We start from the raw sequence: 80,972 nt of genomic DNA on the forward strand, positions 1-80,972 counted from the left end.
ACCCCGATGATCTGCTCTTCCGAAAACCTCAAACGCTTCATCTGTCCGTCCTTCCTTCAAGACCGGACTCTAATCACTGTTGGAGGAAAATCAGGGGGTCACGTCAGCGCCGAGCGAAATGAAGCCCAAGAAGGCCGCTAAGGCTAAGTGATGGTTACGCATTTTGCCCCCAAGCGATGCGTGGCTCTTAGGCTTTTCCCTTTTTCCGCGCCTTTTCCATCTTTTTCTGAGCCGACTGAAAATCGATCGTGATTTGCTGAAGCATGCCGGTCTCCGCGATATTCCATGGAGGCCGGAAGCATTGCCGTACTTGCATCGAGGTTATGCAGGACTCGATTCGGCCCCACCACATCAGGATATGCGCTGCTTGAAGCGTCCCGCGAGCCTGACCCCATTTCGCTGGCAGGTGAATAACCTTGGCGCCAGTCTTGAAAACCGCCTCCACCTGAGGCGCGTTGTCGAGAAAATCGCGATCAGCCGTCAGGATAGCGTGCCCGCCTCCAGCCATAAACTCGGTGATCCAGTGGACGTCTGATTTTCCTTTTTGACGGGCGCTGACTACCGAATCGAGAGTCCAGCTATCGGACAAAGCAATCTCGCGGACTGCTTTGACAATCGCCTCGGCGACATGTTCGTCCGCCCTGACCCTCAACTTGCCATATCTAGTTCAAAGCGGACAGCACCTTCAACTTGCTGCCGCGACACTTCAAACCATCGCGCGACACGGTCGAAGTTGCCGTCTTCCGCTTTCCACTGCCGGAAAAGTGCATCGGTGGGGATGCCCGCGCTATCCACAATCGGTTTCCCGAAAGCGCGCGCCGGATCAAGAACGATATCCGGATGATCACCGGGACGGGGCTGCCAACGCGATGCCAGATGCGTGGCCGGGTTAAAGACAATGCCCTTCGCGATGCTGGCCTCGATCGTATCCCAGATCAGATATTGGCCGGTCGCTAGTTCCCAAGTTTGCTTGTCGTCCAAGGCTTCGGAAGCCTGAGCGATCACGTTACGCCTATCTGTCAAATATTTCACATTCGACAGCGCGAACGGGTGTTGAACGCTCCACTCCTTCCGGGCCATTTCGGCGGCCTTGCGCAACGTCGGCATGGACACCCCGACCCCACGAAAATATTCGACAAATCGAAGTTCCATCAGGTCAAGAAAGCTGACCGTCGAGGTCTTCTTGAAATCCCGATCGACGATGGGCCCGGAATTACTGTTTGGCCAGCCATTAATCCACCCCCGGAGCTTGGCAGCATGCGACACCCCCAGCAGTCGGGTCGCGTCCCCGATGCTGTAGAAGCCCGCCATCAGCGGGTCGCGGTCAATGGCGGTGACAACACCCATGCAAAAGTCCTAACCCGTTATGCTACGGATCGCATCCTAAATCGTTACCATATCAAGCCTGAACAGGCCGTTTGCCGGCGCCCGTTAGAATTGCGATTAGCCTTCGGTCGGCGGGAAAAGCTGGTGATTAGCGGCGTCGGCGTAATTACCGATGAACCCAGTCGCGTACGAAATCAGCGCCAGTCGCAATGCCCGACATCAGGCGCGTTGTTAACCCCCCGCTCCGGCGATAAGGAACGACCGGTTTCAGCAGACGGTTTTGAGTGCGGCAACGGCTTAGGTGAGGCGCATAGCCGACCCCGTCTTGCCCTTGCAGCCCCCTCACGCTTCGGACATCGACTGGCCCAGACCTGCCATAACAGGCGCTTCAGCAACCATTCACACACGTTTACGTTTATTGCACATATTTCACTTATTGCGTTTGCTGATCCGGCTATATATATAGTCGGCCCCGGCAGCGAGGAGAATGATATGAGCGATCAGGAGCTTTCCCAGCGGCCCCCTACCGAAACGGAAGTGCGGCAGGCCTCGGAGGCTGCGCGTGCGCTTGCCAAGGCACTCACGCCCAAGGGCCTTCCCTTCTCCGTACAACGAAACGGGAACCGGGCCGAGGTGGATCTGTCGCCGGCCCTCGGACAACTGATTCTCGATGTGCTGACACATGTTGCCCGCGGCGAAATGGTCACGTTCGTTCCATATGGAGCGGAATTGACGACGAAGGAAGCGGCCGACCTGTTGAACGTGTCGCGTCCCTTCTTGGTGTCGATGCTGAGCGACGGGAAGATACCGTTCCACAAGGTCGGATCGCACCGACGCGTGCGGGCGAGCGACGTGCTCGCGTTTCGAGCGCAGCGCGATACGGAGCGAAGCGGCGCACTTTCCGATCTTCAGCGCCTTGGCCAGGAGTTCGATGCGGATTGAGGTGCATAGCCGATCGCTTCGTCGTCGTTCTCGACGCCAATGTGCTCTATCCGTTCAGGGTAAGGGACGCCCTGCTTCGGTTCGCCGAGGCAGGGCTGTTTCGCGCGCGTTGGTCGCCAACAATCCTCGACGAATGGCGCCGCAACCTCCTTGGCCAGAAGCCCGGTTATGAGGCCAGCATCGATGCACAAATCACGGCGATGCGGATCGCCTTTCCCGAAGGGTGCGTGACCGGCGGCGCGGACCTGATCGACAGTCTCGATCTGCCAGACGCTGACGATCGTCATGTCCTGGCGACGGCGATCCGAGCCGGTGCCGAGCATATCGTGACCGAGAATCTGAAAGATTTCCCGGACGTGAAGCTCAAGGAATATGGGATCAGCGCGGTCTCGGCCGACGATTTCCTCGCGAGCACATTCGAACTTTATCCGACCGAGGCCCTGTCCGCGCTTGCGACGATGCGGCGCTGCTACGCCCGGCCGCCCTTCACGCCGAGCGAGTTCATCTTCGATCTGCAGAAGAAAGGCCTACCCAAGCTCGCCTCGATGCTGCGCGAAAATATCGACCTGCTGTAAAGCGATTTCGCAAAGGAAAAAGATAGAGCCCGGAAGCCGCTACGCGCCGGCACGAGCTTCCATCTCTGCGATACGTTCCGCGCAAATGGCATGCACTGCCTGGCCAAGCTCCTCAACACGCCCGGCGAGCCAGAGCAAATCTTCCTCGCTGATCCGATAATGTTTCGAATAGCGCGCCTTCACATAGGCTTCCTTCAGCTTTTCGAACCGCGCCCGGTCAGCCTTCAGGTCGCGCGGCCAGGCATCGACGAGACGCATGTCGATGCGTTCAGCCTGCGTCCGCAAAAAGCCAAGATTGTGCACGTGCGGTGTGTAAAAGGTGCAGACCAGCAAAACACAGTGGTACAAAGTTTCCGCCGTCTGATGCAGCTCAAAGGCTGTCTCTTTCAGATGCCCCCGCTCGATGCCGAACTTTACGAAATCCTGGCGACGCATAGCCGCTGGAAACCACTCCTCAAAATACTCCCGTGCCATCGCCAATGCCTGCTCGGGCGTCTTCGGCTTCGGTTTGTGCAATTCCTTGTCGTCATATTCGTAGAGCGCGATCCCGTCGCGCGCGACATCCATGAAGAAATAGCGCCCGTGCGCGAGCCCGTCGTTCACCTCCTGTAGCGTGTGGACGATGAAGTTCACCGGCGTGTGCAGCGTCTTGTCGATCGCGAGCTCGCGGGTCAGCCGGTCGTCGAGCTTGGCCCAGAAGTCGACCTTGTCGGTCAGCCTCTTGTCGTTGACGATGATGAGGAGATCGAAGTCCGAGCGATAGCCCTTGGCGGTGTGCGGCTCGTCGACCCAGCCGCCGCGCGCATAACTGCCGTAGAGGATGATCTTGTCGATCCGGCCCTTCTTCTTCCAGCTCATCGTGCCGAGCGCCAAGGCATCCTCGAATTCTTCGAAGATGATCGCCTTCACGCGCTCGAGCTCGCGCTGCTTGTTGGCCGGGAGATGATCGAGATCGGTACGCATCGCTCGTTCCTTCTGTGGTCACATGCTCGCCCGATGGCAAGCGCGGTCAGGTCCAATTCGGCACCTCATGGTGCCTCGCGGATACGGAAATCCCAGACCGGGATGCCGAACGCGCGCGCCTTGTCGACGAGATTGTCCTGGATGCCGGTGCCCGAGAAAACGATGAGCCCGGCGGGCATGGCGTCGATCAGCCGCTCGTTGCGCTTGAAGGGCGCGGCCTTTTTGTCGCGGTTCCAGTCGGGGCGGAACGCGACCTGCGGAACCTTGCGCGCGTCGGCCCAGCAGGCGGCGGCGCGCTCGGCGCCGGTCGGGGTCGCGCCGTGGAGAAGGACCATGTCGGCATGGCGGGCATGCACCCGGTCGAGCGCCGACCAGATATGCTGATGATCGTTGCAGGAAGGACCGCCCGAAAAAGCGATGCGCGTGCCCTCGGGGATCAAAGCCCTGGCCTTTTCGCGGAGCCTCTTGTCCATGAAGTCGCGGCTGTCGATCACCGCCGCGGTCATCGTCTGGTGACGGATGCGCGAACCGGTGCGCGGGACCCAGGCTTTGCGGGCATGGATGCGATATTGCTCGGCGGCGCATTCGCGGAAAAATTCCATCGCGTCGCGCCGCTCGATGAGGGTGATGCCTTCGGCGATCGCACGCTCGAGTTCGACCGAGCGGATTTCGCTGCCGTCCTGGCCGCGCTGGAGTTCGCGCTGCGCCGCCTCGTTGCGGTCGAGGTCGCGTTCGATGCGGGTGCCTGCGCCATGGAAGAGATTGACGACGCCCCAGAGCAGATCCTCGAGATCGGGTTCGATCCGTGTATCAACAAGACAGCCCGCGAGCGCATCGAAGATGTCGGCGACGGCACCGCTCGCGAGCCGATCGTCGGGAAGGGGGCGACCGTCGGGTTCGTCCTCGAAGGGGCGATAACCATGGAGCTGCATTTCCTCGAGAAGATGCGCGCTCGCGCCGGGTTCGAAGGACGTGTCGGGATAGGGATGGTCGGCATCGTCGGTCATGGCGCTTGGTCTCCGGTTGCGGCCGCGCCTTTCGCGGCCTTCGCGGCGACGCCTCGCGGCACGCGGGGCGGGCCCGCACCGCAAGGGGGCGAGCCCCCGCGCGGCCGAAGCGCCAGCGGAGGATGGCGGCCGAAGGCTATTTTGTTTCGCGATGCAAAGGGGCGCGAGCCCCGGCGGAAAATAGCCGCCCGGCAAGACATTGCGGCGCCCGCCCCCGCGTGCCGCAGTCGCCCTCCAGCGAAGGCCGAAGGCGCGGTCCGGCACAGGGCGATCATGCCGCTACCATGATGTCCCCGATCGCGGCGCCGTCACCGTTCCCGGCGATCGGCAGGCTTCGGGTGATCGGCGGAAAAGGGGCCATGATGGCGGGACGATGATTGCGATGATCGCGGTGATCGCGGTGATCGCGATTATATGGCGATGCCGTGATCGCGCGATGATGCCGATGATCAAAGCGACGTCGACCCTCATGAGCGCGAGCATTCGCTGCTATGGAGTGGATCGTCCGGACAGCCGGAAGTCGTCTTCAAGAGCTCGCTGCGCGCGCCCGGCTAGAGCGCGCCGCCGATCCTGTCGGCGCGCGCGGCGACGAGTGCGGCGAGGTTGTCCAGCACCGACGCTTCGCAGCCCTCTGCGGCAAGGGTCGCGGCAACAGCGGGCGCAGCGTCGCGTATACGGCCTGCGAGTGTGTATACGCGGCGGCGGACGAAGGGGACGCCAAGCTGCATGTCGGCAGCGAAGCGCGCCCATGCGTCCGCATCGAGATTTTCGAGCTGGTTCGCGCGTCCGATGGGCATGGCGAAGCGGGTCGCCACTTCGGGATAATAAGCGGTGACCATCAGGTCGTAGAGCGGTGCCAGATGCGTCGCCGCGTCGCCTTCATCATCTGCGTAGAGAAGGCTGAAATTCTTGCCATGCGCGTCGGCGTTGCCGATGACCGCATTGAAGATGGCGGCGTCGAGCAGACGCAGCAGGTCGCGCGCGGGCGTCGTGCAGGTCCGGCGGACGAGGTCGAAGCAGGCGGCAAAGCCCGGCCCGCCCTCGATCGCATATTTATTCTCGGGCGCGATACCGAGCGCCTGGCAGAAGTCTTCCTGGTGGATACGGCGAATGATGCCGCCCTCAAGGCGCCGGTCGAAGCGTTCGACGAGGAGGTAGGCGATCGCGCCCGCCCGCCGCGGCTCGACCCGGGCAACGTCAAGATCGACCGCCGCCGCGAGACGCATCGCGAAGGCCTCGGTTTCGACGCTATTCTCGAAGCGGGCGATCGCGGGCTTGACGATATGTGTCGTCGGCTGCCCCGGCGGCGGCAAGGCCGGCGCGCCATCGACCAATATGACGGGAAGCTTCGGCTGCGCGCCGGCGAGCGACATGCGGATGCCCTCGTCGCCGACGAGAAAGGGACGGCGCGGAAGCTCTTCCAGAAGCGCCGCCAGCGCGTCCTGATCGAGAGCTTCGGGTGCCGCGGCCGACGGCGCGGGCACCGCCTCCGCTTCCGGCAGAATGACGAGCGCACCGGCGACATCGCCGCCAAGGGCGTCGAGCAGCGCATAGTCATTCTGCCGCGAGACGCCCGCGGCCCGGGCGGCGGCCTCGCGCTGCCCCTCGTCGGGGAGAAGGCCAGCGAAAAAGGGCCGGGTTTGGGCGCGGGTAAAGGCCCCCTCTTGCCGGGGAAGCGATGCCGAAATGGAGCGAAACGCCGGATCGGCGAGCCATTCGTCGTCATAGCGGAACAACATGGTGCCCTCGCCATTGCGGGCCAGATTGCCGACCCGCACGCCATCCCAATAAATGATGAGGACACTCATCCCGTCAGGCCTTCGCTACGCGTGGTCAGCGCAACGACGATGCCGAGCGCGTCGAGGACATGCAGCACCTTGCCGACCTGGAGAGTCGGCTTGCCGGCTTCGAGATCGACGATGAAGCGGATGCCGACGCCCGCCGCGCCCGCGAGTTCGTCTTGGCGGAGCCCTGCCCGCTTGCGCACGCGGCGCACCATCTGCCCTATGCTACCGATATCCATAAATCTTCCCGTTCGGGAATTTTGTAGCAGAGGAGGACCGTCTCTTCAAGTAATTTTACCGATCGGGAATATTATGACTTTGAAAGCGAATGGGGCCTATATAATTCCCGATCGGGAATATCGCACCGCCCCATCTCCGCGAGCCGGCTTCGAGCTGACGGCTCACGCCCGGCAGGCCGATCGATCGCGCGACACACAGGAAGGTTGCTACCTAGAGGCGTTGCCACCCCGAGGCAGACGGCCGCAAGGACGGGATCATGTCAGAAGCCCCCTATCCTCGGGCGCGAGTTGCTCCCTCACGCCGACAACAAGGCCCATGATACCAACCGCCATGAGGTCCTCGTTGAAATCGCCGTGGCGCGGATCGAGCGGCAGGACCGCGACGCCTGCCGAGGCCGCGCGTGCGCCGAGCGTTGCCAACGCAGCCGCCCCAGCCGGGTCCCTGTCGCGGGCGACATAGAGGCGGCGCAGCGATTCCGGAAATTCGATGGCAGCGAGATGTGCCGCCGACAGCCCCGCGATCATCGGCATTTCGGGCAGCGCTTCGCGCAGCGACAGGATGGTTTCGATACCCTCGCCGGCAGCCATGACCTCGCCGGCAGCGGCGAAGCGAACGCCGTGCCCGAGAAGATGGCCCATGGCGCGGCGCGGATCGGCGACGGGCGCCTTGCCGCCCGAAGGCGCCAGCCAGGTGCGATGGACACCGACGACGACGCCCAGATCATCGGTCACCGCGGCGATCATCGCCGGCCAGGCCGACGGCACGTTGGCAGCATCGTCGCGCGAGGCGCGATAATAGCAGCGCGGATGATAGCGCAGCGATCCCGCCGCGGATTCAATGCCAAGGCCGCGCGACGCCAGATAGGCCGAGGCCAGCGTGCCCTCGGCCGTTTTCGATGCCGCCCAGAGCCGCCGCGCCGCCGCTTCCGTTCCCTGCCGGGCCTTGCGAGCGCGCAGCGCAGCGCTATCCGGCAGCGGCATGGGCAGGCTCAGAAAGCGCCGCGCCTCGGTAAGCGTATCACGCATCGAAGCATGGCCGCAGCTCGCGGCGATGATGTCGAGGAGATCGCCATGCTCGCCGCTCGCGGCATCGGTCCATTTGCCGGCCCGACCGCGCGCACCGCTCTCACCGGACAGGAGCACATAGAGGCTGCGACCCGGCGTGCCGCGGATATCGCCGACGAGCCAGTAGCGGCCTTCGCGGCGGCCGTTCGGAAGATAGCGGCGGCAGACGGCCTCGGCATTGTCGGCAAGGCGGACGACGATATCGGAAATGCTGTCCATAAGGCTCTCCGGCGACGAGCGCGGGACGGCGGTCGCCAGCAACGACCGATCCTCGCAAACGGCGCCGGCAGCCCCTGCCGGCAGAGCGGAGGATGACACAGAGCGCCCGCCCGTTTCAACAATATGCCGCGACGCGCGGCACGCGCCGATCGCCGCGAACGAAAAAAGGGCGGGACGACCGAAGCCGCCCCGCCCAACGCTCATTCGGCGGCCACGGGCATCTCATCCCAGTCGCCGTCACCGTCGCCTTCCCCACCCAGGGCTTCGGTCCCGGTCACCGCCTCGTCCGTTCCAGGAACGGCATCGGCGTGGCCCGCATCCGCGTCACCGCCAACCGCTTCGAGGGCGGGGGTCCGCATCGGCTCGGGGACCCAGCCCGAGTCCTCGAGCAGCTTTTCGGCTTCGCGGGCCATGTCCGGCTTCTTGAGATGGTCGATCATGCCGGCGAACTCGGGCCCGCGCGCTTCGGCGACGTCGGCGAGAAGCCGCGCCTTCGTCACACCCCGGAAATAACCGTCGGCGGTCGGGCGCCAGCCGGCCGCGACGACATCGAGGTTCACCACGCGCGCGAGCACATGGCTGTGGACGATCCGGCGCTCGACGCCGTGCGCCGAGATGCGCCCGTTCGGATATTTGGGCAGGATCTCGGCCTGCGCATTGACGCCGAGCGAAGCGCAATGCGCGAACAGCATCGCCTGCTCATTGGCATCGAGGGCAAGCAAGGCGTCCCAGAGGTCGGCGTCCCCGGTCGGCAGCTTCTCGCGCCAGGCGGCGTGCCGGGCCTCGATCGACCGGGCGGGGGCGCAGTCGCGCAGCCCGGCGGGCTCGTTGGTGAAATAGACCGTCGATACCGACAGCTTGAGGCAGGTCTCGTGGCTGGTCCGGTAGAAGATCGACAGGACGAGCGCGTGGAGCACCGCGGCGAAGGCGGCCTGCGGGCTGGCCGCAAAGGCATCCTGCAGCGCGAGCGTCCGCCAGGCCGTCAGGTCCGACACGATCCGCTCGGGCAGCGGTTTCAGCGTGTCTTCTTCCGCATCCGCGCCCGACCCATCGCACTCCTCGCCGCCTGCATCGGCGCCGGCTTCGCGATCGGGCTCGTTATCGTTGCTCGGCTCGGCCGCATCCGCAACCTCTTCCTCCTCGGCGGCAGGCTCATCTTCGGCCCGCACGAAGCCGCGGTCGACCCGGATCGTCCCGTCATAGTCGATCGAGACGAATGCGCCGGCGAGCGCCACCTCGGCGTCGTCGAAGATCTGCGGCCGATCGGCGAGCGCACCGATCTCGCATTCGATCGCCTCGAGGCGCGCATGCACCTCCTCGGGAACGTCGGGCTCGTCGGCCCATTTGTGCGACAGCGCGTCCGCCTCCGCTTCGAGCGCGACGACCTGCGCCGCTTCCTCCTCCGTCATCGGCACCTCGCTGCTGCCCAGAGCGCGCAGGCGCCGGGTCGCGCCATAGGGAAAATCGACGAGAGCCTCGACCCACTTCCAGCCTTCGCCGCCGATGCGCTCGGCGATGGCCGCGAGCTTTTCGGACACGAGCCGGTCGAGCAGCGCGGGGTCGGTCAGCCAGCCGCCATCGTCCGCCTCGAAGAGATCGCGCACGATACTGCCGCCTGCCGCAACATAGGCGTCGGCGGACACGAAGCGAACGCGTTTGTCGGCGGCGCGCACGCTGTTCTCGGTCAGCTTGCTGCGAATGAAGGCCGGGGACTTGTTGAAGCTGTGCGCGAGCAGTTCCCAGGTCTGGACCTGCCGCTCATGGTCGTCCGATACCGTGAAGGCCATCAACTGATCCAGGGTCATTTCATCCTCGGCATAGAGCTCGTGCAGCGCCGGGGCGACCGAGGCGAGCTTGAGACGCTGGCGAACGACGGCGGGCGTCGTCATAAAATACGCCGCGATCGCCTCGACTTCGGCGCCCTTGTCCACCATCGCCTGCATCGCGCGGAACTGGTCGAGCGGATGCAGCGCCTCGCGAACGGCGTTTTCGGCATAGCTGTCCTCCTCGGCGAGAATGCCGGCGGTCTGCTGGACGATGCAGGGGACCGGCGCATCCTTCGCGAGCCGCTTCTGCTTCACGAGCAGTTCGAGCGCGCGATAGCGGCGGCCGCCCGCCGGGATTTCGAAGAAGCCGGTCTCCGCGCCTTCATCGGTCCGCTGCGGGCGCACATTGAGGCTCTGCAGCAGGGTGCGGCGCGCGATGTCGTCGGCAAGTTCGCCGATCGACACGCCCGCCTTTACGCGCCGGACGTTCGCCTGGCTGAGGACAAGCCGGTCGAACGGGATATCGCGCGACGGGCTGAGGGTGATCTTTCGTTTTGCACTGGCCATGGCCATTCTCCATGACGGGCCGCCGCGGGACACTCCCTCGGCTGTCAAGCCCGTCACGAGGCCCCGGCCTTCCTCTTCCTCGCGGGTCCGCCACCGGCGGACCCGAAGATCCTCCGCGTCACGCGCGCCCCGAGAGGCGGCGCGCCGCGGCAGCGAGGCGCCGCTCGCCCAGCACGACCGAACCCGCGGCGCGGGCCGCCGCGGCGTAGACCGACAGCGGATGCTGGGCCTCGAACAGGAGATCGCGCTCGATGCCGAGCCCGAACGGGAGCCGGACCGCCTCGAGTTCGGCGAGCGAGAAACTTCCGAGTTCGGGGCAACCGAAGCCGAGATCGGCAAGGCCGAACAATATGCCGTCGGGGTCCAACTCGGTGGCCAGCCAGGTCGCGGCGCCGACCGGATTGAAGAAGCGGACCACGGGCCTCGGGTCGGGCTCGCGCAGGCCGCGCCGGACCGCGTCGATGCGGGTGCGGGCGTTGGCGGTGAGCCGGGCGGCGATGTCGGGCGTGAGGAGGCTCATGCCGCGATCCTTCCGCTGACCATGCGGCTCTCGACCCCGTCTGGAAGGACGGACGGTGTGGCTGTCGACGCGGCAGCGCGATGAGCCGGCGGGCCAGCGCGGAAGGCGAGCAGATAGTCGGCGGCCTTCGACGCAGCACTGGCGGTACGCAGGATTGCGCGATGATCCTCGCGGATGATCGCAAGCCAGGAGCCGATATAGTCGGCGTGGCGCACGCTCGGGCTGATACCGAGCGCGGCGCAGACGAACGCGCCCGCCATTTCGGCGATGAGTTCTTCATGACCATAAGGCTTCGAGCCGAAACTGCCGCTCTGATCGCGGCCCAGGCGGCTCTCATGGCCCGTCCAGTGACCGAGTTCGTGAAAGGCGGTCCGGTGCCAATCAACCGGCGCGTAGAAATCCTGCGGATGCGGCACCGCGACGAAATCGTGGCGCGGGCTGTAATAGGCCGATGCGCCGCCGATGCGGACTTCGGCCCCGGTGGCTGCAATCAGCTCGGCCGCCTGCGGAAGGATCAAGCCTTCGGGCACGGGCGGCGCGGCAACATGATATTTGTCGGGCAGGCCATCGCACTGGTCGACCGAAAAAACAGTGAACTGCTTCAGGAAAGAAAAGCCGCCCTTGCATTCGCCCGCCCCGCCGCCGCCGGGCTCGGACGCGTCGGCTGCCGCGCGCCGGGTATAGATGACCCCGATCCCGCGCTCGCCGCGGCGGACACTGCCCCCCAGCGCGAGCGCTTGACGAAAAGTCAGGAAACCATGGCCCCGAAAGCCCCGGCTCATAACCGCATGCCAGAGGGTGAGGATGTTGATGCCGCTGTAGCGCCGGTCGCTCACCACATTATAGGGGAGACCGGCCGCGGCCCGGCCCGCATCCCAAGGCTGAACCCAGGGCAACCGCCCGGCTTCGAGCTCGGCGATGATCCGGCTGGTGATCTCTTCGTAGAGGGTCGCGCGCGCGCCGCGCTGGCGCGATGGTTTGACAGAACAAGACATATCGGTTCTCCGCGGCGGACCGGCGGCGAGCCTCTCTCGCCGCGCCCGATCCGTCCCGGCGTCCGGGCTCCCCTCGGGCTCGCGTGCGGCGGCATCGCCGCCGCACGGCCGACGCACGCCGACGCTGCCCGACCGTGCATCGCTCGCAGCCTTGCCAAAATGTTCTTTCTATGTTCTCTTTGCGGCATGGATAAAATCGATACCGCCCGAGTCGCCGAAACCATTCTTGCCGCCCCCGGCTGGGCGCGCGTCGGGATTACCGCACCGACGAGCCATATCCGGGTCGAGGCGGCGTTCGAACTTGCCCGCGCAATCGTCGAGAGCGTTCGCGCGGGCGCGGAGCCCGCGAGTCCCGACCAGCTCGGGCTTTCGCTGTGACGTGGGCGGCTGGACCAAAGACGGACAGCCCCGCGCAACCCACATTTTCGAGGCGGCCGCCTGGTTTCGGGCGATCAAGCCCGTCTGCCGATGCGGGCACAGCGCGACCTTCAACCCCTATGGAATCTGGTGGCGCTTTCAGTGCAAGATGTGGGACGATGATCTCGCCAAGGCGCGGCAGAAATTCTGGTGCGTCCGCTGCGGCGCCCGGACCGGCAAGCGCGTTCGCCCGGTGCGGATCGAGCTGGTCGATCCCGGTCCCGACGATATCGCCTTGCCCATGCCCGACGAACGCGAATGGAAGCGCGCGCTCAGCCGCTTCCGTGCATGAGGATTGAGCTGAATGGATATCGAAAGCGATGACGCACTCGTCGGCATCGGCAAGATCCACCGGGTGATGGTGTGGGACGGCCAGCACGAGCGCGAGAAGGAAATGCTCTGGGGCCTGCCCTCGCGCGACGCCGACATCTTCCAGATTCCGCTGCTCAAGTCCGAGACCGCGATCATCGACCGGCCCTGCCTGCTGCTCGCCAATGCGTTCGGCCTCGTGAAGCGTGGCAAGACGATATATGCGGCCAGCCTGATCACCGACGAGCCCTTCTTCTGCATCGCGGCGGTCTGGCGGCCAGCGCACCGCCTGTGGCCCGAAAGTTTCGCCGCGCTCACCGTTCCGGCCTATGACGATCTGGCGCCGCACAAGGACCGGCATGTTGCCGTGGTGCGCCCCGAGGACTGGTTCGATTGGCTGATGGGGACGCGGCCGCCGCTGGACATATTGCAGCCCTTCCCCAAGAACAGCTTCAGCATCATGCCGCCGATCCAGCAGAATTTCGACGAGCTCTTGGGAGCGGCCTGACCGGAAACACGGCAAGGAGGCGCGATCATGTGCAATCTGGTGACGCTCAAGGCCTCGGTCGACGAGGTCGCGTCGGCCTTCGGTGCGCGCCGCCCGCTCACCAACGCGCAGCCCGGCGACGTCTATCCCGGCGGGCAGGGGTTCGTCGTGCGCGAGGAAGGCGGCGCGCGCGCGCTCGAGGCGATGACCTGGGGGTTTCCGGTCCGGCTCAAGCATATGAAGCCGACCAGCAAGCCCAAGCCCGTCAACAATGCGCGCGATGACAAGCTGATGAGCTTCTGGCGCACCTGGTTCACCAACCCGGCGCAGCGCTGCCTCATCCCCTTCACCGCCTTCGCCGAGGCCGAAGGCGAGAAGGGCCGGATGACGCGGACATGGATCAGTCCCACCGACCAGCCACTCGCTGCCTGCGCCGGCCTCTGTCGCCCGAGCGACGAATGGGGCGACTGCTACACTATGGTGATGGTCGATGCGACTAAGGAGCTGTTTCATATCCACGACCGGATGCCGGTCATCCTGCAGGCTGCCGATCATGATCGATGGCTGCGCGCGGAACCCGCAGACGCCATGATGCTCGTTACCCAATATCCCGCAGAGCGGCTCATCGTCGAACGCACCGACATTCCCTGGTTCAGCCGGAAGCCGCCGACCGGCTCACCCACACTCCTTTAGCCGGGCCGAAGGAAGCCATGTTATCCCCGAATACGTAGCGTAAACCGCATGTTGACTCTCATGAATTACCGGCTAGCTAGCACCATCTTTCGGATCGTTTACTGCGACCCAAGACGATTCGAGGGGGGACGATTTTCGATGAGGCTCCTTGCCATCGAAAGCCGGGAGGGCCTCGCCGAAAGGCGGGGCCTTTTTCGTCTGTCCTACAAAGCGCATCCCTGCCATGCCGTCCCGATGCCTCGCGAACCCAAATGGAAGCGCCGCGCCATCGCGATCGAGTTCTGGCTCCTGACGGCGCTCGTCGCGGGCTCGTTCGTCGCCGGGATCATCGGCGCGATCCGGGCAGTCTCCGGCTATTGAGCCCGGTTCATTGGCGCGCCCCGGTCGGCAGTGTGGCGCATGAAGTGTCAGACTGGATCCATCTCTCGGGCCTCGAAGCTTTACGCGGCTTATCTGAATGTTAGACACTCTACGCCGATCGATTGCAGCGCCGAGGCCGCGAAAACAGCGGCCCGCCGCGCAATGTCAGGACCCGTCGGACCATTGTCGAACCACGTGCGCCGCGGAGAGGAACCGATGGTGCACGACCAAGGGAGCGGACCGCGGGCAGCCGGGTCGGGAACGCGCCAGCGGCCGATGATCGATGTGAAGCATTTTCATCTGACGGAAGAACTCGCCCAAGAAATTTCAGGCGCGGGGCAACAGGAACAACTTTTTGCAGCGCTGGCGAATGCGGCCGAGCGCATGGGTTTCGACCATTTCGCCCTCGCCTTCGACCGGCGCGGCGGCGAGGCGGCATCGATGCTCGTCCATAATTATCCGGACGCCTGGGCGAAAATCTACATCGGCCTCGACCTCAGTGCGACGGACCCGATCCGCCGGGCCGGTGAACGCGCGGTCACCGGGTTCGAGTGGCGCAACGTCGAGCACTATATCCCCCTCTCGCGCAGCGACCGGCAGTTGCTGAACGTCGCGCGAGCGAGCGGTGTCGGCGACGGCTTCACCGTCCCGCGGCACCTGCCGGGCGAAGCCATGGGTTCCTGCTCCTTCGCGGTCGGCCCGCACGCCGACCTGCCGTGCCACATGCTCAACGTCGCCGAAATCATCGGCGCGATTGCGATCGCGAGGGCGCGCGACTTCATGGGTGCGGCAGCCCCGCGGCCGCGATCGCTCCTCACCGAGCGGCAGCGCGAATGTGTGCTCTGGTCGGCGCGCGGCAAGACGGCGGGCGAAATCGCCGACATTCTCGGGATCAGCCAGGAAACGGTGGTCCGCCACCTCAAGATGGCACGCGACCGCTATTCGGTCCACTGCCGCTCGATGCTGATCCTCTGCGCTCTGTACGACGGCCTGATCGGCTTTTCGGACGTCTATGACTGGTGGCGTCCCGACTGAGGCGAGCGCCAAAAGGCGAAAGGCTTGCCCAGAAATGGGCATAGCCGACCCGCGGGATTGATGGTCTTACTCGGGCATCCACCAACCAAGGATGACTTATGACCGATCAATCCACGCGGGCGCAGGCTGCGCCCGGCGACGCGGCGCTGCGCGCCATGTTCGCAGCCCGAAAGCAGGTTTTCATCGATCTTCTGAAGTGGGATCTTCCCGCTCTCGACGGCCGTTTCGAGCTCGACCAGTTCGATAATCCGCACGCTCGATATCTGATTCTGCTTGATCCGGACGATCTGCGCCACCGGGCATCGGCGCGGTTGCTGCCGACGACCGCGCCGCATCTCCTCGGCGACATCTATCCCCATCTCTGCCCCGATGGCGCGCCATCCGGCGAGGCGGTCTGGGAAATCAGCCGCTTCTGCCTCGACCCCGCGCAATCGGCCGCCGAGCGTCTCGACGCGCGCAATCAGCTCGTCAGCGCGCTCGCGGACCACGCCCTCCACAATGGCATCCGCGAATATGTCGGGATTGCGGAAGCGCGCTGGTTCGCGAAGATCAGCGGTTTCGGCTGGTCCTGCCGCGCGCTCGGCCCTCCCCTTCCCGGCAGCGCTGGCCCGATCCTCGCGTTCGGCATCCGGATCGACGCCGACACGCTTCCCGGCCTGCAACGAACGGGGACATGGACGCCGCTCGGGCTCAAGCTCGAAGGTGGGGAACTCGCACCATGACGGCGGATCTCATCCAGGCCGACCTTTCCACCCGCCTCGTCGGCGAACTTCGCGGCAACGGCTATTGCATCCTGCATGAGCTGGCGAGCGCGACCGTACACGCCCTCGCCAGCGATCTCGATCCGGTCTTTGCCGAGACGCCCTTTTGCGAGGGCGACTTCTATGGTCGGCGAACGAAGCGATTCGGCAGCCTGCTGCGGCGCTCGCGGCACATGGCCGATCTGGTGCTCGACCCCGTCATCCTTCCCGCCGTCGAAACGATCCTCGGGCCGGGATGCGAGCGCATCCAGCTGAACCTCGCCCAGGCGATCGAAATCCACCCCGGCGAAGTGCGGCAGTTCCCGCACCGCGACCAGGACATGTGGCGCGGCGCAGACGGAACCCAGGAATATCTCGTCAACATCCTCTGGCCGCTGACCTCCTTCACGAAGGAGAATGGCGCGACACAGATTTTCCCCGAAAGCCATGGCGTCACCGGCATGGCGAAAGAATATCCCGGCCCACCCGTCTTTGCCGAATGCGAACCCGGCGCGGCGATTTGCTTTCTGGGATCGACCGCCCATGGCGCCGGCGCGAACCGCAGCAAGGATGTCCGGCGCGGCGTGCTCGTGAGCTACAGTCTTGGCTGGCTCAAACCCTATGAAAATCTTTGGCTGGCTTATCCGCCGGCTATCGCACGGCATTTTCCGCCCGAGCTCGCGGCGCTCGCAGGCTATGCGCAGCACCGGCCCAACCTCGGCAATTATGAAGGCCAGTGCCCGTCGATCCTGCTGCGGGACGATCCGTCCGGCCCCATCGGCGCGGTCGATGCGCTGCGTCCCGACCAGGCCGAGGCCGTTGCCGCGTTCGCTTCTGCCGAAAGGAACCAGCGATGAGCCCCGCGCATGTGTTCGAGCCGACCTATGAGGCGATCAAGCGGCGCCTGATGACCGGCATATGGGCCACGGGCGCGCGGATCGAAGCCGCGCGGGTCGCCGACGAGCTTGGCGTCAGCCTCACCCCTGTGCGCGACAGCCTCTTCCGGCTGGATGGCGAACGCATGGTCGATTTCAGGCCGGGAGAGGGATTTCACGTCCATTATCTCGCCGAGACAGAGTTTCGCGATCTCCTCGAGCTTCACCTGATCCTGCTGCTCGCCGCCGTCGCGACCGCGCCCAAAGGGTTTGCAGCCGCGGTGTCGGCCGACCAGCCCTATCCCGACCGGATCGCCGACTTGTTCCTCGCCATCGCCGAAAGATCGTCGAACGGCGAAATCGTCGCGAGTATCGCGGCGATCGGCGACCGGCTGCATTTTTCGAGGCAATTCGACACGCAGATCCTTTCGGAGGTCGAAGCCGAATATGAGCGGATCGAGACCGCCGTCGCCGAAGCTGCGCCGCAAGCGGAGGTTCGGGGTCTGCTGCTCGGATATCATGAACGGCGTGCCCATGAAGCAGCGACTTATGCGCGCGCGCTGGGCAGTCATCCGGGGCGCCATGTTTGAGCAGTCAGAGCCATCGCCCGATCCTTTTGCTTGTCAGCGCCGCCCGAAATTGACATGATTCCAAGGCGCGGGAGCATTTCTGGCAGCTCCTTCGCGGAATATTTCGCCAGTCATCAATCACGCCAGTCCCTGACCGGACCGGCGGCCCAACCGGACCATGGACCCGCGCAAGCGGCCAGACGGCGGCACAGCACTGGAAGAGCAAGCCCGGCCGCGGCCGGACGCTTTCGCTCGTGCCGGCCGGGACTGCCGCCTTGTCTTCCTGCACCTGCCGCGACCTTGCGCCGCCGCGTCACCCCTTTTCACCGTCCTCGGCCTGCCATGTGCATCCGGCCGACCGACCCCCACAGTGCAGACAGCGGCCAGAGGCCGGCCAGGATCTCGAGGCGGCCTATCGTGCGCACCGCAATTCGCTCTTTCATTTCCTGCGCCGCAAGGCGGGCGCCGAGGAAGCGCCCGATCTTGTCCAGGAAGTCTTTGCGCGCGCGGCGGGCAGCGAGCAGCGGTACCAGCTCGCCAATCCGGGCGGTTTCCTTCGTCGTATCGCCCAGAACCTGCTTATCGATCGCGCCAGGCGCCAGAAATCGTCGCGCGCGACCTTCTTTCCGCTGCGCGATGAAGGTGAAGGCGCCACGCCCGCCGCGCAGGAGTGGAATCTCGAAGCCGCGGATCTGCTCCGACTGTACGAGGGGGCCGTCGATGCCCTGCCGCCGAAGACCCGCCGCGTTTTCCTCATGCACCGGGTGGACGAGCTCTCCTATCGCGAGATACATGAGGCACTCGGCATCAGCATCGCGACGGTGGAATATCATATGATGAGAGCGCTCGCTCAGATCTCGAAGGTGGTGGACGAGGGTCGATGACCAAAACAGGGGATGGCGACTATTCGCTCGACGAGATCGCGCGCGCATGGCTGATCAAGATGCGCGGCGAAGATGCCGCCGCGCTCCGCGATGAGTTCGATGCCTGGCTGAACGGATCGGCCGAAAACCGCGAGGCCTATCGGCGCGCCGAGCAGCGCATGGCGGCGCTCGCCATTCTCAAGACGTCGGAGCGGCACGGGACCGCGCATGCCGAAGCGCGGCGAGGCCGGGTCAGGAAATGGCTGCCTTGGGGCGCGGCAGCGACGGCACTCGCGCTCCTGATTGTCGCGATCGGCGCCGGGGGGGCTCCGCTCCCCGGTCAGCGGGGCGGCGGCTCGGCCGCCTTTGCCGCCGAGCCGCTTGAGACCCAGCGCGGCGAAATACGGACCTTCCGGCTTGCCGACGGGTCGAGCGCGACGCTCGACACCGACAGCCGGATTGACGTCGCCGTGGGGACGGACGCGCGCAGCGTGCGTCTGGTCAGGGGCCGGGTTCGTCTCTCGGTGGCCCGGCAGGACGTCCCCCTGCGCATTGACGCAGGACGCGGCGCCGCGAGCGCGAATGATGCCGAGATCGACCTCAGTCTCGACGAGGCCGGCACGGTCACCGCAATGCTGCGGCGCGGTGCGGCCGAGGTCCGCACCGATGTGGAGGCGGATCAGGTCACGCCGCTTCGCGAAGGCGCGGCGCTGGCCTATCGGTCCGACGGAACATTGGCGCCAAAAGCCGGACCTCCGCCGGCCCTTCCGGCAAGCTGGCCCGATGGCTGGGCCGAATATCGCTCGATCCGTCTCGACCGGCTTGTCGCCGAAGCCAATCGCTACGCTGCGCTGCCGATCGTGATCGACGACAGCGCCATCGCGGCGCGCGAGGTATCGGGTCGCTTCCAGATCAGCAAGACCGAGCCATTGGCGGAGCGCATCGCGACCCTCTTCGATCTGCGGGTCGAGCGCAGGGCTGACGCCATTCATCTCAGCCACCGATAATTTTTTCACCTGTCGGCTAAGGGCACCTCGTTCGCCCCGTCAACTTACCCCCAACTGACCGCCTTGCCCGATGCACGGCGAAATTTTGGGGGGAGTGATGATGTTGATCAAGTCTCGTTCGCTGGCCGTGCTGCTCGCCGGCGCTGCAGCCTGTTGTTCACCTGTCGCCGCAATGGCGACAGCGCAAGAGCGGCAGTCTTACGATATTCCGGCGCAGGATCTGGGCGAGGCTCTGCGCCGCGCCGCCGATCTCGCCGACATCGAACTCTATGCCTCTTCGCGCGACCTTGAGGGCAAGACCGCTCCGGCCTTGAAGGGCCAGTTCACGCCGCGCGAAGCCATCGAGACCCTCCTTGCGGGAAGCGGGCTCATCGCACGCTTCGACGACCGCGCGGTCATCATCCGCAATGGCGTTTCGGCTGAAATCCCGTCTTCGGCCGAGCCGGAAACCATCATCGTCACCGGCTCGCGCATCGCAGGCGCGCCTGCGCCGGCGCCCGTTATCGAAGTGACGGCGGAGGATATCCGCAACGCCGGCCATGCCGATCTCGGCGAGGTGGCGCGCAGCCTGCCGCAGAATTTCGGGGGCGGCCAGAATCCGGGGATCGGGTCGGGACAAGGGGTTGCGAACGAGAATGGCAATGTGAATGGCGCCTCGACCTTCAACCTCCGCGGCATCGGCGCCAATGCGACGCTGACCCTGCTCAACGGAAACCGCTTCGCCTATAGCGGCACCCAGAGCGTGATCGACGTTAGCGCGATTCCCGCAGCGGCGGTCGAGCGCATCGAGATCGTCACCGATGGGGCGTCGGCCATCTATGGCGCCGACGCGGTGGCGGGTGTGGTGAACATATTGCTCCGCAAGGATTATGAGGGGATCACGACGAGTGCGCGGCTCGGCGGATCGACCGATGGCGGGAACTTCCAGCAGCAATATAATCTGCTCGGCGGCCTCAATTGGGCCGGCGGCGGATTTCTCGCGACCTATGATTATTTCGAGAATGATGAGATCCTCGCCCGCGATCGCAGCTATGCGAGGGCGAGCAATCCGGCCTCGACGCTCTATCCTCACCTTCAGCGGCACAGCTTTCTTGTAAGCGGACACCAGCAGTTGGCGCCCGGCGTCACGCTGAAGGCGGACGCGCTCTACAAGCGCGGGGACATGGAGTCGGTTCGCGGCCTCCTCATCGACCGCCCGATCACCACGCGCGGGACAATCGTGACGAACAGGTTCGAGACCTTCGGCGTCGCGCCGACGCTCGAAGCGGACCTGGGAGGCGACTGGCATGCCCGCTTCACGGCCTTCTACGGCACCGACAAGACCCGCGGCGTAACGCAGAATTTCACCAACGGGGTGGCGACCCTGCCGCTCAGGATCTTCAACAATCGCAGCTACAGTATCGAAGCCGGGGTTGAGGGTCCGCTGTTCGCCCTGCCCGCCGGCGACGTGCGCCTCGCGGCGGGCGGCGGCTGGCGCCGCAATCGCCTCGCCGCGACGGTCAGCGGCCGCGATTTTTCGGGAAGCCGGGACAATCGCTATGCCTATGGCGAGCTGTTCGTGCCGCTGGCGAGTCCGGCCCAAGATCTTTCGCTTGCCCATCGCGCGTCGTTCACGGCGGCGGTCCGCTGGGAAGATTATTCGGATGCCGGAAGCATCGTCGTGCCGAAGCTGGGCTTTGTTTACGCGCCCGTCGCGGAATTCAGCCTGGGCGCCTCATGGGGCCGATCTTTCAAGATGCCGACGCTCAATCAGCAATATAGCGGTTATACGCCGGTGCTGCTGCCGGTAACCGGATATGGAACACTGTTCCCCACTGGCTCGACCTATCTCTACATCGGCGGGCGTAATCCGGACGTCGGACCCGAGCGCTCCGAGAATATGACATTGAGTGCAACATTCAGGCCCTCGCCCAGGCTGCAGATCGTGACGAGCCTGTTCCGGATCGATTATCGCGACCGGGTCGCGCCGCCCTTCGGCTCACCGCTCGGCACGCTCACCAATCCGCTGTTCGCCGACCTTATTATCTTCAATCCGTCGCCCGCGCAGCAGGCGGCCGCGATCGCGGGCGCCGCCGATCCGCTCGGCAACGGAACGACATCGCCCTATAATCCGGCCACCGTCGTCGCGCTGCTCGACGGGCGCGACCGGAACATCGCCTCGCAACGCTACGAGGGCGCCGATCTGTCGCTTCGGTACCGGGCGCCGATCGGCTCGCAGACGCTGACGCTGACGGCCAGCGGGACCTGGCTGGACAGCCGGCAGCGCTTGCTGCCCACTCTTCCGGTCACCGATCTGGCCGGCACGATCTTCAACGCGCCGCATTTTCGCGCGCGCGGCGGTGCGAGCTTCGGCGGCGCGCGGTTCACGCTCGCGTCCTTCCTGAGCTTCTCGGGCGGCGTCACCGATCGACGCCGCCCGGTGCCGGTCAGCATTTCGCCCGTCACGACGCTCGATATGTCGGCACGCGTGAAGATCGGCGATCTTGGCGAGGTGACGGTGAACGCCCTCAACATCTTCAATGCCAAGCCGGACTCCATAGCGGTGGCCTCGCCGAGCGACACGCCGTTCGATTCGACCAACTATTCGGCTGTCGGACGTTTCCTCGGCGTCACGATCAGCCGCGACTGGTGAGGAGGGCTGGTCATGAAGCCTCTGCTCCTCTCCAGCCTCCCGGTCGCGGCGCTCCTTGCCGCCGCGGCGCTCTCCCCTGCCAGTGCGGCGGGGGAGAGTCAGGGCAGGTCGTGGACCATCGAGGATATTCTCACCATTCCGGAGGTCGACGAAATCGCCCTTTCGGAGGACGGTAAGCGTGCGATCTATGCTGCCGAGATCGTCGATATCGAAGCCGGGCGGCCGCGATCACATATCCGGCTCGTCGATGTGGCGACGGGGCGGACGCAGACCATTTTGACCGCCGACGCCACAAAATCGCTGCGGCCCATAGCCGGAACGGACGACTGGAGCGCTCTTCTCGATATGGGAGACGGGTTGCAGCTCTATCGGATAGGCAGCAAAGGCTCCGTGCGCCCGTTGGTTATCAACCCCGCCCCGGTGCCCGTCGGCAAGGCGGATATGTCCTTTCCGATCGGCGGGGGGATGCGTCCCGCGCGCATCGGCGTTCTCGACTATGACTGGTCGCCCGACGGCAAGTGGCTCTGGTATTCGCTGATCAAACCCAAGCCCGAGGCAAATCGCGTGCGCTTTGACGAGGAAGTGAGCGCGCTACGGAACCGCCGACGCTCGGCGATCGACGTCGAGATCGACTATCTTCTGCGCGGCCCCGATGGCTCGACCGTTCGCATTGCGACGCGGCCATCGAGCGATCGCGTCGCGACACGCGGCGGCGGCCGCATCGTCTGGCAAGAGGACGAAGTCCGGTTCCGGGTCGAAGTGCAGGATGGCACGCTTGGAGGCAGTTTCGAGACATGGGCCTGGGATCGCAAAAAGAAGGCGGTTCGCAAGCTCGGCGGCGAGCGCGACCTGCTCTCGATGTGGATCCTGGTTGGGCCGCATGGCGGCCAGCTCTCGACAACCGGTCTCGACGGACAGAGGGAACTGGTCGAGACGTTGCCGGGCGGCCAGCGGCATCGGTTTGGCCATGTCGCGTTCGAAATCGGTGACCCCCGGGCTGCGGGCTGGAAAAGAAGTGCCGACGGGAAGCGCGTCGTTGTCGGGACGCGGCGGACCGACACTCTTCGCTATGAGCTCGCGCTGCTCGCGGGCGATGAGATACGCACCATCGGCACCGGCGCCAGCCTCACGCGCTGCGGATTCGACGGCTTTCTCTCGTCGGCGCTGTGCGTCGAAGAAGGGACGAGCCTGCCGCCCCGTCTCGTTCGTATCGACCTCAACACCGGCGCGGTCCGGCGGCTGGGCTCAATCTCGCCAAGACATGATCCGATCGCGCCGCTCCGGATCATCCCCCGCCAGTTCACCAGCCGCGACGGCTATAAGGCAAATGGCTATGTCGTTATGCCGCGCGGGCACCGCGCGGGCGAGCGGCATCCGGCGCTGGTCGTAACGCATGGCAGCGATGCCGATGACCGTTTCGCCGAGCCGGGGAACCAGTGGAACTATCCGGTGCAGTTATTTGCCGAGCGCGGCTATGTCGTGCTCCTCTTGAACGATCCCTCGCCCCGGCAGTCCGCCGAACTCATGGAGGCCTATGGTGCCTGGATGCGCGGCAAGGGTCCGCCCGGTCCCGACATCGTTCGACAACGGATATGGCTTAACGGGGTCCACAGCATCGAGGATGCGGTTGGAGAGCTCACTGCCGAGGGACTGATCGACCCCGATCGGATCGGCATCGCGGGCTACAGCCGCGGCTCGCAGATGGTCAATGTGAGCCTCACCAACTCGCGCCTGTTTCGTGCCGCATCGAGCGGCGACGGGGGGTTTCTCGAGCCAAGCGGCTACGCCGGCGCCCGTGCCAGCTATGATCCGGTCTATGGCGGTGGTCCGCTCGGCGACCATATCGACCACTACCGCCGGTTCGCGCCCTCGCTGAACGCCGACAAGATCTGCGCCGCGGTTCTGCAGCAGGTGGCATCGGCCTCGCCGTCACAAATTGACTTTTACGAAGGCCTGCGCGATGCGCATGTCGCGACGCAGCTCAGCTATTATCCGGGAGCCAGCCCGGCATCGGACGAGACGCACCTCTTCCATATCCCGTCGAACCGGCTGCTCGCGATGCGCGAAAATCTCGCATGGTTCGACTATTGGTTGCGCGGCGTGCGCGACCCTGATGCGCCATTTCCGGAGCGGATCGCGCAGTGGGACCGCCTCGCGGACGCCGGGCGTAACCGCTGCCCGCTTACGCCGCCCACGGTCAGTCAATCCTCATCGCCGAGCCCAGCGAACAGCGAGTAGCGCTCGCCGGTTTCTTCCTCGATGGGGCCGATCGGTTCGATGCCCCGCGTCGTTTCGCTGATCGAGCCGAGATGCACAAAATCCATCTTCCAGTCCTGAACGTCCATTTCCATATCCTCCAGCTAAAAAGGAATCTTTGCTTCCTGACCCTGAGAAAGCCGCGGACGCCGATGGCATATGGATATCCGCGGATTGATCTCGCGCAACGGGGCCAAGGGCAACGGCTCGAAAATCACCCAACCCCGCTCCAGTAGCGCGCCCAATTTTCAGCCGCGCTAAAAGCGAGGATGCGATCGATGCGCTCGGCCCCGCGCCATGTCGGATCATCGGGGCCATCTAGAAAGGAAGGGTCGAGAAGGCCTGAAGAGACGAGGACACCTTCGCGAAGCCGCTGGTGCAACACGCCGCGGTGCTGCCGGTAAATGGAGAGATGAAAATTGCCGGGTCCTCCTTTCTGCGTTCGCGCTGACACAAGCGCAGGCAGGAGAGGCTCGAAGGCGCTTCGCGCAACCGCCCGATTCCGTCCGCCGGCGATCCAGTGCCAGCTCGGGATCGCCAGACAGAGCTCGACAATGGGCTGCGACATCAATGGAGCGATATGAGGCGGCCTCGCTGCGCGATCATAGAGTTCCACTCCCTTTTGCGCGCGCATCAGATAGGCGGCGTGCACGGTCTTCCCGGGAAGAACCCAATCCGGGGCCTTCAGCCATGGATGGGTTGCGCCTCGCCTCTTGATGCGGCCCGCCATCTTCGGATTCAGTCCCGAGACATTATAGCCGGGCGCATGGCGGCCCCCGTTGCGGCGATAGCGTGCCCAGGCGTGTTTCAGGACGGTCCGGGCGTCGGCGCCCGTCAAAGTCGAGATATCTCCGACTGTCGACGCTACGGAGGGGCGCGGCCCGTCGGCCAGCAGCCGGTCAACGAGCGGTATCGCACTCCGGGTCCCGAAGAAAATTCCGTCACCGCCATTGCCGGTGAAGAAGGCGTCGAACGGCTCCGCGGACAGCAGTCGGCGATGAATGGCCTCATTGGTCTGCTTGTAGAGCGGCGCAAATGGCCAGGGGTGGAGCGGCGCCGCCGACCGAGTGACATCGATATCGGCGATGTCACGATGCGCCTCGACAAGATCGAGCCCGAGATGGGTTGTGAGGGCCCGGGCATAACGCCTTTCATCGCCATCGAAATCGGGGCTGACAAGATTGAGGCAGATCAGGCGGGCGTCGGACACTGCGGCCGCCGTCGTCACGATCGATGAATCAAGTCCGCCCGATACGCCGACCAGAAGCGAAGGGAAAGCGTCGGCCCACGCGCGGACACAATCGCTCACAGTTTTGCGAAGCATGGTCACAGCGTCTTCCGAGCCTATGCCACTACCCCCTACATGATCCCAGGGTGACCACCAGGGCTCCGTCGTAGCCCGCCCCCGATCGAAGACGAGGCACTCGCCCGCGATCAACTCTTCGACGCCGGCAAGACATGTCTTCCGTCCGCGCAAATCTCCGCCCGCAAGGATGCAGGCAAGCTCCGGAAAGTCGACGGCATCGGGGCCGGGCGCGGCGAGGTTCAAGATCGAACCGCCGAGAGCGACCCCTTCCGCTCCAATGCGGAAATAGCAGGGAAGCAGCCCGGAAGGGTCGCGAAATATACGCACCACATCATCCGGCCCCACATGCACGACCACATAGCCGCCCCAATATCCGCCGAGCAGTCCGCGCCCCCGATCGTCCATTAGACGGTCCGCTTCCGCCTGTCCTATTGTGAGGACCGAAGTGCTCGGTGTGCCGCGACGGAAAAGCCGGCCGATGATGATGGTCCGCGGCCCGACGCGGATTAGCGGCTCCCCTGACCAGATCGCGGCGCCGGGCAGAAGGATATCCGGCGGGACGCCATGCAGCGAGAGGCTAGCCGAGTTCGGACCCAGGTCGATATGATAGCCGCCTACCATCAGACAGCGAAGATCGGTTCATAATGGAGCACGACATCGAGCGGATCGGTCAGAACGAGGTCGCCGGCCTGCACCCAGCAGTGCGCGGCGAAAGGCATGGTGACGCCGAAGACAAGCGAGACGCCCTGCTTTTGCCGGGCCATCATGCGCTTCATCGCGATGCCGCGGGGAAGGCATTGGTCGGCGATCGACACATAGCGCCTCGCGCGGTGGAAGGCCGCTGCGATTGCTTCGCACGCCTCCCCGGTCGCTGCCGGTATGGAGTCATGCGCGCCGGAGAATTCACCGAGGATTTGGGCGATCGGGCGGCGGCGCAGGTCGCGCTGCGCGCGCCGCTGCGCGGCCACGCTCGCTACGGCGGAAAGAATGTCAGAACGACGAAGCGGAGCATCCACAAGGCTGCGAGACGGACTGGCTATGGAAACCGCGCGCGGCACTCTCCCCTTCCCGGTCTCGCCGGTGAGACCGCAGCTTTGCAGTTCGTCATGGTCGGCCTGCGTGGAAGTCCCGTTGAGAAAGCGTTTGAAGGCCTCCGCTGAGCTGCCGGCGAGCAGAAAATAACGGTTTTCAAGAAGGTCGAAGAAGACGAAGCTTTCGTTCACGCACCGATAGTGCAGGCCGGGGCGCAGCAAGGGTGTCATGAAGGTTTCAGGCAAGCCGCTGCGAATGGCGTGCCGCACGGTGGCGGCACGCCAGCGCTGTCAATCGTCGACGGTGATGCCGCCGGCGAACAGATAGTGTTCGCCCTGGTCCTCATCGACGGGACCGAGGGGTTCGATGCCCCGGGTTTCGACACTGATCGCGCCGAGATCGATCAGCTCGCTGCTATGCTGCTTATTCATCACGTCTTCCTTCCCAATTAGCGACCGGAATGAGTCGCATTGAGGAAGTTATGCTCTGGCCAAGACGCCATCCATTTTATTATCCAATAATAATCGCATGAAGAAGTTTTTGCAAAAGAGCGACCGGGAAAAGGAAACACTCGTCGGTGAGCGTATCGCTACCTTTAGCTTGGGCCTGGACATGCGTAGCGAAACCCGGTCACGCGCCGATACATCATCGGCGCTGCCGCCATCATGCGTCAATCACGCGATTCCGCAATGCGAACTGGCTCCAGATCGGAATTCATTCACAATAGGCAATATTCCACGCGGACCACGTGACCGGCGCCCACCTGGCGGTCCTCGGTGAGGCCGATTAAGCCACCGGCCTCGGCAATCCGTTCGATCGCGGCTCGCGGCACGCGCACGCCCCACCACCCATCCTCCACTCGATCTAAGCCAGATCGCCGCAGCATGGACGCTTCATTTTCAAGCGGGGTGCTTACTCCCAGGCAGCGAGAGAACATTCTGCCAAACACTCCTACATCGTGAATGACTAGCCGGGACTTCGACGAGGCAAAACCTCAGCGGCTGCCTGAAGATAAAGATCAATATGTTCACCGATTACCCGTGCAAAAGGGGTTCGCGAAGGCTGGTAGGTACCGGCACACCGCGGGCTCGGCATCGCAACGCACGCGGTGCTGGCGCCTCGTGACCGTTGAGGGAAAACCCTCATTGTTTCGCTCGATGGGAGGATTAGGCTGAAACAAATTCATACACAGGAGCACCTCATGGCTGACACGCAAACAAACGACAAGAAACCGCAATCCGACCCCGCCGAGAAGGACACATTCTTTCCCTCACCCTATTCGCTCGGCCAGTTCACCTCGCCGAAGTCCGACCTCAGCGGTGCGGACTATGCCGCGCCCTACCGAGGCAGCAAAAAGATTCTGATGATCGGTGCCGACGAACGCTATCTTCTCACCGACAATGGTACCTTCTTCTCGACCGGCAATCATCCCGTCGAGACCCTTTTGCCGATGTATCATCTCGACAAGGCGGGGTTTGCATTCGATGTGGCAACCGTCTCGGGCAACCCGGTCAAGTTCGAATTCTGGGCGATGCCGTCGCAAGATGACGAGGTGAAGGGCTTCTTCGACAAATATCACCCCCAGTTCAAAAGCCCGCTCACCTTGGCCGACGTTGTTGCCGGCGGGCTCGAAGACTATGCCGCGATCTTCATTCCCGGTGGCCATGGCGCGCTGATCGGCTTGCCCGAGAGCGAAGATGTCAAGGCTGCGCTGGAATGGGCGGCCACCAATGACCGCTTCGTGATTTCGCTCTGTCATGGACCCGCCGCTTTTCTCGCGGTCGGGAACAGCGACATCTACCGCGGTTACAAAATCTGTGCCTTCCCCGATGCGCTCGATGCGACGACGCCAAACATCGGCTACATGCCGGGTCATCTCACGTGGAAGTTCGGCGAGAAGCTGAAGGCCCTCGATTTCGAGATCATCAACGAGGGTATTTCGGGCGCCGTGCACCGGGACCGCAAGCTGCTGACGGGAGACAGCCCGCTGGCGGGCAATGCGCTCGGCAAGCTGGCCGCCGAAGCATTGCTCGCGGATGCCGACGCGGGTTGATGGATAGGGCCGGTCGATGAGCGCGGTCACCGCCGATGCGGCATTTCGGAGCGTCCTTGCGATCGAGGTGGCCGACGAACTTGCCGCAATCGAAAATGGGGTCCGCGCCTTTGCCGGCCCCCTAGGCTACGACCGGTTTGTGCTATTCTCGGCATCCGCAGCACATGATGAGGTGCTGCAGAGCATCTACTGGGTTGAGGGTGACTGGTTCGGTGACGGCGAAAGCGTCGATGCTGCGACCTATATCCGCCGCTGTCCGGTGACGCGCCACATTCTTGAGGCGCGTGAGCCCTTCTTCTGGACCAAGACGGTTGGAGATGACGGCGACCTTTACAAGGTTGTGCGCGTGCCGCGTGGGCAGGGGATTCATGGCCTCCAGATTCCCATATTCGGCCCGCTCGGACTTGAGGGCGCGATGAGTCTTGGCGGAGAGCGGATCGACGCATCACCGCAGGCGCGATTGGCGCTTGGGCTGATTGCGGAGGCGGCTTTTCTCGCCGCGCGAAGGGTCTTCGAAGCGCCGATCGATAGCGTAAGCAAGCTGTCCGATCGCGAGCGGGAAGTTCTGGCCTGGACTGCCGCCGGGCGGCGGCAGGCCGACATCGCCGTGACCCTCGGCCTGTCCGAGCGCACAGTCGAAAATCATCTTCGGCGCGTCCGCAAGCGCCTGGGCGTTCTGACGACCGGGCAAGCGATCAGGGTCGCGATCCGCAACGGTGAGATCGACGCTTAAGATTGACGCTATGGGAGATACGAGATGAGCAAGACGGTCCTCATAACCGGTGCGGCTTCCGGCTTTGGTCGTGGCGTCGCGTTCGGTCTGGCAAAGCGCGGGCATCGGGTAATTGCCGGCTGCCAAATATGGCCCCAGGTCTGGGAATTGCGGAATGCTGCCAAGGCGGAAGAGTCCGACATGCAGGTTATCAAGCTGGACGTCTTGAATGAGATAGACCGCGCAAAAGCGCTCGGCATCGAGATCGACATATTGTTCAATAATGCCGGGATCATGGAATCGGGACCAATGGTCGAGATTCCGATGACGGTGTTTCGTTCCGTATTCGAAACCAATGTCTTTGCCGCGCTCGAACTCGCGCAAGGCTTTGCCCGCGCCATGGTCAGGCGCGGTGCCGGCCGGATTGTCTGGACCTCATCGGTAGCCGGGCTGGTCAAGGTTCCCTTCGATGGCGCTTACGCAGCATCGAAGCATGCTGTCGAAGGCATCTGTTCGGCGATGCACGAGGAACTGAAACCCTATGGTGTCGAGGTGCTGACGGTGAACCCCGGAGCCTTCCGCACGGGTTTTAATGACACCGGCATGGAGAGCATGGATCAGTGGTGGGATGAGGGCGAGCGAGTGGTCGGGCACTGGCCTGTTCGCGAGCTCACCCATCAGCATGATCCTGCCGAGATGATCGAGGCGATCATCGAAGTGATCGAGGCCGAGCACCCGCCGTATCGAACCGTGCGACCTGCGAGTGCCGAGGCAATGGTCCGCAAGGAACAGCAAGATGCATGGTCGACATTGATCTGATCGCCAAGCCCGAGGCGCCTTTTGCGAAGCACCCATGATGGGCGATCGGCGCGCAACAAGGCCCCATCATTCCGAGGATTTTAACGCCTGACAGGTCGAAACCCCGGGGGCGCAGCCGTCATGGCGCGAGCCGATGGTAGAAGCGGATCAAATGTCCGTCGTTTCGAGCAGAATGGCTGCCAGCCGCATACGGCGGCTGACGTGGATCGTCGCAGGACGAAATATGAAGGGCGGTCCTCCGTCATGAGAATGACACACCCGACGAGGCCAGTTAATAGAATTACTTGATTAATTAATGTCGCGTCTCGATGCTTGTTATGGCAGGGGAAATGCCAACGGCCATTTTCCGCCTCTCGGGGCGCAGATCAGGAGCGGCTCATCATGGTTCATCATGATCCATTGCGCGATTTCGACCACAGGAGAGCAGCTGGCACCCGCCAAGAATATCGTGCCCGCCGAGCTGCGCGCCGGGCGCCACGGTCGCCCCAGGACATGTCATGGAGCTGATCGAAGTCATACGCGATGACATGCTTGCGACCGTCATTCTGAATCGCCCCGAGGCAATGAATGCCCTGTCAGCGAAGTTACGTTCGGAGCTTTGCCTGGCGATGACCGAACTGGCCCGGATCGCTCCGTCCATGCCATCGTCCTGACCGGCGCGGGATCGCGCGCCTTTTCCGCGAGCCTCGACCTCAAGGAGCTGGGTGCCGATATCGGCAGCTTGGGAGGAACGAAGACGCGGACCGAGAATGACGATCCGGTGGCGGCGATCGCTTCCTGTCCACAACCGGTCATCGGCGCGATCAACGGCGTGGCGATCACCGGCGGCTTCGAGCTCGCGCTGGCGTGCGATATCCTGATCGCGTCCACGAACGCACGCTTTGCCGATACGCATGCCCGTGTGGGGATCATGCCCGGCTGGGGGCTGTCGCAAAAGCTGTCACGCATCGTTGGTCTTTCGCGCGCCAAGGAGATTTCGCTTACCGGAAATTTCGTCACCGCCGAACAGGCGCTCGACTGGGGCTGGTCAACCATGTCGTCGCGCCCGACGCACTTCTGCCGAAGGCCCGGGCCATCGCTCGCGACATTGCGAGTGCTGCACCTTCGATGATCGCGTCCTACAAGCGCCTGATCGACGATGGCCACGCGCTTGCGCTGACGGAAGCGCTCGCCCTCGAACGCGAGCGCTCTCGGGCAGCAAATCTGCAGGTGACGGCTGAAGAGGTCGAGGCGAGACGTCTCGACGTCGTCGAGCGCGGGCGGGCGTTTGGCTGATCGCCCAATTTTTGGAGAATCCGCGTGAGGCCTGTTGGTCGTCGCGGGTCGGTAACGGGAGGCATGAATGTCGAGCATAATTGTGGCGGGCGGTTTGGGAATTCTGGGCCGGGCGATTACTACCGAACTCGCTTCGCGCGGTCATGACGTGGCGGTCGTCGATTATATGTCGGGTGCGCACGAAGACGCCGCGTCTGTCACCAGCGGCATCGATCTCGCGGACAGCGACGTCGTGAAGGAAGCCTATGCCCGCATCGCGGCGGAAAAGTCGGGCATCAAGGGACTGGTCAATGTCGCGGGAGGGTTCGTCTGGGAGACGCTCGAACACGGATCGATCGACAGCTGGGACCGGATGTACCGCATGAATCTTCGAACGGCAGTGGCGTCCTCACATGCCATACTCCCTCACCTCGAGCACGGCGGCTCAATCGTGAATATCGGCGCCGCCGCTGCGACAAACCCGCAAGTCGGAATGGCGCCTTACACTGCGTCAAAAGCCGGAGTCGCTGCGCTGACGGCAAGCTTGTCGGAGGAGCTTCGGCCCATGAGAATTCGGGTGAACGCAGTGCTTCCGACGATCATCGATACGCTGGCGAACCGGGCGGACATGCCGGATGCTGACCGGAGCGACTGGATTTCGCCCCAGGCGGCCGCTCGCGTCGTCGCCTTTCTGCTTTCAGACGAGGCGGCGAGCATTACCGGAGCCCAGCTCAAGCTCTCCATGGGGCAATGAGCCAATCGCACGGCGGTGTGCCGGCTTGGGCGGCGCAGCGGCGCGATCAAGCCGCATCGATCTTGCCGGGAGTGCGAGCCTTGCGCGGCAAGGTCAGAGCTTGGCGGCGATCGTCATCAAAATGGCGCCCCAAACGAGGAAGGTGACGGCGTAAACCGCAATACAGTCAGCCTCTTGGCGCAGTCTGGCGCGCATGATCTTCTCTCCTACTCCTTGCCCCGCCTTTGTTTCGGGCGGTGGCTTCACACAATGCCGTCATCGCGCGGAACCTGGCTTCGGATGCGGGATTCGAGGCCCGCACCAGAAGCGGTCATCCGGAGATGGATCGGCGGATTTCTTCGCTCTGTTCGCCTATCGCCGGGGCGACCTTGCCGGCTCCTCCCAGCGACACGCCAAAGCGGACAGGATGCCCCATCCGGAAGCACCGTCCTTCGGTAGGATGCTCATAGGCCTCGAAGAAGCCGGTGGCGGCAAGATGCGGATCATTCATGATGTCGGCGAGGTCACGGACAGGCTGAGCCGGGATTTGCGCGGCATGGCAGCGCGCAACGAGATCGGCGGTCGTGAAGCCTGGCGTCAACCTTGCCATTTCGCGGTAAAGGAGCGGGAGATTGCGCCCCCGCGCCTTGCGGGTTGCGAACGCGTCCTGATCGAGGAAGCCCGGATTGCCGAGCAGTTCGAATATCCGCGACCAGCTTTCGTCGGTGTAAGCGACGATGCTCACATAGCCGTCGGAGGTCGGGAAAGGCTGGCGATCGGGATCGATCTGGCGAAAATAGCCAACCGGAGCATTGGGAGGGTCGAAGGCCAGGCCGCCGAGATGCTCAAGCAGCATGAAATTGGTGAAGACCTCGAACATCGGAATTTCAACGAGCTGACCCTCGCCAGTCCGCATGTGATGGATAATGGCGGCGAGCACCGCGTGCGCCCCATGAAGACCGGCGACCTTGTCGGCGATCAGCGAGGGCAGATAGCGCGCGCGCGGATCGCCATCGACGCGGGGGAGAAGCGTTGCCGTCCCCGACGCTGCCTGGATGACGTCGTCATAGGCCTGTAGATCGGCATAGGGGCCATCCTGACCGAAGCCGACGCAATGCGCATAAATGATATCGGGCTTGATCGCCTTTACCGCTTCATAGTCCAAGCCGAGACGTTCGGCGGCTTTGCCCCTGACATTGAGAACGAACACATCCGCATCCGACAGAAGCTTCTTCATCGTCTCGAGGTCGGCGGCGGTCTTGAGATCGAGGGCGATCGATTGCTTGCTGCCGTTGATTGCCATGAAAGCAGGCGCCATGCCATGGGTCGCGGCCGCCTTGCCCGACCAGCGAAAAGAGTCCCCGCTTCCCGGCACTTCGACCTTGATGACGTCGGCGCCGAGTTCAGCGAGAATATGGGTGCAATAGGGTCCGAAGACGACGGTCGTGAGATCGACGACCTTCAAGCCCGTAAGCATCGCCTTGCCGTCCGCCATTCCCATCATATGCTATTCTCGCTGCCTTACCGTAAGCCACAGCATTTTAATTACCCAATTAATGATGCGCGATCAAGCTGAACCGTCGCGCCTCCCGGCGTGACATGCGCCGAAACATGACGGCACGGAGCGCGACCGACGCTCAGCGCGCGGATCCGATGGCGCGCCAGACCAGATTCTTCTGAATTTCCGTGGTCCCCCCGTAGATCGTTTGCGCGCGCTCGAAGAAATAGGAAGCCGTGGCGACCGCGGCAAACTCGGGAATGAGCGGCGTCGCCTCATGCCAGTCGGAACGAGAGCGATCGAAAAAGGGCGCCGCATATTCCCCTGCCCGGTCGATATACAGCTCGGTGATCAACTGCGCGGCCTGCGTGCAACCGATCTTCAGACTTGCGACGGTGGCGGCATCGCTTCCATGCACAAGTGCCTTCAGAACCTGCTGTTCGAGCACCATCACCGTAAATTCTGCATCGGCAAGCCGCCGGGCGAAGGCGCGGTCGCCCGCGACCATCGTGCGGAGGGTCGCAAGGTCGCGCTTCTTGCGGCCAACATGCGCGTAAGAGAGGCGCTCATTCTTGAGAAGGACGTTTGCATAATGCCACGCGCGCCCCTCCTCCCCGATGCGGTTTGCGGCGGGAACACGGACGTCGGTAAAGAAGACCTGGTTCAGCTCATGCGCGCCATCGATCGAAACGATCGGCCGCACGCTGATGCCTTCGCAATTCATCGGGGCGCAGATGAGCGATATGCCGTCCTGCTTTCTTTCTTCGTGCGAGGTCCGGCAAAGGCAGAATATCCAGTCGGCGATGTGGGCGCCGCTTGTCCATATCTTGGAGCCATTCAGAATATAATCGTCGCCATCGCGTACCGCCGAAAAGGCGAGACTGGCGAGGTCGGACCCCGCGTCGGGTTCCGAATAGCCTTGCGCCCAGAAGGAGCGCGACGAGAGGATGTCGGGCAGCCAGCGCTGCTGTTGTTCGGGCGTGCCGAACGCACAGATGATCGGCCCGATATAGATGAGGCCCATCGGAACCAGGTTCGGCGCGCCCGCCAGCTCCATTTCCTCTTCGAACAGATAGCGTTCGACCGGCGTCCATCCCGTGCCTCCGAACTCGCGGGGCCAGCTGGCAGCCAACCAGCCACGGGCCTGGAGCGCCTGCTGTGCGGCTTCATAATCCTGACGGCCGAGAAATTGACCGGTGCGAACCTTGTTCAGGACAGAAGGCGGGAACTCGGTTTCGAAGAAGCGGCGAACCTCGGCCTGGAACGCCCTGTCGGCGCGGCTGAACTGCAGGTCCATGGCCTCACTCTCCTCACTTTTTCAATTGCGGTGCTCCAGCAATTAATCGCATAGATAATTTCAGGCAAGCGTCGCGCAGGCCATCCATATCTGGCGAACGCTGTGGAGTTTATCATCTGGACGGGCTGGCCAATAGGACCAGCGCCGCCGCCACAGGGCGTGGGAATATATTGTTCAATCAATTAATTTACGCCATATCCGAACCGATAGCCGCAAGCTGCGGCGCGCCGATTGCAGGGGATGGTCGTGCCGGGACGACCACAGGGAGTGACGAATGAAGGTGCAGATCGAGGCGGAAGGCGGTTCGTCGACAGCGGAGTCTCGCGAGCGACTGCTGGAAGCGGCGGGACAATTGATGGCCGAGCGGGGTACGACCGATATTTCGTTGAGCGAAATTGCTGCGCGGAGCGGGGTCAATTCTGCGCTGGTCAAATATTATTTCGGCAACAAGGCGGGCATGCTGATGGCGCTGCTTCGCCGCCGCCTGGGTCAAGGAATGGCGGACCTGCAGCAGCTGCTGAAAATGGATATTTCGCCGCAGGACAAGTTGCGCATCCACATCAGCGGCATGGTCAACACCTATTATCAATATCCCTATGTCAACCGGCTGATGCACGAGCTGGCCAACGAGCCGTCGGGCGATTATGGCAAGCAGATCGCCGAGGAAATCAGCCTGCCGGTCGCCAAGGCGCAGCGCGCGATTCTGGAAGAAGGCCGGGCCAAGGGCATCTTCCGCGAGGTCGATCCTCTGGTCTTCTATTTCATGATCGTCGGGGCCTGCGACCAGCTGTTCCATTCACGCCACCAGGCGCGACATGTGTTCGGCCTTGAGGAGATCAACGACGATCTCAAACGCCGCTACGTATCGGAGCTTTGCAACAACCTTATCAGGGGAATCTCGGTCGAAGCGCGCGCGAATTGACGACGCGCCGCCCCGGTTGAGCAGCGCGGGAAGAACGCAAGGCGCCGCGGCGCAGGCGTGGCGCCTCCAGCCGCAGCCGCACGATTCTGCCCCCTCGCGCCGAGACCGACGCCAAGCTCCGCTGGACCTATTTGGCGATCGTAATCGTCTGGGGCACCGTGAACTCGAGCAGTCCCTCCTTGCCGTTCTCGACGCCGATCCCAGATTGCTTGTGACCCGCGAAGGGCGTCCAGGGCATGATGTAGAGCGTGTCGTTGATCCACACGGTTCCCGTCTCGAGACGCGACGCGATGTCCGCTGCGGCCTCGGTGTCGGCTGACCAGATCGAGCCGCCGAGACCATATTTGCAGGCGTTGGCACGAGCGACCACCTCGTCGATATCGCGGAACTTCAGCAGCGGGAGGACCGGGCCAAAAGCCTCCTCCTGCACCACGCGGCTGTCCTCGGGTGGGTTGTCGACGATCGCGAGTGGTACGAAGAAGCCAGTTCCTTCGGGCACGTCGCCGCCGGCAAGGAAGCGCAGCCCCTGCTGCCTGGCGTCCTCGATGAGATTCTTGACACGTTCGAACTGGGGGCGGTTCTGGATCGGACCGAAATTGCTTCCCTGGTCGAGCCCGTCGCCGACCTTCGCGCCGCGCGCGCGCGCGACAAGTGCATCCGCGACCTTGTCATACACATCTTCGTGCACATACATCCGCTTCGTCGCGATGCAGATCTGGCCGCTGTTCGCGAAGGCCGAGAAGAAGAGCTTGTCGGCCACCTCATCCAGCGCCACATCGGGCATGACAATTGCCGCATCATTGCCCCCGAGCTCAAGGGTCACCCGCTTGAGGCCTTTGGACGCGGTTTCCATCACCCGCTTGCCAGTCGCGGTCGAGCCTGTGAAACTGATCTTGTCGATGCCCTCATGCGCGGTCAGCCAGGGGCCAAGGCGATCACCGCCGCTGATCACGTTGAACACGCCTGGCGGAAGATGCTCGCGAAGAAGCTCGGCCAGCTTGAGCATCGTGAGCGGTGTAAAGGGCGAAGGCTTGAGCACCAGGGTATTGCCGGTAAGCAGCGCCGGTGCGATCTTCCATACGGCGAGATTGACCGGGAAGTTCCAGGGTACGATGCCCGCGACCACCCCGAGCGGGACGTGGCGCGTTTCGGACCGTTTTGAAGCGCTATCCTCGGTGACGGTAACCGGAATGTCCTGCTTCGATACCTCATTGGCCCAATAGGCGGCGAAGGCGATCTCTTGCGCCGCGCCGTCGAGCGGGCGTCCCTGCTCAAGCGTAAACAGACGGGCGAAGTCGGCCTGGTGCTCGGTCAGAACCTCGCCAATCCTGGCCACCGCGCGCCGCCGCTCCTCGATCGGTGTAGCACGCCAGCCGGGAAAGGCCGCGCGGGCGGCGGCCACGGCGTCATCCAACTGCTTTTCCGAGCAGTCGGGAGCTTTGGCAACGATCTCCTCGGTTGCCGGATTGATGACATCGATCGTCTCGCTCGACGAGACGGCCTTGCCGCCGATCGTCATCGTGAAGCTATCGAAAAAGCTCATCCGGATTTTCTCCCATCAGGTGGCCGCAAACAATTGGCTCTATTTAATCATTCAATTGATTATGCGACGAGGCAAGCGTTTTTTGCATGCAACCTCGCTGCCGGTCGGGCTCCCGAGCCCTCCGTCCGCACCGACCAATTCGCTTGATCGAAGCGAGGGATTAAATTAATCGCTCGACTAATTCTGGATCGGACCAACTTCTTGCAAGGATGCTTTCATGACTGAAGCCTATATCATCGACGCCGTCCGCACCCCGCGCGGGATCGGCAAGCCCGGCAAGGGCGCGCTTTCGCACCTTCACCCGCAGCATCTTGCCGCGACGGTGCTCGCTGCGATCCGCGACCGCAATAATCTCGACACATCAACGGTCGACGACATCGTCTGGTCGACGTCGAGCCAGGTCGGCAAGCAGGGCGGTGACCTCGGCCGCATGGCGGCGCTTTCGGCGGGCTATGACATCAAGGCGAGCGGCACGACGCTCGACCGCTTCTGCGGCGGCGGCATCAGTTCGGTGAACTTCGCGGCGGCGTCGGTGATGTCGGGTATGGAAGATTGCGTGATCGCCGGCGGCACCGAAATGATGAGCTTTACCGCCAGCCACGCCGCTGAGCAGGCCAACGCCGGCCTTGCCCCCCAGATGATGGGATCGGGTCATGAAGCGCTCGACACGCTCCACCCGCAATCGCACCAGGGAATTTGCGGCGACGCGATCGCGACGATGGAAGGCATCAGCCGCGAGGCTCTCGATGCGCTCGCGCTCGTCAGCCAGCAGCGCGCCGACAAGGCGATCAAGGAAGGCCGTTTCAGCAAGTCGGTCGTCCCCGTCCTTAACCCAGACGGCAGCGTTGCGCTCGACCGCGAGGAGTTTCCGCGCCCCGAAACGACCGCCGAAGGGCTTGCCGCGCTGAAGCCCAGCTTCAGCGGCCTGGCCGATTTCGATCTTGGCGGCGGGGTGACCTTCCGCAAGCAGATCAACCGCCGCTATCCCGACCTCGAAATCCAGCATTTCCATCATGCGGGCAATTCGTCGGGCGTCGTCGACGGCGCCGCGGCGATCCTGCTCACGTCGCAAGCCTATGCCGAGAAGAACGGCCTGACCCCGCGCGCGCGCATCGTCGCTTATGCCAATATCGGCGACGACCCGACGCTGATGCTCAACGCCCCGGTCCCGGCGGCGAAGAAGGTGCTCGAAAAGGCGGGGCTGACCAAGGACGACATCGACGTCTGGGAAATCAACGAGGCCTTCTCGGTCGTTGCCGAGAAGTTCATCCGCGACCTGGATCTGGATCGTGAAAAGGTCAACATCAACGGCGGTTCGATGGCGCTCGGTCACCCGATCGGCGCGACCGGCTCGATCCTGATCGGCACCGCGCTCGACGAACTCGAACGCTCGGGCGGCCGCTATGGCCTGGTCACCATGTGCGCCGCCGGCGGCATGGCGCCGGCGATCATCATCGAAAGGCTTTGACGTCGAAGCTTTGGCTGACGGATTGGAGCCGATGACAAATAGCGGCGGGCGGCGCATTCGCCCGCCGCTATCCATTGCTGATGATGTCGTGCCCCTGAACCCAGAAGATGGGCGAGTTGGGAAGGTCGATGAACCTTTTCTCGTCGGCGAGCAGCAGCCTGCCTGCGGCGCGTCCTGCCTCGGTCATACCCGCCGCTCGCACGGCAGCCGCGCTATCGTACCAAAGCTCGGCAATACCGTCGTAGGGCGGAAGCTCGCAGCCGCGGCCAGCCAAAGCACGGGTAAGCCCGTCGTCGTCAAGGGCGTGCGACTGGACATAGCGGCGGATGCCAAGCGTCTCGGCAACGCTGCGAACAAGCGGTGCATGTTGATTGAGCCAATAGTCCTGAAATTCGGACAATGTGAGAGCGGGCAACCGCCGCAGGCAGAATTTGATGGCAATCATGGTCAGACTTTCTTGTGAAAGGGTCGCCGCGCGCCCCGGATGGGAATTGGCTCTGGTCGCTGTCCCGCGCTTAAGGAGATAGGATATGAAGAACCGCCAATGGATATTGAAGCGCCGTCCGCAAGGCGCGCCTGGCGCTGCGGACCTGGAACTGCGGGAAACGCCCATAGGCCCGCTCGCGGACGGAGAGATATTGGTTCGCAACCTCTATCTTTCGCTTGATCCGACGAACCGGCTCTGGATGAGCGATCGCGACCAATATCTGCCTCCGGTCGGTGTGGGCGACGTCATGCGCGGCGGCACGATCGGGGTCGTCGAGGCTTCGCGCTCGGACCGCTTTCGCGTCGGGGACCTCGTCCTGCCATCGACCGGCGGTTGGGAGCTTTACTCGATAGCGAATGAGCGCGGATCGCGTCGTATCGCGCCGCAGGCTGGAGTTCCGCTGACGGCCTATTTGTCGGTCCTCGGGGCGACGGGACTGACGGCCTATTTCGGGCTGCTGGACATCTGCAAGCCTCGGGAAGGCGAAGTCCTGGCGGTGTCCGCGGCGGCGGGTGCCGTCGGCTCGATCGTCGGTCAAATCGGCCGCATCAAGGGCGCGCAAGTGGTCGGGATTGCCGGCGGCCCGGAAAAATGCGGCTGGCTTACCGAGACGCTGGGGTTTGATTCGGCGATCGACTATCGCAACGAGGATGTCGGTGTCGCGCTCGACCGGCTGTACCCGACAGGTATCGACATGAATTTCGAAAATGTCGGCGGTCCGATCATGGATGCCGTTTTCTCGCGTCTCCGCAAGGATGGCCGCATGGCGCTGTGCGGAATGATCTCCGCCTACAATGAGGACGGGCCAATGCCGGGGCCGCGCGACTTCGGGCGAATCCTCATGCAGCGCCTGACCGTTCGAGGCTTCATCGTGATCGATTATCTTCGCCAGGCGCCTGGAGCATTCGCCGACCTCTCGTCGTGGATTGCCGAGGGCCGGCTTGCCTGGAAGGATCATGTCGTCGACGGGCTCGAGGAGGCGGTGGCCGCGCTCGACCTGCTGTTTACAGGGGGCAACGACGGAAAGCTCGTCGTCAGAGTTTCGCCGGAGCCCTGACGCCTGACGCCTGACGCCTGACGCCTGACGCTGCGCACAGCCCCTTCATCGCATCGTTTCAAGTCCGACATCGCCTTCTGCGAACTGGAAGAGCGCCTCCGGCAGCGCCTCGCCGGTGAGGCCAAGCTCGCCAAACCGGCAAGCTTCCGCGGCCAGCCTCTCCCGGTCTTCGTCAGTGGCCGTCAGGCGCAGGATCGCGGACACCGCGGCGGTCGAACGGCCGGCGAACATGCCGGCCAATTCGAGGGCACGATCGAGCGCACAGGGGACCACTTCATCGACAAGGCCGGCCGCCAGCGCCTGGCTGGCCGTCATGACGTCGCCGCGGAGCATGAACAGGCGGGCCCGATGGCGTCCGACCAGTCGCGACAGCCGCTGCGTTCCCCCTCCGCCGGGGAAGATGTCGAGGCGAATTTCGGGAAGGCCGATCGCGGTGGCGGCGGGCGATGCGATCCGCATGGTGCAGGCGAGTGCAATTTCGAAGCCGCCGCCCATGCACAGGCCGTCAATCGCGGCGATCACCGGCTTTTCGGCGGCGTCGAGCATCGCGCCGAGTTCGGCGAATGCGCTGGTCGCAAAGGCTTGCGGATCGACGCTTCCCATGCCTACGCGTTCAAGCGAAGTTGCAATTTGCCGGACGTCGGCGTGGCGGATGAAGATGCCGTCCTGACCGCCTGTGAGAATGATCGCTCGTGTTTCGGCCGCCGCGAGGAGGGGCCTGATCGCCGCGACAAGGTCCGCCGCACCGCCGTTCGAGATGGTGCCGTGCGGCGGATTGGCGAAGCGCACGACGGCTACGTCTTCGGCGCTTTCGACCTGAACGCGAAGCGGCTTGCCTGTCATCCGCGGACCTTTTCCATTGCTGATCCGGTGAGCTAGCATCCCCCGACCGGGTTGCACAATCAATTAATCAATCACATAATAAGGCTGGGGCGGGTTCTTCCGGTCTGGCATGAGCGGGGATGGAGCCCGGGCACCGGGCGATGACGCCAAAGTCGAAGGGAATGGCGTCACATATTGGAAACCCGAGACTGGTTGATAAACGCGGCGCACGGGCGCACCTTTTTGTGGGATATCATATGACCGAGACTGTCGTGATCGAAGAGGATCGGCTGGTCGCACTTGCCGGCGGCCAGAACTTTCGGGAGGTCGGCGGCTATCCGGCCCGCGATGGCAGGGTTTTGAAGCGACGGCTGATATGGCGGTCCGCCCGGCTGGACGAGTTGACGAGCGACGATATCCGCAACGAATCGCTCGACGCGATTTCCACGATCGCAGACCTGCGCCTGGCCAGCGAGCGCGCGCTCCATCCGACCGTTCCGGCTTTTGCGGAAAAGCGCACTACCTTGGTCTGGGACGAGGGCGATATCGATCTTTCAGGCGATCAGCGGTTGTTTGCGCGCGACCTCAAGCCCGATGATTATGCCGAAGCAGTGCGGCATTTCTACCGAAGCCTGGCCGACAGGCACGCGACGCATCTCGCCAGCCTGTATCGCCATATCGCCGCAGGCAGCCTGCCGGTGCTCATCCACTGCTCGGCCGGGAAGGACCGCACCGGCATCGCCATCGCACTATTGCTCGATCTCATCGGAATTCGCCGGGAATATATCATCGCGGACTATTGCAAGACGGCCGAACTGCTCGACTGGAAACGCCTGACCGCGAGTGCGGCGGCGGCGGGCATGCAAGGAAAGTGGATGGAACGCCTGGCGCCCGATGCGCTCGAAATCCTTATGCGCGCCGATCGCAGCTATATCGAGGCTGCCTTTCGCGAACTGGAGTGGCGGCATGGCTCGATATCCAGCTTCGCGAAGGACGTCCTCGGCCTCTCGGATAGCGATCTTGGCCGGCTACAGGACAACCTCCTCGAAGGCTGACCGGTCCTTGCCTATCGCGGCGGGACAGTGAGGGCGTCTGCCGACGCGTCACCGAGCACAGAACCTCCGTCACAATCGAGAATTGCTCCGGTGATATATTTTGCATTGGGGGTGCAAAGAAATACCGCGAGATCGGCGATGTCGCGCTTGACGCCATAGTCGCGCAGCGGAATCCGTTTCTTCAACGCCGCGGTCGCAGCCTCCGATGGGGTCAGCCTGCGCATGCCTTCAGTATCGCCGATCGGCCCCGGAGCGATGGCGTTTACGCGAACGCCGGCTGGCCCCCACTCCATCGCGAGCGTCTGGGTCAGATTGTTGATCCCTGCCTTTGCCGCGCCGGCATGCGCCTGGAACATCGTCGGGCGAATGGCTTGTCCCGCCGTAATCGAGATGAGCGACGCGCCAGGTTTGCGCAAATGGTCGAACGCGGCGCGCATCACGTTGAAAGTGCCCAGAAGGTCGATGTCTATGACCGTCTTGAATGCGTTTGCGGACATGCCAATCACCGGTGCCAGAAAATTTCCAGCGGCACCGGAAACGACGAAGTCGATCTCCCCGAACCGTTCGACCGTCGCAGCGAAGGCTGCGTCCACCGCCTCGAAATCGCGAACATCGGCGGCGAGCCCCATTGCGCGCGCACCACCCGGATCAATGCTCCTGGCGGCTGCACACACCCGCTCGGCATCGCGGCTTATGAGGCTTATGTTCGCCCCGAGTTCGGCGAATCGCTCGGCAATCGCGAGATTGATGCCACCTGACCCTCCGGCGACGAACAATGTCCTGTTCTTGAAAATATCCTCACGAAACGCGTCCCCGGCCACTGTCACTCTCCCTCACACTCTTCGCGTCAGCGCCCATCACGAGCATCAGAGAATTTCATTAGTTGATTGATTATTTTTTTGCCAATTGATAATTCCACGCGAGCAAGGATCGCCGCTGCCCCTTTCGACAATGGACGAACGGCGACGGCGCATGGGAGATGGAGCATGGCCAAGCAAGCATTCGCCGCGGTAGCCCGCACCCCGGGGGGGCGGTGGGATATCGAGGATATCATGCTCGAAGATCCGCGGCCGGGCGAGATATTGGTCCGCATCGCGGGCGTCGGCCTCTGCCATACCGACCTTGCCTTTGGCGGAAGTCTCCAGATCATGAAGGCGCCGGCGGTGCTTGGCCATGAAGGGTCGGGTATCGTCGAGCGCGTCGGCGAGGGGGTGTCGAAGGTGCGCCCTGGCGATCATGTCGTACTGACCTTCAACAGCTGCGGCGAATGCCCCCGGTGCGATGAGGGCCGGCCGGCCTATTGTGTTCGCTTCGCACAAATGAACTATGGCGGCTGCCGAGTGGACGGAAGCCGGACGCTCTGTGTCGGCGAAGAACCCGCAAGTGCGAACTTCTTCGGCCAGTCGTCATTCGCATCCTATGCACTTGCCAATGAACGCAACACCGTCCGCGTCGACCCAGCGCTGCCGATCGAGTTGCTTGGCCCGCTGGGTTGCGGTGTCCAGACGGGCGTGGGCGCGGTGATGAACTCGCTCGCCTGCCCCAAAGGCTCGTCGCTTCTTGTGATCGGCGCCGGCGCGGTGGGGCTGAGTGCGGTCCTCGGCGCCAAGGTCCAGGAATGTGCCACCATCATCGTTGTCGAGCCGCGGGAGGAACGCCGGGCCCTGGCGCTCGAACTTGGTGCGACGCACGTCATCGATCCGGCCTCCGCCGACTTTGCGACGGCAATCCGCGAAATCGTCCCGGTCGGGGTCGATTATGCGTTCGACACGACAGGCCGGCGAGAGGTCATCGAATCCGCGATGACTGCATTGGCGCCGCGCGCGACCTTCGGACTTGTCGGAATCGCAAGCCCCGCCGACGATCGGCTGGGTCTTTCGATCAACCAACTGGTCGGTGCGGGTCATATCGTGATGGGCATCATCGAAGGCGATAGCCTACCCGATATGTTCATCCCCCGCATGATCGAGCTCTACAAGGCGGGAGAGCTGCCTTTCGACCGTCTCGTTCGCAGATATCCGCTATCGCAGATCAACGAAGCCATTGCCGACCAGCACGCCGGACGGTGCGTGAAGGCCGTGATGATCCCCTGAGAGGACGGACACTATGCATCCCTCGATCCATGCCCGCTCGACGCCCCACAAGCCCGCCCTGATCATGGCCGAAACGGGCGAGGCGCTGCGCTATTCCGATCTCGACCGCCGCTCGAACCAGGGCGCGCAGCTATTTAGGGCCCTCGGACTGGCTCCCGGCTCGACGATCGCGATGTGCCTTCCCAATTCGCCCGCTTTTTACGAGATCGCCTGGGCTGCCCAGCGTGCAGGCCTCTACTTCGTCACCATCTCCAACAAGCTCCAGGCTGACGAAGTCGAATATATATTGCGCGACAGCGGCGCCCGGATCTTCATCATTTCGGCCGCGCAAGGCGAGGTCGCGGCGGAAATCGCGCGACGCGACCTCGATATCGACCTGTTCGCAACAGGCGGCCGGATCGCAGGCTATCTCGATTTCGAGTCCGAGCGCAGTGCAATGCCCCCAGTCCCGGTCGCCGACGAACAGGCGGGCTATGACATGCTCTATTCGTCGGGCACGACGGGACGGCCGAAAGGCATCAAGCCGAGCCCGATCTGCGGCGAGGCCATCGACAAGCCGGACTCGGTTGTCATGGTGGCGACGCAACTCTACGGCGCGTCGGCGGACAGCATCTATCTCTGCCCTGCCCCCATTTATCATGCGGCACCGCTCCGCTGGACGATGGCGATGATGCGCCTTGGCGCCACCGTCGTTCTCATGGAGCGCTTTGCACCCGAGACGGCGCTCGCCGCCATCGCGCGATACAAGGTGACGATTGCGCAATTCGTGCCGACCCATTTCATCCGCATGCTCAAGATGCCGGAGGGCGAGCGCGCCGCCCATGACGTCTCGTCGCTGAGCACCGTGGTCCACGCCGCCGCCCCCTGCCCGGTCCCGGTCAAGGAAGCGATGATGGACTGGTTCGGTCCGATCATTCATGAATATTACAGTGGATCCGAAGGCAATGGCGGGACCTTCATCGGGCCTCAGGAGTGGCTCGCTCACAAGGGCTCGGTCGGCAGGCCCCTGACGACGAAGCTCCACATTTGCGACGAAGAAGGGCGGGAGCTTCCGCCTCGGCAGGAAGGCACGATCTATTTCAGCGGCGGGCCGCGGTTCGAGTATCACAACGACGCGGCCAAGACCGACGAGTCGCGGCATGCGGAGGGATGGACGACGCTCGGCGACATCGGCTGGGTCGACGAGGAAGGCTATCTCTATCTCACCGACCGCAAGAGCTTCATGATCATCTCGGGTGGGGTGAACATCTATCCGCAGGAGATCGAGAATCTGCTGGTGACACATCCAAAGGTCGCGGACGTCGCCGTGATCGGCGGACCGGACGAAGAGATGGGCGAGCGCGTGATCGCGGTCGTTCAGCCCGTCCATTGGTCCGACGCCGGTGACGCGCTTGCGGCCGAACTCATGGCGCTCGCGCGCGAGAAGCTCAGTCACGTCAAGGCACCTCGTCAGATCGACTTCTCGAAAGCACTCCCCCGGCTCGACACCGGCAAGCTCTACAAACGCCTCATCCGCGACGAATATTGGGCTAGGGACAAGGCTGCCGGAGCCGCATCGCGATGACCGCCGCTCCGAAGGATGCCTCGCTTCTCGCGGGCCAGTCTGCTATCGTCACCGGGGCCTCGTCGGGGCTCGGCTACCGCTTTGCCAAAACGCTCGCAGCGGCGGGTGCCGCCGTTACGGTCGTCGGCCGACGTATCGAACGCCTCGAAGCGCTGGTCGCCGAGATAGAGACGGCGGGCGGCAGAGCGACCGCCGTCGCAGCCGATGTCGCTGACCCGGGGCAAATCGTCGAGGCGGTCGACAAGGCGCAGGCGGCTTTCGGACCAACCGGGATCCTCATCAACAACGCCGGCATTCCCGATGCGCAGCTCGCAACGCGCATGCCGCTCGATCTCATCGATCGCGTGCTCGACGTGAACGTGCGTGCGCCCTTCCTCTTCGCGCGCGAGGTTGCAACGCGGCTCATCGAGGCCAGGCAACATGGGCGGATCGTCAATATAGCCTCGATAGCGGCCTTTGTGGCGCCCAGGCAGGGCGCCGCCCTTTACGCGACGAGCAAGGCTGCGGTCGTGCGGATGAGCGAAGCCCTGGCGATCGAATGGGCGCGCTTTCATATCAACGTCAATTGCATTGCCCCGGGCTCGTTCGATTCCGAGATGATGGACGGGATGCGGTCCCGGACCGGCGACGCCTTTATCGGCACCTTTCCGCGCAAGCGGCTGGGTTTGCCGGAGCAACTTGACTCAAGCTTGCTCTATTTGGTGTCGCCCGCCTCGGAAGCGGTCACCGGGACGATCCTCAAGGTCGACGACGGCCAGTTCCTGCGCTGACCGCATGCTTAACGACCTCCGGAGCCAAAGCGGGAGAGGCAAGTCGCAAGGATGTCTCATAGCGATTGTCCATCATCGACGGTGATGACCGTACCGGTTATCCCGAGCGATGCGTCCGAGCAGAGAAACAGCAACGGCGCGTGGAGATCGCTCGCCGGGCGCAAGCGGGCGCGCGGAAAGGAAGCGATATATGCCTGCCCCGCTTCGCTTCCGACCATCTCCGCCGTCATCTCGGACTCAAAATAGCCAGGCTGGATGACATTCACATTGATGCCGCGCCGCGCCCATTCGCGCGCAAATGCCTTGGCCATATGGCGCGCAGCGGCCTTGGTCGCGCCGTAAACGGACGCCGCGGGCAGCGCCCGCTCGGCCGTAATGGAGCCGATGATGACGACTCGGCCATGCTCGCGCTCGCGGCTTCCCGCTGCCACGAGCCGCCGCGCTCCTTCGGTGGCGGTCAGGAAGGCGCCCCGGACGTTGACAGCGAGCAGATCGTCGACATGCGAGGCGGTGAGGTGCAGGGCCGCGTTATCGCTCGCGATACCCGCATTGGCGACAATCGTGTCGACAGTTCCGAAAGCTGCCTCGGCCGCATCATAGGCCGCTATTGTCGAGGCTTCGTTCGTGACATCGAGGGCCACGGCGAGCGCCTCGCCGCCCTGCCCCCTGATCGCATCGACCTCTGCCTCGAGCCGGTCGACACGCCGCGCCGCAAGGACCACCTTAGCGCCGGCCTCAGCGAGCACGCGCGCAAAGCCCGCGCCAAGTCCGGACGAAGCGCCGGTCACGAGCGCCACGCGCCCGGTCAGATCAAAAGCTGTCGCCACACCCATTCCCCCTCTCCTTCCCGGCAGACCCCGAGAAACCTATCGGCCCTTCCAGACCGGTGGCCGCTTCTGGGCGAACGCGAGCGGCCCCTCGCGCACATCGTCCGACCGGAAGAGCGCTCCGATCGCCGGATATCGCGTCTGGTTCCCATAGGCGGCCGCGAGGTCGCTTTCGTCCAAGCCTTTCATGACGGCCTCCTTCGAAGCCCGGATCGACATCGGGCTGCACGCGGCGATGTCATCGGCCCAACGCCGCGCCGCTGCGAGCAGTTCGTCTTGCGGCACCACTTCATTGACGAAGCCAAGCGACAGACCTTCAGCGGCCGATACGCGGCGGGCGGTGAGGATCATGCCCATGGCCTGCTTGAGGCCGATCTGCCGAGGCAGACGGTGGAGCCCCCCCGCAAGAGCGGCGAGGCCAACCTTGGGCTCGGGAAGAGCGAAAACGGCGCCTTCGGCCGCGATGATGAGGTCGCAGGCCAATGCAATCTCGAAGCCGCCACCCATGGCAATACCATTTACCGCGGCGATGACGGGCTTGTTGTTGTCCCAGCGCGCGGTGAGGCCGGCAAATCCCTTGGTCGGTGTCTCGAGCGGCAACCCCGCAGCCATCGACTGCGCGGTGAACTTGAGGTCATTACCCGACGAAAAGGCCTTGTCACCGGCCCCCGTCAGGATGGCCACCCACTGATCGGGATCAGCCTGGAAGTCGTCGAAAACCTCGGCCAGCTCCTCGTTCGCATATGGCGTCAACGCATTCATCGCGTCGGGGCGGTTGATCGTGACCAGAGTGATCGGCCCGTCGCGCTCGACGAGACAGAAGCGGCGCGGTGCCGCGCGCCGGTCGCGCTTCTCGCCTGCCTCCCATATCCGGGCGCCAAAGGCATCGGTGCGGATATGGCCGGACGTGCCGATGGGATTGGCGTCGAGCGAGGAGAGGACCAAGATCGATCGATCATCGTCACGCCGCACCTTCGCGATCGTTCGCTGGCCATCTGCGGTGCGCGCGATCACGACGCCGTGGAGGACCTCGCCCTTCGGCGTATAAATGATCGTGTGCGTTTCGACGGTGGCAGCGCCCTCATAGGTCTCTGTAAATTCGGGCACGGAGCCGCGCAACGCGTCCGCCCTGGCCTGAACCGAATAGTCCGGGCTCAAAGTCTTTTCCGGGGGCCGCGTCGAGATCAACAGCGCATGATGTTTGGATACGACGCCACCCTGGCCGTAGAGAAGGCCTGTGGTTCCCTTTCCGGCCCGCAGCTCCCGGACCATCGCGCAGACGCCGTGGCTCATATAATTGTTCATCGGGCCGCCAAAGAAGGTCAGCCCGCCGGTCACCGTCGGCTTGACGTCCGGCCGCAGCTTCAGCGTCTTGAGCGCCATCTTGGGCACAATCGGAAAGCAGCTGTACAGTTCCGCCAGATCGATCGCGGAGGCATCGCCGCCGGCGATCTCGACTGCCTGCTCCAGAACCACGCGCTGCGCGGTCGACTGGTCATAGCGGTCGCGTTCCAGATAATCCCCGGGCTCCTGCGCTGCCGCGCCATCCCAGATATAGATCAGCCGCTCTTCGGGAATCCCGTTGGCGAGGGCCCATTCGAGGCTTGCCACGACGATCGCGGCCGCCTGGTTGACCGAAGGGTTCGCGACCATGAGCTTGGGATAGGGAAAGGCCACCAGCCGGTTGCTCTCCGAAGGCGTGCCGATCTCTGCCGCTCCCGGCGCGGAACGCAACCATGCGGTTTCATTGGACGCGGCTACCTTGGCATAGTCCGCCCAGAGTTCGGCGGCAGCGGCGCGGCCCTCGGCCGGGGTCTGCCCGCGGGCGGCCTGGAAGGCGTTCTCATAGAGCGGGTAGATATGAACGGGCGCAGTCATTCCGAGCTTTTTCGAGGCCTTGCGCATCGGAAGCGAGGCGAAGTCGACCGCGACGGTTTCCTCTTTGGGAGCGAGCGGGGTCCAGTCGAGCTTCGCCTTGGCCTTGCGCGCCTTGCCCATCGCATTGACGGCCTCACCGCCGACGATCGCGGCAACGGCGCTGTCACCCCGCGCGATACGGAGTGCTGCCTCGTGCAGGAGGCGAATAGGCGTTTCGCCGCCCATGCTGGCATTTTGGGCACGGGCGGGGCCGATCGAGAGCTTCTCGCAAAGAAGAGCTACGGGGTCGCGGTAGCGCCAGGTGACCTGTCCGACGAGATCCATCGAGTCCAGCGCGCCGAGAACGGCCGGCGTTTCCGCCGCCGCGCGGCGCAGCGCTTCTGCCATCAGCGCCACAGGTTCGAGCGCCTTGCCCGGGTCATCCGGGCGATCCACAATCTCGCCGACGGCGATGATCACGGGCGTCTGCGCTGCTGCTGTCCCTTTCATCTCAGCTGTCTCCCATCCTTATACGTCCGGCTCGCCACTTGCGCGCGCAGCGTCTTCCTAAAACCGATCGATAGGCAAGCGGACGTCAGGTGGCAAGTTAATTGGTCAATTGATTATTATCGCGGCCCGTCTTAGGATGCGACGCTGCCCGCTTCCAAACGACAGCCCGTAGCAGCCGAGCATTCCAACTTGATGGAGAAGAGCATGCACCTTGAACCCCTGCTGCGCATGCGCGTCGATCTGGGCAACCGCTATCCGATCGGACCGATACCAAAGGGTCGCCGCAACGTGTGGCAGCTGGGCGGCGGCACCGTCGAAGGCCCACGTATCAAGGGCACGGTCGCGCCTGTCGGAGGCGAGTTCGAGTTGATCGACCAGGAGGGCGTCTTTCACATCGACGTTCGGCTCGTCATCGTCACCCACGACATGGCGAACATCTTCGTCCAATATTTCGGGGTCGCCAACACGACGCCGCAGGCTGCGGCCAAATACAAGGCCGGCGAGACGGTCGATTTCGGCGAGACCTATTTTGCGACGCAGCCCCGCTTCGAAACCAGCCACGCGCGCTATTCCTGGCTGAACCATGTGATGGCGGTCGCCGAGGGTCGGGGGGACGGGAGGGCCGTCGAATATCTCATGTACCAATGCGTCCCCGATCAGTCGATTGGTCTGGCGCGCGCGGACAGCGTGTTCAAATTCGACGGCTAGCTCCTTCTACCGGGCGCCCGCTCCGATCTGCTTGTCGACGAAGGCGCGAAGCTTGGCGCCATAGGGCGGCCTGAAAAGCTTCATCGGCCCCAGATCCCTGCCGAGCTGAGTGTGGATCGCCTTGCGATGGCTGAATTCGCGAAAGCCGTCGATCCCGTGATAGGCACCCATACCCGAAGGCCCGATGCCGCCGAAAGGCAGATTTTCCTGCGCGCAATGCATGATCACGTCATTGACGCACACACCGCCCGAGGTCGTGGCATCGATGATGCGATCGCGTTCGCCCGCTTCCGATCCAAAATAGTAAAGCGCAAGCGGCCGGTCGTGCGCATTGATCTCCGCCACAACCTCCTCGGCGCTGTCATATGCAACGACCGGCAGAAGCGGCCCGAATATCTCGTCCTGCATCACCGCCATGTCGCGGGTCGCATCGAGAATGAGTGTCGGAGGTATCCGGCGATGCTCCTGCTGTTCGAACGTCTCGCCAGCGGGGTTGATCTCGACGATCGTGGCACCCTTCTCACGCGCGTCCGCGACATAGCCGCGCACGCGCTCGAAGTGCCTGTCCGATATCATGGCCGTGTAGTCAGGATTATCCTTGAGGGAGCCGAACATCGCCTCGGTCGCCTGCCGTGCCTCGGTGACAAAGCTGTCGCGTAGCCCACGAGGCACGAATATATGATCAGGCGCCAGGCATATTTGACCGGCGTTCAGGGTTTTTCCGGCCATGATCCGCGCTGCGGCGACGGGCATGTCCACGCTCGCACCGAGGATCACAGGGCTCTTCCCGCCAAGCTCGAGCGTCAGGGGCACGAGATTCTCCGCCGCAGCGCGCATCACATGCTTTGCGACCGAGCCGGCGCCGGTGAATATCAGGTGATCGAAGGGCAACGCCGCGAAGGCGGCCCCCACATCGGCACCGCCTGTCACGACCGCGACCTCGTCGGGCGCGAAATATTCGGCGATCGATTGCTGGAGCAGATCCGACGTTCGCGGCGTGAATTCCGACGGCTTGATCAGCGCCCGGTTCCCGGCGGCCAGAACGCCGGCAAGCGGAGAGAAGACGAGACCCACCGGAAAGTTCCACGGCGCAATGATGCCGATCACGCCTTTGGGCTGGAACCGGATTTCCGACCGGGCGCCGAAGAGGCCGAGCAACCTCGGTTCGACCGGCCGTCGTTCGCTGCGCATCCATTTACGCAGATTGGCCCGACAGTCGCGCAGCGCGCCAAGCGGACTCATGATGTCGGTGATAGCCGATGCATGGCGCGACCGGTTGCCGAAATCGGCATTGATTGCCTCTTCGAACCGCGCGGAATAGTCGCGAAGCAAGGCAGCACAGCGATCGAGCCGGTCAATACGCAACTCCGCGCTCGCCTGACCGTCTGCAATATGGGCCTTGCGCTGGCGCTGCAGCATCTGCTCGAGAGCAGCGCTATCGGTAGCCATCGTGTCAGCGCGTAAGCTCTTGGTCATTTTTCGTACCTTCCATAGCTTCTGAAACAGGAAGCTGACGCTTCCCCCCTGTTCACGCAGCGGCGACTACCCTGCCGATTTCACGCAGATGATAGTCCGTGTTGCCGAACAGACCGTCGATCGTGAGAATATGTTTGAGGTAATGACCGACCGGAAGCTCGTCGGTCATGCCGATGCCGCCGTGGATTTGTACGGCCCCCTGCGCGATCTCGCGCCCCAGCCTGCCAACCTGCGCCTTCAATACCGAAATATCCCGGCTCGTTGCCCGTCCGCTGTCGGCCAGCGCCGCGATATAGAGAAGCGACGCTCGCGCCTTGACATAGGCAATTTTCATATCGGCGAGCCGGTGCGCGATCGCTTGAAAGCTTCCGATCGGCCGACCGAATTGCTCGCGCGTGCCCGCGAAGTCTGCGGTGGTTGCCATCAGGACGGCCATGGCCCCGACGGCTTCGGCTGCGAGTGCTAGTCGGGCATCCGCGAGCAAGGCCTCCAGCGCCGCATCGGCGCCCGCCATGATGGCAGCCCTGTCGACCGCGACGTCATGGAGCAGGATATCCGCAACGGGCCTGCCATCGAGCGCGCGATATCGCCGCACTTCGATGCCTTCGGCATCGGCGGGCACTGCGGCCAGGCAGACCGCCTTCGTCTCCGAGAGCGCCGAGATGAGCAGCACCCCTGCTTCTCCGCCTCCAAGAACGAGCTTCTTGCTACCCCGGATGCGCGGACCGGCCTCACCTTCATAGAGTTTGGTCGACAGCGTCGAAGAGGCGCCGGTGCCGCTACCTTCCTCATGGGCGAAGGCGCCGCGCAAAGCTCCGGTGCCAATATCGGCAATCCATTGCGGCACCGGTCCCGCGGGATCGAAGCGAGCGAGCGCCCGGCCCGTGAGGATCACCGAGGGAAGCAAAGGCTCGATGACCAGATGGCGACCGAAGAGCTCCGATATCGCCACAATGTCGGAGGCCGAACCGCCCAGTCCCCCGCAGGCTTCGGGAAGCGGCATCGCGACAATCCCCATATCGACGAGTTCGCTCCAGATTCCGGTTTCCGCCTGACCAGCCATGATGCGTCGGCGCGATTCAAAGGCGTAACGCTGATCGAGCAGCCGGGAGAGGCTGTCGCGGAGCATGACCTGCTCATCGGAGAATTCGAAATTCATGGGCTCTGCCTCAGGCGCGAAGGGTCTGGAGATTGCGGGAGATGAGGTCCCGCTGGACCTCGTTGCTGCCGGCATAGATGGAAGCGGCCCGGGTATTCAGATAATAGGGCATCGCCACGAGGCTGAAGGGATCGCCCAGGGGTTGAACGCCGGACCCGACCTCAAGGGCTTCCAATTGCAACGGCAGCGCGTCGATCCCGGCAACACGCGTCATCATGATCGACAGCAGCTGCGAGAGTTCCGAACTCATCACCTTGTTGAGCGACGGCATCGCGGGATCGTCGGCGAGGGCGTGGCCGCTTAGCACCAGCTTCTCGACATGCTCGAAGGACGCGACTTCGGCTTCGAGTTCCCCAAGGTCGCGCTGGAATACCGGATCCTCGCTGAGGGGTCCGCCAAAGGACGCCGTTGCATCCCTCGCCGCGGCCCGGATCGCATCGAGTTTGCGCCTAATCGCCGGGCTATGCGCAGCGCCGCCCCGCTCATGCTTGAGCAGCGCCTTGGCGACGCTCCAGCCTTCATTCTCGGCGCCCACGCGGCCCGCCTGGGGGACGCGGACGTTATCGAAAAATACTTCGCATTGCTCGGCCACACCATCGAGGCCGATGATGGGACGGATGTGCATGCCGGGATAGTCGGTCCGGTCGAGGAGGAGAAAGGTAATGCCCTGCTGCTTCTTGCCGTCCCGGTTCGTGCGCACGAGCATGAACATCTTGTTGGCCTTGTGGGCGAGGGTCGTCCATGTCTTCTGGCCGTTGATGATATAATCGTCACCGTCGGCCAGGGCCGAGCATGACAGGGCGGCAAGATCAGAACCGGCACTCGGTTCGGAATAGCCCTGGGTCCAGTAATCCTTGCCCGAAAGGATCCCGGGGAGATGCTGGCGCTTTTGTTCGGGCGTGCCAAGCTCCATGAGCAGGGGGCCGACCATGATCAGGCCGTTGGGCAGGAGCGGCGGCAGATCGCGCTTCCAATGCTCCTCGGAGAAAATATAGCGTTGCTCGAGCGACCAACCGGTCCCGCCATATTCGACGGGCCAGGCCGGGGCGGCCCAGCCGCGCGCATATAGAAGGCGGTGCCATTCCATTGTCGCCTCGAACGGCGCGAAAACGCTTGTGGTCTTCCGCCCCGCCTCGCGGATCGCGTCGGTGGGTGCCGTATCGAGAAACGCGCAGACTTCCTCGCGAAACGCTTCGAGCGATGGATCGAAATCGACGTTCATGACGTGAGCGCTCCAGGCATCATCGCCGCCAGCCGCTTCGTGATGATCGACTCGGCCTCGCCCATGATCCGGTCGATGAGTTCGTGACACGTCGGGATATCATGGATGAGACCCTGAACCATGCCAGCCGTCCATATCCCATGATCGGGATCGCCGCGGTCCAGCCCTTCCTTCCCGCGCGCGCCCTTGACGAGATGCGCGATCGCTTCGAAGGGCTTTCCTTCCCGTTCGGCCGCAATGACTTCGGCTGAAACGCTGTTCTTTGCGACGCGCGCGGTGTTGCGATAGCTGCGGAAGATCAGGTCGGTCCCCCTCTCGTCGTTATCGACCATGGCGCGCTTGATATCGTCGTGGATGGGGGCTTCCTTGGTCGCACAGAAGCGCGTCCCCATGTTGATACCGTCAGCGCCGAGCGCCAAGGCTGCCACCAGCCCGCGCCCATCGCCGAATCCGCCCGATGCGAGCATAGGAACCTTGATCTTGTCGGCAGCGGCGGGAATCAGGATAAGCCCGGGAATATCATCCTCGCCCGGATGCCCGGCGCATTCGAAGCCATCGATCGAAATGGCATCGACGCCCATGCGTTCGGCGGAGAGGGCGTGCCGGACAGCCGTGCACTTATGGAGCACGATGATGCCATGCGCCTTGAAATCGTCGACATGCTCTTGTGGCTTGTAGCCTGCGGTTTCGACGATCCTGATGCCGCTGTCGATGATCGCCTTGCGATAGTCGGCATAGGGCGGGGGATTAATCGACGGCAGGATCGTCAAATTGACGCCGAATGGCTTGTCGGTAAGCTCCCGGCATCTCTCGATCTCGGCGCGCAGCGCATCGGGAGACGGCTGGGTGAGCGCGGTGATGATTCCGAGGCCACCGGCATTGGAAACCGCCGCAGCCATCTCCGCGGTTCCCACCCACATCATGCCGCCCTGGACGATCGGATGCTCGATCCCGAGCAAGTCGGTTATGCGTGTTCTGATTCCCATTCCCGTATCCGTCCTGCGAATATGCTGTCGTCTCTCTGCCAACGCCGCCGCGCGTCGACCCGCCGATCAACTCTGAGTGAAGCGGATCGGAAGGCGTTTCGGCCCGCTGACCAGCGTCGCCTGGGTCCAGGCCGGTTCGCCGGCGATTTCGAGCGATTCGATCCGGGGCAGAAGTTCCTCGAACAGGGTCTTCATCTCGAGGCGCGCGAGATGCTGGCCGACACATAGATGGGGCCCGTAACCGAATGCGATCTGCTTGTTTGCCGGGCGGTCGAGCCGGAACTCGAACGGATCGTCGAACACCGCCTCGTCACGGTTTGCCGACATATAGGACAGCATGACCCAGTCCCCGGCCTTATACTGGTGGCCATTCACCTCATGATCCCGGGCAACGGCGCGCATGAAATGCTTCACCGGCGTGACCCAGCGAATCGCCTCATCGACGAGAGCCGGGATCAGGTCGGGATTGGCCTTCACCTCGGCGAGCAAGGCGGGCCGCTCCGCGAGGGCCCAGATCGCACCGGCCGTCGAGGCGGAGGTGGTGTCGTGCCCGGCGGTCGCGACCAGGATGTAAAAGTCGTTGGCAGCGCGCTCGTCGATCGGCTTGCCGTCGATCATGGCGTTCGCGATGATGGTCGCTAGATCGTCGCGCGGCTCGGCGCGGCGGCTCGCCGTGATATTGGAGAAATAGGCGTGGAAGTCCGCCACGACGGCCCCGAACACCTTTATGGCGGTATCCGGATCGGCCATGGCATCGGCTTTTCGACTGAGTTCCGGATCGCGGGCGCCGAAAAGTTGCTGGGTCAGCATCAGCATGCGCTGTTCGTCCTCTTCGGGAACGCCAAGGATGCTCATGATGACGTGCAACGGATAATGCAGGGCCACATCGGCGACAAAGTCGCATTCGCCGCCGAGCCCCATCATCCGATCGACATGCGCGCGCGCGATCTCGCGGATGTCGTCCGTGAGCTTCTTGACATTGCCTGGCATGAACCAGGATTGGACCAGCGAGCGATAGGCACGATGCTCTGCTCCGTCCATATTGACCATGTTACGGGTGAGGTGCGGACAGCCGGTCGCATTCTCCACCGCCTTGAGCATCGGACTTCCGATGAGAACCGTCGAAAGATCGCCGTTGCGGAATATGTCGGGCTGGCGCTCTATCTCCATGATGTCGCCGTGCCGGCTCACGAGCCAGAAGGGATCGACACCGGCGGTATCGACAAGCGAAACGGGCTGGTGGCCACGAAGCCAGGCAAGGTCGGCGTGCAGGGTCGCGGGGTCGCCGAACGATGCCGGGTTCACAAGCCGGGCCGCCATTTCGGCTGGCGCGGCCAGGTCTTGGGTTTCATTGCTCATCGTCACTCACTCCCGATCGACCAGCGCTCCAGATGGCGCGGTCATGCTTTGCGTTTTGAAAAGGCCGCGATACGTTCGCCCATGTCGGGTCCGACGCCTGCGCTGTTGCGGACTTCGTGTGCGAGGCCGAGATGCAGCGGGACATTGTCCGTTTCGGCGAGCAGTCGCTTATAGGCGGCAATGCTGAAAGCCGAATTTTCAGCGATCATCGACGCGATCGCATCGACCCGCTCCAGAAACTCAGTATCCTCGAAGCAGGACGCCGCCAGTCCGATCTCCGCCGCCTCCCGGCCATCGATCGTGCGCGCGGTGAACATCATCTCGCGCGCCTTGGCCTGGCCCACCAGACGGGGCAGCCGCTGGCTCATTCCCCACACAGGCGTGAGCGCCCATTTGGCGTGCGTGTCCGCGAACCGCGCGCTCCGCGCGGCGAGAATGAAATCACTGGCCAGCGCCAACTCGAGCGCGCCGGTGTAACAATGACCGTGCACCGCCGCGATAACCGCCTGGGGCAGATTCGCGAGACGCTCGAGCACCGAAGATTGAAAAGAGACATCATGCACTGCATCGCCAGACGCGATGTCCTGCAGATCATGCCCCGCAGAGAAACATTTTCCCGCGCCGCGCACGATAACGCTGCGAACAGCCTCGGCCTCGCCCGCGAGCCGCCCGACATGATCTTCAAGCCGCCGAAACATGTCGTTGTTGATCGCGTTGAGCCGGTCCTCACGGTTGAGGATGATATGTGCGGTTGGCCCATCGACCCGCAACTCTACCGACAATCCCGATGCCATGGCGTCCTCTCCGCGAGCGATTCGACAATTAATTAATTGCTCGATTATTAGATACACAGATGCGTTCGCCCGATCAACTGCATAGCTCAGCGGTCAATGCGAACGGTTTTGCCGGCGAAGCGCCGCAAGCAGAGGCGCGCATTGTTTGTCGTGTCGTCCCCGCCTTTCCGCGTGCGGTCAGGGGCGCGCCGGGCTCAGATCCAGCCAGTCGCGTCTTCAGGGCTCGAGGATGATCTTCAGGGTTCCCGCCTCCCGGCGGTCGAACTTCGCATAGGCTTCGGCGCCGTCTCGCAGCGGCAGCCGATTGGAGACATAGGTTTCCGGCTTGAGACGCCCCGCCTGGACAAGTGGAAAAAGGGTCGGCAATTCTTCGGGGACCGAGCAGGTTCCGACCCGGAATGTGAGCCCTGCCGCGAACGCGCGTTCGAGCGGAAAGGCGAAACGGCGCGATTGCTGCACGCCGATTACCGAGACGGTGCCGCGCGCCCTTACCAGGCGTAATGCCATATCGACCGTCGCATCGCTCCCGACCACCTCGACGACGGAATCGAGTTTACGTCCTTTCGTCGCCTCCCGGATCACGGCGACGGCTTCCTCAGGGTGCAAAGCGACGGCGCCCGCCGCTGCCGCCAGCGCGCGCCTTTCTGGAACGGGATCGATGGCATATACGATATGGGCGCCCAGCACGAAGGCGGAGTCGACCGTCATGAGGCCAATCGGCCCCAAACCAATCACGGCGACGCTGCTCCCCGGGGCGATATCGGCGCTGCGCGCACCGAACCAGGCGGTCGAAAGGGCGTCGGTCATCAGCAGCGCCTGCTCTTCCGATATCCCTTCCGGGATCAGCACCGCATTGGCATCCGCGCTGGGGACGCGAACGGCCTCGGCCTGCGAGCCTTGAAGCGCGGCGGACAGCCCGTAGCAGGCCGCTGCGCCATTCTCGCACCCGATCACATTGCCCGACAGGCAGGGTCGGCAGGCGCCGCAGCCCGCTGCTGCGGGGATCATGACCCGGTCACCGACGCGGAGCCGCGAGACGGCGCGTCCGGTTTCGACCACTTCGCCGACCGCTTCGTGACCGACACAAAAGCCCCGGTCCTCGGAAAATCCTTGACCATGATAAATGTGGAGGTCGCTTCCGCAGATCGAGCAGGCGGTGACCCGAACGATGGCGTCGCCCGCCTCGACCGGCGTCGGATCGGCCGTGCTTTCGTAGCGGATATCCCCCGCCCCGTGATAAAGCAGCGCCTTCATGCCGACCTCCTACTTCGCCATCGCCGAATATTCGGCGATCTTCTGCTTCCCGAGCTGCGACATGTGCACCTCGTCGGGACCGTCCGCGATGCGCAGATAGCGATTGAGGGTGAAGAAGTAGGCGATCGGGGTGTCGTCGCTTACGCCCATTCCGCCATGAACCTGGATGGCCCGATCCGCGACGGTTTGCGCCATTTGCGGAGCGATCACCTTGATGGCCGCGATCAGATCCTTGGCAACCTTGTTGCCATAGCGGTCCATGGCGTCGGCCGCCTTGAGCGTGAGCAGGCGCGACATCTCGATTTCACAGAAGCTGCGTGCGACGTCCTGGCGGATGCTGCTTTGATCGGCGAGCTTCTTTCCGAACGCGACGCGGCTGTCCGCGCGGCGCGCCATGATCTCGAGCGCGCGCTGCGCCTGGCCGATCGAACGCATGCAGTGGTGAATACGTCCCGGCCCGAGACGCCCTTGCGCGATCTCGAACCCCCGCCCCTCACCAAGAATGAGATTTTCCTTCGGTACGCGTACATTGTCGAAGCGCAGTTCGCACTCGCCGCCCGGCGAGTTCATCGATCCGAAGACGGTCTGGTTGCGCACGACCGTGATCCCCGCCGTATCTCGCGGCACGAGGATCTGCGAATGTTGGGCATGGCGGGGAGCATCGAAGTCGGTCTTTCCCATCACGATGAAGATCGCGCAATCGGGGTGCATCGCATTTGAAATCCACCACTTCCGGCCGTTGATGACATAGTCGTCGCCGTCGGGCTTGATGGACAGCTCAAGATTGGTGGCATCGGACGAGGCGACCTGCGGCTCGGTCATCACATAGGCCGAGCGAATCTCCCCGTCGAGCAAGGGCTGAAGCCACTGCTGCTGCTGATCGGGGGTCCCGAATTTCGCGAGCACTTCCATATTGCCCGTGTCGGGCGCGGAGCAATTGAACACCTGGCTCGACCACGGCGATCGGCCCATCACCTCGGCAAGCGGAGCATATTCAAGATTGCTGAGCCCGGGCGAGAAGCGGCCATATTCGTGTGGGAGGAAGAGGTTCCACAAGCCCTGAGCACGCGCCTCGGCCTTGAGGGCGGGCATTCCAGGCCACTCCTGCCACAGATTCCTCTGGTCGTGGATGAAGTGGTAATACTCTTCCTCATTGGGGTAGATATGCGCATCCATGAACGTTTCGACCCTCTGCAGGAGGTCACGGACCTTTTCGCTATGTTCGAACTGCATCTGTATCTCCTGTCAGAATGGCAAATCAGAGCGTCAGGCCACCATCGACAACCAGCGTGTGGCCGGTGACGTAGGAAGCGAGCGGGGATGCGAGGAATATGGCGGCACCCGCCATATCGGCGGGCGTCCCCATGCGTCGCTGCGCGATCGTGGCGAGCGCGCCGTCGAGACGAGCGGAATTCTGGGTCGTGATCCGTGTCAATTTGGTGTCGACGAGCCCCGGAGCGAGACCATTCACCCGAATCCCGTCACCGGCAAAAGCCTGGCCCAGCGTTTTGGTCAGACTGATCGCGGCCGCTTTGGACGCGGCATAAGCCGGGTTTCCGATATTGCCGCGCAAGCCGGACGTCGAGCTCACGATAATAATCGACCCGCCGGACGCCGAAAGCAGTGGCCGGAACTTGCGCGCGCAATGCATCAGGCTGTCGATATTGACCGCCATGACACGATCCCACCCTTCGCGCTCGAACTCCTGGCGCCGATATAATACGGTTCCTTGCGACAAAATGAGGGAGTCCAGCGTGTCGAAGGGAATCTCCGCCGTCTCGATAGCCTCGGGCGTCCCGACATCGACGCAATGATAGCCCAGTCCTTCAAGGTCGGACCCTTCATCGGCGCTGTAGTCGGACGCAGAGGCGCGCGTCCCCCAGATATGAACATTGGCGCCGCGGGCGCGAAACCCTTGGGCTATGCCGTTGCCGATCCCGCTCGATCCGCCGACGACGAGAATATTGCGTCCGCTAAAATCGGTATCGTCGATCATCATCTTTCCTTTTCAACGAATGATGCTGAGGGCGCGCTCGAACAGAGCGAGCGTGTGCGCGTGAAGCCGTTCGCCGGTTTCGCGCGGCGCCTTTCCGGCACAGGCCCGCGCAAAGCTCCCTTCCAGAATGATGCCCAACTTGTAGCAGGCGAGCACGATGTACCAGTCGAGAGCCGCGAGATCCCGGCCGCTTGACGCTGCGTAATGCGCCGCGAGGTCGGCAGGAGATGCAAGATCGGTGAGCTGATTTGCCATGGCGTCCGTGGCGAAGGATGAGCCATCGGTCGGCCATGTCGCGATCAGCCAGCCGAGGTCGAGCAGGGGGTCGCCAATCGTGCTCAATTCCCAATCAACGAGGGCTGCGAGTTCCACGCTGTCCGGCCGGATCATCACATTTGCAAGATGCGCATCTCCGTGGATGATCCCCGGTTGAAATGAGCTTGGGCGATGGCGATCGAGCCAGGCCGCCACCGCGTCCACCCCCGGGATGGCGCCAGGCCCCGGCCACCCGGCTAGATCGGCATAGCTTTCAAGCTGGCGGCGCCAACGCCCCACCTGGCGTTCCAGGAAATTCTCGGGCTTTCCAAAATCCGCGAGGCCGACCGCCCGATAATCGAGCGCGCCGAGTGCGGCGATCGCCTCGACCACGGCGAGGCCCATGCGGCGGCGCAGCAGCGGCTCGCGAGCGTGCAAGGCGGGGAGCCCGGACATCGGGTTGAAGCCATCGACCGGCTGCATGAGATAGAAAGCAGCGCCAAGGATCGTCTCGTCGCTAGATCCGGCGATGAAGCCAGGGTGAGGAACATCGCTACCGCGCAGTGCCTCGAGGACGCGCATTTCGCGGCGCATCGTCTCATTGGATCCCGCGCGCAGAACCGGCGGCGGCCGGCGGAGAACAAATTCGGACGGCCCGCGATGGAAGCGGAGGAGAATATTCTGGGTTCCGCCAGCCAGAAGCCGGACGCCGGAAATCGAGCCACTTCCAAGGCTCCGGGCTTCCATCCAGCGATCAAGCGAAACAAGATCGACACCCTCCACCGCGCCCTCCGATATTTAATTAATTGCTTGTATAATCGCATTTGACGGCCGCGCATGTCAATGCCAATCCGGAGGCGCGAATGGCGGCGAAGCACGGAAGCGCGCGCGCAATTTGCGCGACGCCGTCGATTGGCTCGATGGCGCTTCTCAGTTTTCGATCATGGAGGTGATGGTGAATTCGATCGAATTGGAGGGCCGCGTTGCGATCGTGACGGGCGCGGGAAGCGGGATAGGCCTTGCCGTGGCAAAGCAATTGCTTGCCGCCGGCGCCGAGGTACTTGCGACCGATATCGATGCCTCTCGCCTTGAGTGGTGCGATGGCACCAAGGGAACGCACGCCTGCCGGCATGACGTGACAAGCGAAGCCGATTGGGAGACGGCGATCGGCTTCGCCGAAAAGCTCGGCCGGCTCGACATTCTCGTGAACAACGCCGGCATCATGCTCGACACGCCTTTTGCGACCGCTCCTCTCGACGATCTGAGAAGGCAATATCGGATCAATGTCGAGGGTCCGTTCATGGGGATGCAGATGGCACTGCCGCTTTTGTCGATGCGTCGTCAGGCGGACGGCACGTCAACCGCCGCCATCGTCAATATCTCATCAATCTATGGGACGGTGGCAGGGGACCGTTATGCCGCTTATAGCGCGAGCAAGGGCGCAATCCGTATGTTGAGCAAGGCTGTCGCGGTCGAACTGGCCGAGCGTGCCGTAAGAGTGAATACGGTGTTGCCGGGTCCGACGGCAACCAGGCTCGGCGCCCATCACGAGAGACCTACCGCCGCGAACGGCGAACCAGCGTCGGTGGAGCAGGTTGTTGCCGCATGGAACAGCAAGATTCCCGTGGGCCGGATGGGCAATGTCGATGACATCGCGCCGTTGGTCGCGTTCTTGGCAAGCGACGGCGCACGCTACATCACGGGTTCCGAGTTCATCGTCGATGGTGGCTACACCGCGGTTTGAGCATCCCGTCGGCGCATCGGCCTGCCCCTTTCGCGCAAAGGGAGGGTCGAAACGCCATCAAGACAGTCCAGACCGGCCATGACATCATTTCCCATTATATTTGACTCAAGTGTGGATCGCATAATATAGATACGCGCATCATTTTTGTCGAATTTGAGAACCAAATGCCGACCATAATGTCGAGCAACACAGAGAGATGGGAGAATGGGATGCCTAAGTTTGACACGCTCATCAAAGGCGGCACGATCGTCGATGGCACGGGCTCGCCGCGGTTCGTGGGCGATATCGGAATCAAGGACGGGATCATAACGGACATTGGCGCCGGGATCAGCGGCGACGCGAGCGATGTCATCGACGGCACCGGGAAGATCGTCGCGCCGGGGGTGATCGACGCCCATACGCATTATGACGCTCAACTGCACTGGGATCCCTATGCCACAAACTCTGGCTGGCATGGCACCACGACAATCGGCGTGGGAAATTGCGGTTTTGGCTTTGCCCCCTGCCATCCGCAGGACCGGGAGCGCTACATGCAGATGATGGAGACCACCGAACAGGTTCCCGTAAATGCGATGCGGACAGCGCTCGGCTGGGACTGGGTCAGCTTCCCCGAATGGATCGAGCATCTCAAGCGGGTGCCCAAGGGGGTCAACGTCGCCAGCTATGTTCCCCTCAATCCGCTCCTAATCTATGTGATGGGCCTCGAAGCAGCGAAAAGCCGTCCGGCAACTGCGGAAGAGCGGGAGCGCATGAAGCAGGAACTGCACGCCGCCATGGACGCGGGCGCAATCGGCTTCGGCTTTTCCTACCAGGGCGAGCATAACACCCACATCGACTGTGACGGCACCCCGATGCCGAGCGACACGATGAGCCGCGAGGACATTCTGGCGCTCGCGGAAGTGCTTCGCGAGCGCGGCGAAGGCTCGATCCAGGCCCTCGTCGATACCCCGGGTGCGCGCTTCGGTGAGATCGCGCTAGAGGTTGCACGGGTGTCGGGCCGGCCCGTCCTTCACAATGTCGTCATCGTCAACGACTTTCTGCCCACTTATCATGAGGAAGTCCTCGCTCTGATCGACAAGGCGCGGGAAGAGGGGCTGGAAATCTTCACCCAGACCCTGACCACGCGCGGCTGGAACGAATTCAAACCGATGGACTGGGATATCTGGAACATCATTCCCGAGTTCCGCGAATTCACCTTCGCGGGCGATCGCGCGGCAAAAGTCGCAAAAGCGGCGGACGAGGATTATCGCACGCGCTTGCGCAACGTGTACAGGCCTGAACTGCTCGCACCGGCCGGCGGACCGCTCGAGCATTATGTCCTGAACGACGCTTGCGGCGTCGCCCCATGGAACCAGTATGAAGGCAAGTCGGTCGGCGAAATCGCGGCCGCCGTTGGCAATCGGCCCACGATCGACGTGTTTATGGATATCGTGGTCGATACCAATGCCGACAGCGATTTCCTCGTGGCCGAAGGCATGAGCTTTGACGACGAGAAAGTCGCACAGGTTCTCAAACATCCGTTCACCATTCCGGGAACCTCGGACGGCGGAGCGCATGTGAAATTCTGGGCTGGCGGTCAATATTCGACGGACGCGATCATCTGGATGGTTCGCGAGACCGGGTTGATGACGCTTGAGGAAATGCACTACAAGCTCAGCGCGGTTCCGGCAGAAGTGCTCGGACTCCACAATCGGGGCACGCTGGCAGCGGGGCAAGCGGCCGATCTTTTCATCTATGACTATGAGGCGCTCGACTATCCGCGGCTCAAATATGAGATCGCCCATGATCTTCCCGATGGCGACTGGCGGCGCGTCTGCAAGCCCCAGGGCATCGAGCGGGTGATGGTGAATGGCGAGACGACCTTCGTCAATGGCACCGAGTGCACTGGTGCGACACCGGGCCGACTGGTCGGGTCGGGCGGCGCCGACATGGATGAGCAGCTGATGCATCCAATGGCGATCGCCGCAGAATGATAATGATTCTCCGGAAGGGGGCGCAGGCCGTCCCCTTCCACTGGGTCGCTAGTGCGGAGCCCGTGAGCCCGAGTCCCGGCACCTCGGCCGGGTGGGGTCAGCGTTTTCTGGAGACCAGGGCGATTTCGAGGTTGTGCTTGGCGACCGAGACGATCTCGACCGTTTCTACCCGGTGTACGCCGGATCGCCGCCGTAAATGCATGTGAATAATATCTGCCACGGCCTGACGACTTTGCGCCGCCACGAGCAGAACGATATTGAAGCGTCCTGTCATCAAGGCAGCAAAACTCACTTCGTCGAAACTGGCCATCGCCTCGACCACGTCGCGCGCCGTTTCGGGAGATGTCTGAACCCGCACCAGAACAGCGGTGGTCATTCCCAACGCGGCTGAATCAGCCACCGCCGTGATCTTCGCAGCGCCCGAATCGGACAGCTTCTTCAGGCGTTTACGGACCGCAGTGTCCGAGATACCCAACAGGCGCGCCGCTTCGCGGTTACTGATGCGCGCATCTTCGGCGAGGAGGCCAATGATACGCTGGTCCAGATCATCGAGGCGCATCATTCGGATCCCAGCTTGCCAAAGCGGGGATCCAGTTTCACGATCTCCAGCGCCGTATTGACCTCGTAGGAGGCGATGCCTTCGATCTTCGCAATCTGCTCGTCGACGATCCGCTGGAGCGCAGCGCCATCGGGCGCATTTATATTGGCGAAGATGTCCGGGCTGCTCATCGCCACCGAAACACTGGTGCATGCATCGAGCTTGGCGAGGTCTTCAGCGACATTTTCGGGCGTGCGGCCTTCAACATTGAGATCGACCAAAGCGAACACCGAATAACCCAGAGCGCGCATATCGCGCTGCATCATGACGCGCAGGATATTGGCATCTTCGAGCGCCCGGATCCGGTTCGCCACAGTAGGTTCGGAAACGCCGAGTGTTTCCCCGATGTCCTTGTTCGTTCTGCTCGGATTTTCCTGAAGCGCGGCAATGATCGCCCGATTGAGATCGTCGAGGATGTCGCTGCTCATGGATATCGCCCGTTTCCAGTTAGCCCGCTCCGGCGGATGCCGGCCGCGTCTCCGTATCGGTTGTCAGCGCAGCACGCCAGCCCGGAAGTTTGCTCGCAATTCCCGGAGCCGAGCACGGACTTGGGCGGCTCCGGCTTAACGGCCCTCCCCAACCGCCCAAATCGCTTCCATACCAGCGAGGAATTCATCGCGCAGACCATCGGGAAAATTGCGCGACATCGACAGTTGGACGACCAGAAGCGGCAGCGTCACCGCCCTGCGGAAAAACTCGAAATGCTCGACCCTGCGACCCGTCACGCTTTCATAATGGGCCACCCAGCTCGCGTCATCGGGAATCCTGGCGGCGACTTCGGGCGCCGACACGGCTCGATAATAGGAATTTGCCATACATTGCATGGCAATGTCGTAAGCCGGAGCAACGATACCCGCGAGTTCCCAGTCGATGATCGCGCGTACCTCGTCGCCTTCGAGCATGTAATTGCCGAGACTTGGATCGCCATGGATCAGCGCCAGGTCATCATGATGAATATCGGGCTGGTTCGCAAACAGCCAGGACCGCAACCGCTCGAGCCGCTCGCGATGCGGCGGCTGCACCCACTTGACGGTTTCCCAATACCAGTTGATATAGCGTTCGAAATGGGTCCGGCCCGCAGCCTGGCGAACGCAGGACGCGACCGCGCTGCTCTGCCAGTCGGCGCCATGCACGCTGCCCAGGGCCCGGAAAATCGATGCGATCCGCCGCTCGCGCACATCGGGCGCCGCGTCGCCGATCAGCCCGGCGCTGAAGGGCGACGCGTGCGCGACATCGCCTTCGACCTTCTCCATGATGAAGCCCGGCAGCCCGAGCACGGCGCCGTCGGGATCGATCCAGCGCGCGCGCGGAACCGCGAGGCCGGCATCCGCCAGACGCGCCTGCAGTTCATATTGCTGCCTGATGCCATAGTCGAAGAATATGCGGCCCTCGTTGCGGAGCGGCGCATAGCGCAACACGAGCGGCTCGACCTTGCCCTCCAATATTGCATCAAACACGACAACGCCGCTCGACGCGCCCGCATTGGCGCCGCCACCGCGAACATTGGCGATTTCCACCGGCCCCGCGATGTCCGGCTGCTGTGCCAGGAAGCGGGCAATGTCCGCCGGGTCTATATCGGTAAAGTCCGGCTTGGTCGCCCGCATCACGCTCGCGATAACGTCCGGTTTCGGTGTCTCCGCCATCGCGCGCCTCAGTTCGCGCCGAGCTTCATCGACAGGCGGATGCCATAGGTCCGTGGCGGCGAGAATTGTCCGGACACATAGGCCCCCGTTGCCGCTGCGACGCGGCTGTAGGCATAAAGCTTGTTCGTGATATTCTCGGCGAACAATTGCGCCTGGAACCGATCGCCCGGCGACGACCAGCTCAGGCGGGCATTCAAGATCCAATAAGGCGCTTCGCGGGTTTGCGATTGGAAGGGCGCCTTCCCATTGAACACATCATGGAAGATTTGGCTGGTGTAGGCCGCTTCGCCCCGGAGGGTGAAGGCGCCGGCGTTCGCGGTCTCTATCCGCTGCTGCGCTCCGAAGTTGAGCTTCCATTCGGGGGCCCGGATAAGGCGGTTCCCTTTGATGTCGAGCGTCGCAAGGCCGAGCGGGTCCTGGAGAAGCTGGCTGCCATATTCGCTGTGGATCCACGAACCGGACCCATCGAGCGAGAATCCGGCAAGGCCGCGCGGCGCGAGCATATACTCGGCCTCGATGCCGTAAAGCGTCGCATCGGCGACATTCCTGATCGTCGAGGAATTGTTGAGATAGGTCGTGAACTGGATGTCGCTGAAATCATAATAGAAGCCCGCCAGATTGACGCGCAGCTGATTGTCGGCGAGCGTCGACTTGAGCCCGGCTTCGTAGGACCAGAGGATTTCGGGGTTGAAACTCCCTGTGCATTCCGCCGGATTGAACCCCCCGGCCTTGTAGCCCCGCGACACCTTTCCGTAGAGCATCGCGCGATCCGAGAGATCGAAATCCACCCCGGCCGTTCCGGTCCACGCGGTCCAGCTCTTCTTCGACTGGGTTTCGCACAAGGCCGCAGTCGGCACGAAGTTGGAGTGGAGCCGCCGGAAGACGTCCTTTTCATCGCGCGTGTAGCGAAGGCCCGCGGTCACCCGCAACCGATCCGCGATCCGGTAGGTGACTTGACCGAAGCCCGCCAGCGAGGAGCTTTTCTGCTCGGCACCGAAGCCCAGAAACGCGACGGGCGTCGGTTGCCCGCCATAAAGGGTATTGCCGAGCAGCGGATCGGACCCGAGGAGGAGGAGATTGGGGATGAGAGGCTGCGACAGGTCGAAGACCGGTGGCGGTGCCGCGGTGCCCAGGCTGGCGGAGGCAATGATGAGATCGCCGAGCGAGGGCAGATAGATGTCCGCTTTCAGACTTGCGCGATCGTGCAGGTAAAAGACTCCTGCGAGCCAGTCCAGCCGGTCGTCGAACGCCTTCCCCGAGATATTCACTTCCTGCGTGAACTGCTTCGAGGTTTGCTGGATCGGATCCTCGTAGAGAATGGCCGCACTGCTGCCGTCATTGTCGGTCTGGATGAACAATTTGCTGAACCGATAAGCCGTGATCGATTTCAGCGATACATTCCCGATGTCCCAGTCGAGTGTCGCACTGGCCCCGCGAAGATTGACTTCGGTCCGCGACGGAAAGTCATTGGCAATGCGGGTCGATTTGGTGGGATCGCCTCCGCGCAGCCCGGGCTCCGAGAGGCCAAACAGGTCGGAGATGCTTCGATTCCCCAGCAGCGCGAGGTCCGAGGGCGACAGGAGGCCGGGAATTCCGGCGAGCGCGGTTCCCGGAAGGGAGAAAATTCCGGTCGGCGTTTCGGGTGAGATGCTCGACGGCGTCGGGAGCGCATCGATGAACTGCTGTACCGCGGACGTAACCTGCCGTGACATGTCGCCGCGCAAGGTCAGCTTGATGTCGCTCGACGGCTCGATAAGCAGCGCAGCCTGGCCGCTCAGATGGTCGTTGGCATCGTACCGCTTGCCGTCGAAGACATTGAAGCGGTAGCCGTCTCTCCGGTCATATTTCACCGAGACCCGTGCTGCCACCTTGTCCGGCACGATCGCACCGGTTGCCCCGGCTTCCACCGCGACGCGATCGTAATTTCCATAAGTGAAGGCAAGATTGGCAGCCGTGTCGTAGGACGGTGGCTTGGTGATGTAATTGATCGTCCCGCCGGTCGAATTGCGACCGTACAGGGTACCTTGCGGGCCACGCAGAACTTCGATGCGCTCGAGGTCGAAGCTGGGGACGCTCTGGGCAAAGAGCTGACCCATGTAGACGCCGTCCTGGAACGTCGCGACCGTCGGCTCGCCGGCCGTAACCGTCAGGTCGGAGCCGATGCCGCGCATCGAAAGTTGCGAGTAACCGGTAAGCTGGGCGAACACCAGCGACGGAACATTGTACTGCAACTGCTGAACGCCGTTGATCTGCTGCTGCTCCAGCGTCTCGGATGTGAAGGCGCTGACCGCAACGGGCGTGCGCTGGAGCGACTCGCTTCGCTTCTGGGCCGTGACGATGATTTCGCCCAGCTGCGACGGTTCGTCGGCCGCAGGCGCTTCGGGCGCCGTTTGGGCCCGCGCTGCCCCAGCCCATGCCAACACGCCGATCGACGCACAAAGTGCCAGTGCCTTGCTCCGCATTCCAATTCCCTCCAGGAAGCCGTCTCGCGGCTCGCCGTCGGCAGCGCTGCTGCCGAGTCGATGGAGCCTGAGACGCGATGATGAGGGGATGAGGCCATCCGCGATAGCGCGGGCCGATCGATGCATCTGCCCATCCGGTCTCTTGCCGTAGCGCATTGTCAGCCTCCTCCCATTGACCGCCGGAGATTGCCTCCGTGCATTCGCGACCCCGAAGGTTCGCGAGCTTCATAGTGGTGGCATCATTGGGATTAATGTCAACGCAAAATATATATACGATCGTCCATATATTTATAATTCGACCTTAGAGCGCCATCAGGGGTTGGGGCAAGCTTCTCCCGCGGCGCGTTCCTGCGCCTTGCTGTTCCGGGCATGGCAAAAGGAGACGTACGGCACGGCCGACGCCTTCGATATCGATCGGGCCAGTGCTGACCGGCAGTCGGCTAAGTTGCGGGACGCAGGCTCTTCACCACGGCGTTGGCGAGATAATTCGAATATTCTTGCTTCATGGGCTCGTCGATCGCGCCGATGCCGAAGATATGCTGCATTTGATAACGGCCATGGAAGAATTGATCGCAGGCACCGACGATGTGAAAATAAAGATGAAGCGGATCGACCTTTGCGAAAACTCCCGAGGCCTGCCCTTCGGCGAGGATGTTCCGGAGAATCGTTGCCGCCCGCTTGCTGAACTCCTCCGCGATCAGCGGACCGTAGGTTTCGGGCTCTTCGGTGACGAGCTGGTGGGTCAGCGGGTTGATGAACGGGTAAGTGAAATAGCTGTCGATCATCCCGCGAACGAAGCCCGACAGCTTCTCTTCAGGCGACAATTGTCGCTGCGAGAAGGCATCGAGCTTTGATATGTCGCCGCCCAGAACCGAGCGAAGCAACTCCATCATCAGCCCCGCCTTGTTGCCGAAATAGTAGCTGATCAGAGCAGAATTGAGATCGGCCCGCCGTGCAATATCGGCGAGCGAAACATCAACTGATCCTCGCTCAACCATGAGATTGGCCGTTGCCTCAACCAGCCGATCGCGCGGCGGGGTTTCCGGCTCGGCCGTCTTGGCCCGCCGGCCTCTTGGTTTCATCGCAGGCGCCCTCATCGATCTCCCCAGCGCTTCCTGAATTCGGTCCTGTCGTGCCGACAGGACTCAAGCATACCAGCCGCACCGGCTTTAACAATGGCATAGCGACCGCCTGGGCCGCGCGGCGATGCCAGTATTGCACTTGGAGACCGCGGCGCAGTCTCGCAGTTAGACCAGGCTCGAAAATGGCTTGAGGCGATAAAAACATCTCATGCTCTGTATCAGCGGTTCCCCGAGCCGCTCCGTCCTCGCTTTGCGCCCCATCGCAAGAACACCCACCTTGAAGCCTTGGCGCGCGGAACGACCGCACCGCCGAGATGCAAACTTGTCATCATTTAATTAATCGAGTAATTTTAGGCTCGGACCGCGGCCGGCTCGATCCTGCGAAGATCGGGTTTTGATCCCGAATCCTGAGGCCTCGAGATGTTGAAGGTCAAAAATAGTGGAGAGACCCATGAGCCTGTATTCTGCGATTGATTTGCCCCATCACCCTGGAAATCATCCGTTCTGGCAGGAATCCTGGGTATTGGTGTTTCGTGACCCGGACACTGGCCTCGTCGGCTTCCTGCGCACGGGATCCTACGTGAATCAGAAGACCACGCAGACGCATTGGGGGATGGCTTTCCCAGACGGAACCCGCTTCCGTCGCCACCTGCTCGACCGTCCCTTGGAGGCAGGCGATCGAACCGATGTCATGGCCAGTTCCGGAACGATGCGATTCACGATTCCCGATATGGAATATTGTCGCTTCGAGGCGTTCGACGACGATGCGGAAGCGGACCTGCGCATCTATGATTGGTATCCTTCGCAGGAATGGGAGGTGGTCGGAGGACCGGGTCATGGAACATTGACTTCGGGAGGCGACGATCATGGCCACCCGGAAAGCGCCGGCCGGGTGGAAGGCCGCGTCCGGATCGGCGACCGGGTGGTCACGATCGAGAATGGCATCGGCTACCGCGATCATGGCTACGGACCGCGCCCGCTACCGATGTTTCGCTCGGCGCGCTGGCATGCCGGCACGGTGGGCGAGAAGCTGAGCTACTCGCTGCTCACGATGCAGGCCGAGGATGGCGCCTTCGCCAAGATGGGCTATGTGATGCTCGATGGAAAGCGCGAGCCTATCCGGGATTTCCATACCGTCAATTGCACGCTGGGGGACGGCCTCTCGTCGATCGGCGGCTGGACTGTGGCGCAGCTCGAAAACGGCCAGACCCTTCGTATCGACGTCGAAGCTGTCGATGGCGTCGTGACTTCCACCGACCTCAACAATGGCGGTCCGAACTCTTCTCCGGCAGGGATCGAAGTTCTGTCTATCCCCAGGTGGCAAGGCCTGGAGGGCGTGTGCGATTTCAACATGATCGACAATGCCCATCGCGGCAATCAGGAGGTGTCGCACCTCTTTCTCGCCAACACGAACGACGGAATTTCCCAGCGGGGATTTGACCCCTCCTGGCTCCGCTAAAAAGGCAGGCGACCGCGTATGTATCTGCTGCGGTCGCCGCAGCCGCAAGGACTCGCGATCTCGCGAGCGTCGCAGTGCGGAGAGGACGCTCGGGGTCGAGCGAACAGGTGGACCCTAAATTTCAGTCGATCGTGCCCGACGGCGGCAGCAAAATCTCCAGTCCGACCCTGGCGGCCAAATCCGCGGCGATCTTCGGCCCGCGTTCGATGACTGGCAACAACTGGCGCAATATGGGCTCCGGGAAATGCCGGAACGTCAGCACGTTGATGACCGCCAGCCGATAGGCCGTAAACAGCTCGAAATAAGGCATGTTGCGAAGCTTGCGCCCCGACAGTCGCTCATATTCGGCAATCCGCTGCTGATAACTCAGCGTCCCTTCCAGAGCCGGGACATCATTCTGGATGATCTGGTCGCCCATATGCGTGAAGCAGACATCGCATTCGGGCGTCCCGAGAAAGCTCATCTCCCAATCGACCACGGCCGACACCGCGGTCCCGAGATAGAGATAATTGCCGAAGTTCGCGTCGCCATGACACAGGACCGTATCAATGTCGGCCGGCTCATTTGCGACGAGCCAATCCCGCAGCGGTCGCAGCGCTTCGAGATAGGGCTTGCAGTCGGCATATTCGAGCGAATCCCAGTACCAATTTACCTCGCGCTCGATCGGACGCGCACCCGCCGCGCGCTTTTCCAGCCATTCGAGCCCGAGCGCCCGCCAGTCCAGCGCATGCACGCGCGCGAGCGCTTCAAGATATCCCAGTTGCATCTCGCGCCGCGCTGCCGGCTCAGCGTCGGCGATGATGCCCGAAGTCATCCAGGTCATCGGCGCGCTCGCCCCCTCGACCATTCCCATCACATAGCCCGGGCGACCGAGAAGCTTGCCGTCTGGATCGAGCCAGATCTGTGGCGGAACCGGCACGTCGGTGGCTTCAAGCGCGCGCTGCAGGTTGAACTGCGCGGTGACGTCATAGGCGTGGAACAGGCCGCGCGTCGGCATGAAACGCAAGACGAGACCCGACGAGCGCGGCTCGCCGTCTTCGGTCCAGCTTGCCTCGAACAGAAGAGTTCCGTTCGAACCACCCGCAGCTGTGCCGACTTCGCGCACGTTGGCGACTCGGACGTCCGAGACTCCCGCCTGCGCGCCGATAAACTGCATGAGCCGGTCGCCCCATTGATCGGGAGTGGTTTCGGCGAACCGCGCACCACGTTGATGCTTGACGATAGCTGCGCCAATTTGATCGACATCGAGTTCCGACATGACTCTCCCGTTTCTGTTCTGCCGCGCGGCCGGCTCTCGACTGCGCAGGTTAGCGCCCATCGCCCAAGCGGGATCCTCGGGCGATCATCCGCAGTGCTCGAGCGATTGTGCCACGTTTCGCGACCGCAGACGACGCTCCCGCAACGAGGGCGAAGCACCATCGGGCCGATTGAGCAGTGAAAGTCAACGGATAATTAATTGAATACCTAAAAACTCGTGGCGCGTGCCCGCTGCCCGCTCCTCCGCCGCAACGCACCGTTCAACCCGCCGCAGCAGCAGCCCTGTTGACGGCGGAAAGAAAATATAATTATATGAGTAATTAATGAACGAACGATTCCCGGGTTCTGAGGAATCGCGCGCACTGCGCAACGAAGGGACGAGGCCATCGAAATTTCGAGACTGTCACCGCTGCCGGATGATGTCGAGCTTCCGCACGATCCGGGGGAAGATCCGCAATGGCAGGAAAGCATTGTCCTTGGCTGGGCCGATCCTTCCCAGGAAATCGGCGGCTTCATCCGGATCGGCCATCAACCGAACCTCGGCCTTACCCGGTCCTGCTTTGGCGTGACCTCGCGTAACGGGCTCAACTATTCCCGCACAGCTGAAGGGCTTCCTCTTCGCGAAGCCGACCGGACCGTCGACACGTTCCATGCCGATGGTTTCCAGTCCGCCACATTCGGCGTCCGCTCAAGCCGGTGGCGTGCCAGCGACGAGAATGTCGATCTCGATATCCAGGTCCGCGATGTGCACGCACCCTATGATTTCTGGGACCTCACTGGCATGCGGAACGAAACGAGCCGCGTGATGGCAGCCAATCATCTCCAGGCCGGCGGCACTTTTTCCGGGTCCGTTCGGATCGGCGACGAGCCCGAGCGCGCCATTTCGGGCTTTACCTATCGCGACCATAGCTGGGGCCCACGGCACATGGATAACCCCAATGCCGACATGTATGCCGCCTGGTGGCTCGTGGGCTCGCTTGGTGAGGATTTTTCTTTTGGCTTCGGCGGCGGGCGTATGCGCTCCGGGCTCGAAAGTCTTTTCGGCTATATCGTAAAGGATGGCGAAGTGGACACCGCGGTGATCGAGGATGCGTCCGTGCTGATGGCATTTGACGGGCTATCCAATCGGGGCGGAACCGTCGTGGCCGTTTCGGAAAAATTTGGCCGGCTGACGTTCGAGGCCGAAGGATATGGCAATGTCTGGCTGGAACTTGGTCAGAAGCATTTCGAGATGGCGATGCCATGCACAATACGTTGCGGCAATCGCACGGGCGGTGGCCTCATCGACACGATCTTGAACCCACGCAATGGGACCGATCGTCCGACCTTCGTGGCGAGCGGCAGACTCGACAACGGTCTTTACCGCAGCCGGGCCGGGTTGAATCATCCATGAGCGGCTCGCAGACGATCGACCGCGAGGCGATGCGGAAAGGCCTTCAGGCCTGGTTGCGGCAGAAATTCGCCGATCTGGGCGACCTGACCTTGTCGCCCCTGCGTTTTCCCAGCGGCACGGGTAATTCCGCTGAAACGATGTTCGCTACCATGGCTTATGAAGCCGATGGCGAACATCGTGAACGCGCACTCGTCATCAGGCGACAATTCGCCGGGACGGACCTCTTCCTGGACGCCGATATCAGGCTGCCGCACCGGATGATGGAGGCGCTCGCGCTCCACCCCCATATTCCTGCCCCGCGCGCGCTCGGTGTCGAACCCGACCCGGCGCCGATCGGGAGCCCCTTCCTCGTGATGGAGGCGATCGAAGGACGGGTCGTTGACCAGGTGCCGAATTATAACGTCGAAGGGTGGCTCGCCGATTTGCCGATCGAACAGCGACGCGAGATATGGCTGCGAGCGATCGGAACGCTGGCGCGGCTCCACCGGATCGACTGGCGGCAAGGCTTTTCCTTTCTGGACGACCGCCAGCGGGGCGAACCCGGCATCGATCAGTTCCTTGCCTGGACCAGAGACTGGTATATCTGGGCCAAGGCTGGTCGCCGGCTCGACGTTGCCGACGCCGCACTCGACTATCTCATGGCAAACAAGCCCCGGGACACCGATGTCAGCGTCCTTTGGGGCGACCCGACACCTGCCAATATGATGTTCGGACCCGACCTCAGCGTAGCAGCCCTGATCGACTTCGAAATGGCGTCCCTCGGTCCCGGCGAAGCAGATCTCGCATGGTGGCTCGAGGCCGAGGAAAATTTCTCGACGCTGTCGGGGGTAGCGCGGCTCGAGGGTCTGCCAAGCCGCGCCGAGATCATCGCCCATTACGAAGCCGAACGCGGTCGGCCGGTTGCCGATCTGGACTATTATTCGTTGCTCGCCTGGTTCCGCATGAACATCGTGGGAATTCGCTTCTCGGATCGCCTCGTCGGCGAAGGGCGGATGCCAGCGGGGACGGACGTGCTGACAAACAATCCCGCGACGATGCTGATGGCGCGCAAACTCGGTATGCCGGACGCATCGCCGGGCGAAGGTTTCATGGCGATGGTCAATGGCATGGCCGGTGCGGGGGCGTGATCTTTAGTCATTACAACCAGAAAAGAAGGGATTGAGGTAATGGAAGCCGTGTTCTCGGATCATTGGGATTGCCCGCACCAGTTCAGCGACGAACCTAGCTGGCAGGAGAGCGATTGCTACTGGTTCTACGATGTCAAATTGGGCGTGGGAGGCTTCCATCGCATCGGCCAGAAGCCGAACAAGGGCACCGGCCAGCTGATGCTGTTCGTCTTCAAGACGGGCGGTGAACGCTTTGTCCTCAACAGCGCCCCGCGCAACGAGGTACAATTAGGTGCGGACGCGCGCCAGTCCCGCAAGCAGGTCGTTGGCAGCCACACGGCCGAGGCTCTCGGCGACGGCAGGATGCGCTACACCTGGGACGAACCTGAGTCTTCGGCTGACATCGAATTTTACGAGAGCTTCTATACACCGCGCAACTGGCCGTCGGGCAAGAATACAGAGCATTTCGAAGAAGCTACCAATTCCGATGGTCACCTCGAATGCGGCGGCCGCATTCGCGGGAAAGTCCGAATTGGCGACAATGAATATGAAATTGACGCTCTTGCCCATCGCGACCGGTCATGGGGGAAGCGAAGCGACAGCGCGCCCATGATGCACCGATATCGCATGTACACCGGCACCTGTGGTTCCGAACTCAGCTTCGCGGGCTTCTTTCTCGATTTCAACGAAACGACCCCGATGACAATGGGCTTCGTCGATCGCAACGGCAAGCAGGAGGCGATCACCAACCTGCGGGTTGCCGTGACCTTTGATTATGATGGCCTGACCCCGCTCGGGAGCATCGGCATCATGACGCTTGAGTCCGGCGAGCAGCTCAGGATCGAATCCAAGGTCGTTCAGGGGTTCCTCACACCTCTGCCGGCGATGGGCACATTCTCGCAGGACAATATCTCGACCTTTGAATATGGCGGGAAAACAGGGTTCGTCGATCTCGAAATGTGTACGAATCCTGGCCGGGGTTCATATATCCCGAACCAGGCGGACGTCAGTTTTCTTGCGATTGCCGAGGGGCTCAGCAAGGCCGAGGATTATATTATTTGAATCGACGTGGGTTGCCGGCGCCCGGAAAGGGCGCCGGCACGGCGACGCCCAGCCGGCAATCGCGTTTGAGAATGCGCGAAAGTGCCGGACCCGATGCTAATGATAGAGGGGCCGCGCAGCTGGCAAGCTGCGCGGCCCTTGTCCATTGTGTTGCTTCTCGGGCCGGGTGCTGTCCGCCATGCCCCGATCCGCGGCGTCAATCGCCGTATATGCGTTTCGCGTTGGCGAGTTCGGCATGAAGGTGGGCGAGATAATAGGTCCAGACCTGTTCGAAGGCTGGCTGGAAGCTCCGCCCCGATAGCAGGATGCACTGCGTCTTGAAGAGAGGAAACAGTTTGAAAAAGTCATAATGTTCCGCCGGAGCGCCGGCCTCTTCCTCGAACCGAGCAAGATATTCTGCCTCGGTCGGTGTGCCGTCGACATGTTTGTCGAGCTGTTTCATCGTCTCGGTGAGGAAGACGATGAGCGCAAGGTCGGCCTCATTATGGCCGAGATAGGCGAGTTCCCAATCGAGCACCGCCGCAAGCCGCCCGTCGCGAAACATCACATTCGCGATCTGCGAATCGCCCTGTACAAGCGTTCCCTCGCGAACGGCTGGCTGGTGCGCGACCATCCAGCGGTGAGCCTCGACGATGGGCTCGAGCTTCGGATCGTCCGGCTCGGAGCTTAGCCTTGCTTCCGCGAGGAACCAGTTGAGTTCGCGTTCGATATCGGTTTCACCGCTTCCGCGCGCGAGCAGATGCGGCAGTTCATCGCGTCCGATCGCCTCGCGGCGCAGGCGACCGTGAAAGCCAGCGGCTTCGAGCATCATGGCCTTGCGCGCTTCCGGACTGACGTCGGCGAGCGGTCCCTTGGAGTACATTGCGGACGCGGGAGGCGTGCCCTCGATCCGCGCCATGACGAAGGACGGATAGCCGACAGCGGAACCGTCCGCGTCAAGCCATAGCGGCTCGGGCACGGGCAGACCGCGCTTGTATGCCGCGACGAGAGTCAGGAACTCGTCAGAAAAGCTCTTCTGCTTGATCATGGTCGTGCCAGGTGCGTAACGCGCGACCATGTCTTCCCGGCGACGCTCGCCGCTCCGCCCGAACTCGGCCGTGAACAACAGAATGCCGTTGCTGGCACCGGATGATTGCGGGACAATGAAATTGCTGAGCGTGACGGGGCCTTCGATGCCGGGCTGCGCAGCAATGAAGGCTGCCAGCCGATCTGCGTCAATTTCCGGGTAGCCCGACTTCGCAGCCGCGACCGACTTGTCGTAGAACCCCTGCAATTCTTCAGTTTCCGCAGTCATTTCAAATCAACTTTCCGTGTTCAATATTCTTCGGCGACGGGCCGGCCCGCAGGCCGGCCCTTGGTGCCTCAGCGGATTTTCAGTGCCAGTTCCACACCATAGGTGCGTGGCGGATTATAGACCCCCGTGACCCCATTGAGCTGCACCACAGTCCCCTGGATATAATTTGTCTTGGTGATGTTCCGGACAAAGCCACGCACGGTGACCAAATCATTGGGTTCGTACGTCACGAATGCATTATACAGTTCATATGCCTTCTGCCGCAGCGAGGGATCATTATATTCGCGGAGGCGGTATCCGCTTGTGAAATAGGCCTCGCCGCGAAGCGTGATCTTGCCCGAGCCGACGGGAAATTCGAGTTGCGTTCCGATCGTACCGGACGCACCCGGAGCCTTGTTGAGAGCCCGTCCCGCCAAATCGGTACCATCGGGTTCGCCAAAGATCGCGCCACCCGTCGACAGGAAGCGCTTATATTCGCTGTGGACGAAGCTCGCGTTGCCATCGAAGCTCAGCATATCATTGACCTGCAGCCGCCCGTCGATGTCCAGCCCGTAGATCTCGCTTTTCGGAGCGCCTACGACATTGGTCCCGAATATCGTCGACTGCTCGACCGAGATATTCTTGTAATCATAGTAGAAGGCCGCGAAATTCAGTGTCGCGCGCCTGTCAAGAAACCGCGTCTTGAGTCCCGTCTCGATGGCGTTGACCGTTTCCGGTTTATATTGATTGCCGCAGGTACTGTTGGAAAAGCCGCCGGACTTGTACCCACGCGACAGCTGCCCATAGGCCATGACATCGTCCGACAGATCATGCTGCAGGCCTATGCGTCCCGTAGCCGACCAGTCGGTCACGCGCTGAAGCGGTGCGCCCGGACTGCAATCGGTCTGAACGACCGTGCCGCCGGGAAGCTGGAACGTCACCAACAGATCATTTTGCGACCGCTCGTAAAGACCCCGGACGCCACCAAACAGCCGGGTAGCGTCGCTCACGCTGATCGTGGCATCTGCGAATATGGAGGCGCTTTCGCGCTTCGAGCGGCCGTTGGACACACGGATGAGTGCGGACGGGCTGCCAAGCAGCCGTCCGTCGAGGGTAACTGAGCCGGTCGTTCGGTTGATTTCGTTATAGTAAAAGGCCCCCACCAGCCAGTCCACCGGCCCACTGTCGCCCTTGAGGTTGAATTCCTGTGAGAAGGTCGAAACCCGGACACCCTGGGCGATCGGAATGGTCAGATTTGCAAAGATCGGGTCATTGGGATTTCCTTGCGCCAACGAGTCCAGCGAATTGTAATTAACGCGCAGGCGAGAAGCGCCGGTGATCGAGACAAGACTTACGTTGCCGCCGAGATCGAACGTGTTTTTCAGCGATGCCAGCGCGATGGACCGATTGCCGTCAAAAATGAGCGGGGAGTTCAACCGGCGAGGGGTGACGATCGTATCCTGGATCGGCAAGGACAGGCGGTTGAGGTCATAGGGCTGACGCACCGGGCCGTTGCTGGCTTCGCGCCGGTAGGTCAGGCGCGCTTCCATATCCCACCCGGGCGACACGTCGGCGTCGATACCGAAGCGGCCACCGATGTAGCGCAGATCGTCGAGATCCTGGCCGGTCTGGAGATTCTTGACATAGCCATCGCGTTGGCCACCTTCGATGTAGAGCCGCGCACGCACTCCGTCGCTAAGCGGGCCGCTGACATAAGCCGAGCCTTTGAGGTCGTCATAATTCCCGTAGCCCGCCGTAACGCCCGCTTCGAACTCGCGGGTAGGCGCCGCCGATATGAAGTTGACGATACCCGCCGTGGAATTCTTGCCGTAAAGTGTCCCTTGCGGGCCACGCAGCACTTCGATTCCGCCAAGGTCGAACTGGCCGAGGCCAGCGCCCTGAGGGCTCGAAAGATAGACGCCGTCGAGATGCAAGGAGACCGAATTTTCGCCCGCGCCGGTCGTGAAGGTGGTGCCGACGCCGCGAATGGAAATGTTGGAGTTGCCGGAAACAGGGTCGAACTTGAGGCCCGCAACCGCCCCCTGAAGCTCTTCAAGACCGCCAATCTGGCGATCCTCGATCATGCCCGCGTCGAGCGCGTTAATTACTGCAGGAACATCTTGGAGATTCTGGGACCGCTTCTGAGCTGTCACAATAATTTCGTTTAGCCCCGTCGAACTTCCATCGGTGTTGGCCGAGGCATCACGGCTTGCTGGCGCCTCGCTTCCCTCGATAGTGTCAGCCGCGCTGGCAGACGTCGATACACCGAGCATGATGCCCGCCATTGCCAACGCGGACACTGTGGCAAGCTGGTTTGATCGATTAATCACTTCAGTCTCTCCCTTCCCATTTGCGCGTCTCGGCGCGCATCCTTATTTTTGCGGGCTGTGATCGTTGAGGCGCAGACATGCAGCGTGCCCAGCGGCTAAGCGGTAGGCGCCGCACACACGGCTAAAATCTTCAAAAATATATGATTTTTCATCCTCCCGTCGACTAGCTCAAGCCAGCCTCGAAACCCGCATAGTTTCAACTGGTCTGCGCCAGCATTCAGGCATGAATTTCGCAAACGGCGATAATTGTCAACATAATAACGTTTAATCCAAATTTACTTCTCAATTAGCGCATTTTATCGGCACGTTTGATCGAAAAATAAAATCATGGCCTGTGGATCGGCGTGCAAAAAGGCCCCCGTTATGGAGTGGGCCCCTCGGGCCGGACAGGGTCACGCAGCTGATTTGACCATGGGCCGGGAGTGTTGCTGCTCGAACTGCGCAGGGCTGACATAGCCGAGCGCGGAATGTAATCTGCGTTGATTATAGAT

74 protein-coding genes and 1 pseudogene are annotated in these 80,972 nt (G+C 62.8%); 35 read left to right on the forward strand and 40 right to left on the reverse strand.

Annotated elements, in window-relative coordinates; translation table 11 throughout:
* Positions 1-187 precede the first annotated feature (187 nt).
* Together ACREB7_RS02370 and ACREB7_RS02375 are read right to left on the reverse strand one after the other, a co-directional pair.
* A complete protein-coding gene (locus ACREB7_RS02370; protein WP_431590708.1) occupies positions 188-652 on the reverse strand; it encodes a hypothetical protein in 465 nt (154 codons plus the stop codon).
* Positions 649-1,347 carry a hypothetical protein gene (locus tag ACREB7_RS02375; protein WP_431590709.1) on the reverse strand — a complete coding sequence of 233 codons (699 nt, stop codon included), beginning with the start codon at positions 1,345-1,347 and terminating at the stop codon, positions 649-651. The genes ACREB7_RS02370 and ACREB7_RS02375 overlap by 4 nt, the downstream gene beginning before the upstream one ends.
* Before the next feature lie 471 nt (positions 1,348-1,818).
* Between ACREB7_RS02375 and ACREB7_RS02380 the strand changes: the two genes are divergently transcribed.
* Together ACREB7_RS02380 and ACREB7_RS02385 are read left to right on the forward strand one after the other, a co-directional pair.
* Positions 1,819-2,268: a helix-turn-helix domain-containing protein gene (locus tag ACREB7_RS02380; RefSeq protein WP_431590710.1), complete on the forward strand. Its 450-nt coding sequence runs from the start codon at positions 1,819-1,821 to the stop codon at positions 2,266-2,268.
* The gene (locus ACREB7_RS02385; protein WP_431590711.1) at positions 2,265-2,843 is read left to right on the forward strand and encodes a PIN domain-containing protein; all 579 of its coding nucleotides are present in this window, start codon (positions 2,265-2,267) and stop codon (positions 2,841-2,843) included. Before ACREB7_RS02380 ends, ACREB7_RS02385 begins: the two co-directional genes overlap by 4 nt.
* A 39-nt stretch (positions 2,844-2,882) precedes the next feature.
* Here ACREB7_RS02385 and ACREB7_RS02390 read toward each other — a convergent pair whose 3' ends face one another.
* From ACREB7_RS02390 to ACREB7_RS02425, 8 genes are all read right to left on the reverse strand, one after another.
* On the reverse strand, positions 2,883-3,806 hold the full coding sequence (locus tag ACREB7_RS02390; protein WP_088473847.1) for a nucleotidyltransferase and HEPN domain-containing protein: 924 nt from the start codon (positions 3,804-3,806) through the stop codon (positions 2,883-2,885).
* 65 nt (positions 3,807-3,871) lie between these two features.
* Positions 3,872-4,813, reverse strand: coding sequence for a DUF2493 domain-containing protein (locus tag ACREB7_RS02395; protein ID WP_054586722.1), 942 nt, complete (start codon positions 4,811-4,813; stop codon positions 3,872-3,874).
* 551 nt (positions 4,814-5,364) lie between these two features.
* Positions 5,365-6,621 (reverse strand): type II toxin-antitoxin system HipA family toxin, encoded by a 1,257-nt coding sequence (locus ACREB7_RS02400; RefSeq protein ID WP_054586720.1) that lies wholly within the window; start codon positions 6,619-6,621, stop codon positions 5,365-5,367.
* Positions 6,618-6,836: a type II toxin-antitoxin system Y4mF family antitoxin gene (locus ACREB7_RS02405; RefSeq protein WP_054586719.1), complete on the reverse strand. Its 219-nt coding sequence runs from the start codon at positions 6,834-6,836 to the stop codon at positions 6,618-6,620. Before ACREB7_RS02405 ends, ACREB7_RS02400 begins: the two co-directional genes overlap by 4 nt.
* A gap of 255 nt (positions 6,837-7,091) precedes the next feature.
* Positions 7,092-8,120 carry a DUF7146 domain-containing protein gene (locus ACREB7_RS02410; RefSeq protein ID WP_431590712.1) on the reverse strand — a complete coding sequence of 343 codons (1,029 nt, stop codon included), beginning with the start codon at positions 8,118-8,120 and terminating at the stop codon, positions 7,092-7,094.
* Between the two features lie 200 nt (positions 8,121-8,320).
* Entirely contained in the window at positions 8,321-10,453 is a 2,133-nt protein-coding gene (locus ACREB7_RS02415; RefSeq protein ID WP_431590713.1) for a ParB/RepB/Spo0J family partition protein, read from the reverse strand.
* 118 nt (positions 10,454-10,571) lie between these two features.
* Positions 10,572-10,973: a DUF2958 domain-containing protein gene (locus ACREB7_RS02420; protein ID WP_431590714.1), complete on the reverse strand. Its 402-nt coding sequence runs from the start codon at positions 10,971-10,973 to the stop codon at positions 10,572-10,574.
* Positions 10,970-11,968, reverse strand: a complete 999-nt coding sequence (locus ACREB7_RS02425) for an ArdC family protein (RefSeq protein ID WP_084758122.1) — start codon at positions 11,966-11,968, stop codon at positions 10,970-10,972. Before ACREB7_RS02425 ends, ACREB7_RS02420 begins: the two co-directional genes overlap by 4 nt.
* A gap of 186 nt (positions 11,969-12,154) precedes the next feature.
* Here ACREB7_RS02425 and ACREB7_RS02430 point away from each other — a divergent pair, with 186 nt between their 5' ends.
* The 13 genes from ACREB7_RS02430 (at position 12,155) to ACREB7_RS02490 (ending at position 24,193) form a co-directional block, all read left to right on the forward strand.
* On the forward strand, positions 12,155-12,346 hold the full coding sequence (locus ACREB7_RS02430) for a DUF6771 family protein (protein ID WP_054586716.1): 192 nt from the start codon (positions 12,155-12,157) through the stop codon (positions 12,344-12,346).
* A 1-nt stretch (position 12,347) separates the two neighbouring features.
* Positions 12,348-12,677, forward strand: coding sequence for a hypothetical protein (locus ACREB7_RS02435; RefSeq protein WP_431590715.1), 330 nt, complete (start codon positions 12,348-12,350; stop codon positions 12,675-12,677).
* Positions 12,678-12,689: 12 nt separating this feature from the next.
* Positions 12,690-13,202, forward strand: coding sequence for a hypothetical protein (locus ACREB7_RS02440; RefSeq protein WP_431590716.1), 513 nt, complete (start codon positions 12,690-12,692; stop codon positions 13,200-13,202).
* Between the two features lie 27 nt (positions 13,203-13,229).
* Positions 13,230-13,874, forward strand: a complete 645-nt coding sequence (locus ACREB7_RS02445) for an SOS response-associated peptidase (RefSeq protein WP_431590717.1) — start codon at positions 13,230-13,232, stop codon at positions 13,872-13,874.
* 234 nt (positions 13,875-14,108) lie between these two features.
* Complete coding sequence (locus ACREB7_RS02450; RefSeq protein WP_431590718.1) at positions 14,109-14,234, forward strand: hypothetical protein; 126 nt, start codon at positions 14,109-14,111, stop codon at positions 14,232-14,234.
* 219 nt (positions 14,235-14,453) lie between these two features.
* A complete protein-coding gene (locus ACREB7_RS02455; RefSeq protein WP_431590719.1) occupies positions 14,454-15,269 on the forward strand; it encodes a LuxR family transcriptional regulator in 816 nt (271 codons plus the stop codon).
* Between the two features lie 98 nt (positions 15,270-15,367).
* On the forward strand, positions 15,368-15,991 hold the full coding sequence (locus tag ACREB7_RS02460; protein ID WP_431590720.1) for an acyl-homoserine-lactone synthase: 624 nt from the start codon (positions 15,368-15,370) through the stop codon (positions 15,989-15,991).
* Positions 15,988-16,866, forward strand: a complete 879-nt coding sequence (locus ACREB7_RS02465; protein ID WP_431590721.1) for a phytanoyl-CoA dioxygenase family protein — start codon at positions 15,988-15,990, stop codon at positions 16,864-16,866. Before ACREB7_RS02460 ends, ACREB7_RS02465 begins: the two co-directional genes overlap by 4 nt.
* The gene (locus tag ACREB7_RS02470; RefSeq protein WP_431590722.1) at positions 16,863-17,474 is read left to right on the forward strand and encodes a GntR family transcriptional regulator; all 612 of its coding nucleotides are present in this window, start codon (positions 16,863-16,865) and stop codon (positions 17,472-17,474) included. Before ACREB7_RS02465 ends, ACREB7_RS02470 begins: the two co-directional genes overlap by 4 nt.
* A 323-nt stretch (positions 17,475-17,797) precedes the next feature.
* Positions 17,798-18,337, forward strand: coding sequence for an RNA polymerase sigma factor (locus ACREB7_RS02475; RefSeq protein WP_431590723.1), 540 nt, complete (start codon positions 17,798-17,800; stop codon positions 18,335-18,337).
* On the forward strand, positions 18,334-19,323 hold the full coding sequence (locus ACREB7_RS02480) for a FecR family protein (RefSeq protein WP_431590724.1): 990 nt from the start codon (positions 18,334-18,336) through the stop codon (positions 19,321-19,323). Before ACREB7_RS02475 ends, ACREB7_RS02480 begins: the two co-directional genes overlap by 4 nt.
* Before the next feature lie 100 nt (positions 19,324-19,423).
* Positions 19,424-21,955: a TonB-dependent receptor domain-containing protein gene (locus ACREB7_RS02485; protein WP_431590725.1), complete on the forward strand. Its 2,532-nt coding sequence runs from the start codon at positions 19,424-19,426 to the stop codon at positions 21,953-21,955.
* A gap of 12 nt (positions 21,956-21,967) precedes the next feature.
* Complete coding sequence (locus tag ACREB7_RS02490; protein WP_431590726.1) at positions 21,968-24,193, forward strand: prolyl oligopeptidase family serine peptidase; 2,226 nt, start codon at positions 21,968-21,970, stop codon at positions 24,191-24,193.
* On the opposite strand, the gene ACREB7_RS02495 is transcribed toward ACREB7_RS02490, so the two are convergent.
* The 4 genes from ACREB7_RS02495 to ACREB7_RS02510 all read right to left on the reverse strand — a co-directional run bounded on the left by ACREB7_RS02495 (position 24,157) and on the right by ACREB7_RS02510 (position 26,980).
* Positions 24,157-24,300, reverse strand: a complete 144-nt coding sequence (locus tag ACREB7_RS02495) for a hypothetical protein (protein ID WP_431590727.1) — start codon at positions 24,298-24,300, stop codon at positions 24,157-24,159. The genes ACREB7_RS02490 and ACREB7_RS02495 overlap by 37 nt on opposite strands.
* Before the next feature lie 125 nt (positions 24,301-24,425).
* Positions 24,426-25,922 (reverse strand): asparagine synthase-related protein, encoded by a 1,497-nt coding sequence (locus ACREB7_RS02500; protein ID WP_431590728.1) that lies wholly within the window; start codon positions 25,920-25,922, stop codon positions 24,426-24,428.
* A gap of 215 nt (positions 25,923-26,137) precedes the next feature.
* The gene (locus ACREB7_RS02505) at positions 26,138-26,818 is read right to left on the reverse strand and encodes a lasso peptide biosynthesis B2 protein (RefSeq protein WP_431590729.1); all 681 of its coding nucleotides are present in this window, start codon (positions 26,816-26,818) and stop codon (positions 26,138-26,140) included.
* A 21-nt stretch (positions 26,819-26,839) separates the two neighbouring features.
* A complete protein-coding gene (locus ACREB7_RS02510) occupies positions 26,840-26,980 on the reverse strand; it encodes a benenodin family lasso peptide (RefSeq protein WP_156419802.1) in 141 nt (46 codons plus the stop codon).
* A gap of 770 nt (positions 26,981-27,750) precedes the next feature.
* Between ACREB7_RS02510 and hchA the strand changes: the two genes are divergently transcribed.
* The 6 genes from hchA to ACREB7_RS02540 all read left to right on the forward strand — a co-directional run bounded on the left by hchA (position 27,751) and on the right by ACREB7_RS02540 (position 32,141).
* Positions 27,751-28,602, forward strand: a complete 852-nt coding sequence (gene hchA, locus ACREB7_RS02515; protein WP_431590730.1) for a glyoxalase III HchA — start codon at positions 27,751-27,753, stop codon at positions 28,600-28,602.
* Positions 28,603-28,618: 16 nt separating this feature from the next.
* Positions 28,619-29,335 (forward strand): PA1136 family autoinducer-binding transcriptional regulator, encoded by a 717-nt coding sequence (locus ACREB7_RS02520; RefSeq protein ID WP_431590731.1) that lies wholly within the window; start codon positions 28,619-28,621, stop codon positions 29,333-29,335.
* Positions 29,336-29,359: 24 nt separating this feature from the next.
* Entirely contained in the window at positions 29,360-30,133 is a 774-nt protein-coding gene (locus ACREB7_RS02525; protein ID WP_431590732.1) for an SDR family oxidoreductase, read from the forward strand.
* Positions 30,134-30,731: 598 nt separating this feature from the next.
* Positions 30,732-31,244 carry an enoyl-CoA hydratase-related protein gene (locus ACREB7_RS02530; protein ID WP_431590733.1) on the forward strand — a complete coding sequence of 171 codons (513 nt, stop codon included), beginning with the start codon at positions 30,732-30,734 and terminating at the stop codon, positions 31,242-31,244.
* On the forward strand, positions 31,241-31,408 hold the full coding sequence (locus ACREB7_RS02535) for a hypothetical protein (protein WP_431590734.1): 168 nt from the start codon (positions 31,241-31,243) through the stop codon (positions 31,406-31,408). Before ACREB7_RS02530 ends, ACREB7_RS02535 begins: the two co-directional genes overlap by 4 nt.
* A 67-nt stretch (positions 31,409-31,475) precedes the next feature.
* Positions 31,476-32,141 (forward strand): SDR family NAD(P)-dependent oxidoreductase, encoded by a 666-nt coding sequence (locus ACREB7_RS02540; protein WP_431590735.1) that lies wholly within the window; start codon positions 31,476-31,478, stop codon positions 32,139-32,141.
* Positions 32,142-32,451: 310 nt separating this feature from the next.
* Here the strand turns inward: ACREB7_RS02540 and ACREB7_RS02545 are convergent, their stop codons facing one another.
* Together ACREB7_RS02545 and ACREB7_RS02550 are read right to left on the reverse strand one after the other, a co-directional pair.
* The gene (locus ACREB7_RS02545) at positions 32,452-33,624 is read right to left on the reverse strand and encodes a CaiB/BaiF CoA transferase family protein (RefSeq protein WP_431590736.1); all 1,173 of its coding nucleotides are present in this window, start codon (positions 33,622-33,624) and stop codon (positions 32,452-32,454) included.
* A gap of 133 nt (positions 33,625-33,757) precedes the next feature.
* Positions 33,758-34,915 (reverse strand): acyl-CoA dehydrogenase family protein, encoded by a 1,158-nt coding sequence (locus tag ACREB7_RS02550; protein WP_411341049.1) that lies wholly within the window; start codon positions 34,913-34,915, stop codon positions 33,758-33,760.
* Positions 34,916-35,189: 274 nt separating this feature from the next.
* On the opposite strand from ACREB7_RS02550, the gene ACREB7_RS02555 reads away from it, so the two are divergent.
* A complete protein-coding gene (locus ACREB7_RS02555) occupies positions 35,190-35,837 on the forward strand; it encodes a TetR family transcriptional regulator (protein ID WP_431590737.1) in 648 nt (215 codons plus the stop codon).
* A 127-nt stretch (positions 35,838-35,964) separates the two neighbouring features.
* Here ACREB7_RS02555 and ACREB7_RS02560 read toward each other — a convergent pair whose 3' ends face one another.
* Positions 35,965-37,380: an aldehyde dehydrogenase family protein gene (locus ACREB7_RS02560; protein ID WP_431590738.1), complete on the reverse strand. Its 1,416-nt coding sequence runs from the start codon at positions 37,378-37,380 to the stop codon at positions 35,965-35,967.
* 217 nt (positions 37,381-37,597) lie between these two features.
* On the opposite strand from ACREB7_RS02560, the gene ACREB7_RS02565 reads away from it, so the two are divergent.
* Entirely contained in the window at positions 37,598-38,848 is a 1,251-nt protein-coding gene (locus ACREB7_RS02565; protein WP_431590739.1) for an acetyl-CoA C-acetyltransferase, read from the forward strand.
* Between the two features lie 67 nt (positions 38,849-38,915).
* Here the strand turns inward: ACREB7_RS02565 and ACREB7_RS02570 are convergent, their stop codons facing one another.
* On the reverse strand, positions 38,916-39,293 hold the full coding sequence (locus ACREB7_RS02570) for an EthD domain-containing protein (RefSeq protein WP_054586699.1): 378 nt from the start codon (positions 39,291-39,293) through the stop codon (positions 38,916-38,918).
* An 85-nt stretch (positions 39,294-39,378) separates the two neighbouring features.
* Here ACREB7_RS02570 and ACREB7_RS02575 point away from each other — a divergent pair, with 85 nt between their 5' ends.
* The gene (locus ACREB7_RS02575) at positions 39,379-40,392 is read left to right on the forward strand and encodes an NADP-dependent oxidoreductase (RefSeq protein WP_054586698.1); all 1,014 of its coding nucleotides are present in this window, start codon (positions 39,379-39,381) and stop codon (positions 40,390-40,392) included.
* Positions 40,393-40,437: 45 nt separating this feature from the next.
* On the opposite strand, the gene ACREB7_RS02580 is transcribed toward ACREB7_RS02575, so the two are convergent.
* The gene (locus ACREB7_RS02580; RefSeq protein WP_158213704.1) at positions 40,438-41,235 is read right to left on the reverse strand and encodes an enoyl-CoA hydratase/isomerase family protein; all 798 of its coding nucleotides are present in this window, start codon (positions 41,233-41,235) and stop codon (positions 40,438-40,440) included.
* A gap of 140 nt (positions 41,236-41,375) precedes the next feature.
* On the opposite strand from ACREB7_RS02580, the gene ACREB7_RS02585 reads away from it, so the two are divergent.
* Positions 41,376-42,269: a tyrosine-protein phosphatase gene (locus ACREB7_RS02585; protein WP_431590740.1), complete on the forward strand. Its 894-nt coding sequence runs from the start codon at positions 41,376-41,378 to the stop codon at positions 42,267-42,269.
* 11 nt (positions 42,270-42,280) lie between these two features.
* Here ACREB7_RS02585 and ACREB7_RS02590 read toward each other — a convergent pair whose 3' ends face one another.
* Entirely contained in the window at positions 42,281-43,090 is an 810-nt protein-coding gene (locus ACREB7_RS02590; protein WP_431590741.1) for an SDR family oxidoreductase, read from the reverse strand.
* A 66-nt stretch (positions 43,091-43,156) separates the two neighbouring features.
* Between ACREB7_RS02590 and ACREB7_RS02595 the strand changes: the two genes are divergently transcribed.
* From ACREB7_RS02595 to ACREB7_RS02605, 3 genes are read left to right on the forward strand one after another with little or no spacing between them, the layout of a single operon-like run.
* Positions 43,157-44,362 (forward strand): NAD(P)-dependent alcohol dehydrogenase, encoded by a 1,206-nt coding sequence (locus ACREB7_RS02595; protein ID WP_431590742.1) that lies wholly within the window; start codon positions 43,157-43,159, stop codon positions 44,360-44,362.
* 13 nt (positions 44,363-44,375) lie between these two features.
* Positions 44,376-45,926 carry an acyl-CoA synthetase gene (locus tag ACREB7_RS02600; RefSeq protein ID WP_058537080.1) on the forward strand — a complete coding sequence of 517 codons (1,551 nt, stop codon included), beginning with the start codon at positions 44,376-44,378 and terminating at the stop codon, positions 45,924-45,926.
* Complete coding sequence (locus ACREB7_RS02605; protein WP_058537081.1) at positions 45,923-46,696, forward strand: SDR family NAD(P)-dependent oxidoreductase; 774 nt, start codon at positions 45,923-45,925, stop codon at positions 46,694-46,696. The genes ACREB7_RS02600 and ACREB7_RS02605 overlap by 4 nt, the downstream gene beginning before the upstream one ends.
* Before the next feature lie 56 nt (positions 46,697-46,752).
* Here ACREB7_RS02605 and ACREB7_RS02610 read toward each other — a convergent pair whose 3' ends face one another.
* Positions 46,753-47,529, reverse strand: coding sequence for an SDR family NAD(P)-dependent oxidoreductase (locus ACREB7_RS02610; RefSeq protein WP_431590743.1), 777 nt, complete (start codon positions 47,527-47,529; stop codon positions 46,753-46,755).
* A 33-nt stretch (positions 47,530-47,562) separates the two neighbouring features.
* Positions 47,563-49,890: an enoyl-CoA hydratase-related protein gene (locus ACREB7_RS02615; protein WP_058537082.1), complete on the reverse strand. Its 2,328-nt coding sequence runs from the start codon at positions 49,888-49,890 to the stop codon at positions 47,563-47,565.
* Between the two features lie 204 nt (positions 49,891-50,094).
* On the opposite strand from ACREB7_RS02615, the gene ACREB7_RS02620 reads away from it, so the two are divergent.
* Positions 50,095-50,598 carry a DUF3237 domain-containing protein gene (locus ACREB7_RS02620; RefSeq protein WP_054586689.1) on the forward strand — a complete coding sequence of 168 codons (504 nt, stop codon included), beginning with the start codon at positions 50,095-50,097 and terminating at the stop codon, positions 50,596-50,598.
* A gap of 6 nt (positions 50,599-50,604) precedes the next feature.
* Here the strand turns inward: ACREB7_RS02620 and ACREB7_RS02625 are convergent, their stop codons facing one another.
* From ACREB7_RS02625 to ACREB7_RS02670, 10 genes are all read right to left on the reverse strand, one after another.
* Complete coding sequence (locus ACREB7_RS02625) at positions 50,605-52,074, reverse strand: coniferyl aldehyde dehydrogenase (protein WP_058537084.1); 1,470 nt, start codon at positions 52,072-52,074, stop codon at positions 50,605-50,607.
* A gap of 52 nt (positions 52,075-52,126) precedes the next feature.
* The gene (locus tag ACREB7_RS02630) at positions 52,127-53,233 is read right to left on the reverse strand and encodes an acyl-CoA dehydrogenase family protein (RefSeq protein ID WP_431590744.1); all 1,107 of its coding nucleotides are present in this window, start codon (positions 53,231-53,233) and stop codon (positions 52,127-52,129) included.
* Positions 53,234-53,243: 10 nt separating this feature from the next.
* Positions 53,244-54,455, reverse strand: a complete 1,212-nt coding sequence (locus ACREB7_RS02635) for an acyl-CoA dehydrogenase family protein (protein WP_105998668.1) — start codon at positions 54,453-54,455, stop codon at positions 53,244-53,246.
* Positions 54,452-55,441, reverse strand: a complete 990-nt coding sequence (locus ACREB7_RS02640) for an NAD(P)H-dependent flavin oxidoreductase (protein ID WP_088473823.1) — start codon at positions 55,439-55,441, stop codon at positions 54,452-54,454. The genes ACREB7_RS02635 and ACREB7_RS02640 overlap by 4 nt, the downstream gene beginning before the upstream one ends.
* 66 nt (positions 55,442-55,507) lie before the next feature.
* Positions 55,508-56,800 (reverse strand): cytochrome P450, encoded by a 1,293-nt coding sequence (locus ACREB7_RS02645; protein WP_431590745.1) that lies wholly within the window; start codon positions 56,798-56,800, stop codon positions 55,508-55,510.
* Between the two features lie 41 nt (positions 56,801-56,841).
* On the reverse strand, positions 56,842-57,594 hold the full coding sequence (locus ACREB7_RS02650) for an enoyl-CoA hydratase/isomerase family protein (protein ID WP_431590746.1): 753 nt from the start codon (positions 57,592-57,594) through the stop codon (positions 56,842-56,844).
* A gap of 216 nt (positions 57,595-57,810) precedes the next feature.
* On the reverse strand, positions 57,811-58,848 hold the full coding sequence (locus ACREB7_RS02655) for an alcohol dehydrogenase family protein (protein ID WP_431590747.1): 1,038 nt from the start codon (positions 58,846-58,848) through the stop codon (positions 57,811-57,813).
* Between the two features lie 9 nt (positions 58,849-58,857).
* Positions 58,858-60,081 (reverse strand): acyl-CoA dehydrogenase family protein, encoded by a 1,224-nt coding sequence (locus ACREB7_RS02660; protein ID WP_054586681.1) that lies wholly within the window; start codon positions 60,079-60,081, stop codon positions 58,858-58,860.
* Between the two features lie 25 nt (positions 60,082-60,106).
* Positions 60,107-60,844, reverse strand: coding sequence for an SDR family NAD(P)-dependent oxidoreductase (locus ACREB7_RS02665; protein WP_054590045.1), 738 nt, complete (start codon positions 60,842-60,844; stop codon positions 60,107-60,109).
* Positions 60,845-60,856: 12 nt separating this feature from the next.
* A complete protein-coding gene (locus ACREB7_RS02670; RefSeq protein ID WP_431590748.1) occupies positions 60,857-61,882 on the reverse strand; it encodes a phosphotransferase family protein in 1,026 nt (341 codons plus the stop codon).
* 112 nt (positions 61,883-61,994) lie between these two features.
* Here ACREB7_RS02670 and ACREB7_RS02675 point away from each other — a divergent pair, with 112 nt between their 5' ends.
* Entirely contained in the window at positions 61,995-62,843 is an 849-nt protein-coding gene (locus ACREB7_RS02675; protein WP_422058791.1) for an SDR family NAD(P)-dependent oxidoreductase, read from the forward strand.
* Positions 62,844-63,019: 176 nt separating this feature from the next.
* Complete coding sequence (locus ACREB7_RS02680) at positions 63,020-64,816, forward strand: amidohydrolase family protein (RefSeq protein ID WP_082639777.1); 1,797 nt, start codon at positions 63,020-63,022, stop codon at positions 64,814-64,816.
* Positions 64,817-64,913: 97 nt separating this feature from the next.
* Here the strand turns inward: ACREB7_RS02680 and ACREB7_RS02685 are convergent, their stop codons facing one another.
* The 5 genes from ACREB7_RS02685 to ACREB7_RS02705 form a co-directional block, all read right to left on the reverse strand.
* Positions 64,914-65,378, reverse strand: coding sequence for an Lrp/AsnC family transcriptional regulator (locus ACREB7_RS02685; RefSeq protein ID WP_058537094.1), 465 nt, complete (start codon positions 65,376-65,378; stop codon positions 64,914-64,916).
* A complete protein-coding gene (locus ACREB7_RS02690) occupies positions 65,375-65,842 on the reverse strand; it encodes an Lrp/AsnC family transcriptional regulator (protein WP_054586677.1) in 468 nt (155 codons plus the stop codon). The genes ACREB7_RS02685 and ACREB7_RS02690 overlap by 4 nt, the downstream gene beginning before the upstream one ends.
* Before the next feature lie 135 nt (positions 65,843-65,977).
* On the reverse strand, positions 65,978-67,057 hold the full coding sequence (locus tag ACREB7_RS02695) for a phosphotransferase family protein (RefSeq protein WP_058537095.1): 1,080 nt from the start codon (positions 67,055-67,057) through the stop codon (positions 65,978-65,980).
* An 8-nt stretch (positions 67,058-67,065) separates the two neighbouring features.
* Positions 67,066-69,675: a TonB-dependent receptor gene (locus ACREB7_RS02700; protein WP_431590749.1), complete on the reverse strand. Its 2,610-nt coding sequence runs from the start codon at positions 69,673-69,675 to the stop codon at positions 67,066-67,068.
* Positions 69,676-69,959: 284 nt separating this feature from the next.
* A complete protein-coding gene (locus ACREB7_RS02705) occupies positions 69,960-70,601 on the reverse strand; it encodes a TetR family transcriptional regulator (protein WP_431590750.1) in 642 nt (213 codons plus the stop codon).
* 451 nt (positions 70,602-71,052) lie between these two features.
* On the opposite strand from ACREB7_RS02705, the gene ACREB7_RS02710 reads away from it, so the two are divergent.
* A complete protein-coding gene (locus ACREB7_RS02710) occupies positions 71,053-72,060 on the forward strand; it encodes a DUF7064 domain-containing protein (RefSeq protein WP_088473818.1) in 1,008 nt (335 codons plus the stop codon).
* A 121-nt stretch (positions 72,061-72,181) separates the two neighbouring features.
* On the opposite strand, the gene ACREB7_RS02715 is transcribed toward ACREB7_RS02710, so the two are convergent.
* Positions 72,182-73,318 carry a phosphotransferase family protein gene (locus ACREB7_RS02715; protein WP_431590751.1) on the reverse strand — a complete coding sequence of 379 codons (1,137 nt, stop codon included), beginning with the start codon at positions 73,316-73,318 and terminating at the stop codon, positions 72,182-72,184.
* A 408-nt stretch (positions 73,319-73,726) separates the two neighbouring features.
* Here ACREB7_RS02715 and ACREB7_RS02720 point away from each other — a divergent pair.
* The 3 genes and pseudogenes from ACREB7_RS02720 to ACREB7_RS02730 form a co-directional block, all read left to right on the forward strand.
* Positions 73,727-74,557 (forward strand): annotated as a pseudogene (locus tag ACREB7_RS02720) (DUF7065 domain-containing protein); the annotation flags it as partial.
* Between the two features lie 2 nt (positions 74,558-74,559).
* Positions 74,560-75,837, forward strand: a complete 1,278-nt coding sequence (locus ACREB7_RS02725) for a phosphotransferase family protein (protein WP_431590752.1) — start codon at positions 74,560-74,562, stop codon at positions 75,835-75,837.
* A 39-nt stretch (positions 75,838-75,876) separates the two neighbouring features.
* On the forward strand, positions 75,877-76,878 hold the full coding sequence (locus tag ACREB7_RS02730; protein ID WP_105998675.1) for a DUF7064 domain-containing protein: 1,002 nt from the start codon (positions 75,877-75,879) through the stop codon (positions 76,876-76,878).
* 196 nt (positions 76,879-77,074) lie between these two features.
* Here the strand turns inward: ACREB7_RS02730 and ACREB7_RS02735 are convergent, their stop codons facing one another.
* Both ACREB7_RS02735 and ACREB7_RS02740 read right to left on the reverse strand, forming a co-directional pair.
* A complete protein-coding gene (locus ACREB7_RS02735) occupies positions 77,075-78,172 on the reverse strand; it encodes a phosphotransferase family protein (protein ID WP_431590753.1) in 1,098 nt (365 codons plus the stop codon).
* A gap of 68 nt (positions 78,173-78,240) precedes the next feature.
* Positions 78,241-80,424 carry a TonB-dependent receptor gene (locus ACREB7_RS02740; RefSeq protein WP_431590754.1) on the reverse strand — a complete coding sequence of 728 codons (2,184 nt, stop codon included), beginning with the start codon at positions 80,422-80,424 and terminating at the stop codon, positions 78,241-78,243.
* Between the last annotated feature and the right edge of the window lie 548 nt (positions 80,425-80,972).

Source organism: Sphingopyxis sp., assembly GCF_050725615.1.
Taxonomy (GTDB): domain Bacteria; phylum Pseudomonadota; class Alphaproteobacteria; order Sphingomonadales; family Sphingomonadaceae; genus Sphingopyxis.

Excerpts from the sequence above, each read along its gene's own strand:
- ACREB7_RS02490 (WP_431590726.1), top strand. The coding sequence starts at position 21,968 with ATGAAGCCTCTGCTCCTCTCCAGCCTCCCGGTCGCGGCGCTCCTTGCC.
- ACREB7_RS02700 (WP_431590749.1), bottom strand. The coding sequence starts at position 69,675 with ATGCGCTACGGCAAGAGACCGGATGGGCAGATGCATCGATCGGCCCGC.
- ACREB7_RS02545 (WP_431590736.1), bottom strand. The coding sequence starts at position 33,624 with ATGATGGGAATGGCGGACGGCAAGGCGATGCTTACGGGCTTGAAGGTC.
- ACREB7_RS02405 (WP_054586719.1), bottom strand. The coding sequence starts at position 6,836 with ATGGATATCGGTAGCATAGGGCAGATGGTGCGCCGCGTGCGCAAGCGG.
- ACREB7_RS02685 (WP_058537094.1), bottom strand. The coding sequence starts at position 65,378 with ATGATGCGCCTCGATGATCTGGACCAGCGTATCATTGGCCTCCTCGCC.
- ACREB7_RS02640 (WP_088473823.1), bottom strand. The coding sequence starts at position 55,441 with ATGGGAATCAGAACACGCATAACCGACTTGCTCGGGATCGAGCATCCG.
- ACREB7_RS02460 (WP_431590720.1), top strand. The coding sequence starts at position 15,368 with ATGACCGATCAATCCACGCGGGCGCAGGCTGCGCCCGGCGACGCGGCG.
- ACREB7_RS02690 (WP_054586677.1), bottom strand. The coding sequence starts at position 65,842 with ATGAGCAGCGACATCCTCGACGATCTCAATCGGGCGATCATTGCCGCG.
- ACREB7_RS02655 (WP_431590747.1), bottom strand. The coding sequence starts at position 58,848 with ATGAAGGCGCTGCTTTATCACGGGGCGGGGGATATCCGCTACGAAAGC.
- ACREB7_RS02485 (WP_431590725.1), top strand. The coding sequence starts at position 19,424 with ATGTTGATCAAGTCTCGTTCGCTGGCCGTGCTGCTCGCCGGCGCTGCA.
- ACREB7_RS02725 (WP_431590752.1), top strand. The coding sequence starts at position 74,560 with ATGCACAATACGTTGCGGCAATCGCACGGGCGGTGGCCTCATCGACAC.
- ACREB7_RS02555 (WP_431590737.1), top strand. The coding sequence starts at position 35,190 with ATGAAGGTGCAGATCGAGGCGGAAGGCGGTTCGTCGACAGCGGAGTCT.
- ACREB7_RS02650 (WP_431590746.1), bottom strand. The coding sequence starts at position 57,594 with ATGGCATCGGGATTGTCGGTAGAGTTGCGGGTCGATGGGCCAACCGCA.
- ACREB7_RS02440 (WP_431590716.1), top strand. The coding sequence starts at position 12,690 with ATGGATATCGAAAGCGATGACGCACTCGTCGGCATCGGCAAGATCCAC.
- ACREB7_RS02680 (WP_082639777.1), top strand. The coding sequence starts at position 63,020 with ATGTCGAGCAACACAGAGAGATGGGAGAATGGGATGCCTAAGTTTGAC.
- ACREB7_RS02540 (WP_431590735.1), top strand. The coding sequence starts at position 31,476 with ATGTCGAGCATAATTGTGGCGGGCGGTTTGGGAATTCTGGGCCGGGCG.
- ACREB7_RS02665 (WP_054590045.1), bottom strand. The coding sequence starts at position 60,844 with ATGATCGACGATACCGATTTTAGCGGACGCAATATTCTCGTCGTCGGC.
- ACREB7_RS02645 (WP_431590745.1), bottom strand. The coding sequence starts at position 56,800 with ATGAGCAATGAAACCCAAGACCTGGCCGCGCCAGCCGAAATGGCGGCC.
- ACREB7_RS02500 (WP_431590728.1), bottom strand. The coding sequence starts at position 25,922 with ATGGACGATCGGGGGCGCGGACTGCTCGGCGGATATTGGGGCGGCTAT.
- ACREB7_RS02400 (WP_054586720.1), bottom strand. The coding sequence starts at position 6,621 with ATGAGTGTCCTCATCATTTATTGGGATGGCGTGCGGGTCGGCAATCTG.
- ACREB7_RS02635 (WP_105998668.1), bottom strand. The coding sequence starts at position 54,455 with ATGAACGTCGATTTCGATCCATCGCTCGAAGCGTTTCGCGAGGAAGTC.
- ACREB7_RS02625 (WP_058537084.1), bottom strand. The coding sequence starts at position 52,074 with ATGACCAAGAGCTTACGCGCTGACACGATGGCTACCGATAGCGCTGCT.
- ACREB7_RS02630 (WP_431590744.1), bottom strand. The coding sequence starts at position 53,233 with ATGAATTTCGAATTCTCCGATGAGCAGGTCATGCTCCGCGACAGCCTC.
- ACREB7_RS02695 (WP_058537095.1), bottom strand. The coding sequence starts at position 67,057 with ATGGCGGAGACACCGAAACCGGACGTTATCGCGAGCGTGATGCGGGCG.
- ACREB7_RS02610 (WP_431590743.1), bottom strand. The coding sequence starts at position 47,529 with ATGGGTGTGGCGACAGCTTTTGATCTGACCGGGCGCGTGGCGCTCGTG.
- ACREB7_RS02375 (WP_431590709.1), bottom strand. The coding sequence starts at position 1,347 with ATGGGTGTTGTCACCGCCATTGACCGCGACCCGCTGATGGCGGGCTTC.
- ACREB7_RS02660 (WP_054586681.1), bottom strand. The coding sequence starts at position 60,081 with ATGCAGTTCGAACATAGCGAAAAGGTCCGTGACCTCCTGCAGAGGGTC.
- ACREB7_RS02425 (WP_084758122.1), bottom strand. The coding sequence starts at position 11,968 with ATGTCTTGTTCTGTCAAACCATCGCGCCAGCGCGGCGCGCGCGCGACC.
- ACREB7_RS02420 (WP_431590714.1), bottom strand. The coding sequence starts at position 10,973 with ATGAGCCTCCTCACGCCCGACATCGCCGCCCGGCTCACCGCCAACGCC.
- ACREB7_RS02465 (WP_431590721.1), top strand. The coding sequence starts at position 15,988 with ATGACGGCGGATCTCATCCAGGCCGACCTTTCCACCCGCCTCGTCGGC.
- ACREB7_RS02705 (WP_431590750.1), bottom strand. The coding sequence starts at position 70,601 with ATGAAACCAAGAGGCCGGCGGGCCAAGACGGCCGAGCCGGAAACCCCG.
- ACREB7_RS02710 (WP_088473818.1), top strand. The coding sequence starts at position 71,053 with ATGAGCCTGTATTCTGCGATTGATTTGCCCCATCACCCTGGAAATCAT.
- ACREB7_RS02605 (WP_058537081.1), top strand. The coding sequence starts at position 45,923 with ATGACCGCCGCTCCGAAGGATGCCTCGCTTCTCGCGGGCCAGTCTGCT.
- ACREB7_RS02740 (WP_431590754.1), bottom strand. The coding sequence starts at position 80,424 with ATGCTCGGTGTATCGACGTCTGCCAGCGCGGCTGACACTATCGAGGGA.
- ACREB7_RS02415 (WP_431590713.1), bottom strand. The coding sequence starts at position 10,453 with ATGGCCAGTGCAAAACGAAAGATCACCCTCAGCCCGTCGCGCGATATC.
- ACREB7_RS02430 (WP_054586716.1), top strand. The coding sequence starts at position 12,155 with ATGGATAAAATCGATACCGCCCGAGTCGCCGAAACCATTCTTGCCGCC.
- ACREB7_RS02600 (WP_058537080.1), top strand. The coding sequence starts at position 44,376 with ATGCATCCCTCGATCCATGCCCGCTCGACGCCCCACAAGCCCGCCCTG.
- ACREB7_RS02480 (WP_431590724.1), top strand. The coding sequence starts at position 18,334 with ATGACCAAAACAGGGGATGGCGACTATTCGCTCGACGAGATCGCGCGC.
- ACREB7_RS02395 (WP_054586722.1), bottom strand. The coding sequence starts at position 4,813 with ATGACCGACGATGCCGACCATCCCTATCCCGACACGTCCTTCGAACCC.
- ACREB7_RS02570 (WP_054586699.1), bottom strand. The coding sequence starts at position 39,293 with ATGATTGCCATCAAATTCTGCCTGCGGCGGTTGCCCGCTCTCACATTG.
- ACREB7_RS02550 (WP_411341049.1), bottom strand. The coding sequence starts at position 34,915 with ATGGACCTGCAGTTCAGCCGCGCCGACAGGGCGTTCCAGGCCGAGGTT.
- ACREB7_RS02450 (WP_431590718.1), top strand. The coding sequence starts at position 14,109 with ATGCCTCGCGAACCCAAATGGAAGCGCCGCGCCATCGCGATCGAGTTC.
- ACREB7_RS02520 (WP_431590731.1), top strand. The coding sequence starts at position 28,619 with ATGAGCGCGGTCACCGCCGATGCGGCATTTCGGAGCGTCCTTGCGATC.
- ACREB7_RS02445 (WP_431590717.1), top strand. The coding sequence starts at position 13,230 with ATGTGCAATCTGGTGACGCTCAAGGCCTCGGTCGACGAGGTCGCGTCG.
- ACREB7_RS02575 (WP_054586698.1), top strand. The coding sequence starts at position 39,379 with ATGAAGAACCGCCAATGGATATTGAAGCGCCGTCCGCAAGGCGCGCCT.
- ACREB7_RS02470 (WP_431590722.1), top strand. The coding sequence starts at position 16,863 with ATGAGCCCCGCGCATGTGTTCGAGCCGACCTATGAGGCGATCAAGCGG.
- ACREB7_RS02410 (WP_431590712.1), bottom strand. The coding sequence starts at position 8,120 with ATGGACAGCATTTCCGATATCGTCGTCCGCCTTGCCGACAATGCCGAG.
- ACREB7_RS02390 (WP_088473847.1), bottom strand. The coding sequence starts at position 3,806 with ATGCGTACCGATCTCGATCATCTCCCGGCCAACAAGCAGCGCGAGCTC.
- ACREB7_RS02510 (WP_156419802.1), bottom strand. The coding sequence starts at position 26,980 with ATGAATAAGCAGCATAGCAGCGAGCTGATCGATCTCGGCGCGATCAGT.
- ACREB7_RS02525 (WP_431590732.1), top strand. The coding sequence starts at position 29,360 with ATGAGCAAGACGGTCCTCATAACCGGTGCGGCTTCCGGCTTTGGTCGT.
- ACREB7_RS02560 (WP_431590738.1), bottom strand. The coding sequence starts at position 37,380 with ATGAGCTTTTTCGATAGCTTCACGATGACGATCGGCGGCAAGGCCGTC.
- ACREB7_RS02715 (WP_431590751.1), bottom strand. The coding sequence starts at position 73,318 with ATGTCGGAACTCGATGTCGATCAAATTGGCGCAGCTATCGTCAAGCAT.
- ACREB7_RS02535 (WP_431590734.1), top strand. The coding sequence starts at position 31,241 with ATGATCGCGTCCTACAAGCGCCTGATCGACGATGGCCACGCGCTTGCG.
- ACREB7_RS02565 (WP_431590739.1), top strand. The coding sequence starts at position 37,598 with ATGACTGAAGCCTATATCATCGACGCCGTCCGCACCCCGCGCGGGATC.
- ACREB7_RS02615 (WP_058537082.1), bottom strand. The coding sequence starts at position 49,890 with ATGAAAGGGACAGCAGCAGCGCAGACGCCCGTGATCATCGCCGTCGGC.
- ACREB7_RS02495 (WP_431590727.1), bottom strand. The coding sequence starts at position 24,300 with ATGGACGTTCAGGACTGGAAGATGGATTTTGTGCATCTCGGCTCGATC.
- ACREB7_RS02730 (WP_105998675.1), top strand. The coding sequence starts at position 75,877 with ATGGAAGCCGTGTTCTCGGATCATTGGGATTGCCCGCACCAGTTCAGC.
- ACREB7_RS02620 (WP_054586689.1), top strand. The coding sequence starts at position 50,095 with ATGCACCTTGAACCCCTGCTGCGCATGCGCGTCGATCTGGGCAACCGC.
- ACREB7_RS02380 (WP_431590710.1), top strand. The coding sequence starts at position 1,819 with ATGAGCGATCAGGAGCTTTCCCAGCGGCCCCCTACCGAAACGGAAGTG.
- ACREB7_RS02585 (WP_431590740.1), top strand. The coding sequence starts at position 41,376 with ATGACGCCAAAGTCGAAGGGAATGGCGTCACATATTGGAAACCCGAGA.
- hchA (WP_431590730.1), top strand. The coding sequence starts at position 27,751 with ATGGCTGACACGCAAACAAACGACAAGAAACCGCAATCCGACCCCGCC.
- ACREB7_RS02580 (WP_158213704.1), bottom strand. The coding sequence starts at position 41,235 with ATGACAGGCAAGCCGCTTCGCGTTCAGGTCGAAAGCGCCGAAGACGTA.
- ACREB7_RS02735 (WP_431590753.1), bottom strand. The coding sequence starts at position 78,172 with ATGACTGCGGAAACTGAAGAATTGCAGGGGTTCTACGACAAGTCGGTC.